This is a genomic window from Pseudohoeflea suaedae (genome assembly GCF_004354915.1).
GTDB classification, from domain to species: Bacteria; Pseudomonadota; Alphaproteobacteria; order Rhizobiales; family Rhizobiaceae; genus Pseudohoeflea; species Pseudohoeflea suaedae.
Genome location: NZ_SMSI01000003.1, coordinates 1 through 87,500, shown reverse-complemented (window position 1 = coordinate 87,500; position 87,500 = coordinate 1). Strand labels below are relative to the sequence as shown.

General features: G+C 63.3%; 90 protein-coding genes and 2 tRNA genes (1 of these 92 running past the window's edge). 44 read left to right on the top strand and 48 right to left on the bottom strand.

Annotated features, from left to right (window positions below):
• Positions 1-1,520: the 3' portion of a M23 family metallopeptidase gene (locus E2A64_RS14145; protein WP_133285163.1), read on the top strand. 427 nt of this gene lie to the left of the window's left edge; 1,520 of the gene's 1,947 nt are visible here — the last part of the coding sequence; the start codon falls outside the window, past its left edge; the stop codon is at positions 1,518-1,520.
• A 9-nt stretch (positions 1,521-1,529) separates the two neighbouring features.
• Here the strand turns inward: E2A64_RS14145 and E2A64_RS14140 are convergent, their stop codons facing one another.
• The 7 genes from E2A64_RS14140 to E2A64_RS14110 form a co-directional block, all read right to left on the bottom strand.
• Positions 1,530-1,895: an MmcQ/YjbR family DNA-binding protein gene (locus tag E2A64_RS14140; RefSeq protein ID WP_133285162.1), complete on the bottom strand. Its 366-nt coding sequence runs from the start codon at positions 1,893-1,895 to the stop codon at positions 1,530-1,532.
• A gap of 114 nt (positions 1,896-2,009) precedes the next feature.
• Entirely contained in the window at positions 2,010-4,625 is a 2,616-nt protein-coding gene (gene clpB / locus E2A64_RS14135) for an ATP-dependent chaperone ClpB (RefSeq protein WP_133285161.1), read from the bottom strand.
• 180 nt (positions 4,626-4,805) lie between these two features.
• On the bottom strand, positions 4,806-5,489 hold the full coding sequence (locus E2A64_RS14130; RefSeq protein ID WP_133285160.1) for a DUF4167 domain-containing protein: 684 nt from the start codon (positions 5,487-5,489) through the stop codon (positions 4,806-4,808).
• 313 nt (positions 5,490-5,802) lie between these two features.
• Entirely contained in the window at positions 5,803-6,681 is an 879-nt protein-coding gene (prmC, locus tag E2A64_RS14125) for a peptide chain release factor N(5)-glutamine methyltransferase (RefSeq protein ID WP_133285159.1), read from the bottom strand.
• Positions 6,665-7,750 carry a peptide chain release factor 1 gene (gene prfA / locus E2A64_RS14120; protein WP_133285158.1) on the bottom strand — a complete coding sequence of 362 codons (1,086 nt, stop codon included), beginning with the start codon at positions 7,748-7,750 and terminating at the stop codon, positions 6,665-6,667. Before prfA ends, prmC begins: the two co-directional genes overlap by 17 nt.
• Before the next feature lie 29 nt (positions 7,751-7,779).
• Positions 7,780-10,047: a phosphoenolpyruvate--protein phosphotransferase gene (gene ptsP, locus E2A64_RS14115; protein WP_133285157.1), complete on the bottom strand. Its 2,268-nt coding sequence runs from the start codon at positions 10,045-10,047 to the stop codon at positions 7,780-7,782.
• 93 nt (positions 10,048-10,140) lie between these two features.
• On the bottom strand, positions 10,141-11,415 hold the full coding sequence (locus E2A64_RS14110) for an aspartate kinase (RefSeq protein WP_133285156.1): 1,275 nt from the start codon (positions 11,413-11,415) through the stop codon (positions 10,141-10,143).
• 254 nt (positions 11,416-11,669) lie between these two features.
• Here E2A64_RS14110 and ubiG point away from each other — a divergent pair, with 254 nt between their 5' ends.
• A complete protein-coding gene (gene ubiG / locus E2A64_RS14105; protein ID WP_133285155.1) occupies positions 11,670-12,416 on the top strand; it encodes a bifunctional 2-polyprenyl-6-hydroxyphenol methylase/3-demethylubiquinol 3-O-methyltransferase UbiG in 747 nt (248 codons plus the stop codon).
• Between the two features lie 132 nt (positions 12,417-12,548).
• Here the strand turns inward: ubiG and E2A64_RS14100 are convergent, their stop codons facing one another.
• The 4 genes from E2A64_RS14100 to E2A64_RS14085 are packed head-to-tail and all read right to left on the bottom strand — an operon-like array spanning position 12,549 to position 14,971.
• Positions 12,549-13,010, bottom strand: a complete 462-nt coding sequence (locus E2A64_RS14100) for a DUF1178 family protein (protein WP_133285154.1) — start codon at positions 13,008-13,010, stop codon at positions 12,549-12,551.
• On the bottom strand, positions 13,007-13,867 hold the full coding sequence (locus E2A64_RS14095; protein WP_133285153.1) for a carbon-nitrogen hydrolase family protein: 861 nt from the start codon (positions 13,865-13,867) through the stop codon (positions 13,007-13,009). The genes E2A64_RS14100 and E2A64_RS14095 overlap by 4 nt, the downstream gene beginning before the upstream one ends.
• 3 nt (positions 13,868-13,870) lie before the next feature.
• Positions 13,871-14,131 carry a glutaredoxin 3 gene (grxC, locus tag E2A64_RS14090; RefSeq protein ID WP_133285152.1) on the bottom strand — a complete coding sequence of 87 codons (261 nt, stop codon included), beginning with the start codon at positions 14,129-14,131 and terminating at the stop codon, positions 13,871-13,873.
• A gap of 51 nt (positions 14,132-14,182) precedes the next feature.
• Positions 14,183-14,971 (bottom strand): ComF family protein, encoded by a 789-nt coding sequence (locus E2A64_RS14085; protein WP_244598302.1) that lies wholly within the window; start codon positions 14,969-14,971, stop codon positions 14,183-14,185.
• 80 nt (positions 14,972-15,051) lie between these two features.
• On the opposite strand from E2A64_RS14085, the gene E2A64_RS14080 reads away from it, so the two are divergent.
• Positions 15,052-15,936, top strand: a complete 885-nt coding sequence (locus E2A64_RS14080) for a class I SAM-dependent methyltransferase (RefSeq protein WP_133285151.1) — start codon at positions 15,052-15,054, stop codon at positions 15,934-15,936.
• Between the two features lie 40 nt (positions 15,937-15,976).
• Here E2A64_RS14080 and E2A64_RS14075 read toward each other — a convergent pair whose 3' ends face one another.
• From E2A64_RS14075 to E2A64_RS14050, 6 genes are all read right to left on the bottom strand, one after another.
• Positions 15,977-16,147, bottom strand: coding sequence for a Flp family type IVb pilin (locus E2A64_RS14075; RefSeq protein WP_133285150.1), 171 nt, complete (start codon positions 16,145-16,147; stop codon positions 15,977-15,979).
• A gap of 91 nt (positions 16,148-16,238) precedes the next feature.
• Positions 16,239-16,559 carry a hypothetical protein gene (locus E2A64_RS14070; protein WP_133285149.1) on the bottom strand — a complete coding sequence of 107 codons (321 nt, stop codon included), beginning with the start codon at positions 16,557-16,559 and terminating at the stop codon, positions 16,239-16,241.
• Positions 16,560-16,717: 158 nt separating this feature from the next.
• The gene (locus E2A64_RS14065; RefSeq protein WP_133285148.1) at positions 16,718-17,122 is read right to left on the bottom strand and encodes a (deoxy)nucleoside triphosphate pyrophosphohydrolase; all 405 of its coding nucleotides are present in this window, start codon (positions 17,120-17,122) and stop codon (positions 16,718-16,720) included.
• Positions 17,115-17,888 carry a GNAT family N-acetyltransferase gene (locus tag E2A64_RS14060; protein WP_133285147.1) on the bottom strand — a complete coding sequence of 258 codons (774 nt, stop codon included), beginning with the start codon at positions 17,886-17,888 and terminating at the stop codon, positions 17,115-17,117. Before E2A64_RS14060 ends, E2A64_RS14065 begins: the two co-directional genes overlap by 8 nt.
• A 34-nt stretch (positions 17,889-17,922) precedes the next feature.
• On the bottom strand, positions 17,923-19,146 hold the full coding sequence (gene argJ, locus E2A64_RS14055; RefSeq protein WP_133285146.1) for a bifunctional glutamate N-acetyltransferase/amino-acid acetyltransferase ArgJ: 1,224 nt from the start codon (positions 19,144-19,146) through the stop codon (positions 17,923-17,925).
• Between the two features lie 52 nt (positions 19,147-19,198).
• Positions 19,199-20,113 (bottom strand): peptidylprolyl isomerase, encoded by a 915-nt coding sequence (locus E2A64_RS14050; protein ID WP_133285145.1) that lies wholly within the window; start codon positions 20,111-20,113, stop codon positions 19,199-19,201.
• A gap of 261 nt (positions 20,114-20,374) precedes the next feature.
• On the opposite strand from E2A64_RS14050, the gene secA reads away from it, so the two are divergent.
• The 3 genes from secA to E2A64_RS14035 all read left to right on the top strand — a co-directional run bounded on the left by secA (position 20,375) and on the right by E2A64_RS14035 (position 25,962).
• A complete protein-coding gene (gene secA, locus E2A64_RS14045) occupies positions 20,375-23,092 on the top strand; it encodes a preprotein translocase subunit SecA (RefSeq protein WP_133285144.1) in 2,718 nt (905 codons plus the stop codon).
• A 167-nt stretch (positions 23,093-23,259) separates the two neighbouring features.
• Positions 23,260-24,681 carry a lipopolysaccharide biosynthesis protein gene (locus E2A64_RS14040; RefSeq protein ID WP_133285143.1) on the top strand — a complete coding sequence of 474 codons (1,422 nt, stop codon included), beginning with the start codon at positions 23,260-23,262 and terminating at the stop codon, positions 24,679-24,681.
• A gap of 6 nt (positions 24,682-24,687) precedes the next feature.
• A complete protein-coding gene (locus E2A64_RS14035; RefSeq protein WP_133285142.1) occupies positions 24,688-25,962 on the top strand; it encodes a GNAT family N-acetyltransferase in 1,275 nt (424 codons plus the stop codon).
• A 39-nt stretch (positions 25,963-26,001) separates the two neighbouring features.
• Here E2A64_RS14035 and E2A64_RS14030 read toward each other — a convergent pair whose 3' ends face one another.
• Positions 26,002-27,249 (bottom strand): ROK family transcriptional regulator, encoded by a 1,248-nt coding sequence (locus tag E2A64_RS14030; protein WP_133285141.1) that lies wholly within the window; start codon positions 27,247-27,249, stop codon positions 26,002-26,004.
• Between the two features lie 239 nt (positions 27,250-27,488).
• Between E2A64_RS14030 and E2A64_RS14025 the strand changes: the two genes are divergently transcribed.
• From E2A64_RS14025 to E2A64_RS14015, 3 genes are all read left to right on the top strand, one after another.
• Positions 27,489-28,514: a sugar ABC transporter substrate-binding protein gene (locus E2A64_RS14025; protein ID WP_133285140.1), complete on the top strand. Its 1,026-nt coding sequence runs from the start codon at positions 27,489-27,491 to the stop codon at positions 28,512-28,514.
• A 119-nt stretch (positions 28,515-28,633) separates the two neighbouring features.
• Positions 28,634-29,701, top strand: a complete 1,068-nt coding sequence (locus E2A64_RS14020; protein WP_133285139.1) for an ABC transporter permease — start codon at positions 28,634-28,636, stop codon at positions 29,699-29,701.
• Positions 29,698-30,477, top strand: a complete 780-nt coding sequence (locus tag E2A64_RS14015; protein WP_244598301.1) for an ATP-binding cassette domain-containing protein — start codon at positions 29,698-29,700, stop codon at positions 30,475-30,477. The genes E2A64_RS14020 and E2A64_RS14015 overlap by 4 nt, the downstream gene beginning before the upstream one ends.
• 84 nt (positions 30,478-30,561) lie before the next feature.
• Here the strand turns inward: E2A64_RS14015 and E2A64_RS14010 are convergent, their stop codons facing one another.
• The 4 genes from E2A64_RS14010 to E2A64_RS13995 all read right to left on the bottom strand — a co-directional run bounded on the left by E2A64_RS14010 (position 30,562) and on the right by E2A64_RS13995 (position 33,993).
• Positions 30,562-30,909: a hypothetical protein gene (locus E2A64_RS14010; RefSeq protein ID WP_133285137.1), complete on the bottom strand. Its 348-nt coding sequence runs from the start codon at positions 30,907-30,909 to the stop codon at positions 30,562-30,564.
• 43 nt (positions 30,910-30,952) lie between these two features.
• Positions 30,953-31,798, bottom strand: coding sequence for a hypothetical protein (locus tag E2A64_RS14005; RefSeq protein WP_133285136.1), 846 nt, complete (start codon positions 31,796-31,798; stop codon positions 30,953-30,955).
• A gap of 74 nt (positions 31,799-31,872) precedes the next feature.
• A complete protein-coding gene (locus tag E2A64_RS14000) occupies positions 31,873-33,519 on the bottom strand; it encodes an AMP-binding protein (RefSeq protein ID WP_133285509.1) in 1,647 nt (548 codons plus the stop codon).
• A gap of 102 nt (positions 33,520-33,621) precedes the next feature.
• Positions 33,622-33,993 carry an MAPEG family protein gene (locus E2A64_RS13995; RefSeq protein WP_158285766.1) on the bottom strand — a complete coding sequence of 124 codons (372 nt, stop codon included), beginning with the start codon at positions 33,991-33,993 and terminating at the stop codon, positions 33,622-33,624.
• A 73-nt stretch (positions 33,994-34,066) separates the two neighbouring features.
• Here E2A64_RS13995 and E2A64_RS13990 point away from each other — a divergent pair, with 73 nt between their 5' ends.
• The gene (locus E2A64_RS13990; RefSeq protein WP_133285134.1) at positions 34,067-34,435 is read left to right on the top strand and encodes a winged helix-turn-helix transcriptional regulator; all 369 of its coding nucleotides are present in this window, start codon (positions 34,067-34,069) and stop codon (positions 34,433-34,435) included.
• A 16-nt stretch (positions 34,436-34,451) separates the two neighbouring features.
• Here the strand turns inward: E2A64_RS13990 and E2A64_RS13985 are convergent.
• Positions 34,452-34,536 (bottom strand) — tRNA-Leu (locus E2A64_RS13985).
• Positions 34,537-34,739: 203 nt separating this feature from the next.
• Here E2A64_RS13985 and E2A64_RS13980 point away from each other — a divergent pair.
• Both E2A64_RS13980 and E2A64_RS13975 read left to right on the top strand, forming a co-directional pair.
• A complete protein-coding gene (locus E2A64_RS13980) occupies positions 34,740-35,327 on the top strand; it encodes a YqaA family protein (RefSeq protein WP_133285133.1) in 588 nt (195 codons plus the stop codon).
• A gap of 71 nt (positions 35,328-35,398) precedes the next feature.
• Positions 35,399-35,848 carry a disulfide bond formation protein B gene (locus E2A64_RS13975; protein ID WP_428977496.1) on the top strand — a complete coding sequence of 150 codons (450 nt, stop codon included), beginning with the start codon at positions 35,399-35,401 and terminating at the stop codon, positions 35,846-35,848.
• Between the two features lie 51 nt (positions 35,849-35,899).
• On the opposite strand, the gene E2A64_RS13970 is transcribed toward E2A64_RS13975, so the two are convergent.
• Complete coding sequence (locus E2A64_RS13970) at positions 35,900-36,457, bottom strand: HNH endonuclease (protein ID WP_133285131.1); 558 nt, start codon at positions 36,455-36,457, stop codon at positions 35,900-35,902.
• 112 nt (positions 36,458-36,569) lie between these two features.
• A complete protein-coding gene (locus E2A64_RS13965) occupies positions 36,570-37,241 on the bottom strand; it encodes a DNA-3-methyladenine glycosylase family protein (RefSeq protein ID WP_133285130.1) in 672 nt (223 codons plus the stop codon).
• Positions 37,242-37,305: 64 nt separating this feature from the next.
• Here E2A64_RS13965 and gluQRS point away from each other — a divergent pair, with 64 nt between their 5' ends.
• Entirely contained in the window at positions 37,306-38,223 is a 918-nt protein-coding gene (gene gluQRS / locus E2A64_RS13960; protein ID WP_174235809.1) for a tRNA glutamyl-Q(34) synthetase GluQRS, read from the top strand.
• Here gluQRS and E2A64_RS13955 read toward each other — a convergent pair.
• Positions 38,198-38,485: a hypothetical protein gene (locus tag E2A64_RS13955; protein WP_133285128.1), complete on the bottom strand. Its 288-nt coding sequence runs from the start codon at positions 38,483-38,485 to the stop codon at positions 38,198-38,200. The genes gluQRS and E2A64_RS13955 overlap by 26 nt on opposite strands.
• 131 nt (positions 38,486-38,616) lie before the next feature.
• A complete protein-coding gene (locus tag E2A64_RS13950) occupies positions 38,617-39,507 on the bottom strand; it encodes a YihY/virulence factor BrkB family protein (RefSeq protein ID WP_133285127.1) in 891 nt (296 codons plus the stop codon).
• Between the two features lie 94 nt (positions 39,508-39,601).
• Between E2A64_RS13950 and E2A64_RS13945 the strand changes: the two genes are divergently transcribed.
• The 7 genes from E2A64_RS13945 (at position 39,602) to E2A64_RS13915 (ending at position 45,109) form a co-directional block, all read left to right on the top strand.
• Positions 39,602-40,444 (top strand): SDR family oxidoreductase, encoded by an 843-nt coding sequence (locus E2A64_RS13945; RefSeq protein WP_133285126.1) that lies wholly within the window; start codon positions 39,602-39,604, stop codon positions 40,442-40,444.
• A 65-nt stretch (positions 40,445-40,509) separates the two neighbouring features.
• Positions 40,510-40,707: a twin transmembrane helix small protein gene (locus E2A64_RS13940; protein WP_133285125.1), complete on the top strand. Its 198-nt coding sequence runs from the start codon at positions 40,510-40,512 to the stop codon at positions 40,705-40,707.
• Between the two features lie 6 nt (positions 40,708-40,713).
• On the top strand, positions 40,714-41,286 hold the full coding sequence (locus E2A64_RS13935; protein ID WP_133285124.1) for a cob(I)yrinic acid a,c-diamide adenosyltransferase: 573 nt from the start codon (positions 40,714-40,716) through the stop codon (positions 41,284-41,286).
• Positions 41,287-41,383: 97 nt separating this feature from the next.
• Complete coding sequence (locus tag E2A64_RS13930; protein WP_133285123.1) at positions 41,384-42,181, top strand: rhomboid family intramembrane serine protease; 798 nt, start codon at positions 41,384-41,386, stop codon at positions 42,179-42,181.
• 171 nt (positions 42,182-42,352) lie between these two features.
• Entirely contained in the window at positions 42,353-43,102 is a 750-nt protein-coding gene (locus tag E2A64_RS13925; RefSeq protein WP_133285122.1) for an electron transfer flavoprotein subunit beta/FixA family protein, read from the top strand.
• A 73-nt stretch (positions 43,103-43,175) separates the two neighbouring features.
• Positions 43,176-44,105 (top strand): electron transfer flavoprotein subunit alpha/FixB family protein, encoded by a 930-nt coding sequence (locus E2A64_RS13920; protein ID WP_133285121.1) that lies wholly within the window; start codon positions 43,176-43,178, stop codon positions 44,103-44,105.
• 128 nt (positions 44,106-44,233) lie between these two features.
• Positions 44,234-45,109 (top strand): 3-hydroxybutyryl-CoA dehydrogenase, encoded by an 876-nt coding sequence (locus tag E2A64_RS13915; RefSeq protein ID WP_174235808.1) that lies wholly within the window; start codon positions 44,234-44,236, stop codon positions 45,107-45,109.
• A gap of 32 nt (positions 45,110-45,141) precedes the next feature.
• On the opposite strand, the gene tlpA is transcribed toward E2A64_RS13915, so the two are convergent.
• Positions 45,142-45,840, bottom strand: coding sequence for a thiol:disulfide interchange protein TlpA (gene tlpA / locus E2A64_RS13910; RefSeq protein WP_133285119.1), 699 nt, complete (start codon positions 45,838-45,840; stop codon positions 45,142-45,144).
• 20 nt (positions 45,841-45,860) lie between these two features.
• On the opposite strand from tlpA, the gene argH reads away from it, so the two are divergent.
• The 4 genes from argH to E2A64_RS13890 all read left to right on the top strand — a co-directional run bounded on the left by argH (position 45,861) and on the right by E2A64_RS13890 (position 51,576).
• Positions 45,861-47,261 (top strand): argininosuccinate lyase, encoded by a 1,401-nt coding sequence (gene argH / locus E2A64_RS13905; RefSeq protein WP_133285118.1) that lies wholly within the window; start codon positions 45,861-45,863, stop codon positions 47,259-47,261.
• Between the two features lie 92 nt (positions 47,262-47,353).
• Entirely contained in the window at positions 47,354-47,557 is a 204-nt protein-coding gene (gene lptM / locus E2A64_RS13900; RefSeq protein ID WP_133285117.1) for an LPS translocon maturation chaperone LptM, read from the top strand.
• A 27-nt stretch (positions 47,558-47,584) separates the two neighbouring features.
• Entirely contained in the window at positions 47,585-48,850 is a 1,266-nt protein-coding gene (gene lysA / locus E2A64_RS13895) for a diaminopimelate decarboxylase (protein ID WP_133285116.1), read from the top strand.
• Positions 48,851-48,975: 125 nt separating this feature from the next.
• Positions 48,976-51,576 (top strand): TIGR02302 family protein, encoded by a 2,601-nt coding sequence (locus tag E2A64_RS13890; RefSeq protein WP_133285115.1) that lies wholly within the window; start codon positions 48,976-48,978, stop codon positions 51,574-51,576.
• A gap of 32 nt (positions 51,577-51,608) precedes the next feature.
• On the opposite strand, the gene hpt is transcribed toward E2A64_RS13890, so the two are convergent.
• Both hpt and E2A64_RS13880 read right to left on the bottom strand, forming a co-directional pair.
• Entirely contained in the window at positions 51,609-52,154 is a 546-nt protein-coding gene (hpt, locus tag E2A64_RS13885) for a hypoxanthine phosphoribosyltransferase (protein ID WP_133285114.1), read from the bottom strand.
• Positions 52,155-52,251: 97 nt separating this feature from the next.
• A complete protein-coding gene (locus tag E2A64_RS13880) occupies positions 52,252-52,854 on the bottom strand; it encodes a hypothetical protein (protein WP_133285113.1) in 603 nt (200 codons plus the stop codon).
• A gap of 178 nt (positions 52,855-53,032) precedes the next feature.
• Between E2A64_RS13880 and ftsE the strand changes: the two genes are divergently transcribed.
• The 4 genes from ftsE to E2A64_RS13860 all read left to right on the top strand — a co-directional run bounded on the left by ftsE (position 53,033) and on the right by E2A64_RS13860 (position 56,505).
• Entirely contained in the window at positions 53,033-53,689 is a 657-nt protein-coding gene (gene ftsE / locus E2A64_RS13875) for a cell division ATP-binding protein FtsE (RefSeq protein WP_133285112.1), read from the top strand.
• A complete protein-coding gene (locus E2A64_RS13870) occupies positions 53,686-54,693 on the top strand; it encodes a cell division protein FtsX (RefSeq protein WP_133285111.1) in 1,008 nt (335 codons plus the stop codon). The genes ftsE and E2A64_RS13870 overlap by 4 nt, the downstream gene beginning before the upstream one ends.
• A 159-nt stretch (positions 54,694-54,852) precedes the next feature.
• Complete coding sequence (locus E2A64_RS13865; protein WP_244598300.1) at positions 54,853-55,560, top strand: YdcF family protein; 708 nt, start codon at positions 54,853-54,855, stop codon at positions 55,558-55,560.
• A 117-nt stretch (positions 55,561-55,677) separates the two neighbouring features.
• Entirely contained in the window at positions 55,678-56,505 is an 828-nt protein-coding gene (locus E2A64_RS13860) for a lysophospholipid acyltransferase family protein (protein WP_133285110.1), read from the top strand.
• Here the strand turns inward: E2A64_RS13860 and E2A64_RS13855 are convergent.
• Complete coding sequence (locus E2A64_RS13855) at positions 56,489-57,004, bottom strand: gamma-glutamylcyclotransferase (RefSeq protein WP_133285507.1); 516 nt, start codon at positions 57,002-57,004, stop codon at positions 56,489-56,491. The genes E2A64_RS13860 and E2A64_RS13855 overlap by 17 nt on opposite strands.
• Before the next feature lie 76 nt (positions 57,005-57,080).
• Here E2A64_RS13855 and E2A64_RS13850 point away from each other — a divergent pair, with 76 nt between their 5' ends.
• Entirely contained in the window at positions 57,081-58,130 is a 1,050-nt protein-coding gene (locus E2A64_RS13850; RefSeq protein ID WP_133285109.1) for a DUF2125 domain-containing protein, read from the top strand.
• On the opposite strand, the gene E2A64_RS13845 is transcribed toward E2A64_RS13850, so the two are convergent.
• The 3 genes from E2A64_RS13845 to E2A64_RS13835 all read right to left on the bottom strand — a co-directional run bounded on the left by E2A64_RS13845 (position 58,131) and on the right by E2A64_RS13835 (position 60,989).
• Positions 58,131-59,054 carry a prephenate/arogenate dehydrogenase family protein gene (locus tag E2A64_RS13845; RefSeq protein WP_174235804.1) on the bottom strand — a complete coding sequence of 308 codons (924 nt, stop codon included), beginning with the start codon at positions 59,052-59,054 and terminating at the stop codon, positions 58,131-58,133.
• The gene (gene hisC, locus E2A64_RS13840; RefSeq protein WP_133285108.1) at positions 59,055-60,149 is read right to left on the bottom strand and encodes a histidinol-phosphate transaminase; all 1,095 of its coding nucleotides are present in this window, start codon (positions 60,147-60,149) and stop codon (positions 59,055-59,057) included.
• Positions 60,150-60,239: 90 nt separating this feature from the next.
• The gene (locus E2A64_RS13835) at positions 60,240-60,989 is read right to left on the bottom strand and encodes a class I SAM-dependent methyltransferase (protein WP_133285107.1); all 750 of its coding nucleotides are present in this window, start codon (positions 60,987-60,989) and stop codon (positions 60,240-60,242) included.
• A 149-nt stretch (positions 60,990-61,138) separates the two neighbouring features.
• Between E2A64_RS13835 and gloB the strand changes: the two genes are divergently transcribed.
• Together gloB and E2A64_RS13825 are read left to right on the top strand one after the other, a co-directional pair.
• Positions 61,139-61,909, top strand: a complete 771-nt coding sequence (gloB, locus tag E2A64_RS13830; RefSeq protein ID WP_133285106.1) for a hydroxyacylglutathione hydrolase — start codon at positions 61,139-61,141, stop codon at positions 61,907-61,909.
• A 1-nt stretch (position 61,910) separates the two neighbouring features.
• Complete coding sequence (locus tag E2A64_RS13825; protein ID WP_133285105.1) at positions 61,911-62,354, top strand: cupin domain-containing protein; 444 nt, start codon at positions 61,911-61,913, stop codon at positions 62,352-62,354.
• 3 nt (positions 62,355-62,357) lie between these two features.
• On the opposite strand, the gene E2A64_RS13820 is transcribed toward E2A64_RS13825, so the two are convergent.
• From E2A64_RS13820 to E2A64_RS13810, 3 genes are all read right to left on the bottom strand, one after another.
• Complete coding sequence (locus tag E2A64_RS13820; protein ID WP_133285104.1) at positions 62,358-62,984, bottom strand: lysoplasmalogenase family protein; 627 nt, start codon at positions 62,982-62,984, stop codon at positions 62,358-62,360.
• Positions 62,981-63,868: an aromatic amino acid exporter YddG gene (yddG, locus tag E2A64_RS13815; RefSeq protein ID WP_133285103.1), complete on the bottom strand. Its 888-nt coding sequence runs from the start codon at positions 63,866-63,868 to the stop codon at positions 62,981-62,983. Before yddG ends, E2A64_RS13820 begins: the two co-directional genes overlap by 4 nt.
• Before the next feature lie 105 nt (positions 63,869-63,973).
• Complete coding sequence (locus E2A64_RS13810) at positions 63,974-64,756, bottom strand: DUF3108 domain-containing protein (protein WP_158285765.1); 783 nt, start codon at positions 64,754-64,756, stop codon at positions 63,974-63,976.
• 241 nt (positions 64,757-64,997) lie between these two features.
• Here E2A64_RS13810 and rpmB point away from each other — a divergent pair, with 241 nt between their 5' ends.
• Both rpmB and E2A64_RS13800 read left to right on the top strand, forming a co-directional pair.
• Positions 64,998-65,294 carry a 50S ribosomal protein L28 gene (rpmB, locus tag E2A64_RS13805; RefSeq protein ID WP_133285101.1) on the top strand — a complete coding sequence of 99 codons (297 nt, stop codon included), beginning with the start codon at positions 64,998-65,000 and terminating at the stop codon, positions 65,292-65,294.
• Positions 65,295-65,414: 120 nt separating this feature from the next.
• On the top strand, positions 65,415-66,098 hold the full coding sequence (locus tag E2A64_RS13800; RefSeq protein ID WP_244598299.1) for a queuosine precursor transporter: 684 nt from the start codon (positions 65,415-65,417) through the stop codon (positions 66,096-66,098).
• A 105-nt stretch (positions 66,099-66,203) separates the two neighbouring features.
• On the opposite strand, the gene E2A64_RS13795 is transcribed toward E2A64_RS13800, so the two are convergent.
• From E2A64_RS13795 to E2A64_RS13780, 4 genes are all read right to left on the bottom strand, one after another.
• On the bottom strand, positions 66,204-67,148 hold the full coding sequence (locus E2A64_RS13795; protein ID WP_133285100.1) for an esterase-like activity of phytase family protein: 945 nt from the start codon (positions 67,146-67,148) through the stop codon (positions 66,204-66,206).
• Positions 67,149-67,213: 65 nt separating this feature from the next.
• Positions 67,214-69,106: a cobaltochelatase subunit CobT gene (gene cobT / locus E2A64_RS13790; protein ID WP_133285099.1), complete on the bottom strand. Its 1,893-nt coding sequence runs from the start codon at positions 69,104-69,106 to the stop codon at positions 67,214-67,216.
• Positions 69,107-69,117: 11 nt separating this feature from the next.
• The gene (gene cobS, locus E2A64_RS13785) at positions 69,118-70,113 is read right to left on the bottom strand and encodes a cobaltochelatase subunit CobS (RefSeq protein ID WP_133285098.1); all 996 of its coding nucleotides are present in this window, start codon (positions 70,111-70,113) and stop codon (positions 69,118-69,120) included.
• Positions 70,114-70,226: 113 nt separating this feature from the next.
• Positions 70,227-70,865, bottom strand: a complete 639-nt coding sequence (locus E2A64_RS13780) for a J domain-containing protein (RefSeq protein WP_133285097.1) — start codon at positions 70,863-70,865, stop codon at positions 70,227-70,229.
• Positions 70,866-70,969: 104 nt separating this feature from the next.
• Here E2A64_RS13780 and E2A64_RS13775 point away from each other — a divergent pair, with 104 nt between their 5' ends.
• Positions 70,970-71,251: a BolA family protein gene (locus E2A64_RS13775; protein WP_133285096.1), complete on the top strand. Its 282-nt coding sequence runs from the start codon at positions 70,970-70,972 to the stop codon at positions 71,249-71,251.
• 19 nt (positions 71,252-71,270) lie between these two features.
• On the opposite strand, the gene E2A64_RS13770 is transcribed toward E2A64_RS13775, so the two are convergent.
• Genes E2A64_RS13770 through E2A64_RS13760 form a run of 3 tightly spaced genes read right to left on the bottom strand, consistent with a single transcriptional unit; the run spans position 71,271 to position 74,280 of the window.
• Positions 71,271-72,569: an HlyC/CorC family transporter gene (locus E2A64_RS13770; protein ID WP_133285095.1), complete on the bottom strand. Its 1,299-nt coding sequence runs from the start codon at positions 72,567-72,569 to the stop codon at positions 71,271-71,273.
• Positions 72,566-73,681 (bottom strand): 3-dehydroquinate synthase, encoded by a 1,116-nt coding sequence (gene aroB / locus E2A64_RS13765; RefSeq protein WP_133285094.1) that lies wholly within the window; start codon positions 73,679-73,681, stop codon positions 72,566-72,568. The genes E2A64_RS13770 and aroB overlap by 4 nt, the downstream gene beginning before the upstream one ends.
• Entirely contained in the window at positions 73,678-74,280 is a 603-nt protein-coding gene (locus E2A64_RS13760) for a shikimate kinase (protein WP_244598298.1), read from the bottom strand. Before E2A64_RS13760 ends, aroB begins: the two co-directional genes overlap by 4 nt.
• A gap of 167 nt (positions 74,281-74,447) precedes the next feature.
• Between E2A64_RS13760 and E2A64_RS17925 the strand changes: the two genes are divergently transcribed.
• The 5 genes from E2A64_RS17925 (at position 74,448) to E2A64_RS13740 (ending at position 78,378) form a co-directional block, all read left to right on the top strand.
• Complete coding sequence (locus tag E2A64_RS17925) at positions 74,448-74,600, top strand: hypothetical protein (RefSeq protein WP_174235803.1); 153 nt, start codon at positions 74,448-74,450, stop codon at positions 74,598-74,600.
• Positions 74,600-75,586, top strand: a complete 987-nt coding sequence (xerD, locus tag E2A64_RS13755; RefSeq protein ID WP_133285503.1) for a site-specific tyrosine recombinase XerD — start codon at positions 74,600-74,602, stop codon at positions 75,584-75,586. Before E2A64_RS17925 ends, xerD begins: the two co-directional genes overlap by 1 nt.
• Before the next feature lie 54 nt (positions 75,587-75,640).
• Positions 75,641-76,597 (top strand): acetyl-CoA carboxylase carboxyltransferase subunit alpha, encoded by a 957-nt coding sequence (locus E2A64_RS13750; protein ID WP_133285093.1) that lies wholly within the window; start codon positions 75,641-75,643, stop codon positions 76,595-76,597.
• 258 nt (positions 76,598-76,855) lie between these two features.
• Entirely contained in the window at positions 76,856-78,106 is a 1,251-nt protein-coding gene (locus E2A64_RS13745; RefSeq protein ID WP_244598297.1) for a L,D-transpeptidase family protein, read from the top strand.
• Between the two features lie 5 nt (positions 78,107-78,111).
• A complete protein-coding gene (locus E2A64_RS13740) occupies positions 78,112-78,378 on the top strand; it encodes a sulfurtransferase TusA family protein (RefSeq protein ID WP_280177545.1) in 267 nt (88 codons plus the stop codon).
• Here E2A64_RS13740 and E2A64_RS13735 read toward each other — a convergent pair.
• Together E2A64_RS13735 and E2A64_RS13730 are read right to left on the bottom strand one after the other, a co-directional pair.
• On the bottom strand, positions 78,375-79,475 hold the full coding sequence (locus E2A64_RS13735) for a CobW family GTP-binding protein (protein WP_133285500.1): 1,101 nt from the start codon (positions 79,473-79,475) through the stop codon (positions 78,375-78,377). The genes E2A64_RS13740 and E2A64_RS13735 overlap by 4 nt on opposite strands.
• 19 nt (positions 79,476-79,494) lie before the next feature.
• Positions 79,495-80,562: a D-alanyl-D-alanine carboxypeptidase family protein gene (locus E2A64_RS13730; RefSeq protein ID WP_133285499.1), complete on the bottom strand. Its 1,068-nt coding sequence runs from the start codon at positions 80,560-80,562 to the stop codon at positions 79,495-79,497.
• A 229-nt stretch (positions 80,563-80,791) separates the two neighbouring features.
• Here E2A64_RS13730 and E2A64_RS13725 point away from each other — a divergent pair, with 229 nt between their 5' ends.
• On the top strand, positions 80,792-81,958 hold the full coding sequence (locus tag E2A64_RS13725) for a M20 aminoacylase family protein (protein WP_133285092.1): 1,167 nt from the start codon (positions 80,792-80,794) through the stop codon (positions 81,956-81,958).
• 81 nt (positions 81,959-82,039) lie between these two features.
• Positions 82,040-82,115, top strand: a tRNA-Arg gene (locus E2A64_RS13720).
• A gap of 18 nt (positions 82,116-82,133) precedes the next feature.
• Here the strand turns inward: E2A64_RS13720 and E2A64_RS13715 are convergent.
• Both E2A64_RS13715 and E2A64_RS13710 read right to left on the bottom strand, forming a co-directional pair.
• Positions 82,134-82,787, bottom strand: coding sequence for a glycosyltransferase (locus tag E2A64_RS13715; protein ID WP_133285091.1), 654 nt, complete (start codon positions 82,785-82,787; stop codon positions 82,134-82,136).
• Between the two features lie 67 nt (positions 82,788-82,854).
• Complete coding sequence (locus E2A64_RS13710) at positions 82,855-84,183, bottom strand: Mur ligase family protein (protein ID WP_133285090.1); 1,329 nt, start codon at positions 84,181-84,183, stop codon at positions 82,855-82,857.
• Between the two features lie 226 nt (positions 84,184-84,409).
• On the opposite strand from E2A64_RS13710, the gene E2A64_RS13705 reads away from it, so the two are divergent.
• From E2A64_RS13705 to dxr, 3 genes are all read left to right on the top strand, one after another.
• The gene (locus E2A64_RS13705) at positions 84,410-85,177 is read left to right on the top strand and encodes a glycosyltransferase family 25 protein (RefSeq protein ID WP_133285089.1); all 768 of its coding nucleotides are present in this window, start codon (positions 84,410-84,412) and stop codon (positions 85,175-85,177) included.
• Between the two features lie 114 nt (positions 85,178-85,291).
• On the top strand, positions 85,292-86,167 hold the full coding sequence (locus E2A64_RS13700; RefSeq protein WP_133285498.1) for an NAD(P)-dependent oxidoreductase: 876 nt from the start codon (positions 85,292-85,294) through the stop codon (positions 86,165-86,167).
• Complete coding sequence (dxr, locus tag E2A64_RS13695) at positions 86,164-87,330, top strand: 1-deoxy-D-xylulose-5-phosphate reductoisomerase (RefSeq protein WP_133285088.1); 1,167 nt, start codon at positions 86,164-86,166, stop codon at positions 87,328-87,330. Before E2A64_RS13700 ends, dxr begins: the two co-directional genes overlap by 4 nt.
• Positions 87,331-87,500: the final 170 nt, after the last annotated feature.

Sequence of the window (87,500 nt, the reverse complement as noted above, 5' to 3'; positions counted from 1 at the left end):
AATTCGATCCGCTGAAGATCTTCGCCTCCGAGGACACCGATACCGCTCCCGTTCATACCGGCCAGATCTACGGCGCCGATGTGGATTCCGAGATCTCGCTGAGAACCGTCGACTTTCCGCTGTCCGCCGCCGGTCGCCCCTTCGCCGCCTCGATGACGCTGGCCGAAGCCGAAGAGACCGTGCGCACCAACGGCTCGGTCCTGACCGACGGAACGGTTCAGCTGGCCTCGCTCTATTATGTCGACCCGCGCCGCTTCGCCTCTGCCGCGGGCGAGTTCGATTTCGCCATCGGTCAATATGCCAATGTGCGCACCGAGAACGTGTCCGTGGCGCCGATGGAGCCGGACTTCATTCACCAGACGCCGGAATTCATCGACGACATCATCCCGATCCGCAAGGCGACCGCCGTCGGCGAGGCGCTGCAGAATGCCGGCTATGACGAACTCCAGTTCGCCACCGCCCGCGATGCGCTCGAGAAGATGCGCGGCGATGGCGACATGCCCGACATGAGCGTGTTGCGCGTCGGCGCGGTCCAGACCGGCGCCAAGATGGAAGTCGTCCGCCTCTCGGCCTATGAAGCCGGCAGGCACGTGGCGACCGTCGGACGCAATGATGACGGCTTCTTCATCCGCGGCATGGAGCCCCCCGCCACACCCGCGATCGAGACCGCCTTCGAGCAGACGCCGGCCATCGTTCCCGCCGGCCGTTCGCAGCTCTCCGTCTATGACGGCATCTATCGCGCCGGCCTGGAATACGACATGCCCGTCGAGATGCTCGGTCAGGTGATCCACCTTCTCGCGTCCAATGTCGACTTCAAGGCGCAACTCCACCCCACCGATACGATGGAAGCCTTCTTCTCGGTCGCCGACGACGACGGCACGGCGAATGACGATTCGGAACTCCTGTTCCTGGACGCCTCGTTCGGTTCGACCGAGGTCCGGCTCTACCGCTTCCAGGATCCCGGGGACGGTTCGGTCGACTATTATGATCAGGACGGGCGCAGCGCGAAGAACTTCCTGCTGCGCAACCCCGTTCCCAATGGCCGTTTCACCTCCGGCTTCGGCATGCGTCGCCATCCGATTCTGGGCTATTCGCGCATGCACACCGGAACCGACTGGGCCGCACCGCGCGGCACGCCGATCATCGCGGCGGGCAACGGTACGGTCATCAAGGCGAGCTGGGATTCGGGCGGGTACGGCCGGCAGACCCTGATCAAGCACGCCAACGGCTATGTCAGTTCCTACAACCACCAGAGCAAGATCGCCGACGGCGTGGTGCCGGGCGCCAAGGTGCGTCAGGGCCAGGTGATCGGCTATGTCGGCTCGACCGGCCTGTCGACCGGCCCGCATCTCCACTACGAGCTGATCGTCAACGGCAAGAAGGTCGACGCCATGCGCGTCCGGCTGCCCGAGGGCAAGGCTCTGGACGGCGCAGCACTCGCCTCCTTCACCCGCGAACGCGACCGCATCAATGCGCTCCTCGATATCAAGCTCGAGGATACAGAGGTCGCCAGCCGCTGAGGCAGGCCATCAATCGGCAAGTCCCAGTTCCCGGCGCCGCTTCCTGGTGAGATTGGCCGCCGCCATACCGTGCGAATCCGCGATCAGCCCGGTCAGCGTCTCGTCGTCCATGGCCGAATCGTCGGTGCGTTGCAGCCATTTGAGACCGCGCGAGGCGAGATAGGGCGCCGGCCGGACGCCCTCCGTGTCGCGAAAGATCTCCCAGGCCATGTCCGACGCCTTGAAGGTGACATGCATTGTGCCGTCGTCCTGCTCGCGCCCGAGCGCGAAGACCTTCTCGCCGACCTTCCAGACATGCGCATCGCCCCATTGACGCACATGGCGGGCGCCGGTGAGTTGCGAGCAGATGCGGTTATAGGTTTCGAGATCGAGCAACGTCCCCTCCCCGGCCGAACGCCGGCCCGGCTCCGGATACAGAAAGAGCGGGCCGAAGCCCGCTCCCAGATTTTCCCGAATACCGGCGACGGTCAAGCCGCGACGAGCCGGAGATCAGGCCGCCTCGTCGGCGCCCTCGCCCGGCTTGGCGGCCTTGCCGGTGGAGAACACCAGCCGGTCCGAACCGTTGGAGACCTCGACATGATCGCCGTCGGCGATATCGCCGAGGAGGATCCTTTCGGCCAGCGGATCCTGCACCTGCTTCTGGATCACCCGCTTGAGCGGACGGGCGCCATAGGCGGGGTCATAGCCCTTGTCGGCAAGCCAGTTGCGGGCATCGGCATCGAGCGCCAGCGTGATCTTGCGATCGGCCAGCAATCTTTCGAGGTGCTTGAGCTGGATATCGACGATCGCGCCCATTTCCGACCGGCGCAGCCGTTGGAAGAGGATGATCTCGTCGACACGGTTCAGGAACTCCGGCCGGAAGGCGGAGCGGACCACGCCCATCACGTCGTCACGCGCGGCATCCGCATCCTGATCCTCGCCGAGGGCCGTGAGATATTCGGCGCCGAGATTCGAGGTCATGACGATCAGCGTGTTGCGGAAATCGACGGTGCGGCCCTGGCCGTCGGTCAGGCGACCGTCGTCGAGCACCTGCAACAACACGTTGAAGACGTCCGGATGCGCCTTTTCGATCTCGTCGAAGAGGATCACCTGGTAAGGCCTGCGGCGCACCGATTCGGTCAGCGCCCCGCCCTCGTCATAGCCGACATAGCCGGGAGGCGCGCCGATGAGCCGCGCCACGGAATGTTTCTCCATGTATTCCGACATGTCGACACGCACCATCGCGGTCTCGTCGTCGAAGAGGAACTCGGCGAGCGCCTTGGTCAGCTCGGTCTTGCCCACGCCGGTGGGGCCGAGGAAGATGAAGGAGCCGATCGGCCGGTTGGGATCCTGCAGTCCGGCACGGGCACGGCGGACGGCCTTGGAAACGGCCTGCACCGCCTCGCCCTGGCCAACCACGCGGGCCGAGATCTCGTCCTCCATCCGCAACAGCTTCTCGCGTTCGCCTTCCAGCATCTTGTCGACCGGGATACCGGTCCAGCGGGAAACGATATGGGCAATGTGATCGGGTGACACGGTCTCCTCGACCATGCCGCCGGCACTGTCCTCGCCCTGCTTTTCGGCTTCCGCCAGCTCGGCTTGCAGTTTCGGGATCTCGCCATAGGCGAGTTCGCCGGCGCGCTGGAATTCGCCCTTGCGCTGGGCAATGGCAAGCTCGTTGCGGGCCGCGTCGAGACGCGTCTTGAGATCGGCGGCGAGACCGAGCTTCTGCTTTTCGGCCTGCCATTTCGCGGTCAGCGCATCGGCGCTTTCCTCGAGCCCCGACAGATCCTTCTCGAGCCGGTCGAGGCGATCGCGCGATGCCTGGTCGGTTTCCTTCTTCAGGGCCTCGCGCTCGATCTTGAGCTGCATGATGCGGCGATCGAGCTCATCGAGTTCCTCGGGCTTGGAATCGACCTGCATGCGCAGCCGGGCCGCCGATTCGTCGACCAGGTCGATCGCCTTGTCCGGCAGGAACCGGTCGGTAATGTAGCGGTTGGACAGCATGGCCGCCGATACCAGCGCCGAATCGGAGATCCGCACCTTGTGATGCTGTTCGTATTTCTCCTTGAGCCCGCGCAGGATCGAGATCGTGTCCTCGACCGTCGGCTCCTCGACCATGACCGGCTGGAACCGGCGGGCAAGGGCGGCGTCCTTTTCGACGTGTTTGCGGTATTCGTCGAGCGTGGTCGCGCCCACGCAGTGCAACTGGCCGCGGGCCAGCGCCGGCTTGAGCAGGTTGGACGCATCCATCGCGCCGTCCGCCTTGCCAGCCCCCACGAGCGTGTGCATCTCGTCGATGAACAGGATGATCTCGCCGTTATGGGCCTCGATTTCGGAGAGTACGGCCTTCAGCCGCTCCTCGAATTCGCCGCGATATTTCGCCCCGGCAATCAGCGCGCCCATGTCGAGCGCCATCAGCTTCTTGTCCTTGAGCGATTCCGGAACGTCGCCATTGACGATCCGGAGCGCGAGGCCTTCCGCGATCGCCGTCTTGCCGACGCCGGGCTCGCCGATGAGCACCGGATTGTTCTTGGTGCGCCGCGACAGCACCTGGATCGTGCGACGGATCTCGTCGTCACGTCCGATCACCGGATCGAGCTTGCCCTCGCGGGCGACCGCGGTGAGATCGCGGGCATATTTCTTCAGCGCATCGAAACCTTCTTCGGCAGACGCCGAATCGGCCGTGCGGCCCTTGCGGATATCGTTGATCGCCTGGTTGAGGGACTGCGCGGTCACGCCCGCACCCGAAAGCGTCTTCGAGGTCGAGCCCTCGATGGCGAGAGCAAGCAGAAGCCGTTCGACGGTGACGAAACTGTCGCCGGCCTTTTTGGCGGCGTCCTCGGCGGTGTTGAAGACCTTGGCAATGGGCTGGGACAGATAAAGCTGGCCGTTTCCACCCGACACTTTCGGCAGTTTCGCCAGCGCCGCGTCATTGGCGAGGCGCGCATCTGCCGGACGGCCACCGGCGCGCTCGATCAGCGAGGCGGCCATGCCCTGATCATCGTCGAGGAGGACTTTCAGCATGTGTTCGGGCGTGAACTGCTGATGGCCCTCGGCCAGTGCCCATGATTGTGCGGACTGGATGAATCCGCGGACCCGTTCCGAATATTTCTCGATATTCATCTTTCGCTCCATTGAATGTCCACGCCCGTCAGGCGCGCGAACAAAACGTCAGGAAAGGCCCCCTCAAGCGGCAGGCCTCTGGTTTCGAAGAAGATATGGGGACTGGAACTGGTCCGGAAAAGGTTTCCGGGAAACAAAAAACCCGGCCATGAAGGCCGGGCTGTTCGGAAAACCGGGATCTTACTCGGCGGCGGTTGCCGCGGGCGCCTGGTTCTTCTCGGCAGTGTTGCCGTTTTCTTCGTCATCCGAGGCCTTTGCGCGGCGCGGACGGCCGCGACGGCGGGCCTTGCCCGATCCCTCGGACGAATCCTCCTCGAGTGCCACCTCGACGGGAACACCCTCGATCACCGGCTGCGGCGCATCCGCGTCGAACGGCTTGCGTTCCTGACGCTGGCGCGGCTGACGGCGGCTGCGTCCTCCACCGGAGTTCTCATCCGAATCGGAAGCCTGGCTGCCTGCATTCTCCGAGAACTCGTTCGAGCCCTTCGAATTCTGGTTGCCCGACGCATAGGCATTGTTGCCCGGATTGTCGTTGTCGCTATCGTCAGTGTCGTCGTCGCGGGACTGGTCCCGATCGTCGCGCTGGTGACGCTCCTGCAGCTGGGCCTGAGCCGCCGCAATGATGCGGTTGTAGTGTTCCGCGTGCTGGAGATAGTTCTCCGCCATCACCCTGTCGCCGGAGCTCTGCGCGTCACGCGCGAGCGACATGTACTTGTCGGCGACCGTCTGCGCAGTACCCCGGATTTTTACGTCCGGACCTGAACTGTCATAGGTTCTGGAGAGGGGGTTCTGGCCCTTGCGGTTATTGTTGTTACCGCCGCCACTGCGCCCCCGACCGCGCTTGTTTTGCTGTCCTGGCCTCATTCCTAAGTCCTGATTACCATCCTGAACATCCGGAGAGCGCAATTCGCTAACATCCGGCTCGCACATGGCGATACGAAGATCCGCAATTCACGGGTCTATTCGTTGTCTTGGGTTTTGAAAAAGAAACCCGTACCGGAGACTGCCCTGCGGTCCGCCCGTGCCGCTCTTTTGACACCAAACGATCCGAACCGGATGGATCGAATCTTTTGCAAGTCTTGCGATCCGGTACTGCCGAGGACCGTAGACAGGTTTTGCGGCAATTCCAAGCCCTTTCTTGCGCTTTATCGTTACAAGCCAAGGAAAATGCGGGAATTCAATGCTTTCGAAGCACCAGTACGCGGTCAATACCACCGAGATCAGCGTGTTTGGCGGCAAAACCATAGCCTTCCGCGACAAATAGCGCCGCCACGTCTTCCTCTTGTCCCTGCCCTATTTCGAGCATCAAGGCACCGCCCGGCGCGAGCCTGCCCCCCGACGTCCGGGCAATGGCCCGGTAGGCGTCAAGTCCATCCCCTCCGCCATCGAGCGCCAGCGCGGGATCGCTCTTGCGCACGTCGAGCGACAGACCCTCGATTTCGGCGCTGGGGATATAGGGCGGGTTGGAAAGGATGAGATCGAACAGGCCGTCGATTCCATCGAACCAATCGCCCACCCTGACATCATAGCGATCCGACAGACCGAGCGCTTCGGCATTCGCCCGCGCCGTCTCCACCGCCTCCGGCGACCGGTCGACGCCGATGCAGCGGCAGCCCGGCACTTCGGCAAGCACGGACAGGCAGATCGCGCCGGTCCCGACGCCCAGATCGGCGATCAGACACGCCGCCTTCGCCGCCATGATATTTCTGACTTCCGCGATAGCCGCCTCGACCAGCACCTCGGTATCGGGACGGGGCTCGAGCGTCGCCGGCGAGAGCGCGAAGCGATGGCCGTAGAACTCGCGCCAACCGAGAATACGGTGAACCGGCCGCCCGGCGATACGCTGCCCCACCGCCTCACGTACGCGAGCGACATCGCCGGCCGGCACAAGCGCGTCGCCGCCGGTGATCATGGCGGTCGGAGAAATATCGAGAAGCCCGCCGATCAAGAGCCGCGCATCGAAGCCCGGCGTATCGATCCCCGCCCGGACAAAGGCGGCGCGGACTTCGGCCATCAGTGCGTCGAGACGCAGGCGCTCGTCACTTGCGGGCGGCATCGCCGAGTTCCGCGAGCTGGCCGGCCTGGAAATCGGAGATCAGCGCGTCGACCACTTCGTCGATTTCGCCGATCATCATCCGGTCGAGCTTGTAGAGCGTGAGGTTGATCCGGTGATCGGTCACCCGGCCCTGCGGGAAGTTGTAGGTGCGGATGCGCTCGGAACGGTCGCCCGACCCGACCTGGCTCTTGCGCTCGGCCGAACGCGCGGAATCAGCTGCCTCCCGCTCCTGGTCGTAGAGCCGGGCGCGAAGCACCTGCATGGCGCGCGCACGGTTCTGGTGCTGCGACTTTTCCGAAGACGTCACCACGATGCCGGTCGGGATATGGGTGATGCGGACGGCGGAATCGGTCGTGTTGACGTGCTGGCCGCCGGCACCGGAGGCGCGCATCGTGTCGATACGAATGTCCTCGGCACGGATTTCGATATCGATTTCCTCGGCTTCCGGCAGCACCGCGACCGTTGCCGCGGACGTATGGATGCGCCCGCCGGATTCGGTTTCCGGCACGCGCTGCACGCGGTGGGCGCCCGATTCGAATTTCAGTCGCGAGAACACACCCTTGCCTGAGATCGTGGCGATGATTTCCTTGTAGCCGCCCGCCTCGCCTTCGCTCGCCGAGAGAACCTCGACGCGCCAACCCTTGTCGCTCGCATAGCGCTCATACATGCGAAACAGGTCGCCCGCGAAAAGAGCGGCTTCCGAACCGCCCGTCCCGGCACGGATTTCCACGATCGCGCTTTTCTCGTCGGCGGCATCCTTGGGAAGAAGCAGGATCTGGATCTCTTCCTCGAGGGCGGCGATCCGTTCGCGCACCTCGGGCAGTTCCATCTCCGCCAGATCGCGCATGTCGGCGTCGGTCGCCTTGTCGGCGAGGAGCGTTTCGAGATCCTTGCGCTCGCTGGTCGCCTTGTCGTGCTCGCGGATTTTCTCCACCAGCGGCTCGAGCTCGGCATATTCGGACGCGAGCTTTACATAGGCGTCGGCATCCGGACCCGCAGCCATGCGCGCTTCGACCTCGCCGAAACGGCGTTCGAGCTCGCGCATCTTGTCCACGGGTAGCTTGGCCATAGAAGAGGTCTTTCTGAACCTGTCAGCGGTTAGAGGCTGACATTGTTGTTTTCGGCGAACTGCGCCAGGATCTTGCGGATCGATTTGGAGTTCTCGGTTTCCCGCTCCGACAGTGCCGCAAGCAATTCGCTCTCCAGGGCCTTCACGTCAAGCGAAAGCAGCATGGATTTCACCGGTCCGATCGATGCCGGCGACATCGAGATCGAACGGAAGCCCAGACCGATCAGCGCCATGGCCGACAAAGTCCGTCCCGCGAGTTCCCCGCAGAGCGTGAGCGGCGTGCGGGTCCGGTCCGCCGCCTCCACCACCTGCCGCAGGATGCGCAGGAAGGGCCGGTTGAGCGGATCGAAACGGTCCGAAACCCGGGAATTTCCGCGATCGACCGCCATGACGAACTGGAAGAGGTCGTTCGAACCGACCGAGAGAAAGTCGACCTCCGCCATCAGTTCATCGAGCTGCCAGAGCAGGCTCGGAACCTCGAGCATGGCGCCGAACTGCAGCCTGCGCGGCAGGTCGTGCCCGAGACGGGAGAGCCGGTTGACCTCTTTCTTGAGAAGATCCTTGGCCCTGCGCAGTTCCTCGACCTCGGTGACCATCGGCACCATCAGCTTGAGTTCCTGCCCCTCGGCAGCCCTGAGCAAGGCGCGGTACTGGCCGCGCAGCAAGGCGGGACGGTCGAGCGACAAACGGATGGCGCGCCAGCCGAGCGCCGGATTTTCCTCTTCCGCGGACCGGAAATAGGGCACCACCTTGTCGCCGCCGATATCGAGCGAACGGAATGTCACCGGATGATCGCCGGCCTGGCGCAGGACCGAGCGGTAGAACGTCTCCTGCTCCTCGATCCGCGGCATGGTGGAGGAGATCATGAACTGCAGTTCGGTGCGGAAGAGACCTATTCCTTCCGCGCCCGCTTCCTCGAGTTGCGGCAGGTCGACAAGCAGACCGGCATTCATGTTGAGGCTGACGGCCACGCCGTCGATGCTTACCGATTCGACGCCGCGCAGGGCCCGGAACTGCTCCTGCCGTCTGGCCCGGAACCGGACCTTTTCGGCATAGGCGTCCTGCAGATCCTGCATCGGCCTGAGATGAACCTGCCCGTCATCACCATCGACGATGATAGCGTCGCGGTTTTCAGCCAGCGAGACGATGCCCGCCGCCTGTCCGACGACCGGAATGCCCATGGCCCGTGCCACGATCACGACGTGGCTGGTCACCGCGCCGTCTTCGAGAACCAGACCGCGGATGGCCTCGCGCGGATAGTCGAGAAGTTCGGCCGCCCCCATGGCGCGCGCGACGATGATCGCATCCTCGGGCAGCGTCGCGCCGCCGGGTTCGAACCCTGTCAGTTTGCGCAGCAGACGGTTGGCGAGATCGTCGAAATCGTGAAGCCGCTCGCGCAGATACGGATCCGTCATGTGGATCATGCGGGCGCGAGTATCGCTCTGCACCTTCTCGACCGCCGCCTCGGCGGACAGGCCGTTGCGGATTGCTTCCTCGAGCTTGCGCACCCAGCCACGGTCATGGGCGAACATGCGATAGGCCTCGAGAACCGCGCGGTGCTCGCCTTCCATCGACACGTCGCGGCGCGACAGCATGTCGTCGATCGAGATGCGCAGCGAATCGAGCGCCTCCTCGAGCCGCTTGATTTCGGCATCGGCGTCGTCGTTCAGAAGATCGGTCACGACCATGCGCGGCTCATGCAGAACCACATAGCCGAGCCCGATACCGTCGCCGAACGCATTGGCGTCCATGGAAACGGGCCGGGTGAGGTCGAGTTCGACGCCCGAGCGGGTGATCTGCCTGAGTTCGCCCGTGGCGATCATCTCGGCCAGCACCATGGCGGTCGTTTCGAGCGCCTCGAGCTCGTCTTCGCGATACTTGCGATAGGCCTTGTTCTGCACGGTCAACACGCCGAGCGAACGGCCGGCGCGCAGGATCGGCACACCGAGGAAGGAGTGATAGATCTCTTCGCCCGTTTCCGGCAGATAGGTGAAGGCGGGATGCGACTGGGCGTCAGAGAGATTGAGCGCCCGCGCGCTCGCCGCGATGGTGCCGACAAGGCCCTGCCCCATCTTCAGCTGCGACTGGTGGACGGCGTCCTTGTTCAGACCTTCGGTGGCGAACAGCTCCAGCGCCCCGTCGGCGCGCAGCACGTAAAACGAACACACCTCGGTCACCATGTTCGCCGCGATCTGGCGAACGATCTGGTCAAGGCGCTCCTGCGGCTCGAGCGGCTCCGCCATGAGTTCGCGTAGCCGCCGGAGCAGCACGCGCGGACCTGCGGATAGGTCTCTCATCGCGTCAGCTCTTCCCCTTTTTGAAAGCCGGTTCGGATGTTCTGCAGCACCGTGCGGTGCGCGCCCCGATTCTCCCGGCTACGGGCTGTCAGGTCAACTCTTATCCAGACCGTAGACGGAATGCAAAGTCCGTACCGCGAGTTCGGCATAAGCCCCGTCGATCAGGATGGAAATCTTGATCTCGGAGGTGGTGATCGCCTTGATGTTGATGGATTTCTCGGCCAGCGCCTTGAAGGCCGTGGCGGCAACGCCCGCATGGCTGCGCATGCCGATGCCGATGACCGAGACCTTGGCGAGACCGGTTTCGCTCTGCACCACGTCGAAGCCGATCCGCTCGCGGCTCTTCTCGAGCTGCTGCAGCGCCTTGTCGACGTCCGCCGAGGGCACCGTGAACGTCATGTCGGTGCGCGAACCGTCTTCCGAGATGTTCTGCACGATCATGTCGACATTGATGTGGGCTTCCGCCATCGGGCCGAACACAGCAGCCGAAACGCCGGGCCTGTCGGCCACGCGCCTCAGGGAAATCTGCGCTTCGTCCTTGGCATAGGCGATGCCGGTGACAACTTCCTGTTCCACGATTTCTTCCTCGTCGCAAATCAGCGTGCCGGGCGGATTGAGCGGGTCGCTCATGCCGGGCGCGTCCGGGTCGTCGAAACTTGAGCGCACGAAGGTACGCACCTTGTGCACCATGGCCAGTTCCACCGAGCGGACCTGCAGAACCTTGGCGCCCAGCGATGCCATTTCGAGCATTTCCTCGAAGGCGATCTTCTTCATCCGCCGCGCGTTGGGCACGATGCGCGGATCGGTGGTGTAGACGCCGTCGACATCGGTGTAGATGTCGCAGCGGTCGGCCTTGACGGCAGCGGCGATCGCCACGGCGCTGGTGTCGGAGCCGCCACGGCCGAGCGTGGCGATACGGTTGTCCGGACCGACGCCCTGGAAACCGGCGATGACGGCGACCTGGCCGGTCTCGAACCGGCGGATGAGTTCGGTTCCGTCGATATCGAGAATGCGGGCGGCGCCATGCACATTGTCGGTCTTGATCGGGATCTGCCAGCCGTGCCAGGAGCGCGCATCGACCCCCATGGCCTGCAGCGCGATCGCCAGGAGACCGCTGGTCACCTGCTCCCCGGAAGCCACCACGGCGTCATATTCGCGGGCATCGTAGAAGGATGCCTTCGCACCGGTGACCTTCGGCATGGACTGCACCCAGTTGACCAGCTCGTTGGTCTTGCCGGCCATCGCCGAGACCACCACGGCCACCTGGTTGCCGGCCTCCACTTCCCGTTTCACATGCCTGGCCACATTGTGGATCCTGTCGAGATCGGCCACCGAAGTGCCGCCAAACTTCATCACGATACGCGCCATGGAATGCTTCCGGGTCTCCGGCCTCGGGACGATCCGGCGAAGGACCGCGAGGGCAATTGGTGTCGTCTGCCTGAAGGGCAAGAAAAACGCCCCGTCAAACGGAGCGGATCGACGCGGTCTTTAAACAAAAACCCTTTGTCCTGCAACATTGCGCGACGTGTTGCCGCTGGCTTGTTCGACCTTGCCCACTTCTTGCGTCTTGACATTGCGGCCCGCGCGCGAAACTTGGAGGCTGAAACAAACGGAGAATGACAATGAGCGAAGCGCCCAGGACCACGATCGACGCGGGCGAAGTCGACCGTTTCTCCCGCATGGCGCAGGAGTGGTGGGACCCGACCGGCAAGTTCCGCCCGCTGCACAAGTTCAATCCCGTGCGCCTGACCTATATCCGCGACAAGGTCATCGAGCATTCCGGCGGCGACAGCCGGTCCCTGAGACCGTTCGAAGGCCTGCGCGTGCTCGATATCGGCTGCGGCGGCGGGCTTTTGAGCGAACCGATCGCGCGAATGGGGGCAGAGGTCGTCGGCGCCGATGCTTCCGAGACCAATATCGAGGTGGCGAGAATCCACGCCGGGCAGTCGGGTGCGCAGGTCGACTACCGCGCCACCACCGCCGAAGCGCTGGCCGATGCCGGCGAGCAGTTCGACGTGGTCTTGAACATGGAAGTGGTCGAGCACGTCGCCGACGTCGAGCTGTTCCTGTCCTCCTGCGCGAAGATGGTCAAACCCGGCGGCCTGATGTTCGTGGCCACGATAAACCGCACGCCCAAGGCCATGGCACTCGCCATTGTGGGCGCGGAATATGTGCTGCGCTGGCTGCCACGCGGCACCCACCAATACGACAAGCTCGTGCGCCCGGAAGAGATCGAGGGCCCGCTTTCGGCCGCGGGCATGGGCATCATAGACCGCAACGGCGTCACATATTCACCTTTGTCGGACCGCTGGAAGCTCTCGCGCGACATGGACGTGAACTACATGCTGCTGGCAGCCCGTCCGGCGTAAGGTCGTAGGCTTTCCGCGGCGCCAAGTGTAGCGCCGACAGGGAACAGCTGCCGCTATCCGATATCGGGGACGCGGTGGCACCCTTGCATCTACCGCACGGCCGGGCGAAGACGAGGCGAAAGGCCGAAGCGGCTAATTCATGTCCTCGGGCAGATTGGGCAGCGGCAGGACGCCGATGCCCTCTTCGAGAAGCTTGCGGGCTTCCTCGGGATTGGCCTTGCCGATGATGCCGCGTTCCTTTGCTTCGCCGTAATGAATCTTCCGCGCCTCGGTCGGGAAACGGTCCCCCACATCCTCGGCGCTAGAGCGCACCTGGCGGACCATGTCGCGGATCGCCGCCATCATCTCGGCCCTTGCCGGATCCATGGCGACCGGTGCCGCCGGGACGTCGGACGCAATCGGCGCGACCGGCATGGATCTGTCCTTGTCCGAACGGGCGACGGCCGGCGCCATCAGCGATTTCTCGATCTGGCTGGAACCGCAGACCGGGCAGGAGACGAGACCCCGCTTCTTCTGGCCGTCGAAATCGGCGTTCGAACCGAACCAGATCTCGAATTCATGGGCCTGATCGCAATGAAGCGAAAAGCGGATCACGATGCCGCCCTCGCCTTGTCCGCCGCGGAAACGGTTTCGGCGCGAAAATCGCGTGCATTCTTCAGGTTCGGGATCTTGGCGCGAGCCCTGGCGGATTCCGCCGGATCGATTTCGGCCACCACGATGCCCGGCTCGTCGCCGTCGGCTTCAGCCAGGACCTCGCCCCAGGGATCGACGACGAGGGAGTGACCATAGGTCTCGCGGCCGTCCTCGTGCTTGCCGCCCTGAGCGGCGGAGACGACGAAGGCTCCGTTTTCGATGGCTCGCGCGCGCTGCAGCACGTGCCAGTGCGCTTCTCCCGTCTGGCGGGTGAAGGCGGCGGGTGCCGTCAGCACCTGCGCGCCTGCGAGCGCATGGGACCGGAACAGCTGCGGGAAGCGGATATCGTAGCAGATGCCGAGCCCGAAACGGGTATCGGCGATATCCACCGTCACGGCGCGTTCGCCGGGCCGGTAGGTCGCGCTTTCGCGCCAGCTCTCGCCATTGTCGAGATCGACGTCGAACATGTGGATCTTGTCGTAGGTCGTCACCAGCGCGCCGTCGGGGGAGAAGATGAAGGCGCGGTTGGCGGCCATGCCCTCTCCCGCATCGATGGCGGTGGAGCCGAGATGGAACCAGACGCCGAGTTCAGAGGCCAGGCTGGCGGCCGCGGCCACCACCGGGTCCTCGCCGTCTGTCCTGATCGAGGCCATCAGGGCCGCCTTGTCGCGCATCAGGCAGCCGGTCATTTCCGGTGTCTGGATATATCTCGCCCCACGGCTCGCCGCATCGCGCGCGAGTTCGTCCATCGTGGCGATGTTGGCTTTCGGGTCGGTTCCCGAACGCATCTGGATGGCGGCGACGACGAGTGAAGTCATGTCTCAGGCACCCTGCAGCATGGGATCGAGCTTGCCGGCGCGTTCCAGCGCATGGAGATCGTCGCAACCGCCGACATGGGTATCGCCGATGAAAATCTGCGGGAACGTCCGGCCACCGTTGGATTTCTGGATCATCTCGGCCTTCAGATCCGGCGAGAACGTGGCGTCGTGCTCGGTATAGGCAACGCCCTTTTCGTCGAGCAGACGCTTGGCGGCGGTGCAGAAGCCGCAGAACTGGCGGGTGTAGATCGTCACGTCGACCATCGGGATTATCCTCGCCGGGCGTGATGGCCCGGACCTTCGATTTGAACCGTATCAAGCATATAGGGTCTCGGCGCCGCCGCTTGCAACCCGCGCGAATGTCAGCACGCAGACCCGGGCGGCGCCGGCGCGCAGGAGAACCTTTGCCGCCGCATTGACCGTGGCGCCCGTCGTCAGCACGTCGTCGATCAGCAGGACGCGCCTGCCGGCAATTGCGGACGCGCGCGACGGCTCGACCCTGAATGCCCCTGAAAGATTGGCGATGCGCGCCGTGCGCCCGAGCCCGACCTGCGGGTTCGTGGCCTTGCGGCGGATCAGCGTACCGGGCGCAAGCGGCGTGCCGGAAATATGCGACACCGCTCTCGCCAGTTCGCCCGCCTGGTTATAGGCGCGCCCGAACAGGCGGCGGCGATGCAGCGGCACAGCCAGAATGACGTCGCTCCCGTCGAGAACCTCGCGGCCCGCGCGCACCATCCATTCCGCCATCATCGGCGCGAGATCGGCGCGGTCGGAGAATTTCAGCGCCTGGACGAGTTTGCGCGCGGGGCCATCATAGAGGGCCACTGCGCGGGCCTTGTCGTAGACAGGCGGGTCGGCAATCGCCGCGGCACTGACGAGACCGTCGCCGCGATCATGGTCGAACGGCTGGCCCGTCACCTCGCAGAAGGGACGCTCGATGAACCGGACCTCGGTCCAGCACCCTGCGCATAGCCCGCCATGTCGGCTCATGATGATGCCGCAGCCATGACAGACCGGCGGAAAGACGGTCGCGATCACGGCCTCCGCGAAAGAGCGGGCAAACCTTGCCATCGGTGCGTGAATGCCGGTCGACATACGAGCCATGACTTGACTTTACCGTCCGTCATCCGTCACCACAACGCCGATGAGGAACAGGCCGAACGCCTCGGAAAGAACCGGACCACATGGAACAGATCTTCGACCATGCGCTGTTGCGCCAGCGCCGCGAACGGGCCTTCAGGGCAGCAGTCAAGGACGCGGATTTTCTCGCAGCCCATGTCGCAGCCGACATGGCCGAGCGTCTGAGCCTGGTCGAGCGCAGGTTCGAAAACCCGGTCCAGCTTCACGGCGTCACACCCGTGACGGCGGATCTGATGGAGGCCACCGGCAAGACAGCCAGGTTCCGCTTCGTGGCGGACGGCATGCTCGACGGCCTCGGCGGCCGCGAGCAGATCGTCGCCGACCCGGAGCTTTCCGGGCTGCAGGACGGGTCAAGCGACCTCATCGTCTCGCCGCTATCGCTTCATCTCGTCAACGATACGCCGGGACTGATGATCCAGGCGCGGCGCGCGCTCAGACCGGACGGGCTCTTTCTCGCTGCCGTACCGGGCGCGGGAACGCTTGGCGAATTGCGCCAGTCGCTTCTCGAAGCTGAAAGCCATCTGACAGGCGGCGCTCATTCGCGCGTTCATCCCTTCGCCGACGTGCGCGATTACGGTTCGCTGATGCAGCGCGCGGGATTTGCCCTGCCCGTCGCCGACCGTGAGGACATCGTGGTCCGCTATGACGACATCTTCGCCCTGATGCGCGACCTGCGCGCGATGGGCATGACCAATGCAATGGCTGCCCGGAGCCGGACACCGGCCCCGCGCCTTCTCTTCGATCTGGCTGGCGAGATTTATGCGGACCGCTTTTCAGACCCCGACGGACGTATCCGCGCGACCTTTGCCATCATTCACCTGTCCGGCTGGATGCCGCACGAAAGCCAGCAAAAGCCGTTAAAGCCCGGCAGCGCCAAGATGCGGCTGGCCGATGCTCTGAAAACGGACGATGTCGAACGCGGGGAGTGACCGGGCAAAACCGCCGCGGCAGCCTGGCAGCAAGAGGCGCTTATTCGATGCCGGCGTCGTTCACCTTTTCGGAAACCGACGTGAACTGGTTGTTCATCGACTGGCCGATCTGGCCCATGCCGAAAATCAGCGAAGCAGCGATGAGTGCCGCAATCAATCCGTATTCGATCGCCGTAGCGCCTGATGTATCGCGAATAAAGCGAAGCAGCATCTAAAGTCCTCGTCTGCCGTGACGGCTAATTGACACTTCATGTGCGGCGTGAGCCAGCCACCTCATGTGGCGAAGCGTAAAAATGTGCTTGTCAGCAATCACCTGTCCTGAAGCCATTTCGCTGAATAATGCAAATGGAATCGGGAGAGTCCTGCAGTACAGATTTACGGATCGTGTAGGATCGGCCTGACTTCTGTCCCGAAATGGAACCGGTTATGATGTTGTCGTATGCGCCGGGATGAAACGCCAGGCGGCTTGCCACGTCCTTGGCCAGGATGGGGGTGAGTATGAGAGCGGAGACGATACCGACGCCGGCGAACAACATCGCCGCCTTGACGGCACTCGACCGGCCAAACCGGCCCGTTTCGGGAGATTTGTCGGTGACTGTAGTCCAGAAATCAGCATCGTGCATTGTCTTGCCCCAACCGTGATGACGAAGCGGTTACCGGCAAAAATATGCTGCAATAGCGTTTAGGATTGCTTAACGCTGCACCCGGGGATCGGGGATTTGACCGATATCGAGACACGGCCATTTCGCCGGAGCGGTCTCGAGACATCTCATGACGGGACTCAGATGAGATCGATCAGCGTCGCAACCAGCGGCTCGTCGGCAGGCGGCATCGGCAGATCGCGCATGTCGCGCGGCCGCACCCATTTGAGCGCCTGGCCCTCGCGCCCCTCGGGCCGGCCCTCGAAACGACGGCAGACGAACAACGGCATCAGGAGATGGAAGTCGTCATAGGCGTGGCTGGCGAATGTCAGTGGCGCCAGACAGCTTTCCCAGGTCGTTATCCCCAGCTCCTCGTCGAGCTCGCGGATGAGGGCCGCCTCGGGCCGCTCGCCCCCCTCGACCTTGCCGCCGGGAAACTCCCACATGCCGGCCAGCTTCTTGCCTTCCGGGCGCTGCGCAAGAAGAACGCGACCATCGACGTCGACGAGGGCGCAGGCGACGACGAGAAGAATGGTCTCAGTCACTGACAGCTCCCTGTCCCTCACCGCTCCGACGGAAGGAATAGCGGTAGACCTCCTTGAAGCCGAGCCCCTGATAGAGCCCGTAGGCGGCCTCGTTGGCGGTTTCGACCTGCAGCCATGCCTTGGTCGCACCGCGGTGACGCGCCCAGCGAAGGGCGGCGCAGACGACGTCGCGCCCTCTCCCCTTGCGGCGTGCCTCCGCATGGGTCGCCAGCTCGTAGATGCCGGCGAGTTCCTTGTCGTGGACACAGAGCGCGGTCGACACCGGATTGCCCTTGTCCTCGATGACGAACAGGCCGCTCGGCGGCTTGATGGAACTCAGGACTTCCGTAAGCCCGGCCTTCAGCGAGGGGTCGCGGCCATGGACGCGAATGGATGCATCGACATAGCGGCCGACATCACGGACGGGAAGATGGTCCATTCCGCCGTCGATATCGAGTTCGGACATCGGCGCCGACATGACCGCGGTTTCCTCGAAACGTTCCCAGCCGAGTTCGTCCAGATAGGCATCGAGTTCCTTGGGCGCCAATGGCGACTGCCGGAACACGAGCTGGCGGTCATAGGCCTCGAATCGCCGCGCGGCCATTTCGACCCGGCGCTCAATGTCGCGGCGGTCGGACGGATCGAGCGGATTGACGGAATTGAGCCGCTTGGACGGATGGCCCGCGGTCAGCCTGATCTGCCAGCTGCCATCGAACTGGATGGAAGCAGCCGGCCAGGCACGAAAGCCCGCCGCCTCGAGCCGCCGGACTAGCGCGAGCCGGGGCATGAGGAACTCGTTTGGAAATGATGACGCATGATTTCTAACTGCGGTAATCGCCGTTGATTTCGACATAGGCCTTGGTCAGATCGCAGGTCCAGACCCGAGCCTGCCCCGACCCCAGGCCGATATCGGCGCGGATGGTGATCTCGTCGCGCTTCATGACGGCAGAGGCTTCGGCTTCGCTGTAGTCGGGATCGCGTTCGCCGTCGACGGCCACGCGGACATCGCCGAACCAGATGGCAAGCCGGTCACGGTCGGCTTCCTCGCCGGCCTTGCCCACGGCCATGACGACGCGGCCCCAATTGGCATCCTCGCCGGCGACAGCCGTCTTGACCAGGGGAGAATTGGCGATCGAACGGGCAATGCGGCCCGCGGCTTCGTCGGACGCCGCACCGGTGACCAGCACCTCGACCTGCTTGCGCGCGCCTTCGCCGTCACGGACGATCTTCAGCGACAGTTCCTCCATCAGCGAACGAAGCGCCTCGCGGAAGCCGGCAAGCTGCGGATCCGACGTCTCGGTGATCTGTGCTCCGCCGGTGGAGAACAGGAGAACCGTATCGGAGGTGGAAGTATCGCTGTCGACGGTGACCGCGTTGAAGGTGGAACCGACATGATCCGACAGCGCCGCCTGCAGCACGTTGGCGGCGATCGGCGCATCGGTGACGATGAAGGACAGCATGGTCGCCATGTCCGGCGCAATCATGCCGGCGCCCTTGGCGATTCCGTTGATGGTGCAGGACGCCCCGGCGATCTCGAAGGTGCGCGTGGCGACCTTCGGATAGGTATCGGTGGTCATGATCGCCCGGGCCGCATCCGCCCAGCGATCGCTGACGGCCGACTTGACCATGTCGCCGAGGAGGCCGGAGAATTTCGCTGCGTCGAGAGGTTCGCCGATCACGCCGGTGGAGGCGAGAAAGACTTCCGAGGGCGCGCAGCCGGCAGCCGCCGCAGCGGCCCCGGCCGTATCCGCGGTAGCCTTCGCGCCCTTCGCGCCGGTGAATGCGTTGGCGTTGCCGGAATTGACGACCACGATGCGAGCGGATCCGCCGGGCAGGTTTGCCCGGCAGAGATCGACAGGTGCAGACGGACATTTCGACGTGGTGAACACCCCGGCGACTTCGGCCGGCCTGTCAAAGACCATGACCATCAGGTCGGTGCGGCCCTTGTACTTGATTCCGGCTTCGGCGGTCTCGATCCTGACGCCGGCGATCGGCGGCAGGACGGGATCGGATTTTGGCGCCAGCGGGGATATTTCGGTCGACATGTTGTCCGTGTCTTCTGTCTGCGTGCGGGAAATGGCGAGAATGCGCGGCGGACTACTGTTCAGCCGGCGTTTCGGCACCCGAATCAGCGCCGTTTTCCGCCGCGGCCTCGGCATCTGCCTGCTGCTTCATCACGGTGTCATAACCTTCCTTCAACGCCGGATCGACGATGTCGACCTCGACTTCGGAACGTGCGGTCTCGAGAAGCGCGGCATATTTTTCGCGCAGCAGGACCTGACGCACCTGCGGGGCGACCTGCTCGAAGGCCGGCGCTTCGGCTTCGCGGCGGTCTTCGACCTTGATCACGTGCCAGCCGAATTCCGACTTGATCGGCTCCTTGGTGAATTCGCCCTTTTCGAGACCGAATGCGGCTTCCTCGAAGGCCGGAACCATGCGGCCCTTGCGGAAATAGCCGAGATCGCCGCCTTCGGAAGCGCTGGGACCGGTCGACTTTTCCTTCGCCAGTTCCACGAAATCGGCGCCGTCCTCGAGTTCCTTGATGACAGCCTTCGCCTCATCCTCGGTCTTGAGCAGGATGTGGCGGGCCTGGACCTCTTCTTCCGGCGGAGTGGCAGCGACTTCCTTGTCGTAGCGCGCCTTTACTTCCTCGTCGGTGATGGAATCGATGACTTCCTTCTTGAAGAGGACATTGTGCAGGGTGCGGTCGCGCAGATAATTCATCTGCGACTTGAATTCCTGGGTATCCTCGAGATCCTCGTTCTCGGCCTTGCGGGCCAGCGACTTGATGTCGATGACGGCGGCGAGTGCGGCCAGACGTCGCTGTTCCGCCGGCACGTTGTCGAATTGCGGATCGAGTTCGCCCTGGGCCAGGGTCAGTTCGGATTCAGTAATTTCGGCATCTCCGACCTTGGCGACCACCGGGTCGTCGCCTTCGGCGGCGAAGGCGCCGGACGACATCAGGACCGAGGATGCGAGAAGGACGGCCGCAACGAGCTTCGTATGGCGCATATGAAAAACCTTTCGTTTCGTGCTGTGTCAGCGCGCTCGTCTGGGCTTCGAATCAGTCCATAAGATGACCGCAACCCCCTGTGGCGCGACGTTGACATCGTGCGACCCCCCTCTTATCTGTCTGCCAACCGTCCGTCCAGCCAGCATTCGCTCGCGTTTGGGGTTGGACGGCGCCCTCAAACCCGGAAAGCCCGGCGACGCCCACAGCCATCCCGGCTGCTCGGGACCCGCCACCAGCTGAGCCTTGGGAAAGGACCAGGCATGGTCAAGTTTGGCGCCATCGCCAAGAAATTGTTCGGATCGTCCAATGACCGCCGCGTTCGCGGTTATTCTTCGAAAGTGCAGGCGATCAATGCTCTCGAAAAGGAGATGGAAGCCCTCTCCGATGCCGAGCTCAAACAGAAATCCGACGAATTCAAGCAGTTGCTGCAGAACGGCAAGTCCGTAGACGACATACTCGTGCCGGCATTCGCGGTGGTTCGCGAGGCCGCCAAGCGCGCCATCGGGCTTCGTCCATTCGACGTGCAGCTCGTCGGCGGCATGATTCTCAACGAGAATTCCATCGCCGAGATGAAGACCGGTGAAGGCAAGACGCTCGTCGCGACCCTTCCCGTCTACCTCAACGCGCTGACCGGCCGCGGCGTCCATGTCGTGACCGTCAACGACTACCTCGCCAAGCGCGACGCCGAATGGATGGCGCAGATCTACGGCTTCCTCGGCCTGTCCACGGGCATCATCGTTCACGACATGAGCGACGACGAGCGCCGCGCGGCCTATGCCTGCGACATCACCTATGCCACCAACAACGAGCTCGGCTTCGACTATCTGCGCGACAACATGAAGTATGAGCGCGGCCAGATGGTCCAGCGCGGCCACTACTTCGCCATCGTCGACGAAGTGGATTCGATCCTCATCGACGAGGCGCGCACGCCGCTCATCATCTCCGGTCCGCTCGACGACCGCTCCGACCTCTACACCCGCATCGACGCCTTCATCCCGATGCTGACGGAAGAGGACTACGAGATCGACGAGAAGCAGCGCTCGGCCACCTTCACCGAGGAAGGCACCGAGAAGCTCGAGAACCTTCTCCGCGAAGCCGATCTCCTGAAGGGCGAATCGCTTTACGACGTCGAGAACGTCGCGATCGTTCACCACATCAACAATGCGCTGAAGGCACACCGCCTCTTCACGCGCGACAAGGATTACATCGTCCGTAACGGCGAGATCGTCATCATCGACGAATTCACCGGCCGCATGATGCCGGGCCGCCGCTATTCGGAAGGTCAGCACCAGGCGCTCGAAGCCAAGGAACACGTCCAGATCCAGCCGGAAAACCAGACGCTGGCGTCGATCACGTTCCAGAACTACTTCCGCATGTACGACAAGCTCGGCGGCATGACCGGCACCGCGTCGACGGAAGCCGAGGAATTCGGCAACATCTACGGTCTCGACGTGGTCGAAGTTCCGACCAACCGTCCGATCGCCCGTGCCGATGAAGACGACGAGGTCTACCGGACCACCGAGGAGAAATTCGCGGCCATCGTGGAAGAGATCAAGGCAGCCCGGGAAAAGGCACAGCCGATTCTCGTGGGCACCACCTCGATCGAGAAATCCGAGCAACTCGCCGAACTTCTCAAGCAGGCCGGGATCGAGGACTTCCAGGTTCTCAACGCCCGTTACCACGAGCAGGAAGCCTGCATCGTGTCGCAGGCCGGCGTGCCGGGCGCGGTGACGATCGCCACCAACATGGCCGGTCGCGGTACCGACATCCAGCTCGGCGGCAACGCCGACATGCGCATCGCCCAGGAACTGGGCGACATGGAAGCCGGCCCCGAGCGCGACAGGCGCGTGCAGGAGATCAAGGACGACATCGCCAAGCTCAAGCAGCAGGCGCTGGAAGCCGGCGGTCTCTACGTTCTCGCAACCGAGCGCCATGAAAGCCGCCGCATCGACAACCAGCTGCGCGGCCGTTCCGGTCGTCAGGGCGACCCGGGCCGCTCGAAGTTCTATCTTTCGCTTCAGGACGACCTGATGCGCATCTTCGGTTCGGACCGCATGGACGGGATGCTGCGCAAGCTCGGCCTCCAGGAAGGCGAGGCGATCGTCCATCCGTGGATCAACAAGGCGCTCGAACGCGCCCAGAAGAAGGTCGAAGGCCGCAACTTCGACATCCGCAAGAACCTTCTGAAGTTCGACGACGTGATGAACGATCAGCGCAAGGTCATCTTCGAGCAGCGCATCGAACTGATGGATGCCGAATCGATCAAGGAAACTGTCGAGGACATGCGCGAGGAAGTGGTCGACGGTCTCGTGGCCCTCCACATTCCCGAACGCGCCTATGCCGAGCAGTGGAACATCGCCGAGTTGAAGGAAGGCGTTCAGACCTACCTCAATCTCGACCTTCCCATCGAGGAATGGGCCGAGGAGGAAGGCATTGCCGAGGAAGAGGTGCGCGAGCGCATTCTTGCCGCCACCCGCCAGCAGGCCGAGGAAAAGGAAGCCCGTTTCGGCGCCGAAGTCATGCGCTATGTCGAGAAATCGGTCGTTCTTCAGACCCTCGACCATCTCTGGCGCGAACATCTGGTCAATCTCGACCACCTGCGCTCGGTCATCGGCTTCCGCGGCTACGCTCAGCGCGATCCGCTTCAGGAATACAAGTCGGAGGCCTTCGAACTCTTCCAGGCGCTTCTGGCCAACCTCCGCCAGACGGTGATGGCGCAGATCAGCCGCGTCGAGATCGTCCAGCAGGCAGCCGAGGCGCCGGAGCCCGAAGCACCGGAAATGGTCGGCCATCACCAGAATGCCTCCACCGGCGAGGAAGATTTCACCGAGTCCTCGCCCCTTATGGCATTGGAGGAAGTGGCGCCCGAGGACCGCGATCCGAACGATCCCCAGACCTGGGGCAAGGTCGGCCGCAACGAGGCCTGCCCCTGCGGGTCGGGCAAGAAATTCAAGCACTGCCACGGCGCCTTCGTCTGACGCCCTGAAACGGGTCAGAGACCAGAAGACAAAGCCCGGAAGCCGGCCCGAAGCGCCGCTTCCGGGCTTTTTCGCGTCTTGCTGATGAACTTGCGATAGTCCAACCGTTTCTTAACGTGCAGCACCTACACTCCCCCGACATGTAACTGAACAGGCCGTTGACGACGATGACTTTCACCGACGCCGCAGAACGCTTGCTGCCCGCGCGACACCTGTCGCGCGTCCGGCACCTGCTTGATCTGCTGAAGGTGATCGCGCGCGGCGGCGACGATCTCGCCGTGGCCCAGCGCATGGCGCTGATCGCCTTCGGCATCCGAATCGTCTCGGCGGCAATCGCCTTCATCTCGCAGGTGATCCTGGCCCGCCTGATGGGCAATTTCGACTATGGCGTCTACGTCTTCGTCTGGGTGCTCGCCATCATCCTGGGCAATCTCTCCTGCCTCGGCTTCCACACCGCGGTCATCCGCTTCCTGCCGCAATACCGCGCCTCCGGACAGGCGGAGGAAATCCGCGGCCTGACCTGGACGGCACGGGTCTTCTCGATGATTTCGGCCACACTCGTCGCCGGGATCGGCATTGCGACCGTCCTCATGCTCGGCGACCAGGTGAAGGAATATTACGTCGCGCCGCTGATCATGGGTGCCTTCGCCTTGCCGATGATCGCCCTCGGCGACGTTCTGGACGGCACCTCGCGGGCCAACAACTGGCCGGTTCTGGCGCTCAGCCCCACCTATCTCATCCGTCCGACGCTGATCATCCTGATCGCGATAGCCGCCTTTGCCTGGTTCGGGAGCGCCAATGCGCAGATCGTCCTGGTCGGCGCGCTTGTCGCCACATACCTGACCACGCTGGGCCAGTTCGTCCTGGTCCGCCGCAGGCTGGGCAATATCTTCGCGCGCGGCCGCCTGCAACTCGACTTCAAGGCCTGGGTCGTCGTGGCGCTGCCGATCTTCATGATCGAGGGATTCTACTTCCTGCTCACCAATGCCGATGTGATCGTGGTGGGTCTTTATCTCCCGCCCGAGAGGGTCGCGGTCTATTTCGCCGCCGCCAAGATTATGGCGCTGGTCCATTTCGTCTATTTCGCCGTCAAGGCCGCCGCAGCCCCGCGCTTCTCAAACCTCGTGTCGACCGGCCGGATGAAAGAACTCGGCCACTTCGCCAGCCAGACCACACGCTGGGCCTTCTGGCCCTCCCTCGTCGTGGGCGGGCTCGCCATGCTGGCAGCTCCGCTTCTTCTTTCGCTTTTCGGTCCCGACTATCTCGAAGGCCGCCTCGTCATGGCGATCCTGCTCGTCGGCATCCTGGCGAAGGCCATGGTCGGCCCGGCTGAGGTTCTCCTTTCCATGACCGGTCATCACAAGGTCTGCGCCGGTGTCTATGCACTGGCCTTGACGGTCAATATCGGATTGAACATTGCCCTCATTCCGCACTTTGGTATCGAGGGAGCGGCCATTGCCACGGCCGTAGCCATGAGCGCGGAAGCGCTTTTACTTCACATCACGGTAAGACACAGACTTGGAATCATCCAGTTCGTCGGCACCGATCAATACGGCAGACTGGCACTGCGCCCGGCAGCGGAGGTCTGACAGGATATGGCATCGCACCCCATCATCGAGGAAAACGCCAGCAGCCAGGCCAATGCGCTGATCGGAGAGTTCGCCGCCGTCCACACCGACCGGCCGACCGCCGAACAGACGATGCCCGTCGGTCGCGACGGCCGCCAGATCGCGATCTACAACGCCCGCGCGGGCTACGGCCTGCAGCACGAGCTCGACTACCTCACCAACCGCTCGCTCGAGCCCAATGTGTTTTTCGCCGGCCGCTTCCTGGCACCGGCCATGCCGCGGCTCGAAGACCGCCAGATCAGGCTGTTGCTGATCCGCGACGAATTGGACAACCGCTCGCGTCTTCGGCTTCTCTTCCCGTTCTCGATTGAAAAGCCCGGCTTCTCCGTCGGCCCCAGCATCATGCGCATATGGGCCAATTCCTTCGGTCCGCTCGGCACGCCGCTCGTCGATGCCGAGGGCGCTGCCGAAACCTTCGACAACCTCCTCGAGGGCCTGTCCGATTCAAGCCTCGGCCTGCCCCATGTGCTGGTTCTGCCCGACGCCCGCCTGAAGGGACCGACGATCAGCCTGCTGCGAGCGGTCGCCATCGCCCGCAACCTGCCACTCGTGGAGACGGATCAGAGCGAGCGTCCGATGCTCGAAAGCACTCTGGATGCGGACGAATATCTTGCCAGTTCGCTCTCCAAGAACCACCGCCGTGAAATGCGCCGCCAATGGCGCAAGCTCGAGGAAGTCGGCACGCTTGAATATGTCGTCGCCCGTCAACCCGACGAGATTCGCTATCATCTCGAGGAGTTCCTGACACTCGAGGATTCGGGCTGGAAGGGCAAAGCGCGCTCGGCGATGATTTCCGACCGCTATCGCGCCGCCTTCGCCCGCGAGGCGATCAACGGCCTCGCCACGAACGACGCCGTGCGTATCCATTCCCTGGTCCTCAACGGAGAAGCCATCGCCTCGATGATCGTCTTCATCACGTCCGGCGAGGCTTATACATGGAAGACGGCCTATAACGAGGAGTATGCCCGCTTCTCGCCCGGCAAGCTGCTCATGGACCGCCTGACCGAATGGCATCTCGATGATTTCAACATCCAGCGCACCGATTCATGCGCCGTGCCCGATCATCCCATCATGAGCCGGTTCTGGAGCGAGCGCTGCGAGATGGGCAGCCTGATCATCGGCCTGACCCCGCAGGCCGACCGCGAAGTCCGCCAGGTCGCGACCCAGCTTCACATCTACCGCAACACCCGCAACATGGCCCGCCTGATCCGCCAGAAGATCCGCGGACTGGCCAATCGTTGAGGTCTCTCTTCCGGCGAACTGCTGAACCGGGATAACGCTTCAGTCCGTATCGCCGGTCACGATTTCCTTGAAGAGAACCGACTGGTCGATGAGATAGCGCGAGAAAATCGGCAGGCTGGCGCCGCCGATGGCGCGGGCCTGAGCGCCGACCTGTCCCTCGACGATATCCGGATACTGAATGCCCTGCAGGTTGAGCTTGCCGATCTCCTCCTGCGTCGCCCTCACCAGCCGCTCGCGCACCCAGGCGGGAAAGCCCCCGTCTATCACGGCGGCGGAAAAGTCCATGACCGAACAGGCCGCTGCGATGGCCTGCGCGAGACCGGCGGCACTTTCCCGTATCCAGGTCTCCAGCGGCTCGCCGAAATCGATCCACTGATCGGCACTGTACCAGAGCGGTTCGGGATCGACCCCGTGCTCCCGCAGCATGCGCTCCAGGATGAAGATCGAGGCGATCTGCAGAAGCTGCACGGTCTCGCCCCTGTTGTTGCGCACCGGCAACGGGCCGATGGCGCCGGCGGTTCCGGTGCGACCGCCGAAAAGGGTGGAATTCAGCACGATGCCGCCACCGATGAATGAGCCGACATAGAAGTAGACGAAGTCGGGATAATGCGGGCCGACGCCGAAGACGAGCTCGGCGCCGCAGGCGCTGGTCGCGTCGTTCTGCAGGAAGACCGGATAGCTCACCCTGGCGGCGATCTCGGCCTGCAGGTCGAAGCCCCGCCATTGTTCCATCGCCCCCGACGGCGCCCCGACCTCGCTCGCCCAGTTCCACAATTCGAAGGGCGCGGCCACCCCGATGCCGGCGATGGTGGACCTTTGCTTGGAGGCCAGATCCGCTTCGATGTCGTCGATGCTCTCCGTGATGAAGTTGATGATTTCCGTCGAATCCGGATACCGGTAGGTGCGGTGGCGGTTGAGGCGGATCTCGCCGGTGAAATCCATGAGAACGAGATCGGCGCTGCGCCGGCCGATCTTCACCCCGTAGGAAAGGACCGCGTCCGGATTGAGATGCATCGGCACCGACGGCTGTCCGACGCGTCCCCGCATCGGCTCCCCGCGCACGAGCAGGCCGTCCTTCTCGAGTGCGCGCATTATGACCGACACGGTCTGCGGCGAAAGTCCGGTGCGCCGCGCGATCTCGGCTTTCGAAACGCCGGGCTGCAGCCGGACCAGAGACAGGACGAGCCGCTCGTTGTAGGCGCGCACGCGCACCTGGTTGGCCCCGCCAGCCATGCTGGAATAGGCGGCATTGTCGCCGGTTCTCGTTCGGTTGTCAGTAAAGTTCATCGCCGCTCCTCGTCCGGCCTGAATAGCGCACCCTCCTTGCGCCGTCCTGCCGCTAGCATCGCAGATCGGATTACTAAATCAACTGGATTTATTTATTGACAGACGCCTTTATCCCGACAATTAATAGGCCGTCGCGACAGCACTCCAGAGGAGCGAGATGCTGCCGCATGAGGAGTATTCCCGCCGCGTGCCCGCACAGCCAGGGACGCCGGCACGACCATCAAACTGGGAGGAAGTTTATGAAAAAGTCTCTTTTGACGTCCACGCTCGGCGCCCTCGCGCTCGGCGTCGCCTTTGCCGCTCCGGCAAGCGCTGAAGACATCTCGGCATGCCTGATCACCAAGACCGACACCAATCCCTTCTTCGTCAAGATGAAGGAAGGCGCGACCGCCAAGGCCAAGGAACTCGGCATCGAGCTCAAGAGCTTCGCCGGCAAGATCGACGGCGACCACGAAACCCAGGTCGCAGCCATCGAGACCTGCATCGCGGACGGAGCAAAAGGCATTCTGCTGACCGCATCCGACACGTCTTCCATCGTTTCGTCGGTCAAGCAGGCTCGCGACGCCGGCCTTCTGGTGATCGCGCTCGATACCCCGCTCAACCCCATCGACGCCGCCGACATGACCTTTGCCACCGACAACTTCAAGGCCGGCGAACTGATCGGCCAGTGGGCCAAGGCCAAGCTCGGCGACGAGGCGGCCAATGCCAAGATCGCCATGCTCGACCTCGCCGTCAGCCAGCCCACCGTCGGCGTTCTGCGCGACCAGGGCTTTCTTCAGGGCTTCGGCATCGACCTCGGCGATCCCAACAAGTGGGGTGACGAGACCGATCCGCGCGTCGTCGGCCATGACGTGACCGCCGGCAACGAGGAAGGCGGCCGCACGGCGATGGAAAACCTGCTAGCGACCGATCCGATGATCAACGTCGTCTACACGATCAACGAGCCGGCCGCTGCGGGCGCCTATGAAGCGCTCAAGGCCATCGGCCGCGAGGGCGACGTGACCATCGTCTCCGTCGACGGCGGCTGCCCGGGCGTCCAGAATGTTGCCGACGGCGTCATCGGCGCCACCTCGCAGCAATATCCGCTGCTCATGGCCTCCAAGGGCATCGAGGCGATCGCCGCCTGGGCCAAGGACGGCACCAAGCCGGAACCGACCGAAGGCAAGGACTTCTTCGACACCGGCGTGGAACTGGTCACCGACCAGCCCGTCGATGGCGTCCCGTCCATCTCGGTCAAGGACGGCCAGGATCGCTGCTGGGGCTGACGCCTGAGCCGGGCCGCAGGTAGCGGCCTGACGAAAACGGGAAGCGGGGACGAAGCTCCGCGCTTCCCACGGCGCATTGCCGGCCGCAAGCGGCCGGCGCAAGGGAGGAAAGAGCGCCCATGTCGGACAATGTCACGACGGACAAATACGAATCCGCCAGCAACCGCGAAGACAAGCTCGCCGAGTTCGAGGTCCACAAGCGCGGAATGTTCGGAAACGTGCAGCATTGGCTGCACCTGACGCCGGCCGCCGTTCCGCTGATCGTTCTCATCGCCTCGATCCTCATCTTCGGCGCATTGATCGGCGACCGCTTCTTCTCGCCCTTCGCGCTCACCCTGGTTCTCCAGCAGGTCCAGATCGTCGGCATCGTCGCCGCCGCGCAAAGCCTCATCATCCTGACTGCCGGCATCGACCTCTCGGTCGGCGCCATCACCGTGTTCTCCTCGGTGATCATGGGGCAGCTGACATTCCGTTACGGGATGCCGCCGAGCCTGGCGATTCTCTGCGGCCTGATCTTCGGCACGCTGTGCGGAACGCTGAACGGATTTCTCGTTTCGCGCATCAAGCTGCCGCCCTTCATCGTCACGCTCGGCACATGGCAGATCATTCTCGCCTCGAACTACCTCTACTCCGCCAACGAGACCATCCGCGCGCAGGAGATCGAGACCCATGCTCCGCTCTTGCAGCTCATGGGCACCAAGTTCCAGCTCGGCGGCGCGATCTTCACGCTTGGCGTCATTTTCATGATCGCACTGATGATCGTTCTCGCCTGGGTGCTGCGTCACACAGCATGGGGCCGCCACGTCTATGCCGTGGGCGACGACCCGGAGGCGGCACAGCTCTCCGGCGTGAACGTCAAGGCGACGCTTCTCTCGGTCTATGCGCTGGCCGGCCTCATCTGCGCCTTCGCCGGCTGGGCTCTCATTGGCCGTATCGGCTCGGTGTCCCCCACCTCCGCCTACGAAGCCAATATCGAATCCATCACCGCAGTGGTGATCGGCGGCATCTCGCTCTTCGGCGGACGCGGCTCGATCCTCGGGGCGCTGTTCGGGGCGCTGATCGTCGGCGTCTTCTCGCTTGGCCTGCGGCTCCTGGGTGCGGACGCCCAATGGACCTATTTCTTCATCGGCGTGCTGATCATCGCCGCCGTTGCCGTGGACCAGTGGATCAGAAAGGTATCGGCATGAGTGAACCCATCCTGAAAGGCCGCGGCCTGATCAAGCGCTACGGACGCGTGACCGCGCTCGACCGCTGCGACTTCGACCTCATGCCCGGCGAGATCCTTGCCGTGATCGGCGACAACGGAGCCGGAAAGTCGACGCTCATCAAGGCGATCTCCGGCGCGGTGACGCCGGAAGAGGGCGAAATCTGGATGAACGGCAAGAAGGTCCATTTCACCTCGCCGAGCGACGCGCGGGAGGCGGGCATCGAGACGGTCTACCAGACGCTCGCAATGTCCCCGGCGCTCTCGATCGCCGACAACATGTTCATGGGCCGGGAGATCAGAAAACCCGGCATCATGGGCAAGGTCTTCCGCCAGCTCGACCGTCCGGCGATGGAGAAATTCGCACGCCAGAAACTCTCCGATCTCGGACTGATGACGATCCAGAACATCAACCAGGCCGTGGAGACGCTGTCCGGCGGCCAGCGTCAGGGCGTTGCCGTGGCGCGTGCCGCCGCCTTCGGTTCCAAGGTCATCATCCTCGACGAGCCGACGGCGGCGCTCGGCGTCAAGGAATCGCGCCGTGTGCTCGAACTGATCCAGGACGTGAAATCGCGCGGCATCCCGATCATCCTGATCTCGCACAACATGCCGCATGTTTTCGAAGTCGCCGACCGCATCCACATTCACCGGCTGGGGCGGCGGCTCTGCGTGATCAATCCCAAAGACTACACGATGTCCGACGCGGTCGCTTTCATGACCGGGGCCAAGGAACCGCCAACGGAAGAACTGGCGGCCTGACAACACAACTCAAATCCGGCATTCCTCCTCCGATGCCGGATTTTTTTGTGCCTTGTTCATGGCCGAGCCCCTGGCAGGCGAAACCTATTCGGGAATGGACTGGAGCAGACTGTCGATCAGGCGCCGGTCGAGATGCGGCCGGGCGGCGGCGAGCAGATCGCGCTCGAGCTGCCGGTCCGTATCGGCGAGGATGCGCGCGCCCGCTTCCACCTGTCCGCCGAAGATGCGGAGCGTTGCGGGCAATCCCTCGCAATCGGGCAAGGTCAGAATGAGACCGCGATAGCCGAGACCGGGCGGCGGCAGCCCGCCGGCAGGGCTTGCCGGCGGCAGCATGCGGATGAACTCGCATATCTGGCCGGCAAACTCCGCCGATAGCGCCCATTGCGGATTGGGCAGACCCGAAAATGCATCGATCACGAGGGTCGCGGGCATGTCGTATCCTTTTCAGCCGCCGGCTGCTTCTGCCGGCGCGACGTCAGGAGATGGTAACCCAGCTTCCCGTGATCATGTAGGTGCAGAAATCGGTGTAGGGACCCCGGTCGCAGGTTTTCGGATCGGTGATCGGATTGTTGGAATCGTCCGTGTTCCGCGCAGCGGTCTCCCCCGCCTTGTGCGACCAGCAGCCGACATTGTCCTGACGGTACCAGTGATAGTCCTTCCCCGGCCAGATCACCAGCGCCACATACCATCCCGCGCCGGCCTTCAGCGGCGTCGAGAAGTCCGCAGACGGCTTGAGCCCGTCGCTCTGCGCGGAAGGCTGCACACCCTTGCAGCTTAGCCCCGTGATGGGCATCCCCGTCGCCCGCCCCGGCTGGGCGAAGGTATCGGTCGCCTGATTGTTGGCGTAGTTGTAGCAGTTGTTCTTTGGCTGGCGCTGCGGCGTGTTCCAGAAGTCCGGATCGTAGGCAGGGGCGTCCGCCGCCACGCATTTCGGACAGCCGGTACCCGTAGTCGCCGCAGAGAGGCGCGACGCCGGGGTCTTGAAGGCATTCTGAATGTAGTTGAGCGTGTCGGGTTCGATGAACGCCTTGCCGGTCGAAACGATGAAGTCCTCGAGTTCGGGAATGCCGGAGACATACACCGAGCCGTTGTTGAGTTCGGCTTCCCGTGAATCGACCAGGGGAGCCGCGACGCCGTCCTGCGTCGCGATCGGCGTGATTTCGACGCCGCGATACCCGAGCATGCGCGGCGCCGGAGCGACACCGAACCTGTCCTGATAATTCTGCGAGCGCTTCAGCAATTCGCTCGCCTGCGCGCCGGTGAGAACCCAGTGCGGATTTTCCCGTCCGGAATACATATCGAGTGTTACGAGATATGACATGTTCGCCTCCTTGTTTCAGCACGAACAGGGTAGGCAATACAATTCGAAGTATATTTTGATTTAAACCAAAATATTTATGAGAGAATATCCGGCGATGCTTCGGCAATCGCCCGCTCGCGCAAGTCACGGCGGATCACCTTGCCTGTCGTGGTCAGCGGAAGACTGTCGACGAAGGCGATCTCCCGCGGATATTCATGCGCCGAAAGCCGTGTCTTCACCCAATCGCGGATCTCGTTCGAGAGCGCCTCGCCCGGCTGGTACCCCGCCGCCGGCACGATATAGGCCTTGACGATTTCCGTGCGCACCGGATCCGGCTTGCCGACGGCCGCAGCCAGCGCCACGCCCGGATGGCCGGCCAGGCAGTCCTCTATTTCCGATGGCCCGATGCGGTAGCCCGATGAGGTGATCACGTCGTCGTCGCGCCCGAAGAAGGTGATATATCCCTCCTCGTCGCGGACACCCTGATCGCCGGTCAAAAGCCAGTCGCCGATGAACTTGGCCCTTGTCGCCGCCTCGTTCCGCCAGTAGCCGAGAAACATCACCGGATCGGGACGCCTGACCGCGATCTGCCCGCTCATGCCGGGAGCCACCTCGTTGCCCTCATGATCGATGACAGCGACCTCGTGGCCGGGCACCGTCTGGCCGATGGCGCCGCCCCTGGTCACGCCCTTCACCTGGCAGGAGGCGAGCACGAGATTGCACTCGGTCTGGCCGTAGAACTCGTTGATGGTGAGGCCCAGTTCGCGCTTGGCCCATTCATAGGTTTCGCGGCCGAGCGACTCGCCACCCGACCCGATCGTCCGCAACCTGAGATGAAACCGCGCGCGCGGATCCTTCACCGTCTTCATGATCCGAAGCGCGGTCGGCGGGATGAAGGCGTTGCGCACGTCCATCTCGTCGAGAATGCGAAAGGCGAGCTCCGGGTCGAACTTCTGCGCCGGCGAAGACACGACGGGAACGCCAAGCAGAAGCCCCGGCAGGAGCACGTTCAGCAGACCGCCCGCCCAGGCCCAGTCGGCAGGCGTCCAGAGCCGGTCGCCGGGCTGCGGCAGGAATTCGTGATGCGTCTGCACGCCGGGAATATGGCCGATCAGCACCCGATGCGCATGCAGCGCGCCCTTGGGCGGTCCGGTCGTGCCGGAGGTGAAGATCATCATGGCCGGATCTTCGAGCCCGGCCTCGATAAGGAGCGGCGCATCGTCATATCCATCGATCAGCGCGGCGAAAGGGACATGTTCCCCCGGCGCACCGTCGGCGATCACCAGTTGTTCGAGCTCCGGGACATCGCCGCGGATCGGGGCGACCTTGTCCGCGCCGGTTTCCGTCGTCACGAGCACTTTCGCGCCCGAGGCCTTCAGCCGGTGGCCGAGCGCTTCCACGCCGAACAGGAGCGCCAGAGGTACCGCGATCGCGCCCATCTTGTAGATCGCCACATGTGCGATCACCGTGGCAAACCCCTGCGGCAGCATCAGCGCCACCCGGTCGCCGCGCGTTACTCCAAGTGCCGCGAGCCCGCGCGCTAACGCGTTCGAGCGCCGCGAAAGTTCGCCATAGGTGAGAGACAGGTGATTGCCGTCCGGCGAGAAATGCTGGAGGCATATGCGGTCCGGCTCGCGCGCCGCCCAGTCGTCCGATACCGCCCGGCCGATATTGAAATCAGCGGGCAGATCCCAGACGAACTCGCTCCGGGCCGCGTCGAATGGAATGTCGGGATTGATCAGCAAGCGGAATGCTCCGGCTACGGGGAGGTCTACCCGTTTCAGACGAGTTCCGATTTAGCGGGAGAAGCAGCTCATGACCAGAAATTTCCGAGACACGCGTCCTCAGCCGAAGGTGAGTGCGGCGGCTCCGACAAGCAGCGATCCATATGTCCCGAGCATGCCCAGGGCCCGCAGAGGCGTCGATCCGAGAAGCATTCCCACCGGATGGGAAATCCGGCCAATAACCAGCAGCGCAGCGATTGCCAGCAGCCAGGCGTCGCCGGCTCCCCGGAATTCGGCAAGACCGCAGACAACCACCGCAAGCGGCACATATTCGATGAAATTGCCCTGGATGCGGATGCGACGCATGAGATACGGGTCGTCGCCCATCCCAAGGTTCACGCCGGCCTTCATCCGCGCCAGGCTGACCGAAACACTGAGCGCGACGAGTGCGATGGCGGCAATGGAGGCCAGGATTGTCGTGATTGGCAGCATGGTCGGTTCTCCCTGTTGGAGGAACCATCCACTTTGCACTTGCATTTTGCAAGTATAAAATTCAGACTGAGGCATGACCACTTTCCGCTCCGGCTGCCCCATCACCTCGTCGCTCGATATCGTCGGCGACAAATGGACCCTCGTGATCCTGCGCTCCATGGCAATGGGAGCGACGAGTTTTGCCGAGCTCATCGCCCTGCCGGAAAAAATCGCCACCAACATCCTCGCCTCCAGACTTGGACGCATGGAGGAGACCGGACTTATCGTGTGCGATCAGGCTGGTCAGGGGCGCCGGCGCGGCGTCTATCGCCTCACCCGAAAGGGCGCCGATCTTCTGCCGGTAGTTCAGGCGCTCGCCCGATGGGGTGAAACCCATCTTCCGGACCGCTGGACGGTACCGGAAAAATTTCGCGACATGACCAGCGAGCAACTGATCGGATAGATCGAGCGGAAGAAAATGGTGCCCCTGGCCGGGATCGAACCAGCACTCCTTGCGGAACTCGATTTTGAGTCGAGCGCGTCTACCAATTCCGCCACAGGGGCTTGCCCCGCGCGGGTCGCGGGAACGGCGGGACTATATTCACCGACGCTGTCGGGTCAAATGCTTTTTGGCGGTTTCATTCACGAAGCGGGACGAAGTCGTGATGGGCACATCATCGTGATTGGCCCGCGACATCGAAACGCTTCCCTCTCGGGCCGATCCCTTCTAAAAGCGCGGACGACTGATCACTTCTGACGGGACCGCCATGCTGCGCCGCCTCTATGACTGGACCATGTCGCTCGCCGCGACCCGCCACGCGGAAAAAGCCCTCTTCGGCGTCTCCTTCGTCGAAAGCTCGATCTTCCCCATCCCGCCCGACGCGCTTCTGATCCCGATGGTGCTGGCGCGCCGCGAGAGCTGGATCCGGCTGGCGCTGATCTGCACGGTCGGCTCGGTGCTGGGTGCGTTCATGGGCTATGCGATCGGCATGTTCCTGTTCGAGACCATCGGCCAGCCGATCCTCGCCTTCTACGGCAAGGCGGATTCCTTTCAGGAACTGAGCGCCTGGTACAATTCCTCCTCCTGGGGCGGATGGGCGATCTTCGGCGCGGCGATCACCCCCTTTCCCTACAAGGTGGTCACGATATTCTCGGGCACGACGGGCTTCAACCTGCTGGCCTTCACCGTCATATCGGTCATCGGCCGCGGGTTTCGCTTCTTCCTTGTCGCGTTTCTTCTCTACAGGTTCGGCGATCCGATCCGCGTCTTCATCGAGAAGTATCTCAATCTTCTCTTCATCCTCTTCGTTCTCCTGCTCGTCGGCGGGTTGTACGCCGTAAAGTTCGTGTTCTGACCATGATCAAGCATCTCACCGCACCGGCGGGTCCCAGCCAGCTCTACACCGCGCTCTTTCTCGCCGTCGCCATGGCGGCGGTGGTGGGGGCCGCACTCGGCTTCGAACATATCGGCGGCTACATCCCCTGCGCGCTCTGCCTGATGGAACGCGATCCCTATTACTACAGCGTTCCGCTGATGATCCTCGCGGCGCTGGCGGCGATCTTCAAGGCACCGGGCAGCATGGTGCGCGGGCTCCTGCTCGTCGGCGGCATCCTGATGGTCTATGGCGCCGTTCTCGGCATCTATCATTCGGGCGTGGAATGGCACTGGTGGGCGGGACCGGCGACCTGCGCCACCTCGGCACTGGGCGTGACGGTCAACGCCGGCGACCTGCTGGCCGACATCAATTCCAAGAAGCCGCCGTCCTGCGATGCCGCAGCGCTGCGCGTGCTGGGTCTGTCCTTTGCCGGCTGGAACGTCGTGGCGAGCGTGATCCTCGCATGGATCGCCTTCCGGGGCGCCTTCAAGCGGGCCTGAACGGGTCCGTCGCAAAGACCCCGGCGAAAAGCGCGCACAAAAAAAGCCCGTTCAGGGCTGCAGCTCCACGTCCCAGTAGAGATAGTCCATCCAACTTTCATGCAGATAGTTGGGTGGAAACGACCGGCCGTTATTGTGCAGATCCTGTACCGTCGGCCTGAACGGCTTCTGGTGCGGCAGCATGCCGGCATGTTCCGGCATCAGCCCGCCCTTCCTGAGGTTGCAGGGCGAACAGGCCGCCACGACGTTTTCCCATGTCGTCTGGCCGCCGCAGCGGCGCGGGATCACATGGTCGAACGTCAGATCTTCCGACGAGCCGCAATACTGGCATTCGAAATGATCGCGCAGGAAGACGTTGAAACGGGTGAATGCCGGGTGACGTGACGGCCGCACATAGCTCTTGAGGCAGACGACGCTCGGGATCTTCATCGAAAAGCTTGGCGAAGACACCAGCTGCTCGTACTCGGCAACGATGTTCACACGGTCGAGAAAGACCGCCTTCACCGCATCCTGCCACGACCACAGCGACAACGGGTAGTAACTCAGTGGCCTGTAATCCGCATTCAGCACCAGTGCAGGAAGTGCCTGCGGAGATACATGGATCGTCAAGTCTCACTCCTGATCGATTCATTACCTTACGGGGCCTTATATTAGGCGCAGTGTGACACGCTTGTGAAGCTGGCAAATTTCTGTTCGTGAACGGCTTCCCGAAACGGGGCAATCATGCGCCGAGCGGCGTCGCATCCCGCTTCATGGCGGTCGCGTAATAGGCCCACAGAAGCCGCGCGGCGACACCACGCCAGGGCGCCCAGCTCTCGGCTGTTCGCGCCAGTTGCCTTGCAGACGGCCGGTTTTCCAGACCCAGCGCATGCTGGGCCGCACTCTGCAGCGCGATGTCGCCGGAGGGAAAGACATCGCGATGGCCGGCACAGAAAAGGAGATAGACCTCCGCCGTCCACGGCCCCACACCCTTGATTGCCGTCATCAGCGCCATCGCCTCGTTCACCGGGCATTCGCACAAATGGTCGAGATCGAGCCGTTCGGGCGCCTCCGCGAGAACAAGTGATTCGGCTATGCGCCTGAGTGTTTCGGCCTTGGCGCGGGACAGCCCCACGGCGCGCGCGGCCTCGTCATTGAGCGACAGAACACCCTCCGGCGTGATGTTCCCCAGCCGGGCCTCCAGTTTGGCCTGCAGCGCGGCCGCACTCGCCTTGGACACCATCTGCGACAGGATGATCTCGGCGAGCGAGGCAAATCCCGCCGGCTTGCGCCTGAGCGGCAACGGCCCGGCCTGCGCGATCACGGGAACGAGACGAGGGTCGGCTTCGGCAAGCTGTCTCAATCCCCTGGCGATGTCGCTCTGTGTCTCGATCAGATGTGCGGCGCTTCTCATTCGCCCATGTCGGGCGCCGGACCTCATGACGTCAACCCGAAAACATGCCAAGAAGGCGGTCATGATGCATGCGCCAACCCGTAAGCCGATTGTTCGTTTCGCCCCTAGCCCCAACGGCCTGCTGCATCTCGGCCACGCCCGATCGGCGCTGTTGAACTGGCGGTTCGCGCAGGATCACGCCGGCACCTTCCTGCTCAGGATCGAGGATATCGATCGCGAGCGCTGCCGCCCCGAATTCGAACAGGCCATTTTCGAGGACCTCGCATGGCTCGGCCTCTCGTGGCCCGCGCCGGCGCGCCGTCAATCGGACCGTTTCGACGTCTACCGCGCGGCCTTGACCGAGCTCGAAAGGCTCGGCCTCGTCTATCCGGCCTTTCTGAGCCGTGCCGAGATCAGGACGCTCGTGCGGGAGAAGGAGGAGAGCGGCGAAGCCTGGCCGCGCGATCCCGATGGCGCGCCGCTTTATCCGGGCACCGAACGCGACCTCCCGGCCGATCGGCGCGCTGCGCGGATCGGCTCGGGCGCGCCCTTTGCCTGGCGGCTCGACATGAAACGGGCAATCGAGGGCCTGAAGACGCAACTCCTCTGGCAGGAGGCGCATGAGAGCGGGGGCGACGGGGCAGCGCATCCGGCGGATCCTGCGAAATGGGGCGACGTGATCCTCGCGCGGCGCGATACGCCCGCAAGCTACCACCTCTCTGTGGTCCTGGACGATGATGACCAGGGCATCACGGATGTGATCCGCGGCCGGGACCTCTTCGAGGCGACGGCGATCCACCGTCTGCTCCAGGAGATCCTGGGGCTCGATCAGCCGGTTTACAGGCACCACCGGCTGGTTGCCGACGAGAGCGGGCGCAAACTGTCGAAGAGTGATGCCGACACCGCGCTCGCCGCACTGCGCAACGGCGGCAGCACGGCAGCCGACATCGCGCGCATGGCCGGTATCGGCGCCGAACTCAGACCTTTTCCATCACCCGCTTGATCACCACGAGCAGGAAGAGAGACGCGAAGGCGCAGAAGATTGCCGTGGGGATGTGAAGCTCCGGCGTGACGGTCCGGTAGGGCAGCCTGACGAGAAGTCCGCGCCCGAGCAGGTAGCCGAAGAACAGGATCACCATGTTGCCGAGGACGCCGAAACCCACGGCGCCCAGGATCGAGTTCATTGCATTTCCAAGAAAGAACGACGCTGCTGCCGCTACCGCGAGCATGGTAAGCGTCATTTCCAGGCTCATTGTGGAATACATCGGCACCCACCTATGATTTCTCACCGGTAAGAATATACACGCCGGCGGCCCTGAACGCAGGATTACTGACAAACAGCCTGAAGACGGAGTTAAGGCGAGGTCCGCAGGCGCCACCTGCGGAGACGCGGCGTTCAGTTCGCCGTCACGCCTTCCGCCTTCGCGGCCTCCGCGGCTTCCCGCTCGGCACGGATGCGGGCCTTCACCTTCATCCGCGCGGCATTGATTTCCGCTCCGAAGATGAAGATCGCCCCCACCATGTAGAGGAACAGGAGCGCGATCACGATCGAGGCAAGCCCCGCATAGGTGGCGACGTAATTGGCCATCTCCTTGAGATACCAGGCAAAGCCCACCGCACCCACGATCCAGGCCACCAGCGTGAGCGTCACACCGGGCAGGATGTCGATCATCCGGCGCCGTCCCGCGGGAAGCCACATATGCGAGACCATCAGCCCGATCACGAGCACGACGATGGCGAGCGCGTTGCGCCAGTTGTCGAAGGCCGTGATGATGTTTTCGAGAAGCGGAAAATGTTCACGCGCCAGACGCACGATCACAGGCCCGACGACTACCAGGAAGCTCACCAGCACGATCGTCAGCACGCCCATGATGACGAAGCCGAGGCTCTGCGCCCGGGTGACATACCAGGGCCGCGTATCGGTAACCCGGTAGGCGCGATTGAGCGACAGACGGAGCGCCTCGACGCCGTTGGTCGAGAAAAGCGCTGCCGCGACCACCGAGATGGTGACCAGTCCGCCGCGATCCACCGTCAGCACCTGCACCACTTCGCGCGAAATGGGTTCGGCAATGTTTTCGGGCCAGGTGTCGAAGATCACGTATGAAACGGTTTCGGCATAGGAACTGGCACCGAGAAAGCTTGCGAGCGCGGCGCCGAAGATGACGAAGGGAAACAGTGCGAGCAGCACCGACATGGCGACGTGGCTCGACATCGCCCAGCCGTCATCCATGGTGAAGTGATAGATCGCGTCCCACAGGACCGACCGCACCCGCTTGCTTCTTTTCATCGTCTCTCTTCGCCGCCCGGGGGCAATTGCAAACCAAATCAGGTATCACATTACCAAATGGGATTCGTCGCCCAAAACGAAAGGGTCAGCTTATATGTACGATCGCAGCGGACAGAAAGTTGTCCTCATCACCGGATGCTCGAGCGGTATCGGCGCGCATTGCGCCCGTAGATTGATGCAGGACGGCTGGAAGGTGATCGCCTCGGCCCGCAAACCCGATGACATCGCGGCGCTGCGGCAGGCCGGCATCGAGGCCTTCGAGCTCGACTATGCCGACACCGGAAGCATCGCGAGCTTCTTCGATCGCGCGATGGAAGCGACAGGCGGGCGGTGCGACGCGCTCTACAACAACGGCGCGGTCAGCCAGCTGGGCGCGGTCGAGGACCTGTCGACGGACGCATTGCGCCATCAGTTCGAGGTCAATTTCTTCGGCTACCACGAACTCACGCGCCACGTCCTGCCCGTCATGCGCAAGCAGGGCCACGGGCGGATCGTCCATTGTTCCTCGATACTGGGCCGTGTGCCGGTGCGCTGGAGCGGGGCCTACAACGCCTCGAAATTCGCGCTCGAAGGCCTGGCGCTGACGCAGCGCATGGAACTGGAAGGCAGCGGCATTCGTGTCAGCCTCATCGAGCCCGGCCCGATTGCCAGCAATATCGCCACCAATGCGCTTGAATATTTCCTCGCCAATGTCGATCAGGATACGTCGCCCTACGGCACCGAATACGTCAAGCGCATCTCGATCCTGAAGGGCGATGCGAAGTCGAAGCGCCGCAAGGACGGTCCCGAGACCGTCTACAAGGCCTTGCGCCATGCCCTCACCTCGCAGCGTCCCCGCGCCCATTATCCGGTGACCACAAAGGCCAAACTCGGCATCCTGGCGCAGCGGCTCCTGCCGTCCGGCCTTCTCTACAAGCTTCTCATTCGTTCACAATGAACTGATCCGGTTGGATTGCAGCCGCATTTCTCCTATGTGAACAGGGGAAATCGAAAGGACATTCAATGTCGACAGTGACGTATATACTGGCGATCATCGCCATGGTTTCAGTGGCCTTCGTGCTGATCCGGGGCATCGTGCACATGTCGCGCGGGGGAAGCGGCAGCACGTCGAACAAGCTCATGCAGTTGCGCGTTCTCCTCCAGTTCATCGCGATCATTCTCATCGTCGCCACCCTGTGGCTGACCGGCGGCGGGCGCTGACTGGACATGGTCAAGCTCAACAAGATCTACACCCGCACCGGCGACGACGGCACCACCGGCCTCGTCACCGGCGAGCGCCGCCCGAAGAGCGATCTGAGGATCGAGGCCTTCGGAACCGTTGACGAGTTGAACTCCACCATCGGCATGGCGCGCCTGTATGTCGGCGACATGAAGGAGCTCGACGCCATGCTGTCGCGCATCCAGAACGATTGCTTCGATCTCGGCGCCGACCTCGCCACGCCGGAGATGGAGGAGAAGCCCGAATGGGACCCTCTGCGGATCGTCGATGCACAGGTCGAGCGCCTGGAAGCAGAGATCGACCAGCTGAACGGCGATCTCGAACCGCTGAAATCCTTCATTCTCCCGGGCGGATCGCCATTGGCCGCGCATCTGCATCTGGCCCGCGCGGTCTGCCGCCGCGCAGAGAGGCTGACCGTTGCCGCGGCAGCCGTGGAGGAACTCAATCCCTCCGCCATCCGCTATATCAACCGTCTGTCCGACTTCCTTTTCGTCGCCGCCCGCTGGTCCAACGACAAGGGCAGGACGGAAGTGCTCTGGGTGCCGGGGAAGAACCGCTAGAAGGCCGCTTCCGGAAGGCGGTTCTCAAGCTTCCGCATTCCCGATAATCTGATGTGAAGGGCGGCTCTGCCCGGTGAAGCTGGGGGGAGATTTCGCCTTGTTCGTGCCGCTGCATGACGGAAACGGCCTGAAATACATCAGGCTGCAATATGTGACCTGGACGTTGATCGTCCTCAATGTGATCGCTTTCCTGCTGACCGGCACGGCGACAGACCCCAACGGCGTGGTTCGCGTCGCCAATCTCAGTTTCGGCTTCATTCCCTCGGTGATCAACGGCGTCGCCATCCTGCCTCCGGAATACGTCGTCATCCCGGCGGACTTCACCTACATCACCTACGCCTTCCTGCATGCGGATTTTCTGCACCTGGCGTCGAACATGCTCTTCCTCTGGGTCTTCGGCGACAATGTCGAGGATGCGCTCGGACACCTGAAGTTCCTGCTCTTCTATCTCGCCAGCGCGGCGACCGGCGCCTTCGCCCATCAGCTTGTTCTGCCGACCTCGAACGGCCCGCTCATCGGAGCCTCGGGGGCGGTCGCGGGTGTCGTTGCCGCCTATCTCATCCTGCATCCGCGCGTCCGCGTCTGGATCCTCGTCCTGGGCCGCATTCCGCTGCCGCTGCCGGCTTTCATTCCGCTGCTGTTCTGGATAGCGATGCAGTTCTACATGGTGTTGGCCGATCCCGACGGTCAGGTGTCCTGGGCGACCCATATCGGCGGCATCATCGCCGGCGCTGTTCTCGTGGTCATCCTGAAACGCCGCGGCGTTTCGCTGTTCGATCGCACCATCGAGAGCCCCAGGGCTGTGGTCCACGAGGAGGGTCCGCCGCCTTTGCCGCCTGCCCTGCCGCAAACAGGCCAGAAAAACGATCAGGATTCTGTTCACTGGGGGCGATGAGCGGCGATGCGCGACGCATTGACGTTTACGTCAACGTAATTTAGATCGTGTTGTATAGCCAATGCTAAACGATCGCGGTTGAATTCGCGGGGATTTGCTTTATCCCTTTCGCCCGAACTTTTTGCATTATGAGGCTGCCGCCTCGGCACTAAGGAAAATGAGGAGCCAGCAATGAAAATTCTTGTCCCCGTGAAGCGGGTGGTCGATTACAACGTCAAGATCCGCGTGAAGCCGGATGGTTCGGGCGTTGAACTTGCCAACGTCAAGATGTCGATGAACCCCTTCGACGAGATCGCTGTCGAGGAAGCCCTTCGGCTGAAGGAAGCTGGCAAGGCCGAGGAAGTGGTCGTCGTCTCCATCGGGCCGGCCAAGGCAGAGGAAACGCTCCGCACCGCACTCGCGATGGGCGCCGACCGCGCCATCCTGATCGAAGCGGAAGGCGCCGTCGAGCCGCTGGCCGTCGCCAAGCTCCTGAAGTCCGTGGCTGACGAGGAGAAGCCCGAGCTCGTGATCCTTGGCAAACAGGCGATCGACGACGACGCCAACCAGACCGGCCAGATGCTGGGCGCACTTCTCGGGTGGGGCCAGGCGACGTTCGCCTCCAAGGTCGAACTCGGCGATGGCAAGGCGGAAGTCACCCGCGAGATCGATGGCGGCCTGCAGACCATTTCGGTCAAGCTGCCGGCCATCGTCACCACCGACCTTCGCCTCAACGAGCCGCGCTACGCTTCGCTTCCCAACATCATGAAGGCCAAGAAGAAGCCGCTCGACAAGAAGTCCGCAGCCGATTTCGGCGTCGACGTGTCGCCGCGGCTCGAAGTGCTGAAGACCGAGGAGCCGGAAGGCCGCAAGGCCGGCGTCAAGGTCGCCGATGTCGCCGAGCTCGTCGACAAGCTCAAGAACGAGGCCGGCGTCCTGTAAGGCGCCAAGGGTAGAAACAATCGGCAGCCGGATCGAGCGACACGCTCTCGGGATGCCGCCAAGGAGAACGAAGATGGCAATTCTCGTATTCGCCGAACACGACAACGAAACCCTGTCCGAGCAGACCGCCAAGGCCGTCGATGCGGCCGCCAAGATCGGCGGCGACGTCCACGTGCTGGTCGCCGGCAAGGGCGCCGGCTCCGCAGCTCAGGCCGCCGGCAAGCTCGACGGCGTGGCCAAGGTGCTCCACGCCGATGCTGACGACTATGCCCATGGACTGGCCGAGCCGGTCGCCGATCTGATCGTCAAGCTGGCGGACGGTTACGACGTGCTGCTCGCGCCGGCAACTTCCGCCGGCAAGAACGTCATGCCGCGCGTCGCAGCCCTGCTCGACGTCATGCAGATTTCCGACGTCATGGAAGTCGTTTCGGCCGACACCTTCAAGCGTCCGATCTATGCCGGAAACGCCATCCAGACGGTCAAGTCGAACGACGCCAAGAAGGTGATCACCGTTCGCACCTCGACCTTCTCGGCTGTCGGCAACGGCGGCTCGGCATCTGTCGAGACCATCGACGGCGCCGGCAATCCCGGTGTGTCGACATTCGTCAAGGAAGCCATCGCCGAGAGCGATCGTCCGGAACTGACGTCGGCCAGGGTCATCATCTCTGGCGGCCGCGCCCTCGGCTCGTCGGAAAAGTTCCAGGAAGTCATCCTTCCCGTGGCCGACAAGCTCGGCGCCGCAGTCGGCGCATCGCGTGCCGCGGTCGACGCCGGCTATGCCCCGAACGACTGGCAGGTGGGCCAGACCGGCAAGGTCGTCGCCCCGGAGCTCTACATTGCCTGCGGCATTTCCGGCGCCATCCAGCACCTCGCCGGGATGAAGGATTCGAAAGTCATCGTCGCCATCAACAAGGATGAGGATGCGCCGATCTTCCAGGTCGCAGACTATGGCCTTGTAGCTGATCTCTTCGAGGCTCTGCCGGAGTTTGAAAAGGCTCTCTGACGCACGAAGCGTTACAGATATAAACTTCTCGTGGCCGGGCTGGACGATTTCCTCCCGGCCATTTAATTTTCGTGCCGGGAGAGCGGGCCGAGGGTCCGCCGAAGGTGAAACGGAACGTCTCAATGAGTGTGCAGATCAAGAGCGTAGGGGTTATCGGTGCGGGTCAGATGGGCGGCGGCATCGCCCATGTCTGCGCCATGGCCGGATATGATGTGCACGTCCACGACGTCTCGCCGGACAGCCTGCAGACCATGCAGGCCAACATTTCCGGCAACCTCGCCCGTCAGGTATCTTCCGGCAAGGCGACCGACGCCGAACGCGATGCGGCCCTCTCGCGCATCCACCTGGCGACCGAAATGTCGGACCTCGCCGGCATGGACATGGTGATCGAGGCCGCAACCGAGGACGAGACGGTCAAGCGCAAGATCTACCAGCAGCTCTGCCCGATCCTCAATCCCGAAGCGATCCTGGCGACCAATACCTCGTCGCTGTCGATCACCCGGCTGGCGGCCGCTACCGACCGCGCCGAGCGCTTTATCGGCATCCACTTCATGAACCCTGTTCCGGTGATGAAGCTCGTCGAACTGGTGCGCGGCATCGCCACCGAAGAGGAAACCTTCAAGACCTCGCGCGATTTCATCGACAGTCTCGACAAGACGATCACCGTCGCCGAGGATTTTCCCGCCTTCATCGTCAACCGCATCCTGCTGCCGATGATCAACGAAGCGATCTACACGCTCTACGAGGGTGTGGGCAGCGTCGAGGCGATCGATACCGCCATGAAGCTCGGCGCCAACCACCCCATGGGCCCGCTGCAGCTCGCCGACTTCATCGGTCTCGACACCTGCCTGTCGATCATGCAGGTGCTCTATGACGGCCTGGCGGATTCGAAGTATCGCCCGTGCCCGCTTCTGGTGAAATATGTCGAGGCTGGCTGGCTGGGCCGCAAATCCGGTCGCGGCTTTTACGACTACCGCGGCGAGACCCCGGTCCCCACGCGCTAGCTCCGCCTCGGCCACTCACGCTCGGCGGGAGCTCAGGCTCCCTTCGCCTGCCTGATCACTTCCTCGATGAGCTTGGTGCCGTCGCCGCCTGCCCATTCGGCCGGACCGTTCATCACGCCGATGAGACAGCCTTGCGTATCGACGAGCATGGTGGCCGGCAGCCCGTAGGCCAGACCTTCGTTCTTCAGCTTGTTGAACACGCCCATCGTCTCGTCGTGATAGAGACCGAGATTGCTCACGCCGATCTCATCGAGAAAGGCCTTCGGCTTGTCGAGTTCACCGGTGTCGATATTGATCGGCAGCACCATGAACGTCTCGCTTCCGAGATTCCGCTGAAGCTCCGCCAGCGCCGGCATTTCCGCCCGGCACGGCGCGCACCATGTCGCCCAGAAATTGACCAGCAGCGCCTTGCCGGCGAAATCGTCGAGCTCGACATCGTGACCATCGGCGGCCTTGAAACGAAGAGCCGGCATGTCCCGCACCGGATCCTGGATGGCCATCGCCGCGATTTCGCCCTTCGCGAGCGGCTTCAGCGCGTCGGCTTCGTCCTGGGCGAGTTCGCAGCGGCTAACATCCTCGGACGTTTCGGTCTGGACCGTTTGCGTGGCTTCTCCATTGCCAGCAACCCTTCCCTTCCCGTATACCCACCACGCTCCGACAGCCGCTCCCAGCACCATCGCGATCGCGACGAGCACGGAAGTGGAAATCTGGCGGGACTTATTCGAACTCATATGCGACTCCGGGACGCTTCATGGCTGACGACACAAAAAACGAGACCTCCAACCAGATGTGGGGCGGACGCTTCGCTTCGGGCCCGGATGCGATCATGGAAGAGATCAACGCATCGATCGATTACGATCGCAAGCTCTTCCGGCAGGACATTCGCGGTTCGCTGGCCCATGCGGCTATGCTGGAGACTACAGGCATTCTGTCGTCGGAGGACTGTGACAAGATCACTCATGGCCTCACCCAGATAGGCGAAGAGATCGAAAAAGGCGAGTTTTCATTCTCGCGACGGCTCGAAGACATTCACATGAACATCGAGGCGCGGCTCTCCGATCTCATCGGTCCGGCCGCCGGTCGCCTGCACACCGCACGCTCGCGCAACGACCAGGTGGCCGTCGATTTCCGCCTCTGGACCAAGGAGGAACTCCAGCGCACCGAGAAGGCGCTGACCTCGCTGATCGAGGCCTTCCTCGACAAGGCGGAAAGACATGCCGACGACGTCATGCCCGGCTTCACCCATCTCCAGACCGCCCAGCCGGTGACCTTCGGGCATCACTGCATGGCCTATGTCGAGATGTTCGGCCGTGACCGCTCGCGCGTGCGCGACTGTATCGAGCGCATGGACGAGAGCCCGCTGGGCGCCGCCGCGCTTGCCGGAACCGGCTTTGCCATCGACCGGAAGAAGACGGCCGAAGCGCTCGGTTTCCGCGAACCGACCCGCAATTCGATCGATTCCGTTTCCGACCGCGATTTCGCCCTCGAATTCCTCTCGATCGCCTCGATCTGCGCCACGCACCTGTCGCGCCTCGCCGAAGAGATCGTGATCTGGTCGACGCCGCAGTTCAATTTCGTGCGCCTGTCGGATTCCTTCTCCACCGGCTCCTCGATCATGCCGCAGAAGAAGAACCCCGATGCCGCGGAACTGGTCCGCGCCAAGACCGGCCGCATCAACGGTGCGCTGATCGCGCTTCTTACCGTGATGAAGGGCTTGCCGCTCGCCTATTCCAAGGACATGCAGGAAGACAAGGAACAGGTCTTCGACGCCGCCGCGAGCCTCGAGCTTTCCATTGCCGCAATGACCGGCATGATCCGCGATCTGGCGGTCAACACTACCGCGATGAAGGCGGCCGCAGGCTCGGGCTTCTCGACAGCGACCGACCTTGCCGACTGGCTTGTCCGTGAAGCCGGCCTCCCCTTCCGCGAAGCCCACCACGTCACCGGGCGCGCCGTGGCGCTGGCCGAGGAAAAGGGCGTCGATCTCGGAAGCCTCTCGCTTGACGATCTCAAGGCCATCAACGAGGCGATCACCGAGGCCGTCTATGACGTGCTGACGGTGGATGCCTCCGTGGCCAGCCGGAAGAGCTACGGCGGCACGGCGCCGGAGCGGGTGCGCGAGCAGATCGGCATCTGGCGCAAGCGCCTCTGAACCACATGGCGGGTTTTCAGGGTGCGTTCATTCTCAAAACCCGCTATGGACAAACGAACTTTTGGCCCAACTCAGGCACCGGGAATAACAGGATGATGATGCGCACGCTGGCAACCACCGTTCTCTTCATACTGCTGGCATCGCTGACACTGACCGCTTGCGGTCGCAAGGGCGACCCGATCCGTCCGAGCCTCGCCAAGGCCGAAGCCGCCCAGCGGGCCGGCGTCAAGGATACGACCGACCAGGACATCGAGGTCGAGGACCGTCGCTTCGTCCTCGACCCGCTGCTGGACTGATCCCGTTCTCTCAAAGGTTTTAAGACCGTGAATCATTTCGAATATCGCGATGGCATCCTTCACGCAGAAGAGGTTGCGTTACCCGCGATCGCCGAAGACGTCGGCACCCCGTTTTATTGCTATTCGACTGCGACGCTGACCCGTCACTACAAGGTATTCGCCGGCGCGTTCGCCGACATGGATGCTCTGGTCTGCTACGCGATGAAGGCCAACTCGAACCAGGCGGTGCTGAAGACGCTCGCCAAACTCGGTTCGGGCGCCGATGTCGTTTCCGAAGGCGAAATGCGCCGCGCGCTCGCAGCCGGAATTCCCGCCGAGAAGATCATGTTCTCCGGCGTCGGCAAGACGACACGCGAAATCGACGCCGCGCTTGAAGCCGGCATCTTCTGTTTCAACGTCGAATCCGAGCCGGAACTCGAGGTCTTGAACACACGCGCGCTGGCGCTGGGCAAGATCGCCCACGTCTCCTTCCGCATCAATCCGAATGTGGATGCCAAGACGCACGCCAAGATCTCGACAGGCAAGAAGGAAGACAAGTTCGGCATCGCCTTCGACCGCGCGCATCACGCCTATCGCCGCGCCGCTGAGCTGGAGGGAATCAAGGTCACCGGCATCGATATGCATATCGGCAGCCAGATCACCGCGCTCGATCCGTTCGACGATGCGCTGACCGTCATGGTCCAGCTGATCGGCGAATTGCGCGCCGAAGGCCACGAGATCAGCCATATCGATGTCGGCGGCGGCCTGGGCGTCCCCTATCGCGATGATTCGGATCTGCCGCCGGACCCTTCGGCCTATGCGACGATCATCAAGCGGCATCTGGGCAATATCGGCGCCAAGGTGATCTTCGAACCGGGCCGCCTGATCGTCGCCAATGCCGGCATCCTCGTCTCCGAGGTCGTCTATGTGAAGGACGGCGGCGAGAAGACCTTCGTCATCGTCGATGCGGCGATGAACGATCTCATCCGCCCGACGCTCTACGAAGCCTGGCACGAGATCCGCCCGGTGGCGCTTCAGGCCGCCAGCGCGCCCTGGATGCGCGCCGATATCGTCGGTCCGGTCTGCGAAAGCGGCGACTATCTGGCACGTGATCGCGAAGTTCCCAAGCTCAAGGCCGGCGACCTCGTGGCGGTCGGCTCCGCCGGCGCCTACGGCGCGGTTCAGGCGAGCACCTACAATTCGCGGCCGCTCGTTCCCGAAGTTCTCGTTTCCGGCGACAAGTATCACGTAATCCGCCGCCGCCCGACGATCGAGGACCTGATCGCCCTCGATTCGGTTCCCGACTGGGCCTGATCCCCTGTCGCCCACACAGCTGACGGGAGCGGATGAAATGCTGTTTCAGCCGCTCACTTTTTCGTCACAGGCCTCGCCAAGACCACAAAGGGTGCTATCCTTCCCCGAAGCAACGGGAGATACGGATGCCCGCACCGCGTCGTAGCGGACAGTCCCAGACCAATACCAGGCTCGGCCGGGCGATCGCCCGCGCCCGCTGGCGCATGCGCGCAGTCGCCGGCGCCGAGCAGCTGCTTTACCGCGCGGCCCCTCTCGCCGGCATCCTCGCGCTGTTCTTCATATTGTCCTGGTTCGGCATTTTCCGCGCAGTCCCGGACTGGGCGCGGATCGCGATGCTCGCGATCCTCGGCTTCGGCGCACTGCTCTCGATATGGCCGCTCACGCGTATCGCGCGAACCGATCCACGCGGCATCGACCGGCGGATCGAGCAGAAGAACCGCATCACGCACCAGGCGATCGGCGCCCAGGACGATCGCCTCGGCAATGACGACCCATTCGCCCGCGCGCTCTGGGCCGAGCATCAACGACGCCTGGCAAGCCAGATCGACGCACTCTCGACGGGCACGCCACGCTCGCAGCTCCCCGACCGCGATCCTTTCGGCCTGCGGGTGGCGATAGGGCTCCTGCTCGTCACCGCCTTCGGCTATTCCTTCTCCGGCACATCGGGACGGGTGAGCGATGCATTCACCCGGCACGACGACATCACCGCCGCCGACATCCGCGTCGATGCGTGGATTTCTCCCCCCGGTTACATCAGCGCCGCACCCGTTTTCCTGACCGGGCAGGTCAATCGCGGCGATGCGCCCGTTCATGCCGTTGAGGGCAGCGAGATCACCGTCCGCGTCGGCTCTGCTCCCGACAAGGCGACCATCACCTATGCCGGAGCCGACGGCGCGCGAACTCCGATCGAGCCTACGGCACCGGGAACTGCGACAGGGGACACGACCTCGCCGGCCCATTCCACGGTCTTCACCTACAAGCCGCGCGCCGACGGGACATTGAGCGTCGAGACATCAAGTGGCCGGATGGACTTTCCGATCACCATCACGCCCGATGAACCGCCGGTACTGTCCTTCATTGACGAACCCCGCCGGGCCGCAAATGGCGCGCTGGAACTGGCCTATTCGATCACCGACGACCACGGTGTTGTCGGTGCCAGGGCGGAAATCGTTCCGCTCGAAGCACAGGGCCCGAACGCGGTGCCGCTTTATGATCCGCCCGAATACAAGCTTACCCTGCCCCGACGCGGCGCCAGGGATGGCGAAGCCACCGCAAGCCAGGACCTTACCGAGCATCCGCTTGCCGGCCAGAAGGTAGCGATCACCCTGATCGGGACCGATGGCGCGGGACAGGAAGGCCGTTCGGAAACGATCGAGACCGTCCTGCCCGCCCGCCGGTTCAACGAGCCTCTGGCAGCGGCAATCATCGAGCATCGCGGTCTTCTGGCCCTTGACGCCCACAACCTGCCGCGCATCTTCGACCTCCAGGACGCGCTGACGCTGGCGCCTGAGGAAACCATCCCGAACCTGACCCACTTCCTCCTCTTCCAGTCGGTGCGCGGACGTCTCGACAATGCCCGCAGCGAGACCGACCTGCGTGAGGCGATCGACTACATGTGGGGCGTGGCCCTGCAGATCGAGGACGGCAATCTGTCGCTCGCCGCCCGCAAGCTGCGCGACGCCCAGCAGGCGCTCGCCGATGCGCTTGAAAACGGAGCCTCGGACGAGGAAATCGCCCGGCTGATGGACGAACTGCGTGAAGCCATGCAGGACTATCTGAGCGAACTGGCCCGTCAGGCGCCCAACCAGCAGGCCCAGCAGAACCAGATGTCGCAGAACATGCTGCGCCAGCGCGATCTCGACAACATGCTCGACCAGATCGAGAACCTCGCCCGTTCAGGGGCCCGCGATCAGGCCCAGGAACTGCTCTCCCAGCTCCAGCAGATGATGAACAACCTGCAGGCCGGTCGTCAGCAGCAGCAACAGCAGCAGCAGGGCGGACCGATGCGCGAGCAGATGGACAAGCTCGGCGAACTGATGCGCCAGCAACAGCAGCTGATGAACGAGACCTTCAATCTCGACCAGCAGCAGCAGGGGCGCCCGGGCCGCCCGCCGCAGGACGGCCAACAGCAGCAGGGCCAGCAACAACAGGGCCAGAACCAGCAGGGCCAGAACCAGGACGGCGAGCAACAGCCCGGACAGGGCGACCAGCCCTCGATGGAGGAACTGCTCCAGCAGCTTCAGGAACAACAGCAGGCGTTGCGCGACCAGCTCGAACAGATGCAGAAGGAGCTCGAAGGGCTGGGCATGCAGCCCTCGGAGGGCTTCGGCGAGGCAGGCGAGGCCATGGGAGACGCCGAGGGCAATCTCGGCGGCGGCCAGACCGGGGATGCCCTCGGCGACCAGGGCCGAGCGCTCCAGGCGCTGCGCGAGGGCGCCCAGGACATGATGAACCAGATGATGCAGGCCATGGGCCAGCAACAGCCCGGCAGCGGCCAGCAGCCCGGCCCCTACGGCCAGGGCAATTCAGGCCCGGACGATCGCGATCCGCTGGGCAGGCCACGCGCCTCCAACGGCCCCGATTTCGGCAACCGCGTGAAGGTGCCCGACGAGATCGACATCCAGCGGGCCCGCGAGATTCTCGACGCCATCCGCAAGCGTCTCGGCGACCGGTTGAGCCCGGAGATCGAGAAACAGTATCTCGAGCGCCTGCTCGACCTTCAGTAAGTCAAGTCTTCCGCAAAGTGATGGAGCGGCGTTCAGTCCGCGTCGCCGGTCACCACACCGACAAAGGGCAGTTCGCGGAACGCATAAGCCACATCCATGCCATAGCCGACCACGAAGTAATCCGGGCACTCGAAACCGACATAATCGGCGTTCAGCTCGCCTTCGCGGCGCGAGTGCTTGTCGAGAAGCACGGCGATATCGACGCTCTTGGCGCCACGTTCCAGCATCAGGTCGCGTGCGAAGCGCAGCGTGCGGCCGCTTTCCAGTATGTCGTCGATCAGGAGAACGTCACGGCCTTCGACCTGGCTGTCGATGTCCTTGATGATCTTCACGCCCTGGCTGGTCGTGCCCTTGCCGTAGCTCGACAGGGTGATGAACTCGACTTCCGGCGCCAGTCCCGCATGGTGGATTGCGCGGATCAGATCGGCGGCAAAGATGAACGACCCCTTCAGCACCGAGATGACCAGGAGGTCCTTCTTCGGCTGGGCTGCGATCTGCTTGGCCAGCTCCCGATTGCGCTCGGCAATCTGCTCGGGCGAGAACAGCGTCTCGATCTTCTTTCCGCGTACGACCTGCATGTTACTCCCCGAGGCTCGTTGAAGCCCGGAAATCTAATGATTGTTTTGTGTTATTGAAACCCGCAACTCTATCCACGCTTGTGGGTAAAGGGCGAAATCACCGGCCCGCGCGGATCATGAGGATCGAACCGGCGCGTTCGATCCGGGCCGGGCGCGGCGCGTCCACGACACCCGTCCTGGCGGGTTGCCCCCGCCTTACATTGCCTGCCTCGCCGGACATGCGTCGCTCGTCGCCGAACGCCTGCCCCTGCGGAATGATGGCGCCGGCTGCGGCATTGCCGGAAACGGAAGCCGTCGTGACCGGATCGGTATGCCTGGCGGAAGCGATCAACCGGTGCCCGCCGGACATCCAGAAGACCAGCGCAGCGACGAAGACGACCCCGCCGAGGAAAGCCGGGCCCGCCGTTCGACTGCGGGCCGACGCTGTCTCCGCGATGACTGCATCCCCCTGGCCGAAGAGATCCAGACGCTGGCGCTCGGCCGCGAATTCCTCGTTGTCCGCAGCGCTGAAGACGGGCTTGCGCAATTCCGGCGTGACATGGGGAATGTGAAGGCCTTCCGGCGCGCCATAGCCGTCGCAAGGGATCACCGTCTCGAATTCGGCATCCTCGAACTCGACCGGACGCAGACGCAGGTCCCGGCCGGGCCGGGCAGGCCTGGGCGCAAGAAGCTCGAAATCGTGATTGCGGTCGTCGCTCATCGGCATCCAGGTCCTTCGCTATGGCACCCCACACCTCGCCACCTGTTACCCAGACGTAAATGAAGATGGTTAACGGAACGCGAACGCGCAAAAATCCGCCTCTTTCCATCGCGAGTTTTACCTCGCGCTGCCCATGCGCTAAGACGATTCGGCAAAGCACAGGGACGGACGGAACACCGTGATTCACTTTGAAAATGTCGGCTTGCGCTACGGGATGGGTCCCGAGGTCTTGCGCGACCTGACATTCGACATCCCCAAGGAGTCCTTTCAGTTCCTGACTGGCCCGTCAGGCGCGGGCAAGACCACACTCATGCGGCTTCTGTTCATGTCGCTTCAGCCGACGCGTGGACTGGTGCGCACCTTCGGACGCGACATTTCCACCATCGGCCGTGAGGAATTGCCGCTCTTGCGCCGCCGCATCGGCATTGTCTTCCAGGATTTCCGGCTCCTCGATCACCTCACCACCTACGAGAACGTCGCCCTTCCCCTGCGCGTACGCGGCAAGGACGAAACGAGCTATCGCTCCGACGTCATCGAACTTCTGAAATGGGTCGGCCTCGGCGAGCGGGTCAATGTGCTGCCGCCGGTTCTCTCGGGCGGCGAAAAGCAGCGCGTGGCCATCGCCCGCGCGTTGATTGACCGGCCGGAACTGCTGCTCGCCGACGAACCCACCGGCAATGTCGATCCGCCCATGGCGCGGCGCATTCTCTCGCTGCTGGTCCAGCTCAACAAGCTCGGCACGGCCGTGGTTATCGCCACGCACGATCTGACGCTGATGGATCGCTTCGAGGCGCGCCGCATGATCCTCGCCGACGGAAGGCTGGAGATCATATGATCGACGCACCGCGCGCATCGGACACCCCGCCGCCCGATCAGTCCCGTTCCCGCAAAAGGGAGGCGGCGCTCAGGCCCACCGCTCCCATCGTGCCTCCGTCCAACGTCTCCGGCCGCGCGCTGATCATCGTCATTGCCATCATGGCCTTCCTCTCCTGCCTCACGGCGGGTGCGGTCACCATGGTGCGCTCCACCGCCAGCGCATGGCAAAGCGAGATCTCGCGCGAGCTTACGGTTCAGCTCAAGCCGGTTGAAGGTCTGGAGATGGACGCGGCGCTCGAGGAGATCCGTACCGCGGCACTTTCGGTCCCGGGCATAACCGCGGCCTCGATCATCGACCGTGCGGCGACGGAACGGCTGCTCTCCCCCTGGCTCGGCGATGATTTCGATATCGATGCCCTTCCGGTGCCGCGCCTTGTCATCCTGACGATCAACGAGGAAAGCCCGCCGGACTACGATTCCCTGAGAACCGCCATTTCGAACGCGGTTCCGCAGGCCGCTCTCGATGATCATCGCGCTTGGACAGACCGCCTGGTCGCCATGGCGCGCACCATGAGTCTTCTGGGTCTCGGCATTCTCGGCCTTATCCTGGCGGCCACGGCCATGACGGTGATATTCGCCACCCGCGGCGCCATGGCCGGCAACCGGCACATTATCGAAGTTCTGCATTTCGTCGGTGCGGAGACCGGCTTCATCGCCCGCCAGTTCCAGAAGCGTTTCCTGCTGATCGGCCTGAAGGGCGCCGGTATCGGCGGCGCGGCGGCCAGCTTCGTTTTCCTCTCGCTGGCGGCCTGGCAGGCGCTCACGCGGGCAACCCCGCTCAACGATCAGGCAACCGCCCTGTTCGGGCGCTTTCTCCTGCCCTGGAGCGGTTATTTCTGGATCGCCATCGTCATCATCGTGATCGCCGGCATGACAACCCTGACATCCCGCCTCACCGTGATCCGTTCCGTGCGCGAAATCGACCACGCCCGCGCCAACCCTGCAATGGTCGAGGTTGATTGACAGCCAACATGCGAAAGCGGACAGTGCGGCGCCCGCCGCAATACTGGAATGTATCGAGAATGAGGTCTTGCCCGAATTCAGCCTACAATTGGTCAGCTACTCGCCAGATTTCCGGGTTATTCATGGAACATGAATGTCGAGACTTTGCGGCAGGCCACCATGGCGCGGCCTAGCCCGAGCAGGTGGAAACGTCTGCGTCGCGTCGGCCACCACGGCCTTCGCGCGGTGACCGTGCTCGGCATTATCGCAGTCGCCGTCATCGCAATCGGCTTCTTTCGCTTCACCGACATGGTCGGCGATCTCGAGACGCCCCGTGACAGCGAGCGCTACGACGCAATCGTGGCACTTACCGGAGGTTATCAGCGCATCGACCGCGCACTCGAACTGCTCGAGAGCGGTTCGGGAAAAAGGCTTCTGATTTCCGGCGTCAACCCGCAGACCTCCGGCGACGCCATCAAGCGCGCCACCGGCGCCAACGAGAAGCTGTTCGCCTGCTGCGTCGATATCGGCTACCAGGCGATCGACACGATCGGCAACGCCAACGAGGCCTCCAACTGGATCCGCAAGAACGGCTTCCACAAGGTGCTGATCGTCACCAACAACTACCATATCCCGCGCAGCCTGATGGAACTCGAAGCCGTCAGCCCCGATGTGGAGTTCACCGGTTATCCCGTCGCCCATACCGATCTTCGCGACGAAACCTGGCTCGCCGATCCCACGGCAATCCGCACGCTGCTGACCGAATATTTCAAATATGCGCTGGCTCGCGCCCGCTCCTATGTCGGCACCAAGACGTCCGACGGCCTGCGCACCGGCGCGCCCGAGCCGGTTCCGGCCGCAACGGCAACCTCCGCCGCCGTCTACTAGTCCCGAACCCGGCTTTCATCCCGCCTTCCATTGACCCATCTTGCCGCAAGGCTGTATTCGGTGAGCAATGATGCGGGGCGCAATTCTGCCGCCGGAACACAAGGAACCTCACCGGCGATGACTGTGCTTCGTTCGATACTGCTCAATATCGCGTTCTACACGAACCTGATCGTCAGGATGATCGTGTTCAGCCCGGCCTTTTTCCTCGCCAAGCGCAAGAATGCCTGGAAGGTTCCCAAGGACTGGGCAAGCTCTTCGAGCTGGCTGATGGACAAGATTGCCGGCGCCACCTTCGAGATCGAGGGACTGGAGAACCTGCCGGAAGGCGGCTTCATCTTCGCGCCGAAGCACCAGTCCTTCTGGGACACGTTCATGCTCCTGCCCTATCTCGATGATGCGGTGTTCATCCTCAAGCGCGAACTCACCTGGATCCCGCTCTTCGGCCAGTATGTGAACAAGATGCGGATGATCCCGGTCAACCGTGCGGCGCGCGGCAAGGCGATGACCCAGGTGCTCGACCGCACCATGCGCGAGATGGAGAAGGGCCGCCAGCTGATCATCTATCCGGAAGGCACCCGCCGCCCGCCCGGCGCCGAGCCTGTCTACCGCTACGGCATCGCGCGGCTCTACCGCGACCTGCAGGTCCCTGTCGTGCCCTGCGTCATGCATCCCGGCCTGTTCTGGCCACGCCGCAAGTTCCTGCGCTTCCCCGGCCACTTCAAGGTGCGCATCCTGGAGCCCATACAGCCCGGGATGGATCCGGACGCCTTCTTTGCCCACCTGACCGAAACGATGGAGCGCGAGAGCGACAAGCTTCTTCTGGAAACGGTGCGCGCCAATCCGCATATTCCGCTCCCCGAGGTCACGGCCAGGCGGATTGCCGAACTCGAAGCCGCAGACAAGGCCGATCCGGCTCGGACATCCGGTTCTAGTCGAGCTTCCTGACCACGTCCTCGAGCCCGTGATCGCGGATACCCAGCCCCTTCAGATGGGCGACCGTATTGACCACGTAGTCGACATTGGGTCCGGATACTCCGTGGGCGTGGCGCACGATATCCGCCGCTTCGCCCGCCGGAATGCGTCCGGCATATTGTTCGTGCCCGCGGTCGACGACATAGGTAAGCGCCTGCGTCGTCTCGCCATGGTCGAAGCGGATCGGACGCATGGTTTCGAGATAGACGTGGGTCACCAGCTCTCGCTCTCTCAGATAGGCGATGGTTTCCTCGCGATGAGCCCCGGGGACGAGAAACGCCATGCCGAGGCAGGAGCCGCCACGATCGAGACCGAGCACCAGGCCCGGCTTTTCCGGTGTCCCGCGGTGGACATGGGAGACGACACACAGCGAACGGTGAAAGCCCGACAGACGCGCCTTGAGCGCGCGCTCATAGACAAACCCCGGCCGCCACATCAGCGAGCCGTAGCCGAACACCCACAAATCCGCCATATCCTCAGTCAAACTCGTATCCTGCGATTTCCGCTCACGCATTCCTGCCCCCAACCGAGCCGGGAGACCTCCTAGCATGTCAGACGACCGCCAGAAACCCGCCACTGGAAAGCCAACGCCCGAGGGCAAAGGCACAAGCCGGCAAAGCCGCAGGATCCTGTGGCTCGGCCTGGCCGTGGTTCTTGCCTGCGCACTCTACACGGTGGGCTGGTACGTCTTCGCCGGACAGATCGAGAAACGCCTGCCCGCCCTTTTCGCGCTGACGGAGCGCCAGGGCGCGCGCACCGAATGCGCCAATGCCAATGTCAGGGGCTATCCGTTCCGCATCGGCATTTTCTGTGACAAGACGTCGGTCGATTTTGCCCGCGACAACATGAAGCTCAAGGCCGGCGCACTGCGCTCGGCGGCCCAGGTCTACAATCCCTGGCATGTCGTCAGCGAACTCGATGGCCCGGCCTCCCTGACCGGCGACAACGGACTGTCGGCCCGCGCCGACTGGCAGCTCCTCCACGCCAGCACCATTTTCGCCGGCGACGGCGTGGACCGCGCCTCCTTGGAGGGCAAGGGCGCGACGCTCGCGCTCGAAAGCGCTGACCTTCCCGTCACGATCAGCGGCGAATCGAGCCGTTTTGCCGCCCATGTCCGCCGCAATGCCGGCGACCTCGACATTGCGGTGGAGACGGACGACTTTTCCTCTCCGCTGACGCTGGACACGCGACACTTCTCGCTGGCGGCGACCGTTCTGGGCGCCGCGGATTTCCTCAAGGAAGGCGCCCGCCCCGACATGCGCGGCAAGACGGTCCGGCTTCACGATCTTTCGTCGGAATTTGCGGCCGGCGGAACCGTCTCGCTGTCTGGCGATCTCGCCTTCGGCGCCGACGGACTTGCCAATGGCGATCTGAAAATCCGGCTCGGCGACTATCAGGCGGTGGCCGCCCGCATCGGCGAGGTCCAGCCAGATCTCGCCCGGCAGATCACCCAGTTTGCGCCGATCCTGCTGGCTCTCGATATCGAGCCCGATGACGGACCCGACACGGTGACGCTGCCGCTCACCATCCGCAACGGCAATGCCGCGGTGGGGCTTCTGCCGCTCGGGCGGATACCGCCGGTTCCGCCCGTCCGCTGATCAGTCCTTCTTCGGCACGCGGCCGAAGTCGGGGGCTGCCGTGTCCTGACCGGCCTCGATGATCGAGCGGCGGACATGACGAGTATGGGTGAAGAGATCGAACAGCTTGTCGCCGTCACCCCAGCGGATCGCCCGCTGCAGCGATGCGAGATCCTCCGAGAAGCGCGAGAGCATTTCGAGGATCGCATCGCGATTATGCAGGCAGACGTCGCGCCACATGGTGGGATCCGATGCCGCCAGGCGGGTGAAGTCGCGGAAACCGGAAGCGGAATACTTGATGATCTCGGATTCGGTGACCGTTTCCATATCGTCCGCGGTGCCGACGATATTGTAGGCGATGATGTGCGGCAGGTGCGAGACGATGGCGAGCACCTTGTCGTGGTGCTCCTTGTCCATCAGTTCGACATGCGAGCCGCAGGCTTCCCAGAAGGCCTTGAGCTTGTCGATCGCCCCCTCGTCCGTACCCGGCAGCGGCGTGAAGATGCACCACTTGTTCTCGAACAGTTCGGCGAAACCGGCTGCCGGTCCTGAATGTTCGGTACCGGCGAGAGGGTGCCCCGGAATGAAGTGCACGCCTTCCGGCACATACGGTTCCATCTGCGCGATGACCGAAGCCTTGGTGGAGCCCACATCGGTAAGGGTCGCGCCCGGCTTCAGGCTGCCCGCGATCTCCTTGGCCACCGCCCCCGACGCGCCGACCGGCACCGAGACGATGACGAGATCCGCATTCTCGACCGCTTCCGCGCCGGACGTCGTATAGATGTCGCCGAGATCGAGCTCGCGGGCGGCGGCGAGCGTGTCGGCACTGCGCGTCGCAATGGAAATCTCCCTCGCCAGGCCCTTCTGCCGGATCGCCCGGGCCAGAGAGGAGCCGATCAGCCCGATGCCGATCAGCGCGACTTTTTCGTAGATGAACCCGGACATTTAACCCGCCATGAATTCCTTGAGGGCCGCAATGGCGGCGAGGTTGGCTTCCTCGTTGCCGATGGTCATCCGGAGCGCATTGGGCAGGCCATAGCCGGCCACGCGACGCATCACCACACCGCGCGCGGTAAGGAACTCGTCTGCCGCTCCCGCATCCTTGCCCTCCGGGAAGTGCATGAGCACGAAATTGCCGACCGAGGGCGTCACCGTGAGGCCAATCGCTTCGAGTTCCTGTGTCAGGCGCGGCAGCCAGGTCTCGTTATGTGCAACCGAAGCTTCCACATGCGCCTTGTCGCCGATCGCAGCGACACCGGCGGAAAGCGCGATGGCGTTGACATTGAAGGGCCCGCGAATGCGGTTGACCGCATCGACCACGTGGGCGGGCGCATACATCCAGCCGATCCGCAGACCCGCGAGCCCGTGGATTTTCGAGAACGTCCGGACCATGACGACATTGTCGGTCTCGCCGACGAGTTCGACGCCCGCCTCGTAATCATTGCGGCGGACATATTCGGCATAGGCCGCGTCGATCACCAGAAGCGTCGACTTCGGCAGCCCGGCCTGCAGCCGCCTCACTTCCGAGAACGGCACGTAGGTGCCTGTCGGATTGTTCGGATTGGCGAGGAAAACGATCTTCGTCTTCTCGTTCACCGCCTCGAGGATCTTGTCGACATTCGCCGTCAGGTCGACCTCGTCGGCGACAACGGGCGTGGCGCCGGAGGCCAGGATCTGGATCCTGTAGACGAGGAAACCATGCTCGGTGAAGACCGCCTCGTCGCCCGGTTCGAGATAGGTCTGGCACAGCAGGCCAAGAATCTCGTCCGAACCGTTCGAGCACAGGATATTGTCCGGGTTGAGGCCATGTGCGCGACCGATCGCCTGGCGCAGCTGATAAGCCGAACCATCAGGATAATAATGCGGCTCCCGCGCGGCTTCGGCGATCGCGGCCGCAACGGCCGGACTTGGCCCCAGCGGCGTCTCGTTGGAGGAGAGCTTGTAGACGCGGCTCGCGCCCGGGGCCTTGCCGCGTCCCGGTACATATGCCGCGATATCCATGATGCCGCCATGCGGGGCGGGCCTGTCGTGACTGGTCATGATTTACTGGTTCCCGGATGAGGATGACGGCGGAATATCCTCTTGGACGGGGCTTGTCGAGTGTAACGGCGGCGCGGCGCGTCAACCCGGTCAGCGTGAAACCCGTGAGCGGAGGGCCCGCGTGGGCTGCGGCGAGAGCACGGGCACGAAGACCCGGCGCGAGGAGCGCGCGGCAACCGGCAGCCCCTGATAGAGCCGCTTTTGCGCCTCAACTGCGATGACGCCCGAAAACACGGGCCAGAGACGCCGGCCCATACGTTCGAAACCCATGCGGATGTTGCGCATGACCGGCATGGTGCTCGGGGGGAAGAACAGGGCTTCGGAAATCGCCCCCGGAGTGAAGTTCGTCTCCCTCAGGAGCCGCGTCATCTGACCGCGCGAATAAGGCCGGCCCGCCCCGAAGGGCGTGTGCTCGAAACGCGCCCAGACCCCGCGGCGATTGGGAGCGACAATGACGAGCCGCCCGCCCGGTGCCAGAATGCGCCAGACTTCCTTGAGGCTTTCGCGCGGGTCTTCGGCAAATTCCAGGGAATGCACCATCAGCACCCGGTCGATGGAGGCGTCCGGCAGTGGCAGTTCCTCCTCGAAGACGAGGACCGTGGAGGAGGGTTTGCCGATAGGCCAGTTCACCGCCCCCTGCCCGGCCGGCATGAAGGCGAAGACCCGCTCTGCGTCGGGCCCGAAACGGTCGAGATAGGGCACCGTATAGCCGAGCCCCACCAGCCGCTCGCCCGGCAGGTTGGCCCAGAGCGAACTCAGCGCCATGGAGATCGCATGAGAGGCCTGCATCCCAAGCTTCGAATGGTAGAACTCGCGGAGGTCGACGATATCCGTATGCATGGGCTCAAAACTAGTTCGTGTGACCGACCGCGGCAAGTATCCCCATTGTACACCGACAGGGTGACGGCGGAACGCTTGGCGGCTAAACTCGTTGCGCATTCAAGGGAAAGGTTCTCGGTTCGAGGACCGTCATTCGGGAGGGAGCATCCGTGAAGACGCTGTTGATCGAGCAGTTCACCTGCAGGCAGGACAATTTCGGCGTTCTGATCCATGACCCGATGACCGGCGACACCGCCGCAATCGATGCCCCGGATGCCGCCGTGATCGATGCACAGCTCACCCATTCCGATTGGAAGCTGACCCATCTGCTGATCACTCACCATCATCCGGATCACGTCGAGGGCATACCCGCGCTCAAGGAAAAATACGGCGCGACGGTCATCGGCCCCGAACCGGAGGCATCGAAGATCGCCGGGCTCGACGAGACATATGGTGACGGCGATCACTTCACCTTCGCCGGCCGCCGCGTCGATGTGATCCACACGCCCGGCCACACGCTCGGCCATATCTGCTATCACATCCCCGATGAGAAACTGCTTTTCGCCGCCGACACGCTGTTTGCGCTCGGCTGCGGGCGGCTCTTCGAAGGCACGCCGAAAGACATGTGGACGTCGCTGCAGAAACTCATGCGCCTGCCTGACGACACCACCATCTATTGCGGCCACGAATACACGCTCGCCAATGCCCGCTTCGCCATGAGCGTCGATCCCGACAATGCGGCGCTCGCCGAGCGCCTGGAACGCGTCGCCGAGATGCGGGAAAAGCATATTCCGACGCTGCCTACCGCCATGGGCTACGAAAAGCGCACCAACCCCTTCCTTCGCCCCGACGATGCCAGGATCCGCGCCCATCTCGGCATGGAGACCGCAAGCGACGAGGAGGTTTTCGCCGAACTCCGCCGCCGCAAGGACAGTTTCTGAAATGCGGTTCGATGCCGGCCTCACGCCGGAGGCGATCATCGCGACGCTCGGCATGAGCCCGCATCCCGAAGGTGGGCACTATGTCGAGACATTTCGCGACACGTCGGGTGGCGGTCGCGGAGCCTCGACGGCGATCTATTATCTGCTGAAAGCCGGAGAGCGCTCCCACTGGCACAGGGTGACGGATGCAAGCGAAGTCTGGCACTGGCATGCGGGCGGGTCGCTGAAACTCTCGCTGGCAGCACCGGGCGGACCGGCCGAATCGCATGTTCTCGGCATCGAGCTTGCGAAAGGACAGCGCCCGCAGATCGTCGTTCCCGCCAATTGCTGGCAATCGGCCGAACCGATGGACACCTGGACGCTGGTCGGCTGCACCGTGGCACCCGGCTTCGCATTCTCGAGCTTCGAGATGGCGCCGCCCGGCTGGACGCCGCCCAGCGGCTGAAATTCAGGTCATGAAACCGCAGAGGATCAGTGCCTGACCGGCAAAATAGAGGATCCAGACCGCCGGCGCAGACACGTTCGCCAACCGATGGTCGTCGGCCATCACGAATTTTTCCGCACCGAGAATGGCGTCCGACGCCATGAAGAGCAAGGCGCCCAGAAGAACCGTCCCTCCGATCGTCGCCGCACCGAAGCCCATGACCGCGATGGCCAATACGTAGATCGCCACCGGGACTGCGAGTTGCCCCGCCCTGCGCACCAGAAAACTGCCATAGACGAGCGAGAAGACGGCGATGGCCGAAAGCACCGGCGCCGAGGCCGCGGCCCAGCCTCCGCCATGGGCAAGGAAGATCACCGCATAGGCGATATGCGCCAGGAGAAAACTGCAGAGGCCGGCAAGGAACGACATCTCGCCTTCCTGCGCCAGGCAGGCATCGCCAAGCGCGGAAAGCGCCAGCGCGGCGACCAGCAGCCACGGCGCGTCGGTGGCGAGTGCGATGACCGCGAAGATCGACAGCGGCAGCGTCTTGATCACGGTACGGAAAACGGATGGTGCCCTGCGCGCATAGGGCAGATAGACCGCTGCCGGGATGGCGGCGGCATATGCCATGGTTTCGATCAGCAGCGTCACGCCGGTTTCCTCCCCTTCCGACCGGTCCGCGCAATCAGGTTCTTGGCTGCGAGCGCCGCCCCGCCGGTGATCAGAAGGCAGGCGACGAGGATTGCCGGCGTCGCCTTTCCGAAGCCGAAGGCGATCAGGATCAGGGTCGACAAGAGCGGCGCCGCATAGCTCGATGCGCCCAGCACCTGGATGTCGCCATGCTTAACGCCGTGATCCCAGGCGTAAAATGCCGCGCCTACCGGCCCGAGGCCGAGCCCGAGCACGGCGAGCCATTGCACCGCCCCGTCCGGCCAGACGGTGGTTTCCAGCGCCAGATGAGCAAGCAGCGAAAGCACGGCCGTCGCGGCGCAGAAGCCGGTGACGACGTCGGTGGGAACCGAGCCGTAGCGGCGCGAGAGCAGCGAATAGCCCGACCATGTGAAGGCGCAGAGGATGGCGGCGATGTAGCCGATCGGATTGCCGCCGCCCTCGATGGCCGCCTCACCGCGGCTTGTCAGGATCAGGACCGTGCCGGCAAGCCCCATCACCGCGCCGGCCACATGATGCCAGCCGAGACGCTCGCCCGGCAGCAAGGCGGAGCCCACGACGATCAGCAGCGGCCACAGATAGGCGATCAGCCCGGCTTCGACCGCCGGGGCGTTCCTCAGTGCCGTGAAGTAGAGAAAGTGGTAGCCGAACAGGCCGACGATACCGAGCGACCAGACGGGAAATGGCTGGCGCAGCGATTTCAGCCGAGACGGATCGCGCAGGATCGCGATCACCCCGAGCGATGCACCGACGGCAAAGCACATCGCGTTCATCTGGAAGGGCGGCACCTCGCCCGAGGCCGCGGTGAACAGCGCCAGAAGCGCCCACATGAGAATGGCCGAAAACCCGATGAGCGTCGAAAGCATGAAATAACCGCCGGTCCCGGGGACACATCAAGTCCCCATCTGTTGAAACACGGCTTGTTCTAATCCGCCTTGGCGCGCGACGAAAGCTCGGTGTCGGCAGAACCTCTAGCTGCCGAAGCGCGAGGCGGAGACGACGACGCGGCCGACCTTGGTCGGGATCTTCGCATAGACCGGCGCCATGTAGCCGTCTTCCGGATGCGGCGCGAACCAGACCTCGATGCCCTTGAGCTTGCGCACATAGTCGATCGAGGAATTGTCCTTGCGATAGCCGCTCTTCGGCACGAACCGCACCGAGCAGGCAAGCGCCTCGCCCGAGAACCCGTCGGTCGAGAACTGCCGCTTGCCGATCGGCGAGAGCTTGAGATCGAAGCGCGATTCTCCGTCGAAGACGCCCACCGTCTGCGGACAGGGCTTTTCGCCTTTCGGGAAAACGAGGCTCGCCAGCGGATCGACCACCGATCGCTTGTGAGAGGCCGGGACATGAATCCAGTTTTTCGGCAGGTTCTTCTTCGGCTCGATCGTGGCCGAACGCACATTGCCGTTGCGCGCGGTATAGGCCGCGCGCGCGTTCTTCCTGCCGGTCGAATACTTCACCTCGAAGGAATCGGCACGGAACTGGTCGCGGGTGATCCGCCCTTTCGACGTGATCGTGCCGCGCGTGGGCTCGAGTATCTCGGCAATGAACGATGTCTTGAGCGAGCCGGAGATCGTGTAATTGCTTCCGTCGACCCTGGTCCGGAAAGACAGGCTCGCGATCGGCAAACCCAGAAGCGAGACCGAATAATCGGTCCGGTCGGCCTTGCTCTCCGCAAAAGCCGCAGGTTGCGAAAACGTGACGAGCCCTGCCGAAACCAGCATGGCCATCGAAAGAAGACGATAGTTTTTCACCGACCTTGCGCTCCCGTGCTCGTGTGCCATAGAGGCCACTCGCACCCGATTGCGGCTTTTCCACGCCGCACACCCTGAAAAATAGGGCCCCGCGGAGTCAAATCGAGGTCGCCTTATGGCTTGACGGCAGCAAGTGTGTTGACTATAGACACCCGACTTTCCGATAAAGGCCTGAAGTCATGCGGGCGCGCTTGCAATGCGCAGCCGATGGTCAAGGCGTAAAGAAAACAATAGGTGCGATATGTCCCGTAGCTGCGAATTGACCGGCAAGGCCGTGCTGACCGGAAACAATGTCAGCCACGCCAACAACAAGTCCCGTCGCCGGTTCCTCCCGAACCTGTGCAACGTCACGCTGATTTCCGATGCCCTCGGCCAGAGCTTCCGCCTGCGGGTTTCCGCGGCTGCCCTGCGCACCGTGGAGCACCGCGGTGGACTTGACGCTTTCCTCGCCAAGTCGAAGGAAAACGAACTGTCCATGCGTGCACGCCTGCTCAAGCGTCAGATTTCCAAGAAGCTGGCTGAACAGGCTGCTGCCTGAAGCTGAGCGCTTCTGACGACTTCAAGCGGGCCTGACGGCCCGCTTTTTCTTTTCAAGCCGTGGCCCCGGTTTCCGGGTCCGCATCATCCGCAACTGGTGGCATCACCCAGGATAAAAAAAATGCCCAGCAAAACCGCATCCGTATTCCCCTTCATCCTTGCCATGGCCCTTGTCGTCGTGGCGTCCAACGTTCTCGTCCAGTTCCCCGTCGAGGGGCAGGTCGGGCCACTGTCGCTTGCCGACATCCTGACCTGGGGCGCGTTCACCTATCCCTTCGCCTTCCTCGTCACCGACCTCGCAAACCGGCGTTTCGGGCCGGCCTTCGCACGCAAGGTGGTCTTTGCGGGCTTCGTCGTGGCCGTGGTCTGCTCGCTTGTCATTCCGCCGTGGCTTTACAGCATGGGCATCGGCTTCGAGAGCGAACCCGGCCGCCTCGCCCGCATTGCAACAGCCTCCGGCTCCGCCTTCCTGTTTGCCCAGCTCCTCGATGTGACCATCTTCAACCGCCTCCGCCGCCAGAGCTGGTGGCGCGCGCCGGTGGTTTCCTCGCTGCTCGGCTCGGTCATCGACACGGTGATATTCTTCTCGATCGCCTTTGCCGCCCTCTTCGCCTTTGCAGGCCCTGGCGACGGCTTCGCCTCCGAAGCAGCACCGCTTCTCGGCACATTCGGCCTCGAAGTCCCGCGCTGGATTTCCTGGGCTGTCGGCGACCTGTCGGTCAAGCTCCTGATCGCGATCCTCGCGCTGATCCCCTACCGGCTGATCATGGCGCGCTTCGCAGGCTCGGCCGCACAGCCTGCCTGAGGCGAGCCAGGGTCAGCCCCGCAATCATTTCCATTCGGGAAAGACGCATTGCGCAAGCCCTTCCCTCCCCCTCGAGGGGAGGGAACAGCCTCGGTTCCGCAACATCTATTCGACGAGCCGGAATTCCAGCATGAGATTGCGCTGGAGTATGGAGTGGTTGTCGTCCGAAACCAGCGTCAGCCGCACCTTGCCGTCGGCATCGGTCGAGACGGCCAGACCTTCCATATTATCGATCTGGTAGCCGAAATCGGCGTCAAGCAGGACCTCACCATCGACGGTCGCGCCCGGAATTATGCTCTCGCCCGCGATACGGCGGATACGCATGCCCACGCCGCCTGCGATGGAGAAGCGCCTTTCGAGCAGAATGAGATCGCCGTCGGGAAGGAAATCCCCGTCGGTCGCATCATAGGGCGGATCGCGCTTGACGAAGAAGATGCCCTTCTTCGGCCCGTCGAGAACGGCCGCCAGCATGTTGCCGTCGGCGTTCAGCGATCGCTCGGAAACCGTGACGGCCGCGCCCTCGAGCGGTGTGCCGGACGGCGCGACCGCGACCGTTTCCAGTCCGCGATTGCCGCGCAGTTCGCTTGCCGGGATGAGGATGGGAATACTTCCGACCGGAGCAGTCTCGCCCGGAGATTTCGCCGGATAGAGATCGATGCGGTGATCGCGCTCGAAGCTCACCAGTATCCGGTCGCCGCGGATCGCCAGCCCTTCGGCATCGATCATCCACTTGGCCTTCGCCACATCGCCGTCGCGGGAAAACATCGGCTGAACGGAGAAATCGCTGATGCGTTGCGGGCGCCCGTCCGCGTCCCGCTCGATGCGACCGGCAAACCAGAAGCCGGTATCCATCACACCCAGAAAGCTCGAACCGTCCGCCCCCATCGCGATCGAGGACATCGCCCCGAGCGCATCTGTCGAAGCGGACAATTCCAGCCCGCCCATGAATTCGAGCGGTCCGAAACGGGTCTCGTCCGAGCCGACCTTGAAGGTTTCGATGACGCGGGATTTCACCGGAAAGCGGAGCGGTTCCGCCTGCGCGGCGCTCATCAGACAGGCCGCGGCCACAAACCCGGCCAGGCAACCGAAGACGGAAGAATGCAGACGCCTATTGCTCACGCCGAGCGTCTCAGACGGCGGAACGCAGGGTCTTCGGTCTCGTCGGCGAAGAGTTCGGCCAGCTGCTCGGTCATGGCGCCCGCCAGTTCCTCGGCATCCACGATGGTCACCGCGCGGCGATAATAGCGGGTCACGTCGTGGCCGATGCCGATGGCCAGGAGCTCGACCGGCGAGCGGGTTTCGATCTCCTCGATCACCGCGCGAAGATGCCGTTCGAGATAGTTGCCGGAATTGACCGACAGCGTCGAATCGTCGACCGGCGCGCCGTCGGAGATCATCATCAGGATCTGCCGCTGTTCCGGGCGGCGCAGAAGCCGCTGATGCGCCCAGATCAAGGCCTCCCCGTCGATATTTTCCTTCAGCAGCCCCTCGCGCATCATCAGTCCGAGATTGCGCCGGGCGCGCCGCCACGGAGCATCCGCGGACTTGTAGACGATATGACGCAGATCATTGAGCCGGCCGGGCGAGCCGGGCTTGCCGTTTGCAAGCCACTTCTCGCGCGCGTGGCCGCCCTTCCAGGCCTTGGTGGTGAAGCCGAGGATCTCGACCTTCACACCGCAGCGTTCGAGCGTGCGGGCCAGAATATCGGCGCAGGTGGCGGCAACGGTGATGGGACGCCCGCGCATGGAACCCGAATTGTCGATCAAGAGTGTGACGACGGTATCGCGGAAATTGGTGTCGCGCTCCATCTTGTAAGAGAGCGGCTGCATGGGATCCATGATGAGGCGCGACAGGCGCGCGGGATCGAGATAGCCTTCTTCGAGGTCGAAATCCCAGGCCCGGTTCTGCTGCGCCATCAGCCGGCGCTGCAACCGGTTGGCAAGCCGCCCCACCACACCCTGCAGATGGGAGAGCTGCTTGTCGAGAAAGGCGCGCAGGCGGTCGAGCTCGGCCTCGTCGCACAATTCGTCGGCCGATGTCTCCTCGTCGAATTCCGTCGTGTAAACCTTGTAGTCGACCTTCTCGTTGATCTCGGAGAAGGGCTGCGACGAACGCTTGGTCTCGCCCGGCGTTTCGGCATCCTCGTCCTGGTCGAGATCGTCGTCGCCGACTTCGGCCCCGTCCATCTCGCCGGTTTCGGACTGGTCGTCGGCGGAATCGCTTTCCTCGGCTGGAGCCGATTCCTGCCCGGCTTCCTCCTCGACCGGCTCGTCGCTTTGTTCCTCGCTGCGCGGCTGGTCGTCGTCGGACGTGTCGTCCTCATCCTGGGCTTCGTCGTCCGAGCCGTAATCCTCGGCCATGTCCATCGCCGACAGCATCTCGCGCACGAGGCGGGCGAACTTCTCCTGGTTCTCGATCGAGCCGGACAGACCGTCGAGCGTGTCGCCTGCCTTCTCCTCGATCCACCCGCGCCAGAGATCGACCACCTGGCCGGAATTTTGCGGCGGCTTGAGGCCGGTCAGCTTCTCGCGCACCATCAGCGCCAGAGCCTCTTCGAGCGGCGCCTCCTCGCGCGTCGTCACGGCGGCGTAGTTCGCGCGCTCGTATTTGTTCTCCAGCATCGAGGTGATGTTGTCGGCCACGCCCGTCATGCGGTTGGCGCCGATCGATTCCACACGAGCCTGTTCGACTGCGTCGTAGATCGCACGCGCTTCCGGGCCTTCCGGCGCCATCATCGCGTGAACGCGATTGTCGTGGCAGGCCTTCCTGAGTGCCATGGAATCGCCGAGCCCGCGGGACACCGAGACGTCCTTGCGGGTGGCCCGCTTCGGCAGATCGGGCAGGCGCGCCTGATGATCGGTCAGTCCCGGACGGTCTCCCGAGAAGGTGACGTCGAGATTGGCGTCGCCGGAAATGGCGCGCATCGAGCCCGTCAGCGCCCTCTTGAAGGGTTCCGTATCGGCCTGCGCCTTGCCTTTTGCCCTGGAATTGTCGCCGGGACCGGCCATCGAAGCTCCGATCAGCTCGCTGCGTCGAGGACGATATTGGCGGCACTTTCCTTCAGCTCGACGCCGAAGGCACGCTGGTAGTGCTCGGCCACGAGCGACCGTTCGAGTTCGTCGCACTTGTTGAGGAAGGTAAGACGGAAGGCGAGCGCAACATCACCGAAGATGCGTGCGTTTTCCGCCCAGGTGATCACCGTGCGCGGGCTCATGACGGTCGAAAGATCGCCGTTCATGAAGGATGAGCGGGTCATGTCGGCCACGCGCACCATCGCCGAAACGGTCTTCTGGCCTTCCTCGGTGTCGAACTCCTTCACCTTGGAAACCACAATGCCGACTTCGTTGTCGTGCGGCAGGTAATTGAGCGTGGTCACGATCGACCAGCGATCCATCTGCGCCTGGTTGATCTGCTGGGTCCCGTGATAGAGGCCGGTCGTGTCGCCCAGGCCCACGGTGTTGGCGGTCGCGAACAGGCGGAAGGCCGGATGCGGGCGGATCACCCGGCTCTGGTCGAGAAGCGTCAGGCGACCGGAGGATTCGAGCACGCGCTGGATCACGAACATCACATCCGGACGGCCGGCGTCGTACTCGTCGAAGACCAGCGCGACGTTGTTCTGGTAGGCCCAGGGCAGGATGCCGTCCTTGAACTCGGTGACCTGCAGACCGTCCTTGACCACGATGGCATCCTTGCCGACCAGGTCGATACGGCTGACATGGCTGTCGAGGTTGACGCGCACGCAGGGCCAGTTGAGGCGGGCGGCGACCTGCTCGATATGGGTCGACTTGCCGGTACCGTGATAGCCCGAAACCATCACGCGGCGGTTATGGGCAAAGCCTGCCAGGATCGCCAGCGTCGTTTCCCGGTCGAACAGGTAGTCCGGGTCGAGATCGGGCACATGCGACTCGAGCTCGCTATAGGCCGGGACTTCCAGGTCCACGTCGATGCCGAAAACATCGCGGACATTGACGGTGGTGTCGGGAAGGTTGGTGATATCGAGGTCGATCTTGCTCATCATAACTCCGGGCTGCCTGAAGCCGCCTGCCGCTTGATACGGGGTCTCATTGTGTCCGCCCGTGGCTTAAATCGGATCGGGCGCGAAGGGAAGCATTTCCATCGAATTCCGCTCTAGCAGAAACCCGACTGCTTTAACAATTGATAGGCCTGGATGACGGCGCGAAAACGTTCCTCGGAGCCACGGTCGCCACCATTCGCATCCGGATGGTGCTTCTTCACGAGTTCCTTGTAGCGCTTCTTGATCGCCGATGATGAGGCTTCTTCCGACAGGCTCAACGTCTCGAACGCCTTGGACTCGAGCGACTTCACCTTGCGCTGGCGCGGCGGCGGCGGGCGGCGCGACTGGCTCTCGTTGAAGAAGCCGAACGGATCGCGCATCCGCGCCTGGGTTGCCGAGCCCGAGCGGGCATGGGTGAAGTTCGGGTTGGCGCTGTTCCTGGCAGCCTTGTTGACGCCCACGCCCCAGGTCGGACGGTGACCGGTCAGCGCCTCTTTCTGGTAGCGGGCGATTTCGGTGTCGGAAAGCCCGGAGAAGTAGTTGTAGCCCTTGTTGTACTCACGCACGTGATCGAAGCAGAACAGGAAATACTGTCCGTCCGCGTGACGCCCGACGGGAGCGCGATGCACGCCCTTCTCGTTGCAGCCGTCCCACTGGCAGATCGGTCCGACCGGCTCGGCCGTCTTGGATTTTGTGCTTCTGGTCCGGTTACGCATCCGGATCTTGTCGAAGTGTTTTGAATCGAGCTTCATGAGGCGATTATGGTGCTCCGGTCGGGCATCTACAAGGATTGACAAGTACGAAACATCCTGACACCCCGATGCTGTCCGCTTCGGCCAGCCAGGGAGTTTTACGGATGAATCGCCAGCAACGAATTCACGCAGCGCTTACCAGTTCGTTCGCTCCGGTGCGGCTTTTCGTCATCGATGAAAGCCATCATCATGCCGGTCATCAACCGGACATGACGGGGGAAGGCGAGACTCATTTCCGCGTCCGTATAGAAAGCGACGCCTTCGCGGGCAAGAGCCGGATCGAACGCCACCGCGCGGTCAACGCCGTGCTGGCCGGCGAGTTCGACAAAGGGCTTCACGCCCTCGCGGTGGAAGCAGCCGGCACTGGCGAAGCCACCCGCTGGTAGCGTGCGATTGCGGTAAGTTCTAGCCGATTTCAGTCATCGGGCGGATGCGAAGCCGGGTAATCCGGTTCTTCTCGCGTCGCATGACCGTGAAACGCTTTCCGTGGAATGTGAAGGACTGCTTCTCGGCCGGGATGATCTGGCTTTCGTGGATGACGAGACCGGCCACCGTGGTCGCCTCCTCGTCGGGGAGCGACCAGTCGAGCGCACGGTTGAGGTCGCGGATCGGCAGCGAACCGTCGACCACCACCGAACCGTCGGCTTCCTGGCGCAGGCCCTGCACGTCGATATCGTGCTCGTCGGCGATGTCGCCCACGATTTCTTCCAGAATGTCCTCGAGCGTCACCAGCCCCTGCAACTCGCCATACTCGTCGACGACCATGGCGATATGGGCCTTGCGGCGCAGAAAGGCGTTGAGCTGATCGGGCACGCTCGTCGTGTCGGGAACGAACCATGCCTTGTGCGAGATCTTCACCATGTCGACCTTGGCGGTGTCGTTATCGGCGTCGGCAACCGCGCGCAACACGTCCTTGGCATGAACGATGCCGATGATGTTGTCGGTCGAATCGCGCCAGAGCGGCATGCGTGTGTAGGGGCTGTCGAGCACGGTGCGCACGGCGACCTCGGGCGGATCGTCGGCATTGAGCATCCGGATGGACGTCCGGTGGATCATCACGTCTGAAACTTCCAGTTCGCCCAGGTCGAGCACGCCGCCCAGACGGTCGCGGTCGTCCTTGATCACCGACCCCTCGCGGTGGAGCAGATCGACGGCGCCGCGGATTTCCTCATGCGCAGGAACGAGCGAGGTGTCCGGATCGAGCCGGATGCCGAAAATACGCAGGATGCCCCGGACCAGCCAGTTCACCAGGCTCGACAGCGGGCCGACGACGAACACAACCAGGTTGACCATGGGAGCGACGATCATCGCAAAACGGTCCGGCATGGAGATCGCCCAGCTCTTGGGCAGCACCTCGGCGAAGATCACCAGCAGTACGGTCATCACGATGGTGGCGATCACCACACCGGAATCGCCGAAGATGGACAGCAGTAGGCTGGTCGCCAGAGCCGAGGAGAGAATGTTGACCAGGTTGTTGCCGATCAATAGCGCGCCGATGAGCCGGTCGCGACGCTCGATCAGGCGCGTGACGATGCCCGCGCGCGCCTCGCCGTTCGTCTCCAGCGTGTGCATGCGCGCACGCGAGGCCGCGGTCAACGCGGTCTCCGATCCCGAGAAGAATCCCGAGATGACGATCAACCCCACGATGGCGAGGATTTCGAGCCAGTGAGCTGCGATCTGTTGAAAAATCTCGGCGAGTGTCATGACGAACGGGTTTCCTCGAGGAATCGGTGCACTTCTTCGCCCGGCACGTCATCGGCGATGAAGGACTGGCCGATACCGCGTGTGAGAATGAAGGTCAGCTTGCCGCGCTTGACCTTTTTGTCCTGGGCGATGTGTTCGAGCAATATATCGGTGGCAGGCAGCCCGCCTTCAATATCCGACAGCCTGGTCGGCAACCCGACATCCTTCAGGTGACGCTCCACCCGGTCGGCATCGTCGTAGCTGGCGAGATTGAGCCATGCCGAGAACCGGTGGGCGAGCACCATGCCGATCGCAACGCCTTCGCCATGTACGAGGCGGCGGCTGTCGAACTCTGTAGCGGCTTCCAGTGCATGGCCGAAGGTGTGGCCGAGATTGAGCAGTGCGCGCACGCCCCCCTCGCGCTCGTCGGCGGCCACCACGCTCGCCTTGGCGCGGCAGCTGACCGCAATCGCCTGGACGCGTTCCGGCCCGCCGGAAAACATCTGCCGCCAGTTGCGCTCGAGCCAGGCGAAGAATTCCGGCTTGTCGATAAGCCCGTATTTCGCGACCTCGGCGTAGCCCGCGCGGAATTCGCGGTCCGACAGCGTGTCGAGCACCGCGGTATCGGCGAGCACGAGATCCGGCTGATGAAACACGCCGACAAGGTTCTTGCCGTGACGTGAATTGATGCCGGTCTTGCCCCCGACCGAGGAATCGACCTGCGCCAGAAGCGAGGTCGGCACCTGAATGAAGCGCATGCCCCGTCGCACGATCCCCGCGGCAAAGCCGGCCAGATCGCCGATCACTCCGCCGCCGAGCGCGAGAACCGCATCGCCGCGTTCGAGCCTGCAGGACAGGACGTGATCGACCACCGTCATCAGGTTGTCGAAGTCCTTGGTCTTCTCGCCGGGCTTCAAGACCAGCGGATGCGCCTCGATACCGGCCGCGTCGAGCGAGTGGATCAGCGTTTCCAGGTGGAAGCTCGCGACAGTCTCGTCGGTGACGACGGCGCACCGAATGCCGGGCATGCGGCGGCTGATCTCTCCGCCGGCACCGGCCAGTGCCTGCGCGCCGATAATGATATCGTAACTGCGTTCGCCAAGCGGGACTTCGACGATCTGCGTTTCACTCATTTATGGGCTTCCTGGATATGCATGGCCTGATGATCCGCCAGCGCCCTGATGACGTCGAGGGCGACGGCCTCTTTCGGCGCCTCGCGCGATATGACGGTGATCTCGGCTTCGGCATAGACCGGATAGCGCTTGTCGAGCAGCGCCTTCAGGGTCTGTTTCGGATGTTCGGTTTTCAGAAGCGGGCGGGTATCGCGGCGGGATACGCGATCCCACAGGACGTCGAGATCGGCCTTGAGCCAGACCGACAGCCCCTTCCTTTTGATCACGTCGCGGGTGATTTCGTTCATGAAGGCACCGCCGCCGGTGGACACCACCCGCGGACCGCCCTTCATCAGGCGTTCAAGCACGCGTGTCTCGAGCGCCCGGAACTCCTCTTCGCCGTAATTGGCGAACAGGTCGCTGATCGTCATGCGGGACACGCGTTCGATCTCGGTATCGCTGTCGATGAAGGGAACGCCGAGCCACTGCCCGATCAGCCGGCCGATGGCGGACTTGCCCGCGCCCATGAGGCCGACGAAGACGAGATTGCGCTTGCCGAGCGCGGCGCGCGCCAGCGCGATCTCTTCGTCCGTCGCATGGCTGGCAGTCGTTCTGGCCACCTGTCCTCTCCGTTTCCCCTTGCCGTTCCAGCCGCTTTTGCCGGAACGTGCCTTCCTATCGGGGAATGGGGAGCCGCCGTCAAGCTGACGGGCTGCCGCTCGCCTTGCGCTCCGCCGATTGCTCAAGCATAACAGCATCAACCCGAAACGTCGTCGTCAGGCCGTTCATGCCCACTCTTTTCCGCTTTCTGGTTTTCTGCGCCGTCATCGTCGGTCTCGTCTACGGGGCGATGTTCGCCCTCGTCATGACCGTCAAGCCGGTGGAGCGGGACGTGACCATCCGCATTCCGGCCGAGCGCGTCAACCAGACCAGCCAGTGATGCGAAGCGCGGGGCTCGCACAGGCGGAAGCCTTTCTCGAAATGCTCAGCGCCGAACGGGGCGCGGCTCTCAACACGCTCGATGCCTATCGTCGCGATCTCGAAGACGCCGCCGGTTTTCTCGCGACACGCAAGACGACGCTGCTCTCCGCCGACAGCGATGATATCCGCGCGCTGATAGAGGATCTCGCGGACCGAGGCTTTGCCGCGTCGTCGCAGTCGCGAAGATTGTCTGCGCTCAGGCAGTTCTATCGCTTTCTCCATACCGAGGGCATGCGCGGCGACGATCCGACCGGCGTCATCGATTCCCCACGCAAGGCGCGCCCGCTGCCCAAGGTGCTGAGCGTAGAGGAGGTCTCCCGGCTCCTCGAGCAGGCGGAGAGCGACATCGCGCAAGCAGGGACCGATTTCGAAAAGCGCCAGAAGATCCGCTTTCGCGCGCTTCTTGAACTTCTCTATGCGACGGGCATGCGTGTGAGCGAACTCGTCGGCCTGCCGGAACGCGTGCTTGCCGATGGCGGACGTTTCCTCATCGTGCGCGGCAAGGGCAACAAGGAGCGCATGGTGCCGCTTTCAGGACCGGCCAGGGCGGCGCTGGCAGAATGGATCGAGGCGCGCAACTCGGCACGTCTGGATGGCGACGAGGAGCCCGAGTGGCTGTTCCCCGCCTCCTCCGATAGCGGCCATCTCTCGCGCCAGGTTTTTGCCCGCGATCTCAAGAGCCTTGCCGCACGGGCCGGAATTCCCAGCCGTCTCGTCTCGCCGCACGTGCTGCGGCACGCCTTTGCAAGCCACCTTCTGGCCAATGGCGCCGACCTGCGCGCGGTGCAGGAACTGCTCGGACATGCCGACATTTCCACAACGCAAATCTATACGCATGTGCTGGATGAAAGGCTCCGTCAGCTGGTCACGGAGCACCACCCCCTTGCAAAAAGTGCCATAAACCGCGATGAAGCGCGAAATCCTACGCTTGCGCGCGGGAAATAGTGCCATATTTCCAGGATTGAACGTGTAACGAGTTTTCGTGACTGGCCGGAGCTGATGCAGAATTATCTCGATTTCGAAAAGCCCATCTCTGATCTTGAAACCAAGATCCACGAGTTGAGAACACTTGCTGGCGAAGATGAGAGCGTCGACACGAGCGAGGAGATCTCGCGCCTGGAAAACCGTGCCCGTGACGCGATGACCGACATCTATTCGCGTCTGAACCCGTGGCAGAAGACGCAGGTCGCCCGTCACCCGGCACGTCCTCATTTTTCCAACTATGCCTCGGCGCTCTTTACCGAGTTCACGCCGCTTGCCGGCGACCGCAAGTTCTCCGAGGATGCCGCGATCCAGGCCGGCTTTGCCCGTTTCCAGGGTGCGCCCGTCGCCGTGATCGGCCAGGAGAAGGGCCACGACACCAAGTCGCGCATCAAGCACAATTTCGGCTCCGCCCGTCCCGAAGGCTACCGCAAGGCGATCCGCATCATGGAAATGGCCGACCGTTTCGGCCTGCCCGTGATCACGCTGGTCGATACCGCCGGCGCCTATCCGGGCGTGGGCGCCGAGGAACGCGGCCAGGCCGAAGCCATCGCGCGTTCGACCGAGACCTGCCTCAACCTCAAGGTGCCGCTGATCTCCGTCGTGATCGGGGAAGGCGGCTCGGGCGGCGCGATCGCGATTGCCACCGGCAACCGCGTCTACATGCTCGAACACTCCATCTATTCGGTGATCTCGCCGGAAGGCGCTGCCTCGATTCTGTGGCGCGATTCCGCGCGGGCCCGCGATGCGGCCACCCAGATGAAGATCACCGCGCAGGACCTGATCCAGTTCGGCATCATCGACGGCATCATCAACGAGCCGATCGGCGGCGCCCATCGCGACCCCGATGCGGTGATCACGCGTACCGGCGAGACCATCTCGAAGGCGCTTGAAGACCTCTCCGCCCTCGGTCCGGACGCATTGCGCAAGGATCGCCGCGAGAAATTCCTCAAGATCGGCCGCTCGCTCAGCTAGCGGCATCGCGCGGAAAACACGTCTACCGGGCCGAAAAGCCCGGTATTTGCCGCACAAGCGCCATAATCACACCCTTGTTATCCCCCCGGTGGGTCTGACAGCCTTGAAGTAAGGGTTCGTCAACCATACCCGCCATATCACCGGCTGACGGATCGAGGCGTACGGGACCCGATGAATCGGATGCCTGCACGTCCCATAAACCGAATGCCGATGGCGCCGCCTCGCCCGGGAAAGCAGCGGCGCACGCTTGGGGACATCATGAGCCGACTGCGATCGCTGACATTTGCCATGCTTATGCTGACAGCCCTTACCGGGTGTCAGGATGCGCTCGATTCCGTCTCCGACAAGGTCGAGCATCCGCTCCCGGCCAAGCTCGTCAACAAGATGAAGGCCGCCGACATGTCGGTGCGCGCGCCCATCATGATGCGCATCTTCAAGGAAGAAGGCGTGCTCGAGGTCTGGAAGCAGAAGGGCAATGGCCGCTTCGACAAGGTCACCGAATACGAGATCTGCAAATGGTCCGGCAAGATCGGCCCGAAATTCGAAGAAGGCGACCGCCAGGCGCCCGAGGGCTATTACCGGATCTACCCCGCACAGATGAACCCGAAGTCGAGCTATTACCTCTCCTTCAACATGGGCTATCCCAACAGCTATGACCGCTCGCACGGGCGCACCGGCTCGAACCTGATGGTCCACGGCGCCTGCTCGTCTGCCGGCTGCTATTCGATGACCGATGAGCAGGTTCTCGAAATCTACGGCTTTGCGCGCGAAGCCTTCCGCGGCGGACAGGACTATTTCACGGTTGCCGCCTATCCGTTCCGCATGACGCCGGAAAACATGGCCAAGCACCGCAACAGCGAGCATTTCGAATTCTGGAAGATGCTCAAGATCGGCTACGACCAGTTCGAATTGACCCGTCGCCCGCCGGTCGTCGAGGTCTGCAATCGCGAATACGTCTTCAACCAGGTGCCGGAAGACCCCTCGGCGAAATTCAGCGCCAACTCCGCCTGTCCGCCATCCGAAACGCCGGCATCGCTCGCCACCGCCTATTCCGCCTACCAGTCGAAATGGAACGAGGCCTTCCGAAAGGCCGTCGCCAAGGAGAGCAAGGAAGAAGCGCGCGAACTCGAACAGGAGCGCAAGGCCGAAGAGGCTGCGGCCCGCCAGGCTGAAGCGGAAGCCCAGCGTCAGGCGCGCGCCGAGGCTGCCGCCAATTCGCCCTCGCCGCTCGGCAACCTGTTTTCCGCCCCCGGCGCGACCCGCGGCAACATCCAGGACATCGCCGTGCCGGCCGCTCCGGCTCAATCCGCAGCCGACGCCACCGTCCAGACACAACCGGCCGAAACCGCAGCGGTTCAGGCCCCGATCGAGGCACAGGTCCAGGCACAGACACCCGCGACGGACGCACAGGTGGCGACCCAGGCCCCGGTCCCGACGGCAAGTCCGATGGAAACCCAGGCCGCTCCAGCCGGCACCGGCAACAACAAGCCGTTCTGGAAGGTCTGGTAAGGCCGGTGTCCACGCCCTCCGACACGCTCGATCTTCGCGGACTGAAATGTCCTCTGCCGGTCATGCGCACGCGGCGTCATTTGCGCGAGCTCGTCCCCGGCACCGTGATCGAGGTGGAAACCACCGATCCGCTCGCCGTGATCGACATCCCGCATTTCTGCCAAAGCGAGGGCCACGAACTGGTGGCCTCCGCGCCGGCGGACCACAGCGGGCACAGGTTCACCATCCGCCGCGGCAGGACCGCCAGCGCGGACCGACAGTCCGGCGCCTAGGGCTTGTAGCCGCCCGGGATCGCCAGCGGGTTCTTGGTAAGTGCGGCGCTGTCCGGCCGCCCGACTGCCGGCTGATCGGCGAATGCGCCGAAGAGATCGGCGACGAACCCCTCCGGCATGTCGCGGGTAATCACCACGAGACGCGTCTTTTCACCGCTTCCCCCCGGCCAGGACTTGAGCCGCACCGGCTCGGCAACCACCGACTGTACCGCGTGAACCACCACGGGTCGTGACGGATCGTCCGAAAGCTTGATGAGCCCCTTCATGCGCAGGAGTTTCGGCCCGTGCGCGGAGCGCATCAGGTCGAGAAACATCATCAGCGCCTGCGGCGAGACCGCTGCATCGAGTTCGAGGCTCTCGCTGCGCACGCCGTCATGGTGATGGTGGCGTGCATGGTCATGATCGTGGTCGTGATCGTGGTCATGATCGTGCTGATGTTGCCCCAGCCAGGCCGCCGCATCGATCTGCCTGCGTTCGGCATCCCAGGCGCCGCAATCGAAGACCGCTTCCGGCGTCAGATCGGCATCGTCGGCATCGATCACCGCCACGCGCGGATTGAGATCCGCAAGCCGGGCAGCCAGCTCGGCGCGCTGCTGAGAGGCAGCGGCACTTCCCTTGCTGACGACCAGGCGGTCGGCGAGCGCCACCTGGCGTCGCGCCTCCTCATGACGGTCGAGCGTCGGCAGACCATTGATCGCATCGACGACGGTGATGACACCGTCGAAACGATAGCACTGCGCCAGAACCGGATGCCCGATCACCGCCTGGATCACCGGACCGGGGTCGGCGAGCCCTGTCGTTTCCACGATGACCCGCGTGAACGGACGGATCCTGCCGGTCTGCCGCCGGTCCATCAGGTCGGCGAGCGTGTCGACGAGATCGCCTCTGAGGGTGCAGCACAGGCATCCGTCGGAAAGTTCGATCACGCCCTCGCCCGATTGCTCGACCAGCAGGTGATCGATCCCGACATCACCGAATTCGTTGATGATGAGGGCCGCTTCCGAGAGATAGGGCGTCGAGATGAAGCGGTTGATCAGCGTCGTCTTGCCGGCGCCGAGAAAACCGGTGACGGCGTGAACGGGAATGCGGCGAGGCATGTCTGGCGAACCTGTCACGTCAGCTGGCCGGTCGGAAATTGGGCAGCGGGATATAGCTGGTCCCGAGCAGGATCGCCGCTTCCGCGGCACTCGCCGGACCATTGCCGATCGGCTCGCCGACGGGCGCCGGGACATAGTTCGGCTCGCGGCTCCGCTCCTTGATATAGGCCGAATGGAAGACGAGCTTGCCGTCCTGATCGCGCTCGCCCTGACGCGCCTTGCGCGCTTCTGTCGAGCAGATCTCGGCGCTGACGTCACGCACCTGGTCGCGGTCAGCTCCGTAAGGCTGCAGCGTCAGCAGCGTCTCGCCACCGGCCGGCGTGTGAAGCGCCTCGTTGAGAAGCCGCGCGGATTCGTCCGCCCGATCGACAAGGCTCTGCGCCCCGAGGATGACCGAGACCACCGTGCGGCCGTTCACCGTCGCCGAGGAGACCTGATTGTAGCCGGACGCGCAGATGTAACCGGTCTTCATGCCGTCCGCGCCCGCAAAGCGGCCGATCAGCGCGTTGAAATTCTCATAGGACCGGCTTCCGACCGAAAAACCCTCGAGGCTGAAATAGCTCGCATATTCGGGGAACTCGCGCCGGAGCGTCACCGCCAGAAGCGCCATGTCGCGCGCGCTCGTGTACTGCCCCTCGCCCGGCAGGCCGTTGGGATTGATGAAGCGCGACGATATCATGCCGATACGCTGCGCCTCGGCATTCATCATGGCCACGAAATGCTCCTGGCTTCCGCCCACCTTCTGGGCGATGGCAACGGCAATATCGTTGGCCGACTTCACCATGAGATATTTCAGCGCGGAATCGAGCGGAAAACGCTGGCCGGGCTTGAAATACATCTTGCTGGCAGGCTCGGCGGCGGCTTCGGGCGTCATCACCACATCGTCATCGAGCTGCAGCTTGCCGGCGCGCAGCGCGCGGAAGGTGACGTAAATCGTCATCAACTTGGTCAGGGAGGCCGGATACCAGCGCTGGAACGCCTCGTGATGCTCGATCACCCGGCCGCTCGCCACATCGACGGCGATCGACGGCATGGCCCTCGCGGCTGCGGGAGACAAAAGGCACAGCGCGAGCGCCAGAGGTCCCATGGAGCGGAAAATACGGTTGAATGGCTGGATAGTCCGGATCACGACAGAACCCTGATTGATCTCGAAATGGCCGGCTCCGCGACGTCCCGGAACCGTCCTTTTCTCTCGTCTAGACGCCTTGGGTGGTCTATATGGCAGGGTGTAGGCCGTTTTGCCACTGGCCGACCCGCCGAAACCGCCAAAAAGGCCGTGTCTCGGTGCGTAATCCGACCATCAATGGGGTGTTTTCATGGCATTGTTGCCCGAGAGTGTCGAAATGAAGAGTGACGTCGCCGGCTGGCGTCGCTTTCTGCATGAGCGCCCCGAAATACTCTACGACGTGCACGAAACCGCAGGCTTCGTCGCTGGCAAGCTTCAGGAGTTCGGTTGCGACGAGGTGGTCACCGGTCTTGGCCGTACCGGCGTCGTCGGCATCATTCATGGCCGCGAAGGATCGAACGGCCCCACGGTCGGCCTGCGCGCCGATATGGACGCGCTGCCGATCAACGAGATCACCGGTGCGAACTGGGCGTCCCGCACACCGGGCAAGATGCACGCCTGCGGCCATGACGGCCACATGGCGATGCTGTTGGGCGCGGCCCGGCATCTTGCAGCGACCCGCAAATTCGCCGGCTCCGTCGCCGTCATTTTCCAGCCGGCGGAAGAAGGTGGCGCCGGCGGCCTCGCCATGGTGCAGGACGGCATGATGGACCGTTTCGGCATTGAGCGCGTCTTCGGCATGCACAACCTGCCAGGCCTTCCGGTCGGCCAGTTCGCCATCAAACCCGGCCCGATCACCGCCTCGACCGACGAATTCGCCATCACCGTGACCGGCAGGGGTGGCCACGCCGCCATGCCGCATCTGGCCATCGACCCGATCGTCGCGGGTTCCGCGATCGTCACCGCGCTCCAGACGATTGCCTCGCGCAACGGCAATCCGCTCGATTCCGTCGTCTGCTCGGTCACCAAGTTCAATGGCGGCTTCGCCCACAACGTCATCCCCGAGACCATCACGCTCGCGGGGACTGTGCGCACTCTCACGCCGGCCATGCGCGACCTTGCCGAAAACAGGCTCAAGGCCATCGCCGCCGGCATCGCCGCAAGCTTCGGCGCAACTGCCGACGTGAACTACCAGCGCAGCTATCCGGTCACCGTCAATCATCCGCTCGAGACGACGATAGCCGGCGATTCGGCGGCCTTCACCTCGGGCGAGGAGAATGTCGATCGCGCCGTCGATCCGATGATGGGCGGCGAGGATTTCGCCTATATGCTCGAAGCCCGCCCCGGGGCCTTCATCTTCATCGGCAACGGCGACAGCGCGAGCCTCCACCACCCGGCCTATGACTTCAACGACGACGTCATCCCCTATGGCATCAGCTACTGGGTCCATGTCGCAGAGCGCGCGCTGGCAGCCTGAACGGCCGTCGCGTCATCAACCGAAAATCACGCATCCGGAAATGGATTTCCGGAAAATCATCCTGTATGAGGTGTTCCGCGTGGTCCCGTAGCTCAGGGGATAGAGCACAGGATTCCTAATCCTGGTGTCGCAGGTTCGAATCCTGCCGGGATCACCATTTCATCATCACCCATCTCTAGTGGCGGATCCGCGCCTTGCCCGCGGCCCTGAGGCGTTTGCGGGCGCGGGACGCATAGAGGCTGCGGAAGAAATTCTCGAGTTTGGCCTTCAGCGTGACCGATCGGTAGAGCCCTTGCGTTTCACCGAACATCTGCCTGGCATAGACCTTCCCGTCGCCCTTGTATTTCCGCCCGGTGAAATGTTCCGGGATCAGGGTCCAGGACGGCCAGATCACGATATCCGGCTCATGCGCCTCGATGAGTTCGGAGATGAAGAGGTTTCCGGTCTCCCGCCAGGGATGATCGAGATAAAGCGGATCGACCGCTTTCAACGTGTCGATGATGAGGCGCAGGAACGGATGACCGGGCACCGACGCGACGATGGGCGCAACCATCTGCCCGCGCATGAACTCGTTTTCGTATACGGTATAGATCTCGCCGCCATCGTCGAAGAGTTCGTCGACGGGAAGCAGGCACTGGCTGTCCGAGCCGGCAATATAGCCGCCATGCCGCCACAGGATCTCGTAGCGCATCAGGTCAGCCGCACCGGCATACCAGCCGCGTTTCATGTATTCCTCTATCTGCGGCTTTGTTTCCCAGTCCTCAGACAGGCTTTCATTGCCGTAACAGACATAGTCCCAGTGCGGGTGCCTCATAACCCAGCTCTGCATCCAGTCGCGCGGAGCCTCCTTTGGACCGATCCAGATATGCGCCAGCCTTCTGGGTACTTTGGCCGGACTAGACATGGACATGCGTCGCCATGCGAGCCGTTTTGCGCGCCGGCATGTTCCGGCGGCGCAAGGCGGCATGTTCATGAAAGGGGTATCGATACATGCCGCATGACTTGCAGTCGATCGAGTAGCCGCAATGCTGTTCCCAGCAGTCGACCATGTCGTGAAGCGCAAGTCCTATGCGTTCGAGATGCATCGATGACGAGCTTTTCACGAGAATGACTTCCTCCGGCCTTGCCGTCGCTCTGATGTGGTCGAGCACAGCCTTCGCATCGTCGAAACGAAAGACCCGGCCTGCGGCGACATGCTCCTCGGGCACCCGCGCCCTGTGGGCATTGGGACCCACGAAGATGACTTCGTCGGCGGCATCGGAGGCCAGCCTGTAGGCGAAGTCGTACGCACGCCGGGAACTGTGCGAGAAGTCGGAAATGAAGCCGATGATGATGCGCTTGTAGGGGGACCTGGCGCTCCGGATGGCCTCGATCGCAAGGTCGAGGCTCGCGAGCGGCGCCTTGGCCGCATCCAGCAGAAAGGTCGGCTTCCCCTCGCCACGCATGACCGACATGCGGTTGAAGACAGGTTCGAACCCGGCAATGCGGTTCGCGGCCGTCTCGGGACGTATTCCGAGTTCGACCGCCGCGGCAAAGGCCGCCGCCACCGGCAGCCAGAAATGAGAGCCGTTGAGCAGCGATGTCAGCCGCCGTTTTCCGCCGGGAAACTCGACATCGAGCGTCAGTGAACCTGGGACGTCATACGCCACGCCCACAACCCTGTAGTCGGCCCCTTCATTGCGGCCAAAGGTGACGCAACGGGCCTTCGTCATGTCCCGCATCGCACTGACCCGTGGATCATCCGCATTGAGAACGGCGAGCCCACCGGGTTTGAGATGCCGAACGAGATCGGCCTTTTCTTCGGCAATCGCGTCAAGCGTTCTGAACGAGGCGTAGTGCTCGAGCGACACGAGCGTGACAATGGCAACATGGGGGCGGACAAGGCGTGCCTTTCGGGCGATGTCTCCTGGTACGAACGCCGCGGTCTCGACGACCGCGAAATCCTCCTCTCCCGACATTCGGCGAAGCGTCTGCGAAATATCGAGCAGCGAGTTGCCGATGGCACCCAGAGCCACCTCCCGCTCCGCCGAAAGAATATGCGCCAGCAATGAAGACGTCGTCGTCTTGCACGAACTGCCGGTTACCGAAACCATCGTCGCACCCAGCCCGAGCCTGTTGATGCGCGCCAGCCAGACACTCTTCGTCAGACGGACAATTTCGGCGAACTTTCGACGGCGGCGTCTTGTGAGGCTTCGAATATATCCCTGCTTGCCGAAAATACTCATCGACGCCCAATCATTCCAGACCCCATGCGCACTGCCCACTCACAACAGCAACTCCCAAACGCACCAATCTTCCCGTTGGAATTTTCTAATATAAACGAGCGAGATACACGTATTACTAAATTAAGATCTCACACTGATGCGTAGTAATTACATATATTGTTCGCATATCTGACGACTGATAAATAGATCTAAATATAGAAATATTAAAGATCGGGACGGACTTCGTGTGACGCCGATTTCCTGCTTCATCCTGACTTCGCCTGAAAGCCCTGATGCGCGTCGGGAGAGCGCGATCGGCCAGCTTGCGGGCATGGATCTGCAGCATTGTCTCGTCGACGGTTTCACCAGGAAGAGCCCCGAAGTTTCAGCGTTCTACTCTCGTTGGAAAAATCTGCTTCTCGCCAAGCGCAGCATGAGCAACGGCGAAGTGGCCACCTATCTCGGTCACCGTCTTATCTGGCAAAAGATCCTCGACACGGGCCTGCCGGCGGCCCTCATCCTTGAAGACGATTTCCGTTTCCGTGATCCGGCTACCGCGCGTGAGACCATTCGCACCGCCTTCGAAGAAGGCGCCCGGTGGGACATGATCAAGCTGTTCGACTATCAACCGCGCAAATCGATCGCCAATTACGAGAGGAACGGCGTCACCTTTGTCTTGCGTGAGCGCCCGGGCTCGGGCCTTGTCGGCTATGTCATCTCGCGCGAATGCTGCAGGCGCCTGCTGCGGCGGAAAAGCATCTTCATCCCGGTGGATGAAGAGCTGCGCTGCTGGTTCGAACACAGGATTTCGATCGTCTCGGTCTATCCGAACGTCGTCGAGGATGGCGCGGATCTGTTCTCCGGGTCGATTCTCGAGGAACACCGGCAGGCGATGAAGAGAAAGCGGAATATCCTGCGCTCGCTGTGGGGCAATCTCCTTACGCTGCGGCTGAACATTAAGTCGAGACTTTGGAGAAACCGGGTACTCCGACATGCCGGCATGCGGCAGTCCTGACGTCAGGCATCGACTTCACCAGGCCTTCACATCCTCTCGCCCGGTTGACGCCATTCCCTCTCCCGTCTGATAGAGTGCCGGCAGACAAGCCGGGAGGATGACGTGGCGGACGGAATGAAGATTGCCTTTCTGGGCACCGGCCTGATGGGTGGGCCGATGGCGCGGCGGCTGGCGGAAGCCGGATACGGGATCTCCGTCTGGAACCGCAGCCCTGCGAAGGCCGAGCCGCTGGCGGCCTGCGCCGCGACCGTCTGCGCTGCCCCCGACGAAGCGGCAAGGGGGGCTGATCTCGTCATCACCATGCTGACCGCCGGCCCGGCCGTGCACGAGGTCCTCTTCGACACCGGCGTCGCGCAGGCGGCCGCACCCGGCGCCATCATTCTCGACATGAGCTCGATCCGCCCGGCGGAGGCGCGCGCCCATTCCGGACGGCTGGCCGAAAGCGGACGCCGCCACGTCGATGCCCCGGTGTCGGGCGGCACGCGCGGGGCAGAGGCTGGTACACTGGCCATCATGGCCGGCGGTGACGAAGCTGCGTTCGACGAAATCAGGGAGGTTCTTGCCGTCATGGGCCGCCCGGTGCGCGTAGGCCCCTCAGGCGCGGGCCAGCTTGCCAAACTCGCCAACCAGGCGATCGTCGGCATCGCCATCGGCGCTGTCGCGGAGGCCACATTGCTCGTGAGCGAAGGCGGCGGCGATCTCTCCGCCTTCCGTCAGGCCCTCAAGGGCGGGTTCGCCGATTCGACCATCCTGCAACAGCACGGCGAGCGGATGGAGAACCGGGACTTCGCGCCCGGCGGCCGTTCATCCGTGCAGTTGAAGGACCTCGACAACGTTTTGAACGAGGCTGAGGCACTGGGACTGAAACTGCCTCTGGTCGAGGCCGTGCGGGATCGCTACAAGCGTCTCGCCGGGCCGCTTGGCCAAGGCGATCTCGACCATTCCGCGCTCTTTCTCGAGCTCCTCGACCTCAACGAAAGGTCCGCATGACACCGCGCCGCATTTCCATCCTCGGATCGACCGGTTCGATCGGTTGTTCGACGCTCGACGTCATCGATCACCTTGGCGGTCGCGAATCCTTCGAAATCCCGGCGATGACCGGCATGGGAAATATCGCGCTGCTCGCCGCGCAGGCAAGGCGCTTCGGGGCGGGTTTCGCGGCTACCGCCGATCCGGCGCGCGGGCAGGAGCTGAAAGACGCGCTTGCCGGCACGGGCATCGAGACCGGCTCAGGCCCCGAAGCGATCATCGAGGCGGCATCCCGCTCGGCCGATATCGTCATGGCGGGGATCGTCGGCATCGCCGGTCTGGCGCCCACTCTCGCCGCCGCGAGGACCGGCACCGACATCGCGCTCGCCAACAAGGAATGCCTCGTCTCGGCGGGGGCGCTTTTCGTCAATGCGGTCAAGTCGGGCGGCGGCAAGCTGCTGCCGGTCGATTCCGAACATAATGCGATCTTCCAGGTGCTCGAACACAACCAGCGCCATGCCGTCGAGCGCATCATCCTGACGGCTTCGGGCGGCCCCTTCCGCGCCATGAGCAGAAACGAGATGAAAGGCGTCACACCGAGGACGGCTGCCGCCCACCCCAACTGGTCGATGGGCCTGAAGATCTCGATAGACAGCGCCTCGATGTTCAACAAGGCGCTCGAGATGATCGAGGCGCAGTACCTGTTCGACGTCTCCCCCGGGACGATCGAGGTGATCGTCCATCCGCAGTCGGTGATCCACTCGATGGTCGGCTACACCGACGGTTCGGTGCTGGCCCAGCTCGGCGCGCCCGACATGCGCACCGCGATCGGCTACGCTATCGGTCATCCGCGCCGCATTTCGCTTCCGGTCGAGCGGCTCGATTTCGCCAGGCTGGCGAAGCTCGAGTTCCACGCCCCCGACACGGAGCGGTTTCCTGCCCTCGCCCTTGCCCGCCGGGCCATGGAAGAGGGTCACATGCAAGGCTGCGTGCTCAACAGCGCCAAGGAAATCGCCCTCGAAGCCTTCATCGCCGAAAGGATCGGCTTCCTCGACATGGCCGACATCGTCGAAGCCGTGATGGACGACATGTCCGGGCTGCAGGAACCGGCCACGATCGAGGACGTCTTCGCCGCCGATACGGAAGCCAGGCGGCGGGCAATGGAAAAGATCGGCCGCGCCTGAGAGGGAGTGACATCCTCCGGTTCCCCCTTGCGCCGCGGCCGTCCGGCCGGGTCCCTGCGACAACCGCTCTGTCGGCGGTCGCTTACGCTACCTGGCGGGCCAGTGCGCACTGGCTCCACAGGTCGTTGAGCGCCTGGGTGAGCCTGGCGATGTCGCCGTCGCTGTGAAGT

What these genes read in the sequence shown, in the direction of transcription:
- clpB (WP_133285161.1), bottom strand. Translation starts at nt 4,625, where the DNA reads ATGAATATCGAGAAATATTCGGAACGGGTCCGCGGATTCATCCAGTCC.
- E2A64_RS14130 (WP_133285160.1), bottom strand. Translation starts at nt 5,489, where the DNA reads ATGAGGCCAGGACAGCAAAACAAGCGCGGTCGGGGGCGCAGTGGCGGC.
- prmC (WP_133285159.1), bottom strand. Translation starts at nt 6,681, where the DNA reads ATGCCGCCCGCAAGTGACGAGCGCCTGCGTCTCGACGCACTGATGGCC.
- prfA (WP_133285158.1), bottom strand. Translation starts at nt 7,750, where the DNA reads ATGGCCAAGCTACCCGTGGACAAGATGCGCGAGCTCGAACGCCGTTTC.
- ptsP (WP_133285157.1), bottom strand. Translation starts at nt 10,047, where the DNA reads ATGAGAGACCTATCCGCAGGTCCGCGCGTGCTGCTCCGGCGGCTACGC.
- E2A64_RS14110 (WP_133285156.1), bottom strand. Translation starts at nt 11,415, where the DNA reads ATGGCGCGTATCGTGATGAAGTTTGGCGGCACTTCGGTGGCCGATCTC.
- ubiG (WP_133285155.1), top strand. Translation starts at nt 11,670, where the DNA reads ATGAGCGAAGCGCCCAGGACCACGATCGACGCGGGCGAAGTCGACCGT.
- E2A64_RS14095 (WP_133285153.1), bottom strand. Translation starts at nt 13,867, where the DNA reads ATGACTTCACTCGTCGTCGCCGCCATCCAGATGCGTTCGGGAACCGAC.
- grxC (WP_133285152.1), bottom strand. Translation starts at nt 14,131, where the DNA reads ATGGTCGACGTGACGATCTACACCCGCCAGTTCTGCGGCTTCTGCACC.
- E2A64_RS14085 (WP_244598302.1), bottom strand. Translation starts at nt 14,971, where the DNA reads ATGGCTCGTATGTCGACCGGCATTCACGCACCGATGGCAAGGTTTGCC.
- E2A64_RS14080 (WP_133285151.1), top strand. Translation starts at nt 15,052, where the DNA reads ATGGAACAGATCTTCGACCATGCGCTGTTGCGCCAGCGCCGCGAACGG.
- E2A64_RS14075 (WP_133285150.1), bottom strand. Translation starts at nt 16,147, where the DNA reads ATGCTGCTTCGCTTTATTCGCGATACATCAGGCGCTACGGCGATCGAA.
- E2A64_RS14070 (WP_133285149.1), bottom strand. Translation starts at nt 16,559, where the DNA reads ATGCACGATGCTGATTTCTGGACTACAGTCACCGACAAATCTCCCGAA.
- E2A64_RS14060 (WP_133285147.1), bottom strand. Translation starts at nt 17,888, where the DNA reads ATGCCCCGGCTCGCGCTAGTCCGGCGGCTCGAGGCGGCGGGCTTTCGT.
- argJ (WP_133285146.1), bottom strand. Translation starts at nt 19,146, where the DNA reads ATGTCGACCGAAATATCCCCGCTGGCGCCAAAATCCGATCCCGTCCTG.
- E2A64_RS14050 (WP_133285145.1), bottom strand. Translation starts at nt 20,113, where the DNA reads ATGCGCCATACGAAGCTCGTTGCGGCCGTCCTTCTCGCATCCTCGGTC.
- secA (WP_133285144.1), top strand. Translation starts at nt 20,375, where the DNA reads ATGGTCAAGTTTGGCGCCATCGCCAAGAAATTGTTCGGATCGTCCAAT.
- E2A64_RS14040 (WP_133285143.1), top strand. Translation starts at nt 23,260, where the DNA reads ATGACTTTCACCGACGCCGCAGAACGCTTGCTGCCCGCGCGACACCTG.
- E2A64_RS14035 (WP_133285142.1), top strand. Translation starts at nt 24,688, where the DNA reads ATGGCATCGCACCCCATCATCGAGGAAAACGCCAGCAGCCAGGCCAAT.
- E2A64_RS14030 (WP_133285141.1), bottom strand. Translation starts at nt 27,249, where the DNA reads ATGAACTTTACTGACAACCGAACGAGAACCGGCGACAATGCCGCCTAT.
- E2A64_RS14025 (WP_133285140.1), top strand. Translation starts at nt 27,489, where the DNA reads ATGAAAAAGTCTCTTTTGACGTCCACGCTCGGCGCCCTCGCGCTCGGC.
- E2A64_RS14020 (WP_133285139.1), top strand. Translation starts at nt 28,634, where the DNA reads ATGTCGGACAATGTCACGACGGACAAATACGAATCCGCCAGCAACCGC.
- E2A64_RS14015 (WP_244598301.1), top strand. Translation starts at nt 29,698, where the DNA reads ATGAGTGAACCCATCCTGAAAGGCCGCGGCCTGATCAAGCGCTACGGA.
- E2A64_RS14010 (WP_133285137.1), bottom strand. Translation starts at nt 30,909, where the DNA reads ATGCCCGCGACCCTCGTGATCGATGCATTTTCGGGTCTGCCCAATCCG.
- E2A64_RS14005 (WP_133285136.1), bottom strand. Translation starts at nt 31,798, where the DNA reads ATGTCATATCTCGTAACACTCGATATGTATTCCGGACGGGAAAATCCG.
- E2A64_RS13995 (WP_158285766.1), bottom strand. Translation starts at nt 33,993, where the DNA reads ATGCTGCCAATCACGACAATCCTGGCCTCCATTGCCGCCATCGCACTC.
- E2A64_RS13990 (WP_133285134.1), top strand. Translation starts at nt 34,067, where the DNA reads ATGACCACTTTCCGCTCCGGCTGCCCCATCACCTCGTCGCTCGATATC.
- E2A64_RS13980 (WP_133285133.1), top strand. Translation starts at nt 34,740, where the DNA reads ATGCTGCGCCGCCTCTATGACTGGACCATGTCGCTCGCCGCGACCCGC.
- E2A64_RS13975 (WP_428977496.1), top strand. Translation starts at nt 35,399, where the DNA reads ATGGCGGCGGTGGTGGGGGCCGCACTCGGCTTCGAACATATCGGCGGC.
- E2A64_RS13965 (WP_133285130.1), bottom strand. Translation starts at nt 37,241, where the DNA reads ATGAGAAGCGCCGCACATCTGATCGAGACACAGAGCGACATCGCCAGG.
- gluQRS (WP_174235809.1), top strand. Translation starts at nt 37,306, where the DNA reads ATGCATGCGCCAACCCGTAAGCCGATTGTTCGTTTCGCCCCTAGCCCC.
- E2A64_RS13955 (WP_133285128.1), bottom strand. Translation starts at nt 38,485, where the DNA reads ATGTATTCCACAATGAGCCTGGAAATGACGCTTACCATGCTCGCGGTA.
- E2A64_RS13950 (WP_133285127.1), bottom strand. Translation starts at nt 39,507, where the DNA reads ATGAAAAGAAGCAAGCGGGTGCGGTCGGTCCTGTGGGACGCGATCTAT.
- E2A64_RS13945 (WP_133285126.1), top strand. Translation starts at nt 39,602, where the DNA reads ATGTACGATCGCAGCGGACAGAAAGTTGTCCTCATCACCGGATGCTCG.
- E2A64_RS13940 (WP_133285125.1), top strand. Translation starts at nt 40,510, where the DNA reads ATGTCGACAGTGACGTATATACTGGCGATCATCGCCATGGTTTCAGTG.
- E2A64_RS13935 (WP_133285124.1), top strand. Translation starts at nt 40,714, where the DNA reads ATGGTCAAGCTCAACAAGATCTACACCCGCACCGGCGACGACGGCACC.
- E2A64_RS13925 (WP_133285122.1), top strand. Translation starts at nt 42,353, where the DNA reads ATGAAAATTCTTGTCCCCGTGAAGCGGGTGGTCGATTACAACGTCAAG.
- E2A64_RS13920 (WP_133285121.1), top strand. Translation starts at nt 43,176, where the DNA reads ATGGCAATTCTCGTATTCGCCGAACACGACAACGAAACCCTGTCCGAG.
- tlpA (WP_133285119.1), bottom strand. Translation starts at nt 45,840, where the DNA reads ATGAGTTCGAATAAGTCCCGCCAGATTTCCACTTCCGTGCTCGTCGCG.
- argH (WP_133285118.1), top strand. Translation starts at nt 45,861, where the DNA reads ATGGCTGACGACACAAAAAACGAGACCTCCAACCAGATGTGGGGCGGA.
- lptM (WP_133285117.1), top strand. Translation starts at nt 47,354, where the DNA reads ATGATGATGCGCACGCTGGCAACCACCGTTCTCTTCATACTGCTGGCA.
- E2A64_RS13890 (WP_133285115.1), top strand. Translation starts at nt 48,976, where the DNA reads ATGCCCGCACCGCGTCGTAGCGGACAGTCCCAGACCAATACCAGGCTC.
- hpt (WP_133285114.1), bottom strand. Translation starts at nt 52,154, where the DNA reads ATGCAGGTCGTACGCGGAAAGAAGATCGAGACGCTGTTCTCGCCCGAG.
- E2A64_RS13880 (WP_133285113.1), bottom strand. Translation starts at nt 52,854, where the DNA reads ATGAGCGACGACCGCAATCACGATTTCGAGCTTCTTGCGCCCAGGCCT.
- E2A64_RS13870 (WP_133285111.1), top strand. Translation starts at nt 53,686, where the DNA reads ATGATCGACGCACCGCGCGCATCGGACACCCCGCCGCCCGATCAGTCC.
- E2A64_RS13865 (WP_244598300.1), top strand. Translation starts at nt 54,853, where the DNA reads ATGGCGCGGCCTAGCCCGAGCAGGTGGAAACGTCTGCGTCGCGTCGGC.
- E2A64_RS13860 (WP_133285110.1), top strand. Translation starts at nt 55,678, where the DNA reads ATGACTGTGCTTCGTTCGATACTGCTCAATATCGCGTTCTACACGAAC.
- E2A64_RS13855 (WP_133285507.1), bottom strand. Translation starts at nt 57,004, where the DNA reads ATGGCGGATTTGTGGGTGTTCGGCTACGGCTCGCTGATGTGGCGGCCG.
- E2A64_RS13850 (WP_133285109.1), top strand. Translation starts at nt 57,081, where the DNA reads ATGTCAGACGACCGCCAGAAACCCGCCACTGGAAAGCCAACGCCCGAG.
- E2A64_RS13845 (WP_174235804.1), bottom strand. Translation starts at nt 59,054, where the DNA reads ATGTCCGGGTTCATCTACGAAAAAGTCGCGCTGATCGGCATCGGGCTG.
- hisC (WP_133285108.1), bottom strand. Translation starts at nt 60,149, where the DNA reads ATGACCAGTCACGACAGGCCCGCCCCGCATGGCGGCATCATGGATATC.
- E2A64_RS13835 (WP_133285107.1), bottom strand. Translation starts at nt 60,989, where the DNA reads ATGCATACGGATATCGTCGACCTCCGCGAGTTCTACCATTCGAAGCTT.
- E2A64_RS13825 (WP_133285105.1), top strand. Translation starts at nt 61,911, where the DNA reads ATGCGGTTCGATGCCGGCCTCACGCCGGAGGCGATCATCGCGACGCTC.
- yddG (WP_133285103.1), bottom strand. Translation starts at nt 63,868, where the DNA reads ATGCTTTCGACGCTCATCGGGTTTTCGGCCATTCTCATGTGGGCGCTT.
- rpmB (WP_133285101.1), top strand. Translation starts at nt 64,998, where the DNA reads ATGTCCCGTAGCTGCGAATTGACCGGCAAGGCCGTGCTGACCGGAAAC.
- E2A64_RS13800 (WP_244598299.1), top strand. Translation starts at nt 65,415, where the DNA reads ATGCCCAGCAAAACCGCATCCGTATTCCCCTTCATCCTTGCCATGGCC.
- E2A64_RS13795 (WP_133285100.1), bottom strand. Translation starts at nt 67,148, where the DNA reads ATGAGCGCCGCGCAGGCGGAACCGCTCCGCTTTCCGGTGAAATCCCGC.
- cobT (WP_133285099.1), bottom strand. Translation starts at nt 69,106, where the DNA reads ATGGCCGGTCCCGGCGACAATTCCAGGGCAAAAGGCAAGGCGCAGGCC.
- cobS (WP_133285098.1), bottom strand. Translation starts at nt 70,113, where the DNA reads ATGAGCAAGATCGACCTCGATATCACCAACCTTCCCGACACCACCGTC.
- E2A64_RS13780 (WP_133285097.1), bottom strand. Translation starts at nt 70,865, where the DNA reads ATGAAGCTCGATTCAAAACACTTCGACAAGATCCGGATGCGTAACCGG.
- E2A64_RS13775 (WP_133285096.1), top strand. Translation starts at nt 70,970, where the DNA reads ATGAATCGCCAGCAACGAATTCACGCAGCGCTTACCAGTTCGTTCGCT.
- E2A64_RS13770 (WP_133285095.1), bottom strand. Translation starts at nt 72,569, where the DNA reads ATGACACTCGCCGAGATTTTTCAACAGATCGCAGCTCACTGGCTCGAA.
- aroB (WP_133285094.1), bottom strand. Translation starts at nt 73,681, where the DNA reads ATGAGTGAAACGCAGATCGTCGAAGTCCCGCTTGGCGAACGCAGTTAC.
- E2A64_RS17925 (WP_174235803.1), top strand. Translation starts at nt 74,448, where the DNA reads ATGCCCACTCTTTTCCGCTTTCTGGTTTTCTGCGCCGTCATCGTCGGT.
- xerD (WP_133285503.1), top strand. Translation starts at nt 74,600, where the DNA reads ATGCGAAGCGCGGGGCTCGCACAGGCGGAAGCCTTTCTCGAAATGCTC.
- E2A64_RS13750 (WP_133285093.1), top strand. Translation starts at nt 75,641, where the DNA reads ATGCAGAATTATCTCGATTTCGAAAAGCCCATCTCTGATCTTGAAACC.
- E2A64_RS13745 (WP_244598297.1), top strand. Translation starts at nt 76,856, where the DNA reads ATGAGCCGACTGCGATCGCTGACATTTGCCATGCTTATGCTGACAGCC.
- E2A64_RS13735 (WP_133285500.1), bottom strand. Translation starts at nt 79,475, where the DNA reads ATGCCTCGCCGCATTCCCGTTCACGCCGTCACCGGTTTTCTCGGCGCC.
- E2A64_RS13730 (WP_133285499.1), bottom strand. Translation starts at nt 80,562, where the DNA reads ATGGGACCTCTGGCGCTCGCGCTGTGCCTTTTGTCTCCCGCAGCCGCG.
- E2A64_RS13725 (WP_133285092.1), top strand. Translation starts at nt 80,792, where the DNA reads ATGGCATTGTTGCCCGAGAGTGTCGAAATGAAGAGTGACGTCGCCGGC.
- E2A64_RS13715 (WP_133285091.1), bottom strand. Translation starts at nt 82,787, where the DNA reads ATGCAGAGCTGGGTTATGAGGCACCCGCACTGGGACTATGTCTGTTAC.
- E2A64_RS13710 (WP_133285090.1), bottom strand. Translation starts at nt 84,183, where the DNA reads ATGAGTATTTTCGGCAAGCAGGGATATATTCGAAGCCTCACAAGACGC.
- E2A64_RS13700 (WP_133285498.1), top strand. Translation starts at nt 85,292, where the DNA reads ATGAAGATTGCCTTTCTGGGCACCGGCCTGATGGGTGGGCCGATGGCG.
- dxr (WP_133285088.1), top strand. Translation starts at nt 86,164, where the DNA reads ATGACACCGCGCCGCATTTCCATCCTCGGATCGACCGGTTCGATCGGT.